Source organism: Flagellimonas iocasae, from assembly GCF_042682725.1.
GTDB classification, from domain to species: Bacteria; Bacteroidota; Bacteroidia; order Flavobacteriales; family Flavobacteriaceae; genus Flagellimonas; species Flagellimonas iocasae.
Map to the genome: position 1 here is coordinate 1,209,988 of NZ_JBHUHU010000001.1, position 115,343 is coordinate 1,325,330.

110 protein-coding genes and 1 other RNA gene (2 of these 111 only partly in view) are annotated in these 115,343 nt (G+C 41.9%); 51 read left to right on the forward strand and 60 right to left on the reverse strand.

From position 1 onward, the window contains the following. The 3 genes in view from kdsB to ACFSJE_RS05265 are tightly spaced (at most 40 nt apart) and all read right to left on the reverse strand, a layout consistent with a single transcriptional unit that may run on beyond the window. Positions 1 to 246, reverse strand: the 5' end (the start) of a protein-coding gene (gene kdsB / locus ACFSJE_RS05255; protein ID WP_379830043.1) for a 3-deoxy-manno-octulosonate cytidylyltransferase. The gene continues 468 nt to the left of window position 1, outside the view; only the first 246 of its 714 coding nucleotides appear in the window; it begins with the start codon at positions 244 to 246; its stop codon lies beyond the left edge, outside the window. 40 nt (positions 247 to 286) lie between these two features. Next, complete coding sequence (locus ACFSJE_RS05260; protein ID WP_379830044.1) at positions 287 to 853, reverse strand: DUF4126 domain-containing protein; 567 nt, start codon at positions 851 to 853, stop codon at positions 287 to 289. 30 nt (positions 854 to 883) lie between these two features. Then, positions 884 to 2,317, reverse strand: coding sequence for an ATP-dependent DNA helicase (locus ACFSJE_RS05265; protein ID WP_379829921.1), 1,434 nt, complete (start codon positions 2,315 to 2,317; stop codon positions 884 to 886). 108 nt (positions 2,318 to 2,425) lie between these two features. On the opposite strand from ACFSJE_RS05265, the gene ACFSJE_RS05270 reads away from it, so the two are divergent. From ACFSJE_RS05270 to ACFSJE_RS05280, 3 genes are read left to right on the forward strand one after another with little or no spacing between them, the layout of a single operon-like run. Then, entirely contained in the window at positions 2,426 to 3,160 is a 735-nt protein-coding gene (locus ACFSJE_RS05270) for a hypothetical protein (protein WP_379829922.1), read from the forward strand. Further along, entirely contained in the window at positions 3,141 to 3,974 is an 834-nt protein-coding gene (locus ACFSJE_RS05275; protein WP_379829923.1) for a DUF3822 family protein, read from the forward strand. Before ACFSJE_RS05270 ends, ACFSJE_RS05275 begins: the two co-directional genes overlap by 20 nt. Continuing rightward, positions 3,974 to 4,507 carry an RsmD family RNA methyltransferase gene (locus ACFSJE_RS05280; protein WP_379829924.1) on the forward strand — a complete coding sequence of 178 codons (534 nt, stop codon included), beginning with the start codon at positions 3,974 to 3,976 and terminating at the stop codon, positions 4,505 to 4,507. The genes ACFSJE_RS05275 and ACFSJE_RS05280 overlap by 1 nt, the downstream gene beginning before the upstream one ends. Here ACFSJE_RS05280 and rnpB read toward each other — a convergent pair. Beyond that, positions 4,506 to 4,838, reverse strand: an RNA gene (gene rnpB, locus ACFSJE_RS05285) — RNase P RNA component class A. The genes ACFSJE_RS05280 and rnpB overlap by 2 nt on opposite strands. A 109-nt stretch (positions 4,839 to 4,947) precedes the next feature. Here rnpB and ACFSJE_RS05290 point away from each other — a divergent pair. Together ACFSJE_RS05290 and ACFSJE_RS05295 are read left to right on the forward strand one after the other, a co-directional pair. Then, the gene (locus ACFSJE_RS05290) at positions 4,948 to 6,699 is read left to right on the forward strand and encodes a DNA polymerase III subunit gamma/tau (RefSeq protein WP_379829925.1); all 1,752 of its coding nucleotides are present in this window, start codon (positions 4,948 to 4,950) and stop codon (positions 6,697 to 6,699) included. A gap of 60 nt (positions 6,700 to 6,759) precedes the next feature. After that, positions 6,760 to 7,341, forward strand: a complete 582-nt coding sequence (locus tag ACFSJE_RS05295) for a MiaE family protein (protein WP_379829926.1) — start codon at positions 6,760 to 6,762, stop codon at positions 7,339 to 7,341. A 1-nt stretch (position 7,342) separates the two neighbouring features. Here ACFSJE_RS05295 and ACFSJE_RS05300 read toward each other — a convergent pair whose 3' ends face one another. From ACFSJE_RS05300 to rpsA, 10 genes are all read right to left on the reverse strand, one after another. Further along, the gene (locus ACFSJE_RS05300) at positions 7,343 to 8,224 is read right to left on the reverse strand and encodes a Ppx/GppA phosphatase family protein (RefSeq protein ID WP_379829927.1); all 882 of its coding nucleotides are present in this window, start codon (positions 8,222 to 8,224) and stop codon (positions 7,343 to 7,345) included. A gap of 12 nt (positions 8,225 to 8,236) precedes the next feature. After that, the gene (ppk1, locus tag ACFSJE_RS05305; protein WP_379829928.1) at positions 8,237 to 10,312 is read right to left on the reverse strand and encodes a polyphosphate kinase 1; all 2,076 of its coding nucleotides are present in this window, start codon (positions 10,310 to 10,312) and stop codon (positions 8,237 to 8,239) included. Continuing rightward, the gene (locus tag ACFSJE_RS05310) at positions 10,313 to 10,801 is read right to left on the reverse strand and encodes a SixA phosphatase family protein (protein ID WP_379829929.1); all 489 of its coding nucleotides are present in this window, start codon (positions 10,799 to 10,801) and stop codon (positions 10,313 to 10,315) included. 10 nt (positions 10,802 to 10,811) lie between these two features. Beyond that, a complete protein-coding gene (gene pdxH, locus ACFSJE_RS05315) occupies positions 10,812 to 11,459 on the reverse strand; it encodes a pyridoxamine 5'-phosphate oxidase (protein WP_379829930.1) in 648 nt (215 codons plus the stop codon). A gap of 83 nt (positions 11,460 to 11,542) precedes the next feature. After that, positions 11,543 to 11,965 (reverse strand): hypothetical protein, encoded by a 423-nt coding sequence (locus tag ACFSJE_RS05320; RefSeq protein ID WP_379829931.1) that lies wholly within the window; start codon positions 11,963 to 11,965, stop codon positions 11,543 to 11,545. Between the two features lie 63 nt (positions 11,966 to 12,028). Further along, positions 12,029 to 12,934, reverse strand: coding sequence for a ribonuclease Z (locus tag ACFSJE_RS05325; protein WP_379829932.1), 906 nt, complete (start codon positions 12,932 to 12,934; stop codon positions 12,029 to 12,031). Positions 12,935 to 13,060: 126 nt separating this feature from the next. Next, a complete protein-coding gene (locus ACFSJE_RS05330) occupies positions 13,061 to 13,393 on the reverse strand; it encodes a ribonuclease Z (RefSeq protein ID WP_379829933.1) in 333 nt (110 codons plus the stop codon). A 1-nt stretch (position 13,394) separates the two neighbouring features. Further along, positions 13,395 to 14,321, reverse strand: a complete 927-nt coding sequence (locus ACFSJE_RS05335) for an aspartate carbamoyltransferase catalytic subunit (protein WP_379829934.1) — start codon at positions 14,319 to 14,321, stop codon at positions 13,395 to 13,397. 6 nt (positions 14,322 to 14,327) lie between these two features. Next, a complete protein-coding gene (gene pyrR, locus ACFSJE_RS05340; RefSeq protein ID WP_379829935.1) occupies positions 14,328 to 14,864 on the reverse strand; it encodes a bifunctional pyr operon transcriptional regulator/uracil phosphoribosyltransferase PyrR in 537 nt (178 codons plus the stop codon). Positions 14,865 to 14,980: 116 nt separating this feature from the next. Continuing rightward, a complete protein-coding gene (rpsA, locus tag ACFSJE_RS05345; protein WP_379829936.1) occupies positions 14,981 to 16,819 on the reverse strand; it encodes a 30S ribosomal protein S1 in 1,839 nt (612 codons plus the stop codon). A gap of 260 nt (positions 16,820 to 17,079) precedes the next feature. Between rpsA and ACFSJE_RS05350 the strand changes: the two genes are divergently transcribed. From ACFSJE_RS05350 to ACFSJE_RS05360, 3 genes are all read left to right on the forward strand, one after another. Further along, positions 17,080 to 17,460, forward strand: a complete 381-nt coding sequence (locus ACFSJE_RS05350) for a LysM peptidoglycan-binding domain-containing protein (protein ID WP_379829937.1) — start codon at positions 17,080 to 17,082, stop codon at positions 17,458 to 17,460. A gap of 363 nt (positions 17,461 to 17,823) precedes the next feature. After that, entirely contained in the window at positions 17,824 to 18,114 is a 291-nt protein-coding gene (locus ACFSJE_RS05355; protein ID WP_379829938.1) for a hypothetical protein, read from the forward strand. 16 nt (positions 18,115 to 18,130) lie between these two features. Continuing rightward, positions 18,131 to 18,844, forward strand: coding sequence for an SMI1/KNR4 family protein (locus ACFSJE_RS05360; protein ID WP_379829939.1), 714 nt, complete (start codon positions 18,131 to 18,133; stop codon positions 18,842 to 18,844). 5 nt (positions 18,845 to 18,849) lie between these two features. Here ACFSJE_RS05360 and cmk read toward each other — a convergent pair whose 3' ends face one another. Continuing rightward, on the reverse strand, positions 18,850 to 19,542 hold the full coding sequence (gene cmk, locus ACFSJE_RS05365; RefSeq protein WP_379829940.1) for a (d)CMP kinase: 693 nt from the start codon (positions 19,540 to 19,542) through the stop codon (positions 18,850 to 18,852). Positions 19,543 to 19,594: 52 nt separating this feature from the next. Further along, the gene (gene lon / locus ACFSJE_RS05370; protein WP_379829941.1) at positions 19,595 to 22,045 is read right to left on the reverse strand and encodes an endopeptidase La; all 2,451 of its coding nucleotides are present in this window, start codon (positions 22,043 to 22,045) and stop codon (positions 19,595 to 19,597) included. Positions 22,046 to 22,262: 217 nt separating this feature from the next. Between lon and ACFSJE_RS05375 the strand changes: the two genes are divergently transcribed. The 4 genes from ACFSJE_RS05375 to ACFSJE_RS05390 are packed head-to-tail and all read left to right on the forward strand — an operon-like array spanning position 22,263 to position 25,214. After that, positions 22,263 to 22,820: an RNA polymerase sigma factor gene (locus ACFSJE_RS05375; protein WP_379829942.1), complete on the forward strand. Its 558-nt coding sequence runs from the start codon at positions 22,263 to 22,265 to the stop codon at positions 22,818 to 22,820. A gap of 2 nt (positions 22,821 to 22,822) precedes the next feature. Further along, a complete protein-coding gene (locus ACFSJE_RS05380) occupies positions 22,823 to 23,383 on the forward strand; it encodes a hypothetical protein (RefSeq protein WP_379829943.1) in 561 nt (186 codons plus the stop codon). Next, complete coding sequence (locus ACFSJE_RS05385) at positions 23,364 to 24,455, forward strand: DUF4097 family beta strand repeat-containing protein (protein ID WP_379829944.1); 1,092 nt, start codon at positions 23,364 to 23,366, stop codon at positions 24,453 to 24,455. Before ACFSJE_RS05380 ends, ACFSJE_RS05385 begins: the two co-directional genes overlap by 20 nt. 33 nt (positions 24,456 to 24,488) lie before the next feature. Further along, positions 24,489 to 25,214 carry a head GIN domain-containing protein gene (locus tag ACFSJE_RS05390; protein WP_379829945.1) on the forward strand — a complete coding sequence of 242 codons (726 nt, stop codon included), beginning with the start codon at positions 24,489 to 24,491 and terminating at the stop codon, positions 25,212 to 25,214. A 69-nt stretch (positions 25,215 to 25,283) separates the two neighbouring features. Here the strand turns inward: ACFSJE_RS05390 and ACFSJE_RS05395 are convergent, their stop codons facing one another. The 4 genes from ACFSJE_RS05395 to glgB all read right to left on the reverse strand — a co-directional run bounded on the left by ACFSJE_RS05395 (position 25,284) and on the right by glgB (position 31,966). Then, entirely contained in the window at positions 25,284 to 26,606 is a 1,323-nt protein-coding gene (locus ACFSJE_RS05395) for an MFS transporter (RefSeq protein ID WP_379829946.1), read from the reverse strand. A gap of 116 nt (positions 26,607 to 26,722) precedes the next feature. Next, positions 26,723 to 27,532: a M48 family metallopeptidase gene (locus ACFSJE_RS05400; RefSeq protein ID WP_379829947.1), complete on the reverse strand. Its 810-nt coding sequence runs from the start codon at positions 27,530 to 27,532 to the stop codon at positions 26,723 to 26,725. Between the two features lie 42 nt (positions 27,533 to 27,574). Next, positions 27,575 to 29,974, reverse strand: coding sequence for a glycoside hydrolase family 31 protein (locus ACFSJE_RS05405; RefSeq protein ID WP_379829948.1), 2,400 nt, complete (start codon positions 29,972 to 29,974; stop codon positions 27,575 to 27,577). A 96-nt stretch (positions 29,975 to 30,070) separates the two neighbouring features. Further along, positions 30,071 to 31,966 carry a 1,4-alpha-glucan branching protein GlgB gene (gene glgB / locus ACFSJE_RS05410; RefSeq protein ID WP_379829949.1) on the reverse strand — a complete coding sequence of 632 codons (1,896 nt, stop codon included), beginning with the start codon at positions 31,964 to 31,966 and terminating at the stop codon, positions 30,071 to 30,073. Positions 31,967 to 32,098: 132 nt separating this feature from the next. Between glgB and ACFSJE_RS05415 the strand changes: the two genes are divergently transcribed. From ACFSJE_RS05415 to ACFSJE_RS05440, 6 genes are all read left to right on the forward strand, one after another. Beyond that, on the forward strand, positions 32,099 to 32,701 hold the full coding sequence (locus ACFSJE_RS05415) for a collagen-like protein (protein WP_379829950.1): 603 nt from the start codon (positions 32,099 to 32,101) through the stop codon (positions 32,699 to 32,701). A gap of 117 nt (positions 32,702 to 32,818) precedes the next feature. Continuing rightward, positions 32,819 to 33,310 (forward strand): peptide-methionine (R)-S-oxide reductase MsrB, encoded by a 492-nt coding sequence (gene msrB / locus ACFSJE_RS05420; RefSeq protein WP_379829951.1) that lies wholly within the window; start codon positions 32,819 to 32,821, stop codon positions 33,308 to 33,310. Positions 33,311 to 33,324: 14 nt separating this feature from the next. Next, a complete protein-coding gene (gene msrB / locus ACFSJE_RS05425; protein WP_379829952.1) occupies positions 33,325 to 33,735 on the forward strand; it encodes a peptide-methionine (R)-S-oxide reductase MsrB in 411 nt (136 codons plus the stop codon). Beyond that, positions 33,732 to 34,268, forward strand: a complete 537-nt coding sequence (locus ACFSJE_RS05430) for a DUF1572 family protein (protein ID WP_379829953.1) — start codon at positions 33,732 to 33,734, stop codon at positions 34,266 to 34,268. The genes msrB (ACFSJE_RS05425) and ACFSJE_RS05430 overlap by 4 nt, the downstream gene beginning before the upstream one ends. 121 nt (positions 34,269 to 34,389) lie before the next feature. Next, complete coding sequence (gene lpdA / locus ACFSJE_RS05435) at positions 34,390 to 35,781, forward strand: dihydrolipoyl dehydrogenase (RefSeq protein WP_379829954.1); 1,392 nt, start codon at positions 34,390 to 34,392, stop codon at positions 35,779 to 35,781. Between the two features lie 7 nt (positions 35,782 to 35,788). Further along, the gene (locus ACFSJE_RS05440) at positions 35,789 to 36,070 is read left to right on the forward strand and encodes a DUF3817 domain-containing protein (RefSeq protein WP_379829955.1); all 282 of its coding nucleotides are present in this window, start codon (positions 35,789 to 35,791) and stop codon (positions 36,068 to 36,070) included. Here the strand turns inward: ACFSJE_RS05440 and aroQ are convergent. The 3 genes from aroQ to ACFSJE_RS05455 all read right to left on the reverse strand — a co-directional run bounded on the left by aroQ (position 36,062) and on the right by ACFSJE_RS05455 (position 37,675). After that, the gene (gene aroQ, locus ACFSJE_RS05445) at positions 36,062 to 36,478 is read right to left on the reverse strand and encodes a type II 3-dehydroquinate dehydratase (RefSeq protein WP_379829956.1); all 417 of its coding nucleotides are present in this window, start codon (positions 36,476 to 36,478) and stop codon (positions 36,062 to 36,064) included. The genes ACFSJE_RS05440 and aroQ overlap by 9 nt on opposite strands. 69 nt (positions 36,479 to 36,547) lie before the next feature. Next, positions 36,548 to 37,009: a hypothetical protein gene (locus tag ACFSJE_RS05450; RefSeq protein WP_379829957.1), complete on the reverse strand. Its 462-nt coding sequence runs from the start codon at positions 37,007 to 37,009 to the stop codon at positions 36,548 to 36,550. Between the two features lie 144 nt (positions 37,010 to 37,153). After that, on the reverse strand, positions 37,154 to 37,675 hold the full coding sequence (locus ACFSJE_RS05455) for a hypothetical protein (protein ID WP_379829958.1): 522 nt from the start codon (positions 37,673 to 37,675) through the stop codon (positions 37,154 to 37,156). A gap of 216 nt (positions 37,676 to 37,891) precedes the next feature. Here ACFSJE_RS05455 and xerD point away from each other — a divergent pair, with 216 nt between their 5' ends. Continuing rightward, positions 37,892 to 38,788, forward strand: a complete 897-nt coding sequence (xerD, locus tag ACFSJE_RS05460; RefSeq protein ID WP_379829959.1) for a site-specific tyrosine recombinase XerD — start codon at positions 37,892 to 37,894, stop codon at positions 38,786 to 38,788. A 4-nt stretch (positions 38,789 to 38,792) separates the two neighbouring features. On the opposite strand, the gene ACFSJE_RS05465 is transcribed toward xerD, so the two are convergent. Both ACFSJE_RS05465 and ACFSJE_RS05470 read right to left on the reverse strand, forming a co-directional pair. Continuing rightward, positions 38,793 to 39,329 carry a hypothetical protein gene (locus ACFSJE_RS05465; RefSeq protein WP_379829960.1) on the reverse strand — a complete coding sequence of 179 codons (537 nt, stop codon included), beginning with the start codon at positions 39,327 to 39,329 and terminating at the stop codon, positions 38,793 to 38,795. Positions 39,330 to 39,428: 99 nt separating this feature from the next. Further along, a complete protein-coding gene (locus tag ACFSJE_RS05470; protein WP_379830045.1) occupies positions 39,429 to 40,736 on the reverse strand; it encodes an NAD(P)/FAD-dependent oxidoreductase in 1,308 nt (435 codons plus the stop codon). Between the two features lie 99 nt (positions 40,737 to 40,835). Here ACFSJE_RS05470 and ACFSJE_RS05475 point away from each other — a divergent pair, with 99 nt between their 5' ends. The 3 genes from ACFSJE_RS05475 (at position 40,836) to ACFSJE_RS05485 (ending at position 43,475) form a co-directional block, all read left to right on the forward strand. Continuing rightward, positions 40,836 to 42,263, forward strand: a complete 1,428-nt coding sequence (locus ACFSJE_RS05475) for an amidohydrolase (protein ID WP_379829961.1) — start codon at positions 40,836 to 40,838, stop codon at positions 42,261 to 42,263. Between the two features lie 69 nt (positions 42,264 to 42,332). Beyond that, complete coding sequence (locus tag ACFSJE_RS05480; protein WP_379829962.1) at positions 42,333 to 42,827, forward strand: RNA polymerase sigma factor; 495 nt, start codon at positions 42,333 to 42,335, stop codon at positions 42,825 to 42,827. A gap of 3 nt (positions 42,828 to 42,830) precedes the next feature. Further along, a complete protein-coding gene (locus tag ACFSJE_RS05485) occupies positions 42,831 to 43,475 on the forward strand; it encodes a hypothetical protein (protein WP_379829963.1) in 645 nt (214 codons plus the stop codon). On the opposite strand, the gene ACFSJE_RS05490 is transcribed toward ACFSJE_RS05485, so the two are convergent. Both ACFSJE_RS05490 and ACFSJE_RS05495 read right to left on the reverse strand, forming a co-directional pair. Then, on the reverse strand, positions 43,472 to 44,284 hold the full coding sequence (locus ACFSJE_RS05490; protein ID WP_379829964.1) for a lysophospholipid acyltransferase family protein: 813 nt from the start codon (positions 44,282 to 44,284) through the stop codon (positions 43,472 to 43,474). The two genes, ACFSJE_RS05485 and ACFSJE_RS05490, sit on opposite strands and share 4 nt — an antisense overlap. Positions 44,285 to 44,321: 37 nt before the next feature. Then, positions 44,322 to 44,963, reverse strand: a complete 642-nt coding sequence (locus tag ACFSJE_RS05495) for an NUDIX hydrolase (RefSeq protein ID WP_379829965.1) — start codon at positions 44,961 to 44,963, stop codon at positions 44,322 to 44,324. Here ACFSJE_RS05495 and ACFSJE_RS05500 point away from each other — a divergent pair. Both ACFSJE_RS05500 and ACFSJE_RS05505 read left to right on the forward strand, forming a co-directional pair. After that, entirely contained in the window at positions 44,962 to 45,681 is a 720-nt protein-coding gene (locus ACFSJE_RS05500; protein ID WP_379829966.1) for a peptidylprolyl isomerase, read from the forward strand. The two genes, ACFSJE_RS05495 and ACFSJE_RS05500, sit on opposite strands and share 2 nt — an antisense overlap. Positions 45,682 to 45,732: 51 nt before the next feature. Beyond that, on the forward strand, positions 45,733 to 46,452 hold the full coding sequence (locus ACFSJE_RS05505; protein WP_379829967.1) for a dienelactone hydrolase family protein: 720 nt from the start codon (positions 45,733 to 45,735) through the stop codon (positions 46,450 to 46,452). Between the two features lie 41 nt (positions 46,453 to 46,493). Here the strand turns inward: ACFSJE_RS05505 and ACFSJE_RS05510 are convergent, their stop codons facing one another. The 15 genes from ACFSJE_RS05510 to ACFSJE_RS05580 form a co-directional block, all read right to left on the reverse strand. Next, complete coding sequence (locus ACFSJE_RS05510) at positions 46,494 to 47,174, reverse strand: bifunctional 4-hydroxy-2-oxoglutarate aldolase/2-dehydro-3-deoxy-phosphogluconate aldolase (RefSeq protein WP_379829968.1); 681 nt, start codon at positions 47,172 to 47,174, stop codon at positions 46,494 to 46,496. 11 nt (positions 47,175 to 47,185) lie between these two features. Then, positions 47,186 to 48,232 (reverse strand): PfkB family carbohydrate kinase, encoded by a 1,047-nt coding sequence (locus ACFSJE_RS05515; protein WP_379829969.1) that lies wholly within the window; start codon positions 48,230 to 48,232, stop codon positions 47,186 to 47,188. Between the two features lie 136 nt (positions 48,233 to 48,368). Then, entirely contained in the window at positions 48,369 to 49,466 is a 1,098-nt protein-coding gene (locus ACFSJE_RS05520; RefSeq protein WP_379829970.1) for a bile acid:sodium symporter family protein, read from the reverse strand. Positions 49,467 to 49,500: 34 nt separating this feature from the next. Further along, positions 49,501 to 49,983 carry a nuclear transport factor 2 family protein gene (locus tag ACFSJE_RS05525; RefSeq protein ID WP_379829971.1) on the reverse strand — a complete coding sequence of 161 codons (483 nt, stop codon included), beginning with the start codon at positions 49,981 to 49,983 and terminating at the stop codon, positions 49,501 to 49,503. 28 nt (positions 49,984 to 50,011) lie between these two features. Further along, on the reverse strand, positions 50,012 to 50,977 hold the full coding sequence (locus ACFSJE_RS05530; protein ID WP_379829972.1) for an RraA family protein: 966 nt from the start codon (positions 50,975 to 50,977) through the stop codon (positions 50,012 to 50,014). Between the two features lie 51 nt (positions 50,978 to 51,028). After that, positions 51,029 to 51,658 carry a NanQ anomerase/TabA/YiaL family protein gene (locus ACFSJE_RS05535; protein ID WP_379829973.1) on the reverse strand — a complete coding sequence of 210 codons (630 nt, stop codon included), beginning with the start codon at positions 51,656 to 51,658 and terminating at the stop codon, positions 51,029 to 51,031. 22 nt (positions 51,659 to 51,680) lie between these two features. Then, positions 51,681 to 53,309: a RagB/SusD family nutrient uptake outer membrane protein gene (locus ACFSJE_RS05540; protein WP_379829974.1), complete on the reverse strand. Its 1,629-nt coding sequence runs from the start codon at positions 53,307 to 53,309 to the stop codon at positions 51,681 to 51,683. Positions 53,310 to 53,319: 10 nt separating this feature from the next. After that, positions 53,320 to 56,631, reverse strand: a complete 3,312-nt coding sequence (locus tag ACFSJE_RS05545; RefSeq protein ID WP_379829975.1) for a TonB-dependent receptor — start codon at positions 56,629 to 56,631, stop codon at positions 53,320 to 53,322. 149 nt (positions 56,632 to 56,780) lie between these two features. Next, the gene (locus tag ACFSJE_RS05550; RefSeq protein WP_379829976.1) at positions 56,781 to 57,938 is read right to left on the reverse strand and encodes a FecR family protein; all 1,158 of its coding nucleotides are present in this window, start codon (positions 57,936 to 57,938) and stop codon (positions 56,781 to 56,783) included. A gap of 188 nt (positions 57,939 to 58,126) precedes the next feature. Further along, the gene (locus ACFSJE_RS05555; protein ID WP_379829977.1) at positions 58,127 to 58,699 is read right to left on the reverse strand and encodes an RNA polymerase sigma factor; all 573 of its coding nucleotides are present in this window, start codon (positions 58,697 to 58,699) and stop codon (positions 58,127 to 58,129) included. A gap of 177 nt (positions 58,700 to 58,876) precedes the next feature. Further along, positions 58,877 to 61,528: a carboxypeptidase-like regulatory domain-containing protein gene (locus tag ACFSJE_RS05560; protein WP_379829978.1), complete on the reverse strand. Its 2,652-nt coding sequence runs from the start codon at positions 61,526 to 61,528 to the stop codon at positions 58,877 to 58,879. Between the two features lie 5 nt (positions 61,529 to 61,533). Then, the gene (locus ACFSJE_RS05565; protein ID WP_379829979.1) at positions 61,534 to 62,046 is read right to left on the reverse strand and encodes a hypothetical protein; all 513 of its coding nucleotides are present in this window, start codon (positions 62,044 to 62,046) and stop codon (positions 61,534 to 61,536) included. A gap of 12 nt (positions 62,047 to 62,058) precedes the next feature. Next, a complete protein-coding gene (locus ACFSJE_RS05570) occupies positions 62,059 to 63,204 on the reverse strand; it encodes a hypothetical protein (RefSeq protein WP_379829980.1) in 1,146 nt (381 codons plus the stop codon). Between the two features lie 186 nt (positions 63,205 to 63,390). After that, entirely contained in the window at positions 63,391 to 64,005 is a 615-nt protein-coding gene (locus tag ACFSJE_RS05575; protein ID WP_379829981.1) for a trimeric intracellular cation channel family protein, read from the reverse strand. A 2-nt stretch (positions 64,006 to 64,007) separates the two neighbouring features. Further along, positions 64,008 to 64,733 (reverse strand): RDD family protein, encoded by a 726-nt coding sequence (locus tag ACFSJE_RS05580; RefSeq protein WP_379829982.1) that lies wholly within the window; start codon positions 64,731 to 64,733, stop codon positions 64,008 to 64,010. A gap of 34 nt (positions 64,734 to 64,767) precedes the next feature. Between ACFSJE_RS05580 and ACFSJE_RS05585 the strand changes: the two genes are divergently transcribed. From ACFSJE_RS05585 to ACFSJE_RS05610, 6 genes are read left to right on the forward strand one after another with little or no spacing between them, the layout of a single operon-like run. Next, positions 64,768 to 65,727 (forward strand): stage II sporulation protein M, encoded by a 960-nt coding sequence (locus tag ACFSJE_RS05585; RefSeq protein WP_379829983.1) that lies wholly within the window; start codon positions 64,768 to 64,770, stop codon positions 65,725 to 65,727. Beyond that, entirely contained in the window at positions 65,717 to 66,655 is a 939-nt protein-coding gene (locus ACFSJE_RS05590) for a hypothetical protein (RefSeq protein ID WP_379829984.1), read from the forward strand. The genes ACFSJE_RS05585 and ACFSJE_RS05590 overlap by 11 nt, the downstream gene beginning before the upstream one ends. Beyond that, positions 66,652 to 67,371: a DUF4129 domain-containing protein gene (locus tag ACFSJE_RS05595; RefSeq protein ID WP_379829985.1), complete on the forward strand. Its 720-nt coding sequence runs from the start codon at positions 66,652 to 66,654 to the stop codon at positions 67,369 to 67,371. Before ACFSJE_RS05590 ends, ACFSJE_RS05595 begins: the two co-directional genes overlap by 4 nt. 1 nt (position 67,372) lies before the next feature. Continuing rightward, positions 67,373 to 68,584, forward strand: coding sequence for a DUF4350 domain-containing protein (locus tag ACFSJE_RS05600; RefSeq protein WP_379829986.1), 1,212 nt, complete (start codon positions 67,373 to 67,375; stop codon positions 68,582 to 68,584). Positions 68,585 to 68,587: 3 nt separating this feature from the next. Beyond that, positions 68,588 to 69,586, forward strand: a complete 999-nt coding sequence (locus ACFSJE_RS05605) for an AAA family ATPase (RefSeq protein WP_379829987.1) — start codon at positions 68,588 to 68,590, stop codon at positions 69,584 to 69,586. A gap of 4 nt (positions 69,587 to 69,590) precedes the next feature. Next, positions 69,591 to 70,925, forward strand: coding sequence for a DUF58 domain-containing protein (locus ACFSJE_RS05610; protein WP_379829988.1), 1,335 nt, complete (start codon positions 69,591 to 69,593; stop codon positions 70,923 to 70,925). On the opposite strand, the gene ACFSJE_RS05615 is transcribed toward ACFSJE_RS05610, so the two are convergent. From ACFSJE_RS05615 to ACFSJE_RS05650, 8 genes are all read right to left on the reverse strand, one after another. Next, positions 70,918 to 71,400, reverse strand: coding sequence for a hypothetical protein (locus ACFSJE_RS05615; RefSeq protein WP_379829989.1), 483 nt, complete (start codon positions 71,398 to 71,400; stop codon positions 70,918 to 70,920). The two genes, ACFSJE_RS05610 and ACFSJE_RS05615, sit on opposite strands and share 8 nt — an antisense overlap. A gap of 47 nt (positions 71,401 to 71,447) precedes the next feature. Beyond that, positions 71,448 to 72,389 carry an NAD(P)H-dependent flavin oxidoreductase gene (locus tag ACFSJE_RS05620; RefSeq protein WP_379829990.1) on the reverse strand — a complete coding sequence of 314 codons (942 nt, stop codon included), beginning with the start codon at positions 72,387 to 72,389 and terminating at the stop codon, positions 71,448 to 71,450. Between the two features lie 14 nt (positions 72,390 to 72,403). Then, on the reverse strand, positions 72,404 to 72,766 hold the full coding sequence (locus ACFSJE_RS05625; protein WP_379829991.1) for a hypothetical protein: 363 nt from the start codon (positions 72,764 to 72,766) through the stop codon (positions 72,404 to 72,406). A gap of 15 nt (positions 72,767 to 72,781) precedes the next feature. Further along, positions 72,782 to 73,972, reverse strand: a complete 1,191-nt coding sequence (gene mnmA / locus ACFSJE_RS05630) for a tRNA 2-thiouridine(34) synthase MnmA (protein WP_379829992.1) — start codon at positions 73,970 to 73,972, stop codon at positions 72,782 to 72,784. Positions 73,973 to 74,307: 335 nt separating this feature from the next. After that, on the reverse strand, positions 74,308 to 74,853 hold the full coding sequence (locus tag ACFSJE_RS05635; protein WP_379829993.1) for a DUF6515 family protein: 546 nt from the start codon (positions 74,851 to 74,853) through the stop codon (positions 74,308 to 74,310). An 82-nt stretch (positions 74,854 to 74,935) separates the two neighbouring features. Beyond that, positions 74,936 to 76,804 (reverse strand): membrane protein insertase YidC, encoded by a 1,869-nt coding sequence (yidC, locus tag ACFSJE_RS05640; RefSeq protein ID WP_379829994.1) that lies wholly within the window; start codon positions 76,802 to 76,804, stop codon positions 74,936 to 74,938. A gap of 66 nt (positions 76,805 to 76,870) precedes the next feature. Further along, positions 76,871 to 78,505, reverse strand: coding sequence for a CTP synthase (locus tag ACFSJE_RS05645; RefSeq protein ID WP_379829995.1), 1,635 nt, complete (start codon positions 78,503 to 78,505; stop codon positions 76,871 to 76,873). A gap of 49 nt (positions 78,506 to 78,554) precedes the next feature. Beyond that, a complete protein-coding gene (locus ACFSJE_RS05650) occupies positions 78,555 to 78,797 on the reverse strand; it encodes a DUF3820 family protein (protein ID WP_379829996.1) in 243 nt (80 codons plus the stop codon). Positions 78,798 to 78,843: 46 nt separating this feature from the next. Here ACFSJE_RS05650 and ACFSJE_RS05655 point away from each other — a divergent pair, with 46 nt between their 5' ends. The 3 genes from ACFSJE_RS05655 to ACFSJE_RS05665 are packed head-to-tail and all read left to right on the forward strand — an operon-like array spanning position 78,844 to position 80,665. Further along, positions 78,844 to 79,704 carry a hydroxypyruvate isomerase family protein gene (locus ACFSJE_RS05655; protein ID WP_379829997.1) on the forward strand — a complete coding sequence of 287 codons (861 nt, stop codon included), beginning with the start codon at positions 78,844 to 78,846 and terminating at the stop codon, positions 79,702 to 79,704. Then, entirely contained in the window at positions 79,679 to 80,131 is a 453-nt protein-coding gene (locus ACFSJE_RS05660; RefSeq protein WP_379829998.1) for a DUF1801 domain-containing protein, read from the forward strand. Before ACFSJE_RS05655 ends, ACFSJE_RS05660 begins: the two co-directional genes overlap by 26 nt. Before the next feature lie 54 nt (positions 80,132 to 80,185). Further along, positions 80,186 to 80,665, forward strand: a complete 480-nt coding sequence (locus tag ACFSJE_RS05665; RefSeq protein ID WP_379829999.1) for a hypothetical protein — start codon at positions 80,186 to 80,188, stop codon at positions 80,663 to 80,665. Here ACFSJE_RS05665 and ACFSJE_RS05670 read toward each other — a convergent pair. Beyond that, positions 80,658 to 80,864 carry a hypothetical protein gene (locus tag ACFSJE_RS05670; RefSeq protein WP_379830000.1) on the reverse strand — a complete coding sequence of 69 codons (207 nt, stop codon included), beginning with the start codon at positions 80,862 to 80,864 and terminating at the stop codon, positions 80,658 to 80,660. The genes ACFSJE_RS05665 and ACFSJE_RS05670 overlap by 8 nt on opposite strands. A gap of 359 nt (positions 80,865 to 81,223) precedes the next feature. Between ACFSJE_RS05670 and ACFSJE_RS05675 the strand changes: the two genes are divergently transcribed. The 4 genes from ACFSJE_RS05675 (at position 81,224) to ACFSJE_RS05690 (ending at position 85,739) form a co-directional block, all read left to right on the forward strand. Continuing rightward, positions 81,224 to 81,682: a DUF305 domain-containing protein gene (locus ACFSJE_RS05675; protein ID WP_379830001.1), complete on the forward strand. Its 459-nt coding sequence runs from the start codon at positions 81,224 to 81,226 to the stop codon at positions 81,680 to 81,682. A gap of 92 nt (positions 81,683 to 81,774) precedes the next feature. Beyond that, positions 81,775 to 83,154: a S41 family peptidase gene (locus tag ACFSJE_RS05680; RefSeq protein ID WP_379830002.1), complete on the forward strand. Its 1,380-nt coding sequence runs from the start codon at positions 81,775 to 81,777 to the stop codon at positions 83,152 to 83,154. A gap of 150 nt (positions 83,155 to 83,304) precedes the next feature. Continuing rightward, entirely contained in the window at positions 83,305 to 84,366 is a 1,062-nt protein-coding gene (locus ACFSJE_RS05685) for an MBL fold metallo-hydrolase (RefSeq protein ID WP_379830003.1), read from the forward strand. Positions 84,367 to 84,386: 20 nt separating this feature from the next. Continuing rightward, the gene (locus tag ACFSJE_RS05690) at positions 84,387 to 85,739 is read left to right on the forward strand and encodes an NAD-dependent succinate-semialdehyde dehydrogenase (RefSeq protein WP_379830004.1); all 1,353 of its coding nucleotides are present in this window, start codon (positions 84,387 to 84,389) and stop codon (positions 85,737 to 85,739) included. A gap of 19 nt (positions 85,740 to 85,758) precedes the next feature. Here the strand turns inward: ACFSJE_RS05690 and ACFSJE_RS05695 are convergent, their stop codons facing one another. From ACFSJE_RS05695 to guaA, 4 genes are read right to left on the reverse strand one after another with little or no spacing between them, the layout of a single operon-like run. After that, positions 85,759 to 86,292 (reverse strand): DUF922 domain-containing protein, encoded by a 534-nt coding sequence (locus ACFSJE_RS05695; RefSeq protein ID WP_379830005.1) that lies wholly within the window; start codon positions 86,290 to 86,292, stop codon positions 85,759 to 85,761. Then, on the reverse strand, positions 86,280 to 86,684 hold the full coding sequence (locus ACFSJE_RS05700; protein ID WP_379830006.1) for an OsmC family protein: 405 nt from the start codon (positions 86,682 to 86,684) through the stop codon (positions 86,280 to 86,282). The genes ACFSJE_RS05695 and ACFSJE_RS05700 overlap by 13 nt, the downstream gene beginning before the upstream one ends. Beyond that, on the reverse strand, positions 86,662 to 88,833 hold the full coding sequence (locus ACFSJE_RS05705; RefSeq protein WP_379830007.1) for a LysM peptidoglycan-binding domain-containing protein: 2,172 nt from the start codon (positions 88,831 to 88,833) through the stop codon (positions 86,662 to 86,664). The genes ACFSJE_RS05700 and ACFSJE_RS05705 overlap by 23 nt, the downstream gene beginning before the upstream one ends. Continuing rightward, the gene (gene guaA, locus ACFSJE_RS05710; RefSeq protein WP_379830008.1) at positions 88,830 to 90,362 is read right to left on the reverse strand and encodes a glutamine-hydrolyzing GMP synthase; all 1,533 of its coding nucleotides are present in this window, start codon (positions 90,360 to 90,362) and stop codon (positions 88,830 to 88,832) included. Before guaA ends, ACFSJE_RS05705 begins: the two co-directional genes overlap by 4 nt. A 234-nt stretch (positions 90,363 to 90,596) precedes the next feature. Here guaA and pgmB point away from each other — a divergent pair, with 234 nt between their 5' ends. The 3 genes from pgmB to ACFSJE_RS05725 all read left to right on the forward strand — a co-directional run bounded on the left by pgmB (position 90,597) and on the right by ACFSJE_RS05725 (position 95,685). Then, positions 90,597 to 91,256, forward strand: a complete 660-nt coding sequence (gene pgmB / locus ACFSJE_RS05715; protein ID WP_379830009.1) for a beta-phosphoglucomutase — start codon at positions 90,597 to 90,599, stop codon at positions 91,254 to 91,256. Between the two features lie 87 nt (positions 91,257 to 91,343). Next, on the forward strand, positions 91,344 to 93,188 hold the full coding sequence (locus ACFSJE_RS05720) for a tetratricopeptide repeat protein (protein ID WP_379830010.1): 1,845 nt from the start codon (positions 91,344 to 91,346) through the stop codon (positions 93,186 to 93,188). Positions 93,189 to 93,411: 223 nt separating this feature from the next. Continuing rightward, positions 93,412 to 95,685, forward strand: a complete 2,274-nt coding sequence (locus tag ACFSJE_RS05725; protein WP_379830011.1) for a TrbJ/VirB5 family protein — start codon at positions 93,412 to 93,414, stop codon at positions 95,683 to 95,685. Between the two features lie 243 nt (positions 95,686 to 95,928). Here ACFSJE_RS05725 and bshC read toward each other — a convergent pair whose 3' ends face one another. After that, positions 95,929 to 97,530, reverse strand: coding sequence for a bacillithiol biosynthesis cysteine-adding enzyme BshC (gene bshC / locus ACFSJE_RS05730; protein WP_379830012.1), 1,602 nt, complete (start codon positions 97,528 to 97,530; stop codon positions 95,929 to 95,931). 151 nt (positions 97,531 to 97,681) lie between these two features. Here bshC and ACFSJE_RS05735 point away from each other — a divergent pair, with 151 nt between their 5' ends. From ACFSJE_RS05735 to ACFSJE_RS05755, 5 genes are all read left to right on the forward strand, one after another. After that, positions 97,682 to 100,132, forward strand: a complete 2,451-nt coding sequence (locus ACFSJE_RS05735; RefSeq protein WP_379830046.1) for a M14 family metallopeptidase — start codon at positions 97,682 to 97,684, stop codon at positions 100,130 to 100,132. A gap of 115 nt (positions 100,133 to 100,247) precedes the next feature. Continuing rightward, entirely contained in the window at positions 100,248 to 101,552 is a 1,305-nt protein-coding gene (locus ACFSJE_RS05740; protein ID WP_379830013.1) for a carboxypeptidase-like regulatory domain-containing protein, read from the forward strand. A gap of 80 nt (positions 101,553 to 101,632) precedes the next feature. Further along, complete coding sequence (locus tag ACFSJE_RS05745) at positions 101,633 to 102,685, forward strand: S66 peptidase family protein (RefSeq protein ID WP_379830014.1); 1,053 nt, start codon at positions 101,633 to 101,635, stop codon at positions 102,683 to 102,685. 220 nt (positions 102,686 to 102,905) lie between these two features. Beyond that, positions 102,906 to 104,096, forward strand: a complete 1,191-nt coding sequence (locus ACFSJE_RS05750; RefSeq protein WP_379830015.1) for a type III secretion system chaperone family protein — start codon at positions 102,906 to 102,908, stop codon at positions 104,094 to 104,096. Between the two features lie 19 nt (positions 104,097 to 104,115). Further along, the gene (locus ACFSJE_RS05755; RefSeq protein ID WP_379830016.1) at positions 104,116 to 105,195 is read left to right on the forward strand and encodes a trypsin-like peptidase domain-containing protein; all 1,080 of its coding nucleotides are present in this window, start codon (positions 104,116 to 104,118) and stop codon (positions 105,193 to 105,195) included. A 24-nt stretch (positions 105,196 to 105,219) separates the two neighbouring features. Here ACFSJE_RS05755 and rocD read toward each other — a convergent pair whose 3' ends face one another. Further along, positions 105,220 to 106,470, reverse strand: coding sequence for an ornithine--oxo-acid transaminase (rocD, locus tag ACFSJE_RS05760; RefSeq protein ID WP_379830017.1), 1,251 nt, complete (start codon positions 106,468 to 106,470; stop codon positions 105,220 to 105,222). Positions 106,471 to 106,704: 234 nt separating this feature from the next. On the opposite strand from rocD, the gene rlmD reads away from it, so the two are divergent. The 4 genes from rlmD to ACFSJE_RS05780 are packed head-to-tail and all read left to right on the forward strand — an operon-like array spanning position 106,705 to position 109,740. Continuing rightward, complete coding sequence (gene rlmD / locus ACFSJE_RS05765; RefSeq protein ID WP_379830018.1) at positions 106,705 to 108,117, forward strand: 23S rRNA (uracil(1939)-C(5))-methyltransferase RlmD; 1,413 nt, start codon at positions 106,705 to 106,707, stop codon at positions 108,115 to 108,117. Positions 108,118 to 108,138: 21 nt separating this feature from the next. Continuing rightward, positions 108,139 to 108,657 carry a DUF6452 family protein gene (locus ACFSJE_RS05770; RefSeq protein WP_379830019.1) on the forward strand — a complete coding sequence of 173 codons (519 nt, stop codon included), beginning with the start codon at positions 108,139 to 108,141 and terminating at the stop codon, positions 108,655 to 108,657. Then, complete coding sequence (locus ACFSJE_RS05775; RefSeq protein ID WP_379830020.1) at positions 108,638 to 109,402, forward strand: DUF6048 family protein; 765 nt, start codon at positions 108,638 to 108,640, stop codon at positions 109,400 to 109,402. Before ACFSJE_RS05770 ends, ACFSJE_RS05775 begins: the two co-directional genes overlap by 20 nt. After that, positions 109,399 to 109,740 carry a VOC family protein gene (locus ACFSJE_RS05780; protein WP_379830021.1) on the forward strand — a complete coding sequence of 114 codons (342 nt, stop codon included), beginning with the start codon at positions 109,399 to 109,401 and terminating at the stop codon, positions 109,738 to 109,740. Before ACFSJE_RS05775 ends, ACFSJE_RS05780 begins: the two co-directional genes overlap by 4 nt. A gap of 189 nt (positions 109,741 to 109,929) precedes the next feature. Here ACFSJE_RS05780 and ACFSJE_RS05785 read toward each other — a convergent pair whose 3' ends face one another. Then, complete coding sequence (locus ACFSJE_RS05785) at positions 109,930 to 111,090, reverse strand: THUMP domain-containing class I SAM-dependent RNA methyltransferase (protein WP_379830022.1); 1,161 nt, start codon at positions 111,088 to 111,090, stop codon at positions 109,930 to 109,932. A 56-nt stretch (positions 111,091 to 111,146) separates the two neighbouring features. Here ACFSJE_RS05785 and ACFSJE_RS05790 point away from each other — a divergent pair, with 56 nt between their 5' ends. Together ACFSJE_RS05790 and ACFSJE_RS05795 are read left to right on the forward strand one after the other, a co-directional pair. Beyond that, the gene (locus ACFSJE_RS05790) at positions 111,147 to 111,836 is read left to right on the forward strand and encodes a ZIP family metal transporter (protein ID WP_379830023.1); all 690 of its coding nucleotides are present in this window, start codon (positions 111,147 to 111,149) and stop codon (positions 111,834 to 111,836) included. Between the two features lie 195 nt (positions 111,837 to 112,031). After that, entirely contained in the window at positions 112,032 to 114,347 is a 2,316-nt protein-coding gene (locus tag ACFSJE_RS05795) for an Ig-like domain-containing protein (RefSeq protein WP_379830024.1), read from the forward strand. A gap of 5 nt (positions 114,348 to 114,352) precedes the next feature. Here the strand turns inward: ACFSJE_RS05795 and trhA are convergent, their stop codons facing one another. Further along, positions 114,353 to 114,988 carry a PAQR family membrane homeostasis protein TrhA gene (gene trhA, locus ACFSJE_RS05800; protein ID WP_379830025.1) on the reverse strand — a complete coding sequence of 212 codons (636 nt, stop codon included), beginning with the start codon at positions 114,986 to 114,988 and terminating at the stop codon, positions 114,353 to 114,355. 5 nt (positions 114,989 to 114,993) lie between these two features. Further along, a protein-coding gene (locus ACFSJE_RS05805) for an amidohydrolase family protein (RefSeq protein ID WP_379830026.1) crosses the window boundary here: on the reverse strand, positions 114,994 to 115,343 show its final stretch. 988 nt of this gene lie beyond the right edge of the window; only the last 350 of its 1,338 coding nucleotides appear in the window; the start codon falls outside the window, past its right edge — the gene reads right to left on this strand; it ends in the stop codon at positions 114,994 to 114,996.

Here is a 115,343-nt window from a genome sequence, read left to right on the forward strand (position 1 = left end):
CATGTCTTCCACGGCTTCGGCAATTCTATCACTTCCGCTTTGATGTTCCTTTTTACTCATAATGACCTCACCGCCCATCTCAGAAATAACATCTGCTATAATAGGACTATCGGTGACTACGTATACGGCATCAAATAAACCCGTATTGACAGCTGCTTCGTAGGTTCTGACAATGACAGGTTTTCCACAGAGGTCCTGCATCAATTTTGCAGGGAATCTTGAGGCTTGGTACCGAGCCGGAATCATGGAAATTATTTTCACGTACTTATGTATTGATTGTTATTGGTTATTTGGCTTTGGGACGCAATTTGCGATAAATTCTAAAAATGATCACCAAAATAATGATCACCAAAATCGCAGCTATGGGCGGCACCAATATGGATGCCGTTGAAACCACTACCGCGGTTCCCGTTTCAATCGTGGAAACTATGGGGTTTGCCATTCCACCCGTGGTGGCGGTTGAAGTCATTCTACCCGCAGCATTTGCCCCTTTAATCGCGGTGGCGGTTCCCCCACCCGCGATAATGGCCAAGGACCAGGTCACCACAGGGTCCAAATTAGCTACAGTGGATACCATTACGGCTGTTCCTGCAATTCCCGCCAAAGGAATGGCTATACTGTCCAGGGCATTATCGACCCAAGGAATAAAATAGGCGAAAATTTCAACCAAAGTAGCTACGCCCAAAGTGAGCAGAGCGGCAAGACTTCCTATCCATTGCCAATTATCATTCAGGTCCCAAGCTCCCAAATAAGCGGCCAAACTCAGCGCAAATAAGGGCAAAAAGACCCTAAACCCTACTGATGCGGCCAAACCAATTCCTAAAAAAACACTTATAATGGTATCTGGTGTCATATTCATGCTATTGTCTAAAATAGGGTATTCCTAGTCAAGAAAAAAATCATCCTTAAACCCTATTAAAAAGAGTTGTCGTTTTGCTCTAGTAACCGCGGTGTAGAGCCATCTCAAATAATCTCTATCCACCCCATTGGGCAAGTAAGGTTGTTCCACAAATACGGTGTCCCATTGTCCTCCTTGTGATTTATGACAAGTAATGGCATAGGAAAATTTTACCTGAAGGGCATTAAAATACTTGTTGTTCTTTACCCCAAGGAACTTTTTGTATTTTGATTTTTCATGGGCATAGTCTTGCATCACCTCTTGGTACAGTCGATTCCCATCTTCATACGATAATGATGGGGATTCCGCATTTATGGTATCGAGTAGGAGTACCGTTTCAAAAGGTTTTTGGTTGGGATAATCCACCATTTTCACCTTAACTTCCGCAAAGTTGAATCCGTATAGCTCTTTTATGGCGAACAGTTCCAGTATCTCAATAATATCCCCATTGGCAATGAAACCTGCCTCCGAGTTGGGCTTCAACCAAAAATAGTTGTTCTTCACCACCATCATGTAATCACCCACGGCAATGTCGTTGTCCAAAAAGAGAATACGCTCCCTAATATTTTGATTGTACAGATTGGCCCTTTTGTTTGACCTAACGATGATAACGGTTTCTTCTTTCCCATTTTCGCTGTAGGATGAATCAATGGCTTCCTGAATTTCGGTTCCTTCAATAAGGCGAACAATATCTTTGAAAGGACCTACTTCAAACTTGAACCCATCAAAAAATTGGGATTGTAACCGTTCCCGAAGATTTGTGGCGTTGTATAAAATCCCGGAGTCGTCGGTCTGCCGCATCACTTCATCCAACTCCAAAAACTTTACCTCCTTATTATAATTCAATGAGAGTCGGTCTTCTTCCAGAGCAGGGCTTAATTCAAGCTTCACAGGAGGTAACTGGGCCGTATCGCCAATAAGCACCAATTTACAGTTATGACCCGAATGCACATAGAACATAAGGTCGTCCAGCAAAGAGCCATTTTCAAAAAGTTTGGAATCTGCTGGGGTATCCGGAATCATGGAGGCCTCATCCACAATAAATAGAGTGTTCCTGTGTTTATTGGGAGCCAACACAAACTGGACTCCTCCGCCCGATTGCTTTTTAGGGAAATAAATCTTCTTGTGAATGGTGAACGCCTTGTTTCCGGAATAGACAGACATTACCTTGGCAGCCCTTCCAGTAGGAGCCATGAGAATGGAGCTCATCTTAATCTTCCACAAGCTACTGACAATCGTCGCTACAATGGTGGTTTTGCCAGTACCAGCAAAACCCTTTAAAAGGAAAATTTCGTCTTTTCCACCATTTACCACAAACTGGGCCAATTTCTCCAGCGCCAGATCTTGTTTTAAAGTTGGTGTATAGGGGAATTTTTGGGCTAAAATCGATAAAAAATTTGAAGCTGTGGGCTTGTCCATAGGCATCTAAAGATAGCATGGTTTTTTAAAGCAAAAAGTTTCGTGATTAAAAAAAAATTGTAGATTTGTCTGTAACCACTAAATTAACTTAGAAAGACAATAGCAGATATGTTAAATTTAATCCTTATCGTAGTATTAATATGCCTTCTGACCATAGGCCTTGTATTCCTGATTGACAGATTTTTACCCCAAAAAGTAAAGCCCATCCTAGTAATTGTTTTTGGACTTTTAAGCATTTTTCTGGGCTACAAAATTTACAAATCCATTAATGCCCCCATCGAATTCAATAAAGTAAGACAAGAAAGATTTTCACAAGTTATTTCTAAACTTAAAGATATAAGGGATGCACAGGAAGCATACAAAACTGTAAATGGAAAGTATGCGGACACCTTCAATAGCCTTATTCAGTTCATTGATACTGGAAACTATACCATCACCACTCAGAGAGATTCCTCTTTCATGAAATTTGATAGAGCATACGGAATTGAGCTACAACAAGATACTACCATCATTGACACTCTTGGACAAGTGAAAGTGAAGGATTCCCTTTTTGGAGCTGATAGTCGTTATAAAACAATGATGGACGTTCCTTACGCTCAAAATGATGAAAAATTTGAGATGAAGGCAGATATCATTGACAAGAGTGGTTATAAGGCTCCCGTTTTTGAAGCCAAAGTAAAAAAGAACGTTGTTCTTTATGATCAACCGGAAGACTTGTTGGCCAGAGAAAACTCGCATAACAGCGTGGAGGAAGTTAATGGTACCGAGATAAAAGTTGGTTCACTGACAGATGTAAGTACCAACGGAAATTGGCCTCCCGTCTATGACCGAAAAATCAACTAGGATAGCACAGTCCGAAGAAAATAACACTTTTAGAAAATTGTCCATTCAAGTCGGCTTGAATGGACTTTCTTTTTGTGTACTGGATACCATCTCCAATAAAATCCTAGCCTTTGAGAAAGTGAGCTTCAAAACACAATCCACCCCCTATTTGATGCTCAAGGAATTAAAAGCCATTCTCAACCAAAAAAATGACATCGGAAGTGATTTTTCCGAAGTGGTGGTCATCCATAAGAACAACATGTTCAGTTTGGTGCCCAAACCCCTTTTTAATACGGATGAACTCCCAAACTATTTAAAGTTCAATGCCAAAATCATGGCAAATGACCTAATAGCATTTGATGAAATCCCCAATCAGGAGATGGTCAATGTCTATGTTCCCTATACGAACATCAACAACTATATTTTTGAACTTTTTGGAGAGTTCGAATTCAAACATAGTGGTACGGTGCTCATCAATAAACTGCTGAATCAAACACGACTTTCACCAGAACCCATTTGTTACATCCAAGTGGCGGAGAAAGAAATGGAAATGATGGTGGTCGCTGAAAAAAAGCTCATTTTTTACAATCAATTTGAATTTAAGACCAAAGAGGATTTTCTGTACTATTTGCTATTCAGCTTAGAACAGCTTCAGATGAATCCCGAAAAAATTCAATTGAAACTTTTTGGTTCCATTGAAGAAGGCGACCCTATCTACAATCTATGCCACCAATATGTAAAGCAGGTTTCTGTTTTCGTTCCCAACAACCCCTCCTTTCCGCTTGATGAATTAGAAAACGACGCCATTGACTTCACCATACTGAGCGCTTTGTAATGCGGATTATTTCGGGAAAATATAAAGGCAAAAGGCTTACTGCACCCAAAAAACTTCCAGTTCGCCCAACTACGGATATGGCCAAAGAAGGGCTCTTCAATATTTTGAACAATCGATATTATTTGGACGAACTCAAGGTGTTGGACCTCTTTTCGGGCACCGGCAACATCAGCTTTGAATTCGCTTCACGGGGTACGGAAGAAATTACCGCGGTGGATAGTTTTCCTGGATGCGTTCAATACATTTCCAAAACGGCAAAGGAATTGGATTTTTCCATTGCACCCATAAAATCTGATGTGTTCAAATTTTTGGAACGGACCCCTGAGAAATTCAATTTAATATTCGCCGACCCACCGTATAGTTTTGAGCCATCTCAATTTTTAACAATCGCCGACCTAACCTTTCAAAATGAACTATTGTTGGAAGACGGTCTTTTGGTGATTGAACATTCTGACCAAACGGATTTATCACAACATGCCCATTTTGTGGAAAGCCGAAAATACGGCGGGAGCATATTCAGTTTCTTTGAATAAAAAAAGCAGGCCATAAGCCGGATTCTGTCGAGCCTTATCATTTATCTAGACTCTTGGTTGCCCAAAAGCTCAAACCGCCTACCCTCCAACTTGGGCGTGCAGCCCTCAAACGTTGGTTTACATGACGTTTCACCGCATAGAGTTTACATGATTTCACTACAGCCGAACTGTACATCCTTTCTGTTGCACTGGTCCTCGCCTTTCGGCGGACGGGCGTTACCCGCTATGCCGCACTATGGTGTCCGGACTTTCCTCCCTGTCCTGAACTTGATTCAGGATCCATACGGACGCCGAAACAAGTTCGGCACACGGCGATAAGGTGGCCTGCTGGCCGCAAAGGTAACCTAATTGTTAATAAAAAAAGGGTTACAATATTCCGTATTCATAGCTTTGCGAGTTGCTATTTTTATATTTGTAGTAATACAATCTTTTCCCAGATTTTGGAACCTTTTGTAGTATCAGCGAGGAAGTACCGTCCCCAGACATTCAAGGATGTTGTGGGCCAGGAATCCATTACCAATACCCTACTGAATGCCATTGAAAACAACCACTTGGCACAAGCCTTGTTGTTCTGTGGCCCCAGAGGTGTTGGCAAGACCACCTGTGCACGGATTCTGGCCAAAAAGATAAACCAAGATGGTACCGAACGGGAAGATGAGGATTTTGCCTTCAATATTTTTGAGTTGGATGCCGCTTCCAATAATTCCGTGGATGATATCCGAAGTCTTATTGATCAGGTTCGTATTCCTCCGCAGGTAGGAAAGTACAAGGTCTATATTATTGACGAGGTACACATGTTGTCCCAATCGGCATTCAACGCCTTTTTAAAAACGTTGGAAGAGCCACCGAAGCATGCTATTTTTATATTGGCCACTACGGAAAAGCATAAGATTATCCCTACCATCCTATCCCGTTGTCAAATCTTTGATTTTAAACGAATCACGGTTAAGGATGCTGCAGATTATTTAAAATATATCGCAGAGCAGCAAGGGATTGAAGCCGAAGAAAGCGCACTCCACATCATTGCCCAAAAAGCAGATGGGGCCATGCGAGATGCACTTTCCATTTTTGACCGCGTGGTGAGTTTTTCTGGAAAACAGCTCACACGTAAGGCAGTGACGGAAAATCTGAACGTATTGGATTACGATACATATTTTACGGCCACTGACCTCATCTTGGAGAACAAAATTCCAGAGCTTTTGGTACTTTTCAACAAAACCTTATCACTTGGTTTTGACGGGCACCACTTTATCACAGGTTTGGCTTCACATTTTAGAGATTTGATGGTTTGTCAACATCCTGATACCCTGCCCCTTTTGGAGGTGGGTGAAGATGTGAAACAACACTATCAAAATCAAGCCAAAAAAACTGCCAAGGATTTCTTACTGAAAGCCATTGAGATGGCCAATGATTGCGATTTGCAATACAAGTCCAGCAAAAATCAGCGGTTGCTGGTAGAACTTACCTTAATGAAATTGGCGTCCATCACTTTTGATGGAGAAAAAAAAAACGCTAGTTACATAATCCCAGCGTCTTTTTTTGCGGCCAATCCACCTAAGAATGGAACGGTGACTCCAAAAGCAAATGGCACTGCTCCCAAACAACCTGAAGAAATCAGTACCACAGAAAAAGTTCCTGAAGTTGTTGAAGTCGCTGAACCAGAACAAGTAACGGTTCAAGAACCCAAGGAGAATTACCAGCCTGCAAAAAAAATACAGATAAAAACTGCTGAAAAAAGAGTTTCAGGGCTCTCACTTTCCAGCATCAAGGCCAAAAAAGTACATGAGCAGACCAAAGCACCGGACCTGCCTCATGAAGAGCTTCCAACTGAACCTTTTGCAGAGGATGAAATGCAACAGCATTGGGACGATTTTGTCCATATTCTTGAAGGTAAGGGTCGAAAAATCCTGGCCAGTAACCTCCAGACCGATGTTCCCAAACTTAAGAACGAGAACACCATTTGGATTGAGCTGCCCAACAGCACCATGAAAAAGGAAGTGGAGCGTGAACAAAGTTTAATGTTGGACTACCTCAAACAAAAATTGAACAATTATTCCATTACACTGCACATTACCGTAAATGAGGAGGTTGCCAAAAAGTTTGCCTTTACGCCACAGGAGAAATACGAGAAATTAAAGGAGAAAAATCCGGCCATCGACCTTCTGCGCAAAGAGTTTGACCTTGATTTCTAAGGACCTTGTGCTAATTCCTATATCTTTTATCTTTGCATCTCAAAATTCAAACACACAGACATGTTAGGGCTAAAACTACCTACAGACCCACGATGGGTGAACATTGTTGAGAAAAACATCGAAGAAATCCTTACGGATCATGCGTATTGCGAGCAAAAGGCGGCCAGCACTGCCATATCCCTCATCATTGGTTTTCCTGAAAAATCAGAGTTGGTAAAAGAAATGACAGCTTTGGCCCGCGAAGAAATGGGTCACTTTAACATGGTGCATGATAAAATTTTGAAACGCGGTTGGGTATTGGGGCGTGAGCGTAAAGATGAATATGTTTTGGAACTGATGAAATTCTTTCCAAAAGGAGGAAGCCGCGAAACCCATTTGGTTCACAAACTACTGTACGCTGCCTTAATTGAAGCACGCAGTTGCGAACGATTCCGTTTGCTTTCCGAAGAAATTCAAGATGAAGAACTATCGGAATTCTACCGCAACCTTATGGCCAGTGAAGCCAACCATTATACCATGTTCCTAAAGTTTGCCCGTAAATACGGAAACAAGGAAGAAGTGGATAAAAAATGGCAAGACCTCTTGGAATACGAAGCCCAATTAATGAAAGACTTGGGCAAAAAAGAGACCATGCACGGATAATTTATTGGTAGTACAAGGTCTTGATCATTCCATCGGCAAGACCAATTTTGGGCACATGTATTTTCTTCGCCTTGCTCCATTTGGCCGCATTCAGGAAGATTTTGGTCGCAGGTATGATTACATCCGCCCTATCTTGGTTCAATCCCAATTCAGAAACCCGATCTTCATAATCCATGCTGTTTAAAAAGTGGTATTGGGCATTCAGCCAAATATAGGATAAGGGCTGTCCAATTTTTCTACCGGACATTTTATGAAGCTTATTGATATTCCCGCCTGAACCAATGATTTCAACCTTGTTCTCCACATTCATATTAGAGGTAATCCATTGTTTGATTTCATCCCAAACGGTGTCCTTCACCAAATCGTTGAGAATACGAACGGTTCCAATCTCAAATGAACGGGACATCACAGGTTGCCCTTTATCAAAAATGGTGAATTCAGTGCTTCCTCCCCCAACATCCACATAAAGATAGAATCGGTCACTTTTGATTAAATCTTTTAAATCCGTTGATGCGATAATGGATGCCTCCATTTTTCCATCTATAATCTGGATTTGGACACCAGACTCTTTTTGGACAATATCAATAACTTCTTGGCCATTTTTTGCTTCCCGAAGGGCAGAAGTAGCACAAGCCATGTATTTTTCAACACCATATACCTGCATCAACAAATCAAAGGATTGCATGGTTTTGACTAATCGGTTTAGGTTTCTTTTGGAAATTTCCCCTCTTAAAAAAGAGTCCTCACCCAAACGAACGGGAACCCGAACCAACTCACTTTTTTTGAATGCTGTCGGCTTTTCACCATGTTCAATAACGTTGTTGATCAACAGCCTTATGGCGTTTGACCCAATATCAATAGCAGCAAATTTTCGTATGACCAAGGTAGGTAGGTATTAAGATTCAAGCTTGTTTTGATAATAGTAGTACATCTCAAACTGGGATCGCAACTCAGGCTCATCCGCTTTTCTTTTCTTATAGGCATTGTCCTGCTTATCCGAAAAAACCCGGGCTTTAAGATTGTCTCTCCAAGAAATATCAAAGGTATCCAATAACTCCTGCTTTATATCTGGGTCGTAAATAGGACAACCCACTTCTACCCTGAAATCAAGGTTACGCGTCATCCAATCCGCGGATGAAATGTAAATTTTAGGGTCACCGTTGTTTCCAAATACAAATAAACGGGGATGCTCCAAGAATTTATCCACGATACTTATGGCTTCGATGTTCTCGCTCATCCCTTCAACACCGGGAATAAGACAGTTGATACCCCGTACAATCATCTGTATTTTAACGCCTGCCCTACTCGCTTCATACAGTTTGTCGACCATTTTGTACGAAGTAAGACTATTCATCTTTATTTTGATGTACGCCTCCTTACCTGCTTTGGCGTTCGCAATCTCCTTATCAATCAATTTTATGAAGGTCGTTTTGGTATAATGGGGCGATACGATGAGATGTTTGTACTTATTGATTTTATAATTGGTCTCAAAAAACGCAAACACTTTGCTCATATCCTTTAAAATGCCTTCATGCGCGGTAAACAAGGTATAGTCAGTATAAATTTTGGCGGTTGACTCATTAAAGTTCCCTGTACTGATGAAACCATAGCGCTTAATGCCCTCACCTTCTTCTCGCTCTATCATACAGATTTTGCTATGTACCTTTAATCCGGGAACTCCAAAAATCAGTCGAATACCCTCGGCCTGCAATTGGTTGGCGTATTCAATATTGGCCTGTTCATCAAAACGGGCTTGCAGCTCAATTTGTACCGTTACTTGTTTTCCATTTTTGACCGCATTGATCAAGGCAGAAGCTATCTGACTATCGCTGGCCAATCGGTAGACGGTAATATGAATGGCCCTAACCTTGGGGTCCAACGCCGCTTCACGCAAAAATTTGGTCACATAACTGAAGGTATGGTAAGGCGCGTAGATCATGTAGTCCTTGTGGGCGATCATTTCCAAAAGAGACCCTTTCATACTCAGTCCCTTAACGGGCAGCGGCTCTATTTTTTCATACATGAGATCGTATCTTCCCAAGCTTGGAAAGCCCATATAATCCCTTCGGTTATGGTAACGTCCTCCAGGAATAACACTATCCGTTCCCATGATGTCCATTTTTTCCTTGAGGAACTGAAGGGTGTCCTTATCGATTTTCTTATCGTAGACAAATCGAACGGGATCACTAATTTTTCTGTGCTCCACACTGGATGAAATCTTCTCGATAAAACTTTTACTGAGGTCGTTATCGATATCCAACTCCGCATCCCGGGTAATCTTGATCATGTGTGCCGTGATGGATTCAAACTCGAACATGGTAAACACATTATCCAAGCAAAACCGGATTAAATCATCCAAAATGATGATGTAATTCTTGTCCCCTTCTTTGGGCAGTACCACAAAACGATCTATTCCCTTTGGGATTTCTATAAGGGCATAGCGGTTATGCTTTCCAACACCAGAACCATTCTTCATCACAATTTTTACGGCCAAATAGGCTGCGGTGTCCTTTAACAATGGAAATTCAGTGAGATCATTCAAAATAATGGTCATCAACTCCTGATTCACCTTTCGGAAGAAATAGTCGTGGATAAACTCGGCTTGGCTTTCGCTTACATCATTTTCATTGATGATGAAGATGTTCTCTGCCCTTAGTTCTTCCTCAATTCCTGTGAAAATTTCCAAGCTCCGGGCCTGCTGTGCAATTACAATCTTGGTAATCTCTTCCAAAAGGTCTTTGGCACGCTCTCCACCCAAAACACTTTTACCCGTTTTTCCGGCATCAACAATGCGCTTGACGGTGGCATATCTTACTTTAAAAAATTCATCCAGGTTATTGCTGAAAATCCCAAGAAATCGCAGACGGTCAATCAGTGGTACATTAGGGTCATCACACTCTTGCAGTACCCTCGCATTAAAATGTAACCAGCTGATTTCTCGGTTTATATATTCGTTTTTTGTTTTGACCATTTATTGTTTTAAGTCTTTTGGAAAGATTGTTTTTTTTGTGGTTCCCGTTGAAATTTTGGACCAGTCATCCGCATTGAATTGAATATGGACCAGCCCAGCTGTGGGAACGTTCTCAATATACTGATCTCCCCAAGTATTTGCAAGCGAAGTAAAGGCATAATTGTGCCCAAAAATGGCTACAATATCCCATTGATTGTCCAGTCGTTTTACAAAACCATCCACACTGTCGCCCGAAAAATCATAAAGGTGCTTATCCACCTTAAAATTCTCGAGATCAAAATCGATATCCCTCAAGAAAATCTGACTGGTGTGCAATGCCCTATTGGCTGGACTTGAAAAGGCAAAGTCAATTTTTGGACCATCTTCCTTGAAAGATTTGGCCACCAAATGAGCCGCCTTTATGCCCCGTTCCTGAAGCGGTCTATCCTTGTCTGAGACCTCATAATCCCATGAGGATTTTCCGTGTCTCATCAATATCAATTGTTTCATTTGTTTTGAATTAGGGTGCCAAACGTTCTATTTTCCAGTCGTAATTTTCCTGTAGGGTATATCTGATGCGATCATGCAACCTATTGGGCCGACCTTGCCAAAATTCCATGGAAATGGGCCGTACCAAATAGCCACCCCAATGTTTTGGGCGACCAATGGATTTACCTTCGTACTTTTTCTCCAAGGCTTTCAGCTCGTTTTCCAATATTTCACGGGATTCAATGACCTCACTTTGATTAGAAACTACAGCTCCCAATTGACTTCCAACAGGTCGAGATTCAAAATAACCATCCGAAAGGTTTTCAGCAATTTTCTCAGCCGTGCCCTTAATGATAACCTGTCGCTCCATGATGGGCCAAAAAAAAGAGAGGCAGACCGCCGGATTTTGGGCAATGGCCCGTCCCTTTTCGCTGTTGTAGTTGGTATAAAAAATAAACCCTTCGTGGGTATACTTTTTTAAAAGCACCACTCTGCTCTTCGGGAAACCATCCAAACCAATAGTGGAAACGGTCATGGCATTGGTCTCATCCACCCCATCCGATGCCTCCACCTCGTAAAACCATTTTTGAAACTGCTCCAAGGGATTTTCCTTGATGGCATCTTCCGTCAAGCTGCTTTTTTCGTAGGATTTCCTATAGTTGCCCAAGTTGTTTTGCATGATGTGAATTTCGGCAAAATTCAAACGTCAGCAAAAGATAGGATGCTAAAAAAGATTGCTTTTATTCAGAAATTAACGCTAAATCAATCAACCCTATCATAGTGCAATTGCGAAGTAACCGGTGCATCGGCCGGAGAAGAAGTATAGCGGAAATAAAGTGCATTTTCGCTTACCCAAAATTGAGTTGAAAAATTACCTGTGGCTCCGTTGGGTTCAAGAAATAGACTGTCACCCTCAACCCTAAAGTCACCTGAATCTTCAGTTTCATACCCCAATTCAGTCACTGGACCATGACCAAATCCATATACCTGATAGTTATGGGTATAACCTGAGGCATTTTTAAACATATAAGTTTCAATTGTTTTACCTTCTGAATTTTCCACGGTTCTACTCCAACTACCGATTAAATGAGTTGCAGAAACTTCTTTGTTGCCACTTTCATCATCAGAACAGGATACAACAAATAGGAATAGAACAAAAAATCCTTTAACGAAGATTTTTTCCATGGGTAGCGCTTTTATTCTATGATACGTTTATCCTAAAATGGTTGCTTTTTAAAAGTGCAACTGTCAGATTTCAAAGATTTTACCGTCATCCGCCAACTCCACATTGGGAAAAACTTGTTGGGCTTCTTCCCTAAAAAGCTCTAACGATTTGTAGCGAGTGGAATAATGGCCCAAAATAAGAGTTCCCACATGGGCCTTGTGCGCTATTTGCCCTGCTTGCTTTGCTGTGGAATGTTTTGTTTTGGCGCACAGATACGCCTCTGTCTCCAAGAAAGTGGATTCATGGTATAATGTATCCACTTTATTTATGATAGGAACGATGGATTCTTTATACATCGTATCACTACAAAATGCGTAGCTTTTTGGTTTTGGGGGAGGCGAAGTGATTTTCTTATTGGGAACGACCTCTCCATTTTTTGATACGCCGTCGGCTCCACCTTTAATCTTATTGAACTGACTCTTGTCGATTCCATATTTTTTGGCCATTTCAATATCCAAAGTCCGTGGTGCTGGCTTTTCCTGAAACAAAAAGCCATTGGCATATACCCTATGATCTAAAGGAATGGTACGCACACTGATTTTGTCATCCTCGAAAAGCAATTCAGATTCCTTGGACTCCAATTCATGAAAAACTAGCAGGTAGTTGGTCCAGCTATCTCCCAATTTTAAAAGAAGGGTGATGGCTTCCTTAATGCCTTTTGGGCCATAAATATGCAACTCGTTCTCTCGCCCTAATAAGCGGAACGTAGAAACCAGTCCTGGCAAACCAAAAAAATGGTCTCCGTGTAAATGTGAAATAAAAATATGTTTGATTCTGGAAAACTTGACCTTATTTTTTCGCAACTGTACTTGGGTACCTTCACCGCAATCAATCAAGAAAAGATGATTTTTGGATTCAAGCACCTGAGCGGTGGGATTGGTAAAAGTTCTTGGCGTTGCCGAATAACACCCCAGAATGGTAAGCTTCACGAATATTGGAAAATTAAAACGGGAAGTTACTAATTGAAATTGGAAAATATATAGTTGGACAGTTAGATTATTGGATTCAAGAGCTAAAAGTCAAGAGTCTTGATTCTTGTATCCCGTGTCCAATATTTAAATTCCGAGATCGCGTTCTATTTCTTCCATTTCGATAAGGTCCTTGGCTTCTTGAATGGTGGGCACCACACTGATTTCATCCGGAACTTCATCGTAGGAAACCTTATCGGTGACCAAAACAAAGGATTGCCCCGATTCTTTATGGGCATTGGATATGTCCAAAAATTCCAAAATATCCGCTTCTGTCAGCTTTTTGAAAGAAAAAAGGTTAATAATGATATTGTCGTGCTTGATTTTGGGATAAGCGTTGTTCAAATTTTCCATAAAGGTGGAAAGAGAGGTCTTCTCCTGAAAAACGATTGTGGTGGTACCTTCTTTGTCGAAAATCATCTTATTTGATTTTTGAAGCCAATAAATATAAAACTGCCATACGGATGGCTACCCCATTTTCCACTTGATGCAGAATGATGGATTGGTCCGAGTCCGCAACATCACTTGTGATTTCCACCCCCCTGTTGATAGGGCCGGGGTGCATGATCACAATTTGCTTGTCCAAGCTGTCCAACAGCTGTTTGTTCACCCCAAATTGTTGGGTATACTCTCTTGTGGATGGAAAATAACTGATGTCCATCCGCTCGTTCTGGATGCGAAGCATGTTGGCCACGTCACACCATTCCAACGCCTTTCTAAGATTGGTCTCAACGGTTACCCCAAGGGATTCGATATGCTTTGGAATCAGCGTTTTGGGACCACAGACCTTTACATTTGCTCCTTGTAATTTTAAGGCAAAAATGTTGGAGAGGGCAACCCTGGAATGCAGAATATCGCCCACAATGACCACATTTTTACCGCCTACATCACCCAATTTTTCTCGGATAGAGAACGAATCTAGCAGCGCTTGGGTAGGATGTTCATGGGCACCATCACCAGCGTTTACTATGGACGCCTTTACGTGTTTTGAAAGAAAAATTCCTGCTCCGGGGTTGGGATGACGCATCACCACCATATCCACTTTCATGGAAAGGATATTGTTTACAGTATCGATGAGGGTCTCCCCTTTCTTTACCGAAGATTGTGCCGCTGAAAAATTTACCACATCCGCGGACAATCGTTTTTCAGCCAGTTCAAAAGAGAGCCGGGTTCGGGTACTGTTTTCAAAAAAGATATTGGCGATGGTGATATCACGCAGCGTGGGTACCTTTTTAATAGATCGGTTGATGACCTCCTTGAAATGGTCAGCGGTTTCAAAAATGAGCGAGATATCTTTTTTGTTCAGATATTTTATTCCCAGTAAGTGGTTTACACTCAGTTCACTCATTTTTATTTATTTACTTACTAAATATACCATGTCCTCGCCGTCATTTTCCGCCCACATCACCTTTACTTTTTCATCATTGATGGCATCTACTTGCCTTCCCCGGTAATTGGGTTGTATGGGCAAATGCCTACTAAAACGTCGGTCAATCAGCGTCAATAATTCTATGCTTTTGGGTCTTCCGAAGGATTGGATTGCCGTAAGGGCTGCCCGAATGCTTCGTCCGGTGTATAGCACATCATCAATAAAGACCACTTTTTTATCTTCAACCAGAAAGTTCATTTTGGTGGAATTGGCTTTAAGGATTTCTCCTCTTCCAAAATCATCCCTAAAAAAGGTAATATCCAGAAAACCAAGGGGTATATCCTTAACGTTATACTCCTGTTTAAGTATTTTGGCCAATCTTTCGGCCAAAAATGTACCTCGGGGCTGAATGCCGATAAGGGCCGTATTCGAAAAATCTAAATGGTTTTCCAACAGTTGACAAGCCAACCGGTGCAGTATGATGTTGATTTCTTTTGAAGTAAGCAGTACTCTTTGACTCATATGCTGTGCAACCGACTCTGTTGATTGCAAAAGTAAGCAATTCTTTAGAATGAAAAAGCCATAAAAAAACCCCGACTGTTACCAGCGGGGCTTCTTTATGATTTATGAAAATCTGATTACTTTTTCTTGGAATCAGCTTCCATCTTATCCTTCAATGCTTGAAGTTGTGAATTGGCATCCCCAAGGGTAGGTGCAGCTTCATCTGAAGATGTAGACCTTTTCTTGGCGGCTTTTACATTCTTCTCTTCTTGCTCTCTAAAGATAGCGGTGTGGCTGGCCACAACTCGTTTGAAATCTTTATTGAACTCGATTATCTTGAATTCTGCCTCTTCTCCTTTTTGAAGTTTTTTGCCATCTTCTTTCTCCAAATGTCTTGATGGAACAAATCCAACAATATCCTCATTGAAATTAATGGTAGCTCCTTTATCTACTATCTCGGCGATGGCAGCTTTATGGACAGTTCCTTCTGCGAATTCCTTGGTGTACTTGTCCCAAGGGTTCTCAGTGGTCTGTTTGTGACCCAAGCTCAACTTACGTCCTTCAACATCCAATTCCAATACTTCAACCTCCAAGGTGTCACCAACGGCAACAAACTCAGATGGGTGCTTGATTTTCTTGGTCCATGAAAGGTCAGAGATATAGATCAAACCGTCAATTCCTTCTTCCAACTCAACAAATACACCGAAGTTGGTAAAGTTTCTGACGATTCCTTTGTGTTTAGATCCAACAGGATATTTAGAAGTGATATCGGTCCATGGGTCTGGGGTCAATTGCTTGATACCCAAAGACATTTTACGATCTTCTCTATCCAAAGTCAAAACAACAGCTTCAACCTCGTCACCAACGTTTACGAAATCCTGGGCAGAACGCAAGTGCGTAGACCAAGACATTTCAGAAACGTGGATCAAACCTTCAACACCATCAGCAACTTCGATAAAGGCACCGTAATCAGCAATCACAACAACTTTACCTTTTACTTTGTCACCAACTTTGATCTCATCCCCAAGGGCATCCCATGGGTGTTTCTCCAATTGTTTAAGACCCAATTGGATTCTTGATTTGTTATCATCAAAGTCAAGGATAACCACATTCAACTTCTGATCCAACTCAACAACTTCGTTGGGGTGGTTGATACGGCTCCAAGAAAGGTCGGTGATGTGAATCAATCCGTCTACACCGCCAAGGTCGATAAATACCCCGTAAGATGTGATGTTCTTCACAATACCTTCCAATACTTGGCCTTTTTCCAATTGACCAATGATTTCTTTTTTCTGTTCTTCGATGTCAGCCTCGATCAATGCTTTGTGCGATACCACTACGTTCTTGAACTCGTGGTTGATCTTCACCACCTTGAACTCCATGGTCTTCCCTACGTATTGATCGTAGTCACGGATTGGCTTAACATCGATTTGAGAACCAGGCAAGAACGCTTCAATTCCAAAAACGTCAACGATCATACCACCTTTGGTTCTACATTTTACAAAACCTTGAACGATTTCTTCTTTGTCATGGGCCGCATTAACACGATCCCAAGCCATGATGGTCCTAGCTTTTCTGTGAGACAATACCAATTGACCGGTTTTGTCTTCACGGATATCGATAAGTACCTCAACTTTGTCACCCACCTTAAGATCAGGGTTGTAACGGAACTCGTTCAGTGAAATAACACCTTCAGACTTTGCGTTGATGTCGATGATAGCTTCACGGTCAGTCATGTGAACCACAGTACCTTCCACTACTTCCTCATCGGCAGTGTCCACAAAATTTTCCTCTACAAGTGTTTCAAATTCCTTAAGCTTGCTGTCATCAACACGCTCAATTCCTTCTTCGTACTTTTCCCAATCAAAATTCTCAAGATATTCTTGTGGGTCTTGTTTGGGTTGGGTTTCTTTTTTTACTTCTGGTGCAGCAGTGGTCTCTTCAACCTCTGCAACGTTTACTTTTTCTTCAGCCATTTGCTGACATTAAATTTGTATTCCACGTTTTATAAAAGTTAGGCAATTACCGTGAAAGTGGTTTTTATCTTTGTTTTCAGTTCCTTTTTCCTCTTACTGCTTTGCTAAAAAAGGAGTGCAAAAATACAATTAAATTCTTGATTCACAAAGCATATACTGCAAAGGTTTGCATTGGAAAAAGTATTACATAAATTTAATAGTGAAATGTTGGCATATTGGCTATCTTGAAGGTTCTAATTGTTAACTATAAAATTTGTGTTATGAGTGCAAAAGCAAAGTATCAACCCGTGTTGGACCTCGGTCTTAAATTGAACATAAAGGATGGCGATGTTTCCGAGGAAAACGGCGTCCTAAAAATAAAAGGACAAGCTGCCACCCAATATGAAAAAAACCTGTTGTGGGACAAAATCAAAGAGATTGGCGGACAAAGTCCCAGCGACATTAAAGCGAACATTACTGTGGCTGATGATTCTGTTTACGCCAGACACACCGTAAAAAGCGGGGAATCCCTTAGTAAGATTGCCAAACACTATTATGGCGACCCAATGAAATACAAACAAATCTTTGAAGCGAACACCAATATTTTAAAGAATCCAGATTTGATTCACCCCGATCAGGTTTTGGTGATTCCAAATTTGTAGAATTAACGTCAGTTCAAGCTGTCACCCTGAGCGCAGTCGAAGGGGGCGGTCGAGAACATAAATGCTAAAGGCGCTCTAGGGCGTCTTTTTTGGTTTGTTTTTCATCAATCCAAATGCCTCATTCATCAATTGTATCTGGATAGTTTCCATGAAAAATTCTAACTTCATATATCTGTCGCTTAAGCGTCATTAAAACGACGTTTAGCTTAATAGGATAAGTGCAATCCTAAAAACGTACTGTCTTGAAGCATCCTGTAAACCCAAAAGGGACATCTATCAATTTGTACACACTTGTCGTGTTGAAATCACGAACTTCATAGAACCGTAATATCAAATACATTCAAAAAATGAAAGTAATATCCTATGATCTGCGAACACCTACAACCCATTGAACAACTCATCCGTGAAAAAGGAATCCAAGAAACCTTTCGTGGGCAAGTATGGTCAAAAAACTGCAGGGAATGGGTTTATTACGACTGTTTTATTGATGCTGTTTCACTTTCCGAACGACTCAACTTGGCGGAATGCGTTGAAATCCACAAGCATTTGGGAACGCATGATGGCAGCGAATACGGATTTTATTGCAATGAACACCATGATGGCATCATGGGCGTTCCGCCTGAAATGATGAAGCATAAAATCATCCTGAAATAAATAAAACCGATTGAACATGTCCAATTTAAAAGAGCGGCTTAAAGCCGCGGGGGTTGTTTCCCAAGAACAAATTGATAAATTGGCCAAACTTGAGAAGGAGGAGGCTATGCTCGCCTTTCTAAAAACCCTTGAGGAGGAACGAAAAAACAAATCCATTGAGGGTATTACGGCCTATCACTTGTTCCATAAGCCCACAGAAAAATCATTCTCCAAAATTTTAGGATGGCAGCAAGAGTGGTTCGATGAAATCTCCGCGGCTGGGCATCAAGAGAAACTACATCAAAGTCGCATTGAAAAGGCCTCTCAAAGTGAAAAGCAACTCAATACGAAAAGCATAAAACCAATAGAGCAGAATTTAGGTTTTCTACTTCCTGAATCCTATAAAAATTTTTTATTGAAAATCGGTTGTGTTCGCTACGCCAAGTACGCCCAAACCATTCATCCGAAGGATTATACCTATCATATTGCAGAGATTAAAACCATTTTGGAAACACTTATTGCCCCCCCAATAGAGCTTGAACCCTATATTGATAACCTTCAACTCCTACCGATTCTAGCGGTGGATGGCAACTACGATTTTGTATTGTGCAACAACATGCATAAAAACCAAGAAGGTGTTTTCTACTTTGTCTATCATGATGAAGCATTTCTGTACGGTGGGCAAACCAATATGTACGATTGGTTGACCTATAAATTTGAAGAAATGATGTTCAAGTTTGCCAATGGTTAGAGGACCTATTTATACTTCGCAATCACCCGTTTGGCAAATTCATGGATGCGCTCAAACTGTTCTTCCAAACCCATGTCGCTATTGTCAAACTCAATGGCATCCTTGGCTTTTTTCAGGGGTGAAATACTTCGGGTGGAATCAATTCGGTCGCGTTCCTGTACGTTTTTCAACACTTCGGCAAAAGTGACCTTCTCCCCTTTGTCCAACAATTCCTTGTAACGGCGTGTGGCGCGAATTTCCGGAGAGGCCGTCATAAATAGTTTCAATTCTGCATCAGGAAAAACTACAGTGCCAATATCCCTACCATCCATCACAATACCCTTGTCCTTACCCATTTGTTGTTGCATCTCCACCAGCTTGGTGCGTACCTCGCCAATAGCGGCCACTTTGCTCACTTGTCGGGAGACCTTCATGGTCCGGATTTCCTCCTCCACATTTTTACCGTTCAGGTACATTTCGGAACGACCGGTTTCGGTGTTTGGCACAAACTTTAGTTTGATTTTCGGCAATACTTTCACCAACCCAGAAATATCATCTTGGGTGCCGATGAATCCATTGTCCAATGCATAAAGGGTTACGGCACGATACATGGCACCTGTATCCACATAAATATAGCCCAAAGCCGCAGCCAAACGTTTGGCAATGGTGCTTTTTCCAGTTGAAGAATAGCCGTCAACGGCAATTGTAATTTTTCCCATTGGCTAAAAATAGGCAGAAATGAAACGCCATTGCATGACAAACGTCAGGGAATTACAGGGTCTTGGCATTTTTCACCTTTCTGTCCGTGATGGCGATGTCGATTACCTCGCTCATATCCGTCACGTAGTGAAATGTCAACCCTTTCAGATAATCTGGCTTGATTTCTTCAATATCCTTTCTGTTGTCCTCACACAAAATGATTTCCTTGATTCGGGCGCGTTTTGCAGCCAAAATCTTCTCTTTGATTCCACCTACCGGCAATACTTTACCGCGAAGGGTAATCTCTCCGGTCATCGCCAAGCTTTTCTTTACCTTTCGTTGTGTGAAAAGCGACACCAAAGACGTCAACATGGTAATCCCCGCACTGGGCCCGTCTTTCGGCGTAGCTCCCTCGGGCACGTGGATGTGCACATTGTATTTATCGAACACATCGGAATCAATACCAAAAGTATCGGCATTGGATTTGATGTACTCCATGGCAATGGTGGCGGATTCCTTCATCACTTTACCAAGGTTTCCTGTAATGTTGAGCGCACCCTTTCCTTTGGAAAGAATGGATTCAATAAACAAAATATCACCACCTACGCTGGTCCATGCCAATCCCGTAACCACACCGGCCACGTCGTTGTTTTCGTACTTGTCACGCTCCAATCGGGCTGGGCCCAAAATTTTCTCCACATCCTCATTGGTGACCTTAATGTTATATTCCTCTTCAATAGCGATGGATTTGGCCGCATAACGAACCATTTTTGCGATTTGCTTTTCCAAGTTTCGAACCCCAGATTCACGGGTATAGCCTTCCACAATTTTTTCCAATTGCGGTTTGCCAATCTTCAAATCTTTGTCCGATAGGCCGTGTTCTTTTAATTGTTTGGGAAGCAAATGGCGTTTGGCAATTTCCACTTTCTCCTCAATGGTATAGCCCGTGACATTGATGATTTCCATCCGGTCGCGAAGTGCAGGCTGAATCGTTGCCAAGTTGTTTGCCGTGGCAATGAACATCACTTTGGACAAATCATAGCCCATTTCCAAGAAGTTGTCATGGAACTCACTGTTCTGCTCCGGGTCCAACACCTCCAACATGGCTGAAGATGGGTCACCTTGATGACTATTTGAAAGTTTATCAATCTCGTCCAAAATAAAAACAGGATTGGAAGTCCCAGCCTTTTTCAGGCTTTGGATAATTCGTCCGGGCATGGCACCGATATAGGTTTTTCGGTGACCACGTATTTCAGCTTCATCACGCAATCCACCCAAGGACATGCGCACATATTCTCGGCCCAAAGCTTCTGCCACGGATTTTCCCAAAGAGGTTTTACCTACCCCCGGAGGGCCATACAAGCAGAGTATGGGCGATTTCATATCGTTTCTAAGCTTCAAAACGGCCAAATATTCAATAATCCTGCGTTTTACATCCTCCAGACCATAATGGTCACGGTCCAAAATCTGCTGTGCTCGTTTTAAATCGAATTTGTCCTTTGAATATTCATCCCATGGCAAGTCCAAAATCAGGTCCAAATAATTACGCTGAATGGAATACTCGGCCACTTGGGGGTTCATTCGCTGCATTTTTCCTAGTTCGCGCTCAAAATGTTCCTCAACTTTCTTGCTCCACTTCTTCTTTTTGGCCCGTTCACGCATTTCATCCACTTCCTGCTCATACGATAAGCCTCCCAACTCTTCTTGAATGGTCTTCATCTGCTGGTGGAGGAAATATTCGCGCTGCTGCTGGTCCATATCACTGCGCACTTTGGACTGAATGTCATTCTTCAGTTCCAAGCGTTGTAACTCCATGTTCATATACCGCAGGGTGGTCAATGCACGCTCCTGCAAGTTGGGAATCTCCAACAACTGTTGCTTTTCAGCTACACTCAGGTTAAGGTTGGAGGATACAAAATTGATCAAGAACGAATTACTCTGAATGTTCTTGATGGCAAAAGTGGCCTCACTAGGAATATTGGGATTGTCTTTGATGATTTTAAAGGCCAACTCTTTGATGGAATCGATAATGGCTTCGAATTCCTCACTCTTTTCATTGGGACGCACCTCTTTTGCTTCTTTCACAGTGGCGGTCAAATATGGTTTCTCGGAAATAATGCTCTCAATCTGAAAACGCTTTTTTCCTTGAATGATGACAGTAGTGTTGCCATCCGGCATTTGAAGTACACGTAAAATCCGGGCAACGGTACCCAAAGTATTGATATCCTCAACCCCCGGATTTTCGGTCTCCTCATCTTTCTGGGAAACCACGCCTATTGTCTTGGTGCCATTATTGGCATCTTTGATCAAGTTGATGGATTTATCCCTTCCAGCGGTAATGGGTATCACCACACCAGGGAAAAGGACCGTGTTACGCAAAGGCAATATTGGCAGAACCTGTGGCAGGCTCTCTTTGTTCATCTGCTCTTCATCTTCCGGCGTAAGCAATGGTATCAACTCTGCATCCTCGTCCAAACCTTGAAAATCTATATTGTCAAAACTTGATATTTTCATCTCTTTCATATCATCATATCGGTCATTTTGTCAGAAACCACAAAATTTAACCCGTTTTATTAAATCAAAAAGCCGTTGCAAATCCCTCATACACAATAGTTGTGAAGGATTTTAGGCTTATCTACACCCCTATTTAGGCAATTCCTGTGCCATTAAAATTTAATTTTTAAGAAAAAAGTGTAACAATTGATAAATTCACACCTCTATAAGACAAATCAATCATTTTTTGAGCCACCAAAATGAACATATTGACGCATTGCTCGAATCGTGCATGCAGGGGAAACAAAGTGCACAATTGGAGGTTTACAATCGCTATTACAAAGCTATGTACAACACGGCATTTAGAATTGTAAAAGACTCCGCCGAAGCAGAGGATGTAATGCAGGAATCGTTCTTGAACGCGTTTACGAAACTGCACACATTTAAAGGGGAGGTTGCCTTTGGGGCATGGTTAAAGCGGATTGTGGTCAACAACAGTATCCATCATTACAAAAAGCAGCAAAAAGTAAGGGCTGTGGACTTGGATGAAGTAATGTACAAGGTCGAAGATAATGATGCGGTTGATTTGAATGCAGATGGTTTTGCTGAACTAAAGGCTCAAAAAGTGATGGAAACCATGAAAAGTTTAAAAGACAACTACAGAGTTTCTTTGACCTTACATTTAATTGAAGGATACGATTACGAAGAAATAAGTGAAATAATGAACATTAGTTATGCCAATTGCAGAACTACCATTTCCAGGGCCAAAGAAAGCCTTAGAAAAAAATTGACTTTAAGTATTTGATCATGAAGGAAGATAAATTAGATAAGTTGTTCGGCAGGCTTCAGGGGCAGTTTGACCTTGAAGAACCGCAAAGCGGACACCAGGATCGCTTCTTGGATAAACTGAACCAAGCCAATGGCACGGTTTCCATCCACAAGAAAAAGAACAGCTGGTGGAAGCCATTGTCCATTGCGGCCTCCATTGCGGTCATTGCCGTATTGGCCTTTCAAGTAGTAGGTACAGGCCCCAGTATAGAGGAGCAGGTAGTGGAGATTTCTCCCGAAGTTTCCCAAACGGAGTTCTACTTTGCCAATCTTATTGAAGAACAGGTGCGCCAATTAAAGGATGAGAAATCCCCCGAAACCGCCCAATTAGTGGACGATACCTTACTACAATTGCAAAAATTGGAGAAAGATTATAAGGTCTTGGAGCAAGACCTCGTCAATGGCGGCGACAGTAAAATTATATTGAACGCCATGATCTTCAACTTCCAGACCCGAATTGACCTTTTAAAAGATGTTTTGAGCCAAATAGAGACTATTAAAAATTTAAAATCATACAATGATGAAAACATTACAATTTAAAACCATTCTTTTGGCCCTACTGTTTATCCCCGTTGCGCTGTTTGCGTATACCGATGGCATGAACGGCAAATACACCAAAGAAAAGACGATTAAGCGGGAATTCAATGTGAACGCAGATGCCTTGTTCAAAGTGAACAATAGTTACGGCAACCTCAACATCACCTCTTGGAATGAAAACAGGGTCATGATAGAGGTTCACATTAAGGCCAATGGCAACGATGAAGACCGTGTACAAGACAGGCTCAATGAGATTGATGTTGACTTTGAGAACAATCCAGGCTTGGTAGCTGCCAGAACCCTTTTTGGTGACCGCGGCAACAACTGGGGATGGAGTTGGACCAAAAAGAGAAATGTAAACGTACAGGTCAACTACACCATAAAATTACCTGTAAAGAACAGCGTCAATCTTAGTAATGATTATGGCAATATCTTTTTGGACCGAATTGATGGGCATGCCAAAATCAACTGTGATTATGGAAAAATTGATGCTGGCGAACTACGAGGGCGAAACAATGAACTTCGATTCGATTATACCTCTAGATCTACTTTTGGATACATCAACAGCGGTGAAATTATTGCAGATTACTCCGGGTTTACGGTTGAAAAGGCTGGAAACCTAACCATCAAAGCAGATTATACCAATGCCGTAATCGAAGAAATGGGCAACTTGGAATATTCCAGTGACTATGGTTCCCTTGAGGCCCACGATGTCAAAAATGTGAATGGTAACGGGGATTACATCGGAGTGAAGTTGGGAACGGTACACGGAAACGTGAGCATCTCCAGTGATTATGGTTCCATTAAAATAGATGAGTTGGCCACGGATGCCGGCAACGTGGAAATTCGGTCAGATTATACCGGGATAAAAATTGGATACCATCCTGAATACTCATTCGATTTTGAAATCACTACCCAGTATGCGGGAGTCAGTGGAAAGGACGATTTTGAAATCAATATCAGCAAGGAAAAATCCAATGAGCGCTATTATAAGGGATACTACGGAAAGGAAAATTCCGGGAATAAGGTGAGTATTACCAGCGATTACGGGGGAATCACATTCACAAAGAATTAAATCATATCAAAAAACAATAAATAAACCAAAGTCATGAAAAAACTTATCACACTAACATTGGCCCTATGCACTGTGGCCATTACAAACGCCCAATGGGGGCGAAAAATTAAAGGGGATGGCAACGTTGTCACCATTGACCGCTCCGTAGGAGATTACGATGGTGTTGCATTGGCAGGATGGTTCGATGTTGACCTTGTGGATGGTCGGGAAGGGAAAATCACCCTTGAAGGTGAATCCAATCTCTTGGAATACGTACAGACTGAAGTGAAAAACGGCACCTTGGTCATAAAAGTGGAAAAAGGGGTAAATCTGAGGCCCTCGAATTGGGGAAAAGGGATTCACATTACAGTTCCTGTTGAATCCATTAGTGAAGTTTCACTTTCGGGTTCTGGCGATATCGTTGGACGCACAACCATAAAATCAGACAATTTTAGCACTCGGATTGCAGGGTCTGGAGATATCACTTTGACCGTTGAAGCTGGTAATGTGGACGCAGCACTTTCTGGGTCAGGGGATATCAACCTTTCTGGAAAGACCATGGGGTTTGATGTTCAAGTCTCAGGATCTGGAGATATCAAAGCTTACGAATTGGAAGCCGAAAATGTTACCGTAGCTGTTTCAGGGTCCGCAGATGTTAAAGTTACCGCCAATCAATCCATAGATGCCCGGGTATCTGGTTCTGGAGATATCAGTTATCGGGGAAATCCAAAGAAAATCAATAGCAAATCCTCAGGTTCTGGAGACATATCCAGAGGATAAAAGGAGTTTATCAAATCCAATCAAAAAACGTAAGAACCCCGATCATCATCGGGGTTTTTTATGGTATGGTTATTCCTTATGGTTCACGCGTGCCAGCAGAAATATTCCTCCTAAGAAGAAAAGCCCCAAAAATATGGTACTGTTTCGCATACTGCCCGTAAGTTGGGCCACGGCGCCATAAAGAAAGGTTCCGATGATGATCCCAATCTTTTCAGCTACGTCGTAAAAACTAAAAAATGATGTGGTATCCGTAGTTTCCGGTAAAAATTTGGAATAGGTAGATCGCGACAATGCCTGAATGCCTCCCATTACAATCCCTACCAAACTGGCGGCAATGTAAAAATCCATGGGTGTTTGCAAGAAATAGGCATACACACAAAGCATCAACCAAACACAGTTGATCACCATCAAAGTTTTAATATTTCCAAACTTGCCGGATGCTTTTGCGGTTAGGGTCGCTCCCAAAATGGCCACAATCTGTATCACCAAAATACTTATAATCAGTCCTGTGGTGCGTTCGCTGTCCGAGCCCCACGTAATTTCTTCCTCACCAAAATAAGTAGCAATCAACATCACAGTTTGTACCGCCATGCTGTACACAAAAAAGGCACCCAAATATCGTTTTAATCGGGTTTGGCTTCCTAGTTGTCGCCAAACGCTTTGAAGCTCGTGAAACCCATTCATTACGATGTTTTTTCGTTCCCCTTCGCGCTTGTAGCCCTTGGGCAAATGGGCAAAAGTATACTGACTGAAAAGTATCCACCAAATCCCCACAGAAATAAAGGAATATTTCATCGCTTTGATTTCGGCCACTTCTCCCCCGCCATCTGTAATCCCGAAAGCATCGGGCTGCATTACCATGGCCAAATTGAATACCAATAGAATTACACTACCAATATATCCCAAGGAAAATCCTTTGGCACTGATGCCATCTTGCTGTTCAGGATAAGCAATATCTGGGAGATACGAATTATTTATGGCGAAACTGACCCAAAATCCTACCAGACCAAAGAAATAACATACCAGCCCGAAATAGATATTCTCCAAGGAGAACCAATACAGACCAATACAGGAAATTGCCCCGAGATAACAGAAAAACTTGAGAAAAATCTTCTTGTTCCCCATATAATCGGCAATTCCAGATACCAAAGGGGTTACAATGGCAATAAACACAAAAGCCAAAGAGGTCACATAACTGATTAGGGGTGCTCTGGCGATTTCACCTCCAAAAACAGTAACTTTTTCAATACCGGCAACCCGGAAAAGAGCGCCATAAAAAATAGGGAAAACGGCAGAAGAAATCACCAAACTATAGACCGAGTTGGCCCAATCGTAAAATGCCCAAGCATTCAATAGTTTTTTGCTTCCCTTTAATGCCAATACTTGTGCCATGGTATGTTGGTTGGTTAAAAAGAAAATGTCATTTGGAACTGTGCGAGAATCCTTTCTTTTGGTGGTCTGGAGTTCCCGGTAGCTCTAAATGACATCTTTAGTTGGTTAAATATACGCTATTTAAATGATGTTACCCCAAATTTTCTTGCTTCTTGTTTTGCGGCCGGAGCCCAAGCGGTCAAATTACTGATACGGGTGTCATTGGAAGGGTGCGTACTCAAAAATTCCGGTGGTGCCTGCCCTCCTGATTGTGCTTTCATCCGTTGCCACAGCTGCGCTGCTTCATCTGGATTATATCCGGCTATGGCCATAATCTGCAAACCTATTCGGTCTGCTTCGGTCTCATGTCCTCTACTGAATGGTAGCATTACCCCTACCTGCGAACCCAATCCGTATGCGGTGTTGAACATATTTCTTTTCTCCGGATCCTGAATAGCTACATTTCCTGCCACAGCACCGATTTGTTGCAGCATTCCGGCACTCATACGTTGTGCTCCATGATCGGCCAAGGCGTGTGCCACTTCGTGACCCATGACCACTGCAATCCCAGCTTCATTTTGGGTAATAGGCAAAATCCCTGTGTAGAATACAATCTTACCTCCTGGCATACACCAGGCATTTACGGTTTTGTCATCTACCAAGTTGTATTCCCATTTATAATCTTTTAAATAACCTGGATATCCATTGGCATCCAACCAACGTTCTGCCGCTGAGGCAATCCGCTGACCTACCCGAGTGATCATTTGGGCATCGGATGTTCCGGTAATTACTTTATTTTCATCCAAAAACGAGTCGTATTGGGCAAATGCCATGGGGAAAATTTGGCTATTGGGGTAAAAATTTAGCGTGCTTTTTCCTGTAAATGGATTTGTCTTACATGCGGTCACTGCCAAGAACATCGCAACCGCCAAGGTGATCCTTTTCATATGTAATTTTTAATAGTGTTTAGTACAAGGGAAATTACAAAATTATTTTCCAAAAATGTGGAGCTCTGTAAAATCCTTACTTACCTCAATGGAGTTACTTCCATTCAATTTGATGTCTTTTGGGTCTACCTCCTCATTGTCTAATTCCACCATTCCGATGGTAAATGGCAAGCCATGAAATTTGAGCTGAAGCTTATCATATGGGGTGATGAAATTCCCATCCTTGAACTGCTGAATAATCAACTCGTTGGGTTTTCCACGTAATCTGAAGTTCCGTAAACTGAAACGTCCCTTTTTATAGTCATAGCCATCTTGTTGGTCCTCATAAACGGTGGATGTCTCAAGGCCCTCTTTGTAGTACACATCTATCCGTAGCTCCTTGATCTCCTTCTCTCCCACATATTGCTGAACGGGATATTTCGGAATCATGGCGCCTTCTTTAACATACAACGGAATCTTGTAGATTTCTGCTGGAACCCATCTTTCCATTCCCCCGGTGATGACCTCATCGGTCCAGTAGCTATACCACTTGCCCCTTGGGAAATACATTCTTCTGCCTTGCGCATTGGGTTCTTGAACAGGACAAACCAACATTTTGTCCCCAAAAAGAAACTCATCCGTCCTAAAATGGGTCTGGGTGTCCTCTTGATCGTAGAATACCAAGGATTGAAGCATGGGCATTCCCTCTTTGATATACTTGTAGAACATGGTATACAAGTAGGGCAATAGCTGATATCGTAATTCAATATATTTTCGAACGATGTTGGTGATTTCCTCACCAAAAGACCAAGGTTCTTGATCTCCATGGTCTCCACTGGAGTGCACTCTGCAAAAGGGATGGAAAATAGCCAATTGTACCCATCGGGCAAACAGTTCCCCATTAGGCTGCTCCGCAAAACCACCAATATCGGAACCTACAAAGGAATATCCACTCAAACACATGCGTTGCATCTGCACATTGGCAATCCAAAGATGCTCCCACGTGGCCACATTGTCACCTGTCCATGTGGCACAATACCTTTGTGTTCCAGCATAAGCGGCCCGGGTAAGCACAAAAGGTCTCCTTGGAAAGGTGAATTTTTTCACCCCTTCATACGTAGCACGAACCATTTGCATGCCATATATATTGTGGGCTTTTCTATGGCTACACGGATGACCATCATAGTCATGGCGGACATCCAGATTGGCTGTTTTGGTTGGAACTTCCATGATGGCGGGTTCGTTCATGTCGTTCCAAACACCGCGAACGCCCATTCCAGCAATCATCTCTTTGTACAATCCTGCCCACCATTCACGAACGTCTGGATCTGTAAAATCTGGAAACTTGCATTCTCCTGGCCATACTTTTCCCTTAAAATGAGGGCCATCGGCACGTCTACAGAAAAAACCATTGTCCATGGCCTGTTGATATACCCAATAATCCCGGTCTATTTTTATCCCAGGATCAATCATGGTGATGACCTTAAAGCCATCCTCCTCCATTTCTTGCACCATTTTTTTGGGATTGGGAAAATATCGATTGTTCCAAGTGAAGCATCGGAACCCTTCCATATAATCGATGTCCAGATAAATAGCATCACAAGGTATGTTAAGCTTCCTAAAGGTGGAGGCTATCTTTTTCACTTTTCGTTCTGGATAGTAGCTCCATTTGGATTGATGGAATCCCAAAGCCCACAAAGGGGGAAGTTCGGGCACCCCGGTCAAATCCGTGTAGGCTTCCACAACCTGACTCATCTTTGGTCCATAGAAGAAATAGTAGTTCATTTCCCCACCATCGGCCCAAAAACTGGTCACATTTCGCTTTTCGTTGGCAAAATCAAAATAGGTGCTGAAAGAATTGTCAAAAAATACACCATAAGCAGCGCTTTCTTTAAGACCGATATAAAAAGGAATGGCCTTGTATAACGGCTCTTGATCCTTCCCATAAGCGTAAGAATCAGTAACCCAATTGTTTACGCGCTTACCTTTAAGATTGGTATGTGACGCTTTATCACCCATTCCGTAGAAACTTTCTCCGGAATGACAGATTTTGCTCATCTTCACTACGTTGCCACCGTAATCGTAATTCTCCTCCCAGTGGAATCCGAGTTCGTCATCCAATATGACCATATCCTCCAAGTCCACAATCTGGACCTTTAGGTCCTTTTTGTTGATGTAGACCTTTATTTTGGATGTGGTGATAACATATTCGGGGATTTCCTCAGTAACGGTAAGTTCATTGTAACCCAAACTTACATCCTCACTAAGGGCATAAGAAAAATCAGGTTCAAAAACATATTCTGTGGCATATCTGAAACGGATAGCACTGTCGCGCAATATGGTCACCTGCAAAATGACCCCGTTTTGTGTGGTAAAATATAGTTTGTCGTTTTCCTGTTTGAAATCGACAATATGGTTAGGAGACTGGTTCCCTCTCCTTTCAATTTCCGTATTGGTAATCATAGCTGGCTTATCAGACTGACAAAAGAAATACTTTACCTCGACAAATTAAAAAGATATTTTGAACAACAACCCAACTATAACGTTATAGTCTGTTCACTATTTGTAAACGACCACTGATAATGGGGGTAAAGTCATCACAACCGATTGCGCTTGACCGTTCCATTCGGTTTTTGAAGGTTTTAGGGTTTTCTTACCGATACCACTACCGGAATATTTGCTGTCATCACTGTTAAACACCAATTTTAGCTGGGTATTCTTGGGAACGCCAACCCTATAATTTTCGCGGGGTACAGGCGTAAAGTTACAAGCTATGATAAGGTCATCTTTAGGGTCTTCACCTTTTCTAAGGTAGGTGATGACGGTGTTTTCCTTATCGTTGTATTCAATCCACTGGAAACCATCGGGGCTGAACTGCTTTTGATACAATGCAGGGTTGTTTTTATATAGTTTGTTAAGATCCTTGATAACTTCTTGGATTCCAGAGTGAAAATCGTACTGAGTGAGGTGCCAATCGAGGCTTTGTTGGAAATCCCATTCTGAAGATTGACCAAATTCACCCCCCATAAACAACAAATTTCCTCCGGGATGGGTAAACATGTATCCAAACAATAGTCTTAGGTTGGCAAAACGTTGCCATTCATCCCCCGGCATTCGATATAAAAGGGATTGTTTTCCATAAACCACCTCATCATGAGAAAAGGGCAACACAAAGTTTTCGGTAAACGCATAGGTCATGCTAAACGTAATGTCATTAAGATCATACGACCGATAAATGGGTTCCTTTTTGAAGAACTCCAACGTATCGTGCATCCAACCCATCATCCATTTCATTCCAAAACCCAATCCACCAAAATGTACCGGTTTGGTCACCCCTGAAAACGCCGTTGACTCTTCCGCAATGGTCTGCACCCCTTTAAAACTGGCATACACCTCCTGGTTCATCTCCCGAAGGAAAGACAAGGCTTCTAGATTTTCGTTGTTACCGTACATGTTGGGTTCCCATTCGCCATCTTCACGCGAATAATCCAAATACAACATCGAGGCCACCGCATCCACCCGAAGTCCATCCACATGGTATTGGTCCAGCCAAAAAATGGCATTGCTAATCAAAAAGGCACGAACCTCATTTCTTCCATAGTTAAAAATCAAACTTTTCCAATCGGGATGATATCCTCTTCTTCGGTCCGGGTGCTCATACAGGTGCGACCCATCAAAATAACCAAGACCGTGGGCATCCTCCGGAAAATGGGAAGGTACCCAATCCAATATGACCCCAATTCCCTTTTGGTGGAATTTGTCCACCAGCACTTTAAAATCCTCTGGTTTTCCAAAACGGGAGGTCGGTGCAAAATATCCGGTTATCTGGTATCCCCAAGAAGGGTCGTACGGATATTCCATGACAGGCATAAACTCCACATGGGTAAAGCCCATTTTATCCACATAATCCACAAGCTCGTCTGCCATTTCAATGTAGGAAAGCGACTCCCAACCATTTTTCTTCTTCCAAGAGCCCAAGTGCACCTCGTATACCGAATAGGGCTTGTCCAGCGCATTTTTTTCTTCACGGGTGTCCATCCATTTCTTGTCCTTCCAATCATAAGGTGCATCCCAAACTAGCGAAGCTGTATTTGGGGGCTGTTCACAAAATCGAGCGAATGGGTCGGCCTTTTCGGTCCAAATATCATTGTTGTGTGATTGGATTTTGTACTTGTATTTAGTGCCTTTGTCCACCCCGGGAATAAAACCTTCCCAAATGCCACTTGAATCCCATCGAACATTGAGTTCGTGCTCCCCAGCATTCCAATAATTGAAATCACCAATCACCGACACCGATTTGGCCGAAGGGGCCCAAACCGCAAAGTAGGTACCCTTAACACCATCAACCTCAATGAGGTGCGACCCTAATTTATCGTAGAGCCGAAAATGCTTTCCACCCTTAAAAAGATTGATATCGAATTCTGAAAATAAACTGTGGACAATTACGTTGGACATAAACAATATTTAGCAATTACAATATAACACATCTTTGCTCAAGAATACGATTTTAGCAGAATCCTTTCAAATAAAATCCAGTTCTTTTGAAAAAATGGAATGCTTTTTGATTTTTACCAAAAAACAGAAAAAATGAAAACAAATCAAAAATCCAAAATCATGAATAAATTCAACCTTATTATCGCAGCATGTATCGTATTGTTCACCGTGGCCTGTGAAGGACCCGCAGGACCTCCAGGACCTCCCGGATTTGATGGAAATGACGGTTTTGATGGTGCCGATGGCATTCAGGGGCAAGTTGTGGAAGTGGATGTCAACTTTGGTTATGATGGCGATGCAAACCTTTTCAGCTCCCTTATTAATTTTAGTGATATCACCGACTTTGAAGTCTTTGAGGCCGATGCCGTTTTGGTGTATCGATGGGCAGGTACCGTCGGTTTGCAAGATGGAAGCGACGCTGACCTTTGGAGCCAAATCCCACAAAACTATTTTCTTCCCGAAGGAACCATTCAATATGTATTTGAATACACCTTTGTAGATGTGGAACTGTTCATTGATGGAAACTTTGATTTATCCACTTTGAGTACAGATTTTACGGATGATCAAATCTTCCGAATTGTATTTGTACCCAGCGTTTTTGCCAATTCCTCTAAAATGGACACCTCCAACATTGAAAATGTGATGTCCGCTCTGGGAATTACCGAAGATCAAGTTCAGAAATTGGAGTTGAATTAAAATCAGCTTTCAAATCATAGCAAGAAGTCCCGCGGATATCCCTGGGACTTTTTCTTTTTATAGTATTTTTGAAAGGATAGGGTGATGAATACGTCTTATCAAGTAAAAGAAAAGGAAATGGGAAAAAAATTGCTTTTGATTGTGCTTTTGACTTTTGTGGGGTGCAAGGGCACATCACAAGAAGAGAAAAAGGAAACCAAAAAAGAAACAGCGTACAAGGTCACCAAAACCGATGCTGAATGGAAGGCCGAACTGACGGATATGGAATATTATGTCCTCAGAAAGGAAGCCACTGAAAATGCATTTACCAGCGACCTTTTAGAAAACAAACAAAAGGGAACCTACGTCTGTGCCGGATGTGGTACCCCTGTTTTCAAAAGCGAGCACAAATTTGATTCTGGCACGGGATGGCCCAGTTTTGACCGGGAAATTGAAGGTAACGTGGCCTATGACACCGACTACAAAATAGGTGTGGCCCGTACCGAAGAACACTGCGCTGTATGTGGTGGCCATTTAGGGCATGTTTTTAACGATGGCCCCAGAAATACCACCGGAAAGCGGCACTGTATCAATGGCGTTGCGCTGGATTTCATCCCTGATGGGAACTAAACCAAAACACGATAATGACCGAGAAATATAATATCCAAAAAACGGATGAAGAGTGGCAAAAAGAACTCTCTCCGGAAGAATACTACGTGTTGCGAAAAAAGGGCACCGAACGTCCCTTTACTGGGCAATTCAACCTTCATTTTGAGAATGGTGATTACCACTGCAAGGCTTGCAACGCCAAACTTTTTGAAAGCGAACACAAATTCGAGAGTGGTTGCGGTTGGCCCTCGTTTGACCAAGCTGTGGAGGGTGCCATTGAATATATTCGGGATACATCGCATGGTATGATTCGCACGGAGACGGTCTGCGCCAACTGCGGAGGCCATTTAGGTCATGTTTTTAATGATGGTCCCCGGGAAACTACCGGCCAGCGGTATTGTATCAACTCAATAAGTATTGGTTTTGATCCTGCAGAAAACGAATGAATTTTCAAGAAAACTATCTTTCCAACGTCATTTTTGAGTTCCATCGGTATAAAAGCATGGGAGACAAAACCTTTGCCCAACTCACCGATGAAGACATCCTGTGGACCTATTCGGAGACGGACAATTCCATCGCCATCATTGTTAAGCATATGGTGGGAAATATGTTGAGCCGATGGACCAATTTTTTGACCGAGGACGGGGAAAAGGAATGGCGACAACGGGAAATGGAGTTTGAGGCCCCCTACGACACCAAAAATGAAATGCTGGAAGCTTGGGAAAAAGGTTGGAGCTGCCTGTTTGATGCTCTTGAACGGCTAAAAACAGTGGATTTTGATACCAAAATCAAAATCAGGAATGAAGAACATACAATTGTTGAAGCCGTAAACCGACAATTGGCACATTATCCGAGCCATGTAGGGCAGTTGGCCTTCATTGGAAAGATGATAAAAGGCCCGCAATGGGAATCACTTTCTATCCCAAAAGGAGGCTCGGACGCCTTTAATCAAAAGATGTTCGGCGAGGATAAAATCTGATTTCACAAACAAAGTGATTTTTGACTTTCCCGTACTTGGGATTTGGGGATTGAATTCCGTACTTTTGCACCTGCCCGCTCTAAGGCAGGCTTCAAATCTAACAACATAAAATCAAGATCTAATGAGCAAGTTCGATATAATTGTTTTGGGGAGTGGTCCCGGTGGATATGTAACCGCAATCAGAGCCTCACAACTTGGATTCAAAACAGCCCTTGTAGAAAAGGAAAGCTTAGGTGGTGTTTGTCTTAATTGGGGGTGTATCCCAACGAAGGCCCTACTGAAATCCGCTCAAGTTTTTGAATATTTGAAGCATGCCGCAGACTATGGTCTAAGTGCCCAAAACGTTGAGCACGATTTTGATGCCGTGGTAAAAAGAAGCCGTGGCGTTGCCGATGGGATGAGCAAAGGTGTTCAGTTCCTGATGAAAAAGAACAAAATTGAGGTGCTCAATGGGTTTGGAAAGGTTCAACCTGGCAAAAAAGTGTTGGTAAAGGGAGAGCATGGGGATACGGCTGAGTATACCGCCGACCACATCATCATAGCCACAGGAGCTCGAAGCCGCGAATTGCCAAGTTTGCCTCAAGATGGCAAAAAAGTAATCGGGTATAGAGAGGCCATGTCACTTGAAAAGCAACCTAAAAAATTGATTGTGGTAGGTAGTGGTGCCATCGGTATCGAGTTTGCCTATTTCTACAACTCCATGGGAACCGAGGTGACCGTGGTGGAATATATGCCCAATATTGTTCCGGTTGAAGATGAGGATGTTTCCAAGCAACTGGAGCGTAGCTTCAAAAAGGCAGGCGTAAAAATCATGACCTCTGCCGAAGTCACTAAAGTGGATACTTCTGGCGACGGTGTAAAAGCTACGGTAAAAACTTCCAAAGGTGAAGAGGTATTGGAGGCCGATATCGTACTATCAGCAGTGGGCATCAAAACGAATATTGAAAACATCGGTTTGGAAGATGTTGGAATTGCCGTGGACCGAGATAAAATCTTGGTGAACAACTATTATCAAACCAATATTCCCGGATATTATGCCATTGGTGATGTTACGCCAGGACAGGCATTGGCTCACGTGGCTTCCGCTGAAGGAATCCTTTGTGTTGAAAAAATTGCCGGAATGCATGTAGAGCCGTTGGATTATGGCAACATTCCTGGATGTACCTACTGTGTTCCTGAAGTGGCATCTGTTGGATTGACCGAAAAACAAGCCAAAGAAAAAGGATACGAACTCAAAATAGGCAAATTTCCATTTTCCGTGAGTGGAAAGGCAAAAGCCGCTGGAACCCCTGACGGTTTTGTTAAAGTCATTTTTGATGCCAAATATGGCGAATGGTTGGGTTGCCACATGATCGGTGTTGGTGTTACGGATATGATTGCCGAGGCTGTAGTGGCCCGTAAATTGGAAACCACCGGCCACGAGGTGTTAAAGGCGGTTCACCCGCACCCAACTATGAGCGAAGCGGTTATGGAAGCGGTTGCTGACGCCTATGATGAAGTAATCCACCTATAATTCGGGTATGCTGAAACTTTTCAGGGCCACTGCTATCTTAGAAGGAATTTCCTATTTGTTGTTGTTCGGAATGACAATGCCTTTAAAACATTGGGCAGATATTCCAGAACCAAACAAGGCTGTTGGCTATGCCCACGGGGTACTTTTTATTCTTTACGTAGTGGTGGCGGTTGTGTTCTGTTGGGAGCACAAATGGAGCATCAAAAGATTCATCATTCTTTTTATAGCTTCCTTGTTGCCCTTCGGAACGTTTTATGCGGATAAAAAATATTTGAGTTCTTTAGCCTAAAAAACTTTGGATGGCCAAATCATAACTTTGAAGTCCAAAGCCTAAAATGACTCCTTTGGCTACTGGAGAGATATAGGAAAAATGCCTGAATTCTTCTCGTTTGTGCGTATTTGAAATATGTACCTCAACTACAGGAGTGGTCACCGCTTTAATAGCATCTCCAATACCTACGGAGGTATGCGTATAGGCAGCGGCATTTAGGACAATACCGTCATAATCAAACCCAACTTCTTGAATCTTATCAATAAGTTCCCCTTCTATATTGGACTGAAAGTAGTGCAGTTCCGCCTGCGGAAACTTCTGCTGTAATTCTTTAAAATAATCCGCAAAAGTGGTGCTTCCGTATACTTCGGGTTCCCGTTTGCCCAATAGATTTAAGTTGGGTCCGTTGATGATCATTAGTTTCATGGGGCTAAAAATACAATAAAAAGAAAAGGGCGGTATATGCCGCCCTTATTATCGTTCAATTCTTATAAATCAATTAAAGGCAAACTGCAGACCTAGTCCAAAGGCTCCTACCTCATTCCCCCAATTATCACTGAGGCCAATAAAAGGTCTCCAGTCAAAATTAATGACAAATGGAACTCCGTTCATCTTAAAGTCAAGTCCTGCATGAGGGCGAAGCGCAAAACCATTTTCACCTCCATCCAAGAGAATGATACTTGGTCCAGCCCCTACATACCATCGCAATCCAGCGGCCCGTGCAAATCCTTTGTGGTACGAATACAAAGCGGTGATGATGGTCGCATTGTCCTCAAAACCCAAATCGGCCTGGCCGACATGATTGGAGGTAAAAAAATACTTGCCCGTGGCACCGACAAAAGTGAGATTGTCTATGGCATCCACACCCAGCCCCAATGCAGCCTTATAGCTAGTCTGGGCTTTAAGTGACACCGAACACAAAAGAACAAGTGTAAAAACAAACAGTAATTTTTTCATTTTTAAAGTAATTATTGGTTAATATTCATGATATAAAACTGTTGGGATATTTGGGGTTATAAACAGTTTATGCTATTTATTCATAATTCAGCTTTACTATTCGAGATAACTTAGTAAGCAATCCAATCCTTCTTTGGGTCTTTATCAGAATAAAAACAAAATCCCCAAGGTTGCAATTGAAAAATTACCATCATTACTAATGTTTACGTAGGAAACGTTCAATTCTGTGTTCCCTGTAATATTGTAACCTATTATGGGCCTTAGATAGAATCCTCCTTCATTGCCTTCATTTACACCAACGGCATAACCAACATCGGCTCCAAATTTGAAATCGTAGGTTGGGTATATCCTAAGGGAACCTGCTACCGGTATAAACTGAAAGTCATCAAATTCTGTCTCCACATTGATTCCACCTCCTGAAATGGTGGTGGTATCCCCAAAAGCATTGATAAATCCAGTTGCAAAACCTAAATCCAACAGTTCGGAAGCCCCAATATGGTAGGCTATATCCAAACCAAGGCTAAAACTGGAAATATCCGCAGCATCCCCTACAGGAATACCTGCAATTAAACCTGCTCTAAAATTAGTACGGTCCACGTATTGGGCCATCGATGAAAAACTAATGCCAACCATTGCTATGACCGTCAATAAAAATGTTTTGTTCATAATGTTAAAATTTGCTAAACACTTAAACGGGTCTTCAATGGATATAGTATCAACTCGTAATAAAAACCCTACAAATTGTAACATTTTATAAATTCAGCGGGAAAATATTTAAACCCAGCGCACCTCTTTGGCCCCATTTGACCAAATAGCCATTTGAATTGACCAATCACTAAAAAGACCAGTGAAGTCAAAAATTATTGTCATTATCTTTAATCCATGAACTGGCAACATGCATTGCAGGATTATGAGAATTATCTAAAAATTGAGCGTGGGCTCAGTTCAAATTCCATTTCCAATTACGGGTTGGACCTCCAAAAGCTGATGGATTATCTCAGCGAGCATGATATAACCGAGTCTCCAATTCAAATAGACCAAGAAACAGTTCAACAATTTATTTACGATGTTGCCAAAACCGTAAACCCAAGGTCACAAGCACGCATAATTTCTGGTTTGAAAGGGTTTTTTAATTACCTAGTTTTTGAGGATTACCGTGCTGATAATCCCATGGACCTCATTGAGACCCCAAAAATTGGGAGAAAATTGCCAGACACCTTATCGGTTGACGAAATAAATGACCTCATCTCCGCCATAGACCTGTCCAAACCAGAAGGAGAACGCAACCGTGCCATCGTAGAAACCTTGTATGGCTGTGGACTTCGGGTTTCTGAATTGGTGAATTTGAGGCTATCGGACCTTTATTTTGAGGAAGATTTTATTAAAGTGACCGGGAAAGGAAACAAGCAGCGCTTTGTGCCCATCAGCAGCATCAACAAAAAATACATCAATATCTACCGAAATGAGGTTCGTGTACATGTACCAATCCAAAAAGAGCACAATGATTTTGTGTTCTTGAACCGAAGGGGGAAACAGCTTACCCGCGCCATGATCTTTACCATCATAAAACAATTGGCGGAACTCATCGGATTGAAGAAAAATATCAGTCCACATACCTTTCGGCACTCCTTTGCCACCCATCTTCTGGAAAATGGGGCTGATTTACGTGCCATTCAGCAGATGTTGGGCCACGAAAGTATTACTACAACCGAAGTATATATGCATGTGAACCGGGTTCATTTGGCCAAAGTTTTGAATGAGTTTCATCCCAGAAAATAGAAACCTAGAATTTTAATCGTGTTCCTAATTTTAGCCTGGTTTTTGCACCTTCAAGGCCAATATCATAAAATTCTGGAGTTCCCACAGGCTGAACAATTTTGGCCTCAATCATCATATTGGGACTGACATCATGACCAATTCCATAGAAAAAATCCTGCCTTGGTTTGGGGTTGGGATGCCCTTTTCCCATGTTCTCCATATCCAATCCAATATTCATTAAATCCCATTCCCATTGATATCCTCCAAGGATATACGTCTTATCATTTAAATACTGCTTCATCTGAATTGGAATGGTAAATCTATCCGCGAAAGGTCTTCTATAATGTTCACCCCCGATACTGAACTCTGTCCTGTCAGTTAGGGCTAGATTGACCTTGAACCAAGCATAATTGGACAAACCATCAAACGTTGGGAAATCGTATCCTTCAATGGTCAAAGGCGTTTCTTGAAGTGTTGCAGGGGCACTACCGATTTGACCATATCCCAAGTGGGCAAATACCATCAATACTATGATTGTTGAACGGAAAATCTGTTTTGACATGGCTAGTAGTTTTCCTAAAAGTTACCACATCAATCTTGAAAAATGAGTAGGGTTGGCGAAATTTTAACCTTATAACAAATGATGGATTGCGACATCACATCAATCCTTATTCAACTGAATCTTAGAAACTTGATTCTGTTTTTTATACGGTCGGATGATTAAACGGGCCTCACGATCAAAGCGAATGTAGTTGTACACCCAATTAATGAAGACCACTACTCTATTCCTAAATCCAATCAAAAAATAGAGGTGGACAAACATCCATACAAACCATGCAAAAACACCTTGAAACCTGACCCCCTTCATATCCACGACGGCCTTATTTCTTCCAACGGTGGCCATGCTTCCTTTATCCTTGTATACAAATGGTTTCATGGGTTTACCTTCCACCAATCGGACTAAATTCTCACCAAGATTTCTTCCTTGTTGAATGGCTGGTTGGGCCATCATGGGGTGTCCATGTGGAAATGCCTCCGTTTCCATTTGTGCGACATCGCCAATGGCAAAAATCTCTTTGAATCCATCAACTTGATGAAACCTATTGACCCGTAAACGGTTACCTCTGCTTAAAAATTCTTTGGCATCCAACCCCTTGATTCCGATGGCTTGCACTCCAGCGGCCCAAACAAAGGTTGCCGTATCAAAGGTTGTACCGGTATCGGTGGTTACCCGCATGCCATCGTAATCCAAAACGCGAATATTTTTCCAAACATTCACGCCCAATCCTTCTAAAAAACGTTCGGCTTTTTCGGAAGCCACCTCGCTCATGGCGGGAAGGATTCGGTCGCCACCCTGTACTAGATTTATTTGTGCCCTTCGCGTATCCAGATCGGGATAATCCTTGGGCAAAATGCCTTTTTTGATTTCGGCCAGAGCACCGGCCAACTCCACCCCAGTAGGTCCACCACCCACAATCACAAAACTCATCAGTGCATCGCGTTCATGAAGGTCATCGGTCAAAAGTGCTTGCTCAAAGTTCTCCAAAATAAGGCTCCTCAGATTCAACGATTGGGGAATGGTCTTCATGGCCATACCCTTGGTCTCAATATTTTTGTTTCCGAAGAAATTGGTCTCCGAGCCGGCAGCCACGACCAAATAATCGTAAGTCACCTCACCAATATTGGTCTTTACCTGTCTCGTTTTGGTGTCCACTCCCGTTACTTTCGCCAATCGGAAGAAGAAGTTGGGATACCCTTGAAGCACTTTTCTAATGGGATAAGCAATGGAATCCGGCTCCAGTCCTCCTGTGGAAACCTGATACAATAAGGGTTGAAAGTTATGGTAGTTGTGCTTGTCCAACAGTACTACCTGCATTTCATTTTTCCTGAGTTTTTTGGCTAAGGCGATTCCTCCAAAACCACCTCCTATAATTACTACCCGAGGGTAACTGGATTGCGGAATATTCATGGTTGACATGTTCGCTAAATTACGGATTCCAAATCAGCCTATACCATTTTAAGATGGGTTTTTTAGTATATTTAGCACCTGACTCAAAAACTCCATACAATGAAAAAAATTCTCCCCTTCAGTATTGCCTTTCTATTTTTTGCAACTGCTGTATTTTCCCAAAAAGACGAAGAAAAAGTACTTACCGATTTAAATGGTAAAACTCAAAAATACGGTGACATTGCCCATACCATTTGGGAATATGCCGAAATGGGTTATTTGGAGGAGAAAAGTTCCGCTTTATTGGAAAAAACACTCTCCGATGCAGGTTTCAGCATTGAAAAAGGTATTGCCGGAATTCCCACCGCTTTTAAGGCTGAATATGGTTCTGGATATCCTGTAATTGCCATTTTGGGCGAGTATGATGCACTTCCCGGCTTGTCCCAACAGGCTGTTCCGGAAAAGAAATCTGCCGATAAAGCTGCCGGACACGCTTGTGGACATCATCTATTTGGTACTGCATCTACCGCAGCGGCCATTGCGGTGAAAGACTGGCTAACCGCGAATAAAAAACAAGGAACCATTCGTTTTTACGGTTGCCCTGCGGAAGAAGGGGGTTCTGGAAAAGTATACATGGTTCGTGAAGGTGTGTTCAACGATGTGGATGTGGCGCTTCACTGGCACCCCGGTGCTGAGAATGAAGCAAGCGCTGGTGCTGCCTTAGCCAATAAATCGGCTAAATTTCGATTCCATGGGGTATCTGCGCATGCCGCAGGAGCACCGGAAAGAGGTCGCTCTGCCTTGGATGGCGTAGAGGCCATGGACATGATGGTGAACATGATGCGAGAGCATATCCCCCAAGATGCCAGAATCCATTATGTGATTACAGATGGTGGAAAAGCACCCAACGTTGTTCCTGATTTTGCTGAAGTATACTACTATGCCCGACACGGAAAAAGAGATGTGGTCATCGATATTTTTGATCGTATCGTAAAAGCGGCCGAAGGTGCTGCACTGGGAACAGGAACTACCATGGATTATGAAATGATTGGAGGCACACACGAGTTATTGCCCAACCTGACCCTTCAAAAAATTATGTTTGACAACCTCACCAAAGTTGGCGGGGTAACCTACACTCCCGAAGAAAAGGTCTTCGCTGAAAAAATTGCCACCACCTTAGGTGCAAAATCCTTGGATATGGAAACCGCAGAGAACATTCAACCCTATCAAGAAGAGGCCAGAGCTTACGGCTCTACCGATGTGGGTGATGTAAGCTACACTGTTCCCACAGCTGGTTTGGGAACCGCTACTTGGGTCCCCGGAACTCCTGCCCACAGCTGGCAAGCGGTTGCCGCCGGTGGAACATCCATCGGAACAAAAGGGATGATGGTCGCCGCAAAAACCTTGGCCCTTACCGCCATTGATGTTTTCAAAAATCCGGACACCGTAAAAAAGGCAAAAACAGAACTGGAAGAACGCAGAGGTGCAGACTTTGAGTATATTCCCCTTTTGGGTAACAGACCACCTGCCTTGGATTACCGTAAATAAGGTTTTTGGAGTGGCATTGTAACAAAAACAGTTTTGTAGCTACATATAAGGCAAACTACTTACCAACCGTTGAACAAAGAACTGGAACATCGTTTTGTTACCGAGCTTGAGAACAATCAAAATATTGTTCACAAGGTGTGCAGCCTTTATACCAATGATAAGGATTCCCACAATGATCTCTTTCAAGAAATCACGATTCAATTGTGGAAAGCTTATCCAAAATTTAGGGGCGACTCCAAGTTCAGTACATGGATGTACCGTGTGGCCCTGAATACGGCCATCACTTTGTACAGAAAATCGAAAAGACGGGTACAGACGCAAGATTATGATTCGGTCGTACATAAAATTAAGACTGATGACTACGACGACACCGAGGAGCGTCAATTAAAATTGATGTACGATGCAGTGCGGCAACTGGGTGACATTGACAAAGCCTTGGTATTTCTCTATTTGGAAGACAAAGATTATTCTGAAATAGCGGAGACCCTCGGTATTACCGAGGTCAATGCCAGGGTGAAAATGAATCGGGTAAAAAATAAATTAAGAACCATATTAAATCCGTAGCTTATGGTGGATGAACTGGAACTTTTAAAAAGAGACTGGCAAAAGAAGGAAGCCGAGCTTCCCAAATTGTCCTATGACCAAATTTATAAGATGATCTGGAAAAAATCATCTTCCATCGTAAAATGGATTTTTTATATCAGTATCATCGAGTTTGTCTTCTGGGCCGGGCTGAACATCATTTTTAGCGATGCGGAATCCATGCAAGAACTCAAGGCGATGCATATTTACAGAATTTTGATGGTACTGAACTTTATTAACTATGCGATAATCCTATATTTTATTTATAGATTCTATACCAATTATCGGAAAATTTCCTTTACTGATTCCTCTAAAAAATTAATGAAGACGATTCTATCTGTAAAGAGAATAGTTACACAATACGTTTGGTTTAACTTAAGCATTTTCACCGTATATACTATAATTTATTCCTATGGAACACTGACCTATGGGTCAGAAGGAAAGGAAATAATGGAAGCTGCGTCCCAAGAAGGAAACACTACCATGTTTTGGGCAATGACAATTGCTTTTTCCCTTGTTTTTATTGCAGTATTGTTGGTGCTAATTTGGCTTTTCTACAAACTACTTTATGGAATACTGCTGAAACGATTGCGTCAGAATTACAAAGAATTGAAGAAGTTAGAGGTTTAGTTTCCCTTGTAGCTGTATCTTCTTTTTTGGTTCTCCTCTTCGTAAGCGGCCAATTCTTCCTTGGAGATAACTTTTAAGAATGATGGATGCTGCTCAATGGCATATTCCAATTTTTCCAAAATGGCTTCAATGGACTCATTTTCATAGTCAATTTCCAAAGGCGGCTTTATTTGCATGGATTGTAGAATACCCTTCTTTTTTACTCGAAGTCCCTTCTTATCAAACGAACGTCGAAATCCATCAATAACCACTGGAACAACCACCGGCTTATACCGCTTAATGATGTGTGCAGTGCCCTTACGAAGTGGCTTCCAAGGTGTTGTGGTTCCCTGCGGGAAAGTGATTACCCAACCATCATCCAATGCTTTGGCAATATTACTGATATCACTGAACTTCACTTGGCGATTCACATCTTCACCATTGGCGCGCCACGTCCGTTCTATACTGATGGAGCCTGCATAGGCTAAAATCTTGGTGAGCAAGCTTTTTCCCATGGTTTCCTTAGCTGCGACGTAATAAATGTTGAGTTTCGGATTCCAGAGATAACCAAGGTTTTTGATATTGTCATCCCTCCCCTTTAAACTGGCATTGAACACGTGGAACATGGCCACAACATCCGCAAAATAGGTTTGGTGGTTACTTACAAAAAGTACGTTGGTTTCGGGCAGATCACGGATAATTTGTGAACCTTCAATTTCTAGCGTATTGAATCCTTTATAGCGTTGGTGCGTCATCATACCGGCAATACGAATTAACCATCGTTTTAGGAACAGAATATGACCGAAAGGATTTTCTTTAAATAGGCCCATGGGGTAACTGTTGTTGGCAAATTTACAAAAATAGCCGTTAAAGCACTTGCTGTAAAAGCTCCCTGATTTCGCTCAACATCATTGCCGTAGCGCCCCAAACGGTATAACCATTTAATTTATAAGCAGGTACGTTTATGTTTTTTGCGTACGAAGTACTCAATAATTCTTCAATGAGATTGGCATCATCCAGAAAATCCTTCAGATAAGCTTCCACCACTTGCTCCACCTCATCCTCTTGAGGAACAAAGGGTTGCGGCTTTGGGTATAGCCCCAAATAGGGTTGAACCATAAAATTACTGGGCGGAATATACACTTCACTCAATGCCCGTATCACCTGCACGGAATCAGGGGGAACCCCTACTTCTTCATGTGTTTCCCGAAGCGCCGTATCCATTAAATCCCTGTCCTGTTTTTCCACTTTTCCACCCGGAAAACCAATTTGATTGGAATGTACACCCTCATATTTCTTACGCAGAATAAGCAGTAAACGCGTCTCCATAGAGGTATCTGGATAAAAAAGTGCCATGACTCCGGCCCGTTTTGGATTGATTTTCTTACTATTATTCTGCTTCAACCATTGAATCCGCTCGGTTGGGGACATTTTATAGTGGGATTCCTCCCCGGGAAGAGGTAGATTTTTTAATTTTAAAGCTATTTCACTAAACGCATCAAAATTCATGTTGTTAAGACCATTCGCTTTAACTACAAGTATACTATTATTTTTTTTCGTCTCCTGTGGCGAATCACCAAAAAAGAAAACCTCTTCAAAGGAGACAAACACCGCTCCGATAGATTCTGTTCAGCAAGAAGACCTTCAAGATGAATCCGAAGAGGAAGAAGAGGAAGCGTTTGTCCTAGATGAGGAAAATGCCATCGATTTCTTTTTTAATTACCAAAAGAAGCTCAAAAAAAACAAGGTTAAAATCACCACAACCATGGGAAGCTTTACTGTTCAGTTGTACGATGACGTCCCGTACCATAAGGCCAATTTTATCTATCTGGCCCGAAAAAAGTATTTTGACAGCACCCAGTTTCATCGCGTAGTGAAGGATTTCATCATTCAAGGTGGGAACTCGGACGACAGGCGAACTGCTCAAAAGCGGGGTGATATTGGAAGGTACTTGCTTCCACCAGATGCCAAAAAAGGCTACAAACATCACAGGGGCACTATATCCATGCCCAGCAGTGAACGTGATAATCCGCACAAGCTGGCCTCACCTTATGAGTTCTTTATTGTGGTCACCAATCCTGGCTCATACCATTTGGATGGCTCATATACCCCTTTTGGACGTGTGATTGAAGGGATGGATGTGGTGGATGCCATTAACCAAGTTCCCGTTGGTGATGGGGATTGGCCACTGAAAAATGTTTACATTCTTAAAGTGGAAGTTTTGTGAACCAATTAAAAAAAAATATAAATTAGACAGCCTGTGGAATAACTCAAACTAATGATACAAACTAAACAACTCATTTACTCAGACAAACAACAATCCTACGAAGGCGTTATCGCCTATGACGACACCATTACAGGTAAGCGTCCCGTAGTGCTGGTTTCCCACACTTGGGTGGGACAATCGCAATTTGAAGAAGACAAGGCCAAAGAATTGGCAGAACTTGGTTATCTGGCCTTTGCCATCGATGTTTTTGGACAAGGGCGAAGAGCCAAAAATGCCGATGAGGCAGAAGCCTTGATGAACGAAATGCTGGAAGATCGTCAAGAACTCTTGAACCGATTACTCCTAGCAGTGGACACCATTAAAGAAAATGAAATGGCCGACACCAAAAGGATAGGAGCCATTGGTTTCTGCTTTGGTGGAAAATGTGTTTTGGACCTAGCGCGGTCCGGAATCGACATGAAGGGCGTTGTATGCTTCCATGGAATTTTTGATCCTCCGGGCATTGAACACGAAGGAGATATCATGTCCAAAATTTTGGTGCTTCATGGTTGGGAAGACCCTTTTGCTTTTCCAAAAGACATTATCTCTCTGGGTTACGAACTAACCGAGCGAAATGCCATTTGGGAAATGGATGTCTTTGGCCATACAGGTCACGCCTTTACCAACCCCAATGCCAATGACCCAGACAATGGAATGGCATTTAACCAACTGGCCAATGATCGTTCTTGGCTGCGAATGACCCATTTTTTTAAAGAGATTTTCACCAAATAACCTCAATAAAATAAGCTTTTATAGAGCCTGTAATCCAATTTTTATTTTGGATTACTGGCTCTTTGTTTTTTTATAATATCCAAAGTTTTTTCCGTTAACTTTTTCAGTCCTTCAAAATCACCGTTTTGGATGATCTCCTTGCCGATGAGCTGTGAGCCCAATCCCACACAGGAAACTCCAGCACCGAACCAACCCTTCAGGTTGTCCTCATCGGTGCTCACACCGCCGGTGGGCATGATGCTCGTCCAAGGCTGCGGGCCCTTTATGGCCTTCACGAATCCTGGCCCATAGACCGACCCCGGGAACAGCTTCACGATCTCCACGCCAAGCTCCTCGGCCCTGTTGATCTCCGTCAGCGAGCCACAGCCCGGGCTGTAGGAAACCTTCCTGCGGTTGCAGACCATGGCCACATCTTCCTTTAGGGAGGCCGTGACCACAAAATTGGCGCCCAATTGTATGTATAGCGAGGCCGCCGCCGCATCGGTCACCGAGCCCACACCCATCATCATCCCGGGGAGTTCCTTCAGGGCATATTTATTAAGTTCGGCGAACACCTCATGGGCAAAATCACCCCGTGAGGTGAACTCCATGAGTCTGGCACCACCATCGTAACAGGCCTTCAGTACTTTTTTCCCCAATTCCACATCGGGGTGGTAGAACAAGGGTACCATCCCTGTCCCGAGCATTGCATTGATCACTTCTATACGTGTATATCTTGCCATTTTTATCCTTTTTATCGTGATACTCTTCCGGAGGCGTCGCCCCCCATCAATTTTTCCACTTCAGATACCGTCACCAAGTTGGCATCCCCAACAATGGTGTGCTTCAGACAGGAAGCGGCCACGGCAAAGTCCAATGCGTTCTGATCGTCTTCGGGGTACTTGATGAGCCCATAGATGAGCCCTCCCATAAAGGAGTCCCCGCCCCCGACACGGTCAACGATATGGGTGATCTGGTATTCCCTTGACTTGTATAGTTCCGCTCCATCATAAAGCACACCCGCCCAGGTATTGTGTGAGGCCGATAGCGAGCCCCTAAGCGTGGTGATGACCTTCTTGGCATTGGGGAACCTTTTCATCATCTGTTTGCAGACGGACAGGAATGCCTCCGCCTTCACATGCTCGCCCTGGGTGGTGATGTCCAGTCCCTCCGGCTTTATGCCGAAGTGCTTCTCGGCATCCTCCTCGTTGCCCAAAACGATATCGCAATATGAAGTGAGCTCCGCCATGATTTCCTCCCGTCTTGCATCATCGCAGTATTTCCAGAGCTTGGCCCGGTAGTTCAGGTCGGTGGAAATGGTGATGCCCATCCCGCGTGCCACCTTTACGGCCTCTATACAGGCATCTGCGGCACCTTGTGAGATGGCTGGCGTGATTCCCGTCCAGTGAAACCATTGTGCTCCATCAAATACTTTTTTCCAGTCCACCATACCAGGACCGATCTCTGCCATTGCCGAATGGGCGCGGTCATAAACCACCTTGCTTCCACGGCTCACCGCACCGGTCTCCAAAAAATAGATGCCCAGACGGTCGCCACCGTATATGATCTGGTCCGTGCCCACGTTTCGCTTGCGCATCTCCATAAGGGCGCACTCCCCGATATCGTTCTTGGGAAGCCGGGTGACAAAGTCCACCGGGATTCCATAATTCGCAAGGGACACCGCTACGTTCGATTCTCCTCCTCCGTACACCACATCAAAACTGTTCGCTTGTGAAAACCTCAAAAATCCGGGAGGAGCCAAGCGTAGCATGATCTCACCAAAGGTCACTACTTTCTTCATTTTCTAAATTCTTTAATTATTGTAAAAATGCAAGTGCTTGACTGTTGTTTTGCAAAAAAGAAGAACGCACCTAAAAATACAGTACGTTCTTCACTGGATAACTAAAAACTAACTCAAACAACTATTTTTAATTTCTTTAATCAGCAAATTCAATATCTCTTGGAACTTTTTTATGCCAATAAGACGCCAATATGGATCCCGTAATGTTCATCAAGGGGCCGAAAACGGCCGGGGCAAGTCCCATTGTAGAAATTTTTCCAAGTGTATTTGCAATGCCCGAGGCCAATCCGCCATTCTGCATGCCCACTTCTATGGATATTGTGCGTGCATCCCGCTCATCCATTCCCATTAAACGTGCAAACCAATATCCCAAAAAGTATCCAAAAAGATTATGAAACAATACAAGTAACAACAAGAGTCCACCAATATCCAATAAATTATCCCGCCCCGCTGCTGTGATCACAATAATTATTAAACCTATGGCCACCATTGAAATCAAAGGCATGGCTTTGTCCAACCATTTTGTGCGACCATGTAACAGATGATTGAACAGCAATCCAGCACCAATGGGTACAATGATCATTTTGATAATGCTCCACATCATTGCGAGGACATCTATTTCAACAAATTGACCTGCCAAAAGTTTCATTAACACAGGTGTTACAAATGGGGCTAAAAGAGTTGCCATAGAAGTGATGGTGATGGAAAGGGCCAGATTGGCCTTTGCCAAATAGGCCATCACATTGGAGGCGACCCCACTGGGGGAACAACCGATCAAAACAATCCCTGCAGCTATCTCGGGAGAAAACCCACTTATATCAGCAAGCACAAAACCCACCAATGGCATAATGGCGAGTTGGGCACTTACACCCACAAAAACGCCTTTGGGGGATTTTATTATCTCAGAAAAATCTTTGATACTCATAGATGTACCCATCCCGAACATGATAATTTGGATTAAGGGTATAATCAGATTTGTAAGTTTAAAACTCCCCACTTGAACAAAATACTGTGGCCAATACAAGGAGAGTACCACCCCTGCAAAAATCAATGCTGCAAAAATGTATCCTCTAAGTTGTTTGAAACCGCTAAAGCCAATGGCCAACAGCACAAAAAAACCTGTAAGCAAAAAACCTGTTCCATTAAAATTATTGCCCCAAACCATTACTACAAATGCAAGTAATGAAAGCCCTGCAAGAATCAATGAGACTTTATGTACGCCTATTTTATTCAAAATCCTTGATGTTTAAACGAATGTTCATTCTTTTTTACTTCAATTTAAAGGCTTGACGAGCCAGTAATTTCCAGTCCCCATCTTGACTTTTTTGGTATACCTGCATATTCCCTATCCGAATATCAACAGTCTTCCCCTCATTGGTTGCCTTGGCTTCAAAAACATGCCTCACAATTGCCGTACCGCCAACCATATGGATACTTTGATCAGGGTTCTGTATCATGGAAAAATTGAATGGTCCATGAATCACATCATCAATGAATTCCCTCTTGTTCTGAACAAGACCACTTGAATGACCATAGGTTAATTCATTTGAAACCAAATCCACCAATTGGATACTATCTGCATTAACCATTGCATTATTGAACTTAACAATAGCCTTTTCAACATCTGCAGTACTGGCCAACAAATTCTTATTCATATTTTTGCCAACATCTGCCTCTGGACCATTGATGCTCTTCTTGCACGACATCAATGTGAAGACCATACAGAAGGTTATAAGATATATTATTTTCATGCTGCTCTATTGGTAGTTTCCATTTTAGTTAACGGTTGTTTCTTTGCTCTTCCCTCTCTTTCAAAAAAGCATCCAATTCCGATTTGGGCATTGGCAAGTTTGGATATTTGTCCAACCACTCTTTAAAATCTTTTTCAAAAACCTCATCATCAACCACAAATGCCTCATTTACGTACTCATACTTATTGGTACGCATGCAAAATCTGTTAAATTCATCCCGAAGTGCCGTGAATTCACCTGAAATGACCACCTTTTGAACCAAATGCGCGGGAATGAAACTTACCCCTGTTGTCTTCGCCAAAACCACATCGCCAGGTAAAACTGTGACTCTTCCAATCCTAATTGGTCCATTTACCGATTCTATCATCATTTCTTTTATGGCCGATGGGTCGGAACCCCGTATCCATGCATTGAACCCTTCGATTTGGGATAGCCCCTCAACATCACGAACAGATCCGTTGAAAATGACACCACGTTTTCCCGCTTTATAAATGGCATTTCCCAGATTATCCCCGATTAACGTTCCATCCACCATTTTTCCATAACTATCTGCTACATATACATCTCCATCCATTAACTTAATGATGGGTGCATAGTTGGTCACCGGGGTTTTTGTACCTTCTTTCTCAGCCTGCTGCTGTACATAGGCGTCAAAATCCTTTCGAAAAGGCATGAACTGGGCTGTAACGACCCGACCTGACATGACCTCATCTGGATGTAAAATCTCCCATCCGTTTTCAAAAGGGCTGGCAAAATTCTCAAATTGATTATTGTATCCATTTCTTCTAAGAGTTCCCCATATTTCTTCCATGGAAAGGGCTTTAAGACGTTCCAACAATTTATCCGATACTTTGGGCCTTCCGTCTGAAGTGCGCTCCCCAGTCCATTCAGAAGTGAGTGCTTTAATGTTTTCTGGTTGCCAGACAACATTTTGCGATTGTAACCCAGCAACAGTGCATACAATGGCAATACATGTTATAAATGCTTTTTTCATAATACTTGTTTTTAAAACCTATTAAACTCTATTTAAATTAATTTCTTGATTTTACGGAACCCTGACCTTAATCAGAATTTTCTTTATAGTGTCATGCCCCTTTTTCTTGAAAGCGGGCCTATGAATATCCTGTGGTGAAAAAATGAAGAATGTGCCTGGCTTTGCCACATAGAATTTTCCATTCTCCACATTATAGTTCTCTACATCCCTTTTGGAATCGTAAGCTTCAGTTGAGCTGTGCTTTGATTTGCCCAAAGAAGCAACTCCCATGCCCGCTTTTCCCTCAACCACATACTGTAGGTCGTTGAAATTTTTGTGGGTCTCCCATTTTATTTCTTCAATACCCTTTGTGGGTCCTTCCGAAACAAATGCCATGACATTTCCCTCATCAATGACGTACCTCCCGGACTCAAGAGTTTCAAGGTTCCGGGATGCCAAAAACTCAAATGCCAGGTTCCACCAAATGGGGTTCTTGCAATACTGGCGGGCCAGTTCCTCCTTATTAATTGATTTATGAGGGTTTAACTCCAAGCCCTTGAGCCAAACCTTGCTCTTATACCATTTGGAAATATTTTCCTTGTCGCATGGGGTTCCAGTACTCTGCGCATTTGTTCCTATGGAACATAAAAAAAACAGCACTAGTACTAGAACCCTCTTTGCAAAGAGTTCCAATGAATTCATCATAATAGATCTACATTAAAGATTAATACCCTGGGTTTTGTTCAAACTCTTCCCTATTGGTAAGTCGATCTATCATATTGCTTGGAATAGGCCTTAGGAGATGTTTTTGTTCAATATTGTCCCTTCCTAGGGTATTATATAGTTGAACTCTTTCGATAAGTTTTCCGGTTCTCTTCAAATCTGCCCATCGAAGCCTTTCCGCTCCCAATTCCAAAGCTCTTTCATCCAAAATAAAATCAATATCCAAATCGGATTCTGCGATTTCCATATCCAATTCTTTCCCAGGCCAAGCGGCTCTGTGCCTAATGGCATTGATATGGTCAACCGCTTCTGGTAGGTTTCCTTCTTTCATCTGAGCTTCAGCTGCGATCAAATACATTTCCGCCAAACGAATTTCAATTACATTCTTGGTACCTACACCACTGTTTATGGAAGGTCTTAATGGATCTTTGTACTTTCTCATATGTGGAAAAAGCTCTCTGGAACCTGTTGGATTTTCCCCATTATACAAATCGTTAATATCAAAAACACCGTACTTCTGTTCCAGTACAGCTTCTTCACTATCTGGAATATCCCAAGGGACATAAATAAAGGCGGTATCTCCAATTTGCATATTACCAACCAAGGTGGATTCATTATTTGCTATCCAAGCTGTTTTCCAGGACTTGGCAAATCTTGAATCATTTTCACGGTTGGAAGCCAAGAGGTCAAAATAATACCGTGTCGCCACAAAACGTGGCCATGGACGGTCATTTTCCAAAGCCCTTGTCATACCGGGCTGAAGATCATATCTAGGTGTAAAGTATAGGAAATAAGCATTTCCGCTTCCATTAAGCCTTTCATCCTGAGAGAATTGAATGGACCAGATTACTTCCGAATTCACTCTATTATCCACATCCCATAGACGTGAATAATCATCCAGCAGCGAAAAACCATAATCATTGATTACCTTTTCTGCATATTCAGCCGCTTTATCGTTCTGATTCAAAGTAAGGTATACTCTGGCCAGCAAAGCTTGTGCGGCAGGTTTGGTTACCCTACCAAAATCATCTTGGGTTACCGGGAGGTATTGTTCTGCAAACAATAAATCTTGAACAATTTGATCATAAACCTCAGCTTCGGAGGCCCTGGTAGCGGTTGTTACCACATCCGTAACCTCTTCTGTTACCAAAGGTAAACCGCCAAAGTGCATTACAAGAATATGATAGTACCAGGCCCTAAGAAAATAGGATTCAGCAACTTTTTGATTTACAGCACTTTCTGACATTTCCTCAACTGCTCCAGCTCTTGAAATTGCTGTATTACAAGCAGCTATTCCTTGATAAAATGGTGCCCACAAGTTCCAAAGGACTGGATTGGCAGGCTGTATTCCTGAGTTGTAGGCATTAAACTCAATGAATGTTCCATCGGACCCATTTGTCCAAAGATCAGTTCCAAAAAACACGAGTGGCGCAAAATTGTTTCCCCCAGCAAACAGGGTACGCGTAAACGTATAATTGGAATTAACAAGATCATTGAATCCTTTCTCGGTTGTGAAGTACGAATTAATGGGTGGGGACACAATCTTTTCTTCTTCGAGAAAATCACTTGAACAACCACTAATAAAAGCAGTGATAACAACGAACAGAACTATATTTATATATCTTTTCATAACTGTTTTTTTAGAATTGAATGTTTAGACCAAGAATAAATGTTCTTGTTGCAGGATAAGAAGAAATTGTCCTTGTTCCATCAACTACATCTCCGGTCAAATCAGCTTTCATGTTAAAATCACGCATTTCAGATTTTGTCCAGTATGCCAAATTTTCCCCGGACAAATAGAGTCTTAATCCTGAAAGTGGGGTTTTCTCGATCAGGGAAGTTGGGAAACGATATCCCAAAGAAATCTGTCTAAGGCTTATTAAGCTCGCATCCCTATAGGTCAAGGTACTTCCATACAAGCCACCGCCTTCATATAATTGGTTGGGTCTTGGATAATTATTGGTTGGATTTGTGGGTGTCCAATAATCAAAAACCAACTTATTATAGCGTTTCTTGGAAAATGGTGCAAAAGATCCTATTGAAGCCATACCGCCCCAACGAATATAGGTCTGAAAAGAAAGGTCAAAGTTCTTGTAGTTGAAGGTATTGGTAATGTTACTTACAAAATCTGGCTGGGGACTTCCCAAAACCATTCTATCCGCATCGGTAATGGCGCCATCGTTATCAACATCCAAAACTTTTATCTGACCAGGCTCCTCCCCATAGCTTGCGGCTTCAGCACTTTCATTTTGCTGCCATATACCAATTTTTTTAAAGTCGTAAAAGACCTCAATGGGTTCACCAATGAACCATCTATTACCTACATCATCAACTTTACCATTATACAGTTCATCAATTTCGGTGTTGTTCCTGAAAAAGGTTAAGTCTGTTCTCCAATTGAACTCTTCAGTTGATATGTTCACGGAATTCAAAGAAAGTTCAAACCCTTTGTTTTTTGTTTTTCCAACATTTTGCAGTACTTCATCATACCCTGAGGTAATCGGAAGCTTACGGAACATAAGAAGATCGTAGGTGTTTGTGTTATACACATCAACACTACCTGAAAGCCTTCCCCCGAACAACCTAAAATCAACTCCTAAATTGTACACTGCTGTGGTTTCCCATTTAAGGTTTCTATTTTCCAATTCCGTGGGATAATACCCAAAACCTGGCACTTCATTCCACGAATAAGCACTCCTGTCCGCGCCACCTTGGGTTTGATATGGACTAATTCCTTGGTTACCCGTAACGCCATAGCTCAGTCTTAACTTTAAGTCGTCCAACCAATTCTCAGTACTCTTCATAAAGTTCTCATCAGATATCCTGTATGCTAATGCCGCTGATGGAAAATACCCCCACTTATGATCCGGTGAAAATTGAGACGCACCATCAGCACGGAGAGACAAGGTCAAGAGATACTTACTGTCATACCCATAAAATATTCTTCCCGCATAGGACAACAGATTGGTCTCTATCAAATTTGAACCCACTGAATTTACCAAGGTTGCACTTCCAAGGTTGTGGTATCTGGATTCTTCATACGGCAGGTCGCTAACCCCGGCTCCGCTTGTCTCCAATCTTGTGGTTTGGATTCCCTGGATTGCTGTTACCGTTAATTGGTGTTTTTCATTGAACTGTTTGTTATAGGTAAGGATACTTTCGTACAACAATAAATTATCCACACTATTGTCTACCTGTGCTGTCGCGGTACCTAAATTTCTGGCAAGTGAATAGTACCCGGCAGACTCCTTTACAGTTCTTAATTTAAAGTTGGTTCCAAGATTTAATCTATAGGTCAAATCTGGTGTTATCTTAGCTTCTCCAAAGACGTTCAGTACGCCTCCCCAACTTTTATTGTCCCATCGGTAGGAATCATATATATAATCTGCCAGTGGATTCAATAAAAGACCATCTGCGGTTGCAGTGAACCTTGGGGTTCCATCGTCCTCGTATAACTTGCCCAGTGGACTTGATTGAAATGCTTGGAACAATGCCGCACTGGACTTTCTCTTATTATAGGAATGATTGAGTAAAATTGTGGCTCCCCCACTGAAAATTGGTGAGAATGTGAAGTCCAAATTTGTCCGCATACTGTAACGGTCAAAGTTTTCCCCCGGTATTATTCCATCTTGCTGGAAGTAGCTTCCTGAAAAATTATATTTTACGCTCTCAGAGCCACCACTAACCGTTAATTGATGCTTCTGCTGAAACCCATTCTCATAAAGTAAATCTTGATAGTTTAAACCTTTGCCACCTTGTCTTAGGCTCTCAATCTCTATTTCATCAAATATAATTTCATCATATTCGTCACTAGTACCACCTTCCGGATAATCCCCAATTGCCCTATAAGCTTCTCTTGCAATCTCGGCATATTGCGGACCATTGGCATAAGGAATGGTCCCATACGCCGTTATTGGGCCTCCATAACTCTCAAAAATAAACCTTGGGGCTCCAGTAGCTCCCCGCTTTGTGGTTATGATGATTACACCATTGGCTCCCCTGGCCCCATAAATGGCTGTGGAGGAAGCATCTTTTAAAACATCCACACTCTCAATATCATAGGGGTTGATATCATTTAATGTTCCATAATATGGAGAGCCATCCAAAATGATCAAAGGATCATTGGTGGCCGTAAAAGAACGCTGACCCCTTAATTGTAGTTGGGTTGAAGCTCCAGGTCCCGTTCCGGAAGACACCACATCTAACCCAGGTATACGACCAACCATCCCTCCTTCAATGGAGGTCATTGGTATGTCTGCTATATCTTCGGTACTTACAGATGCAACTGAACCCGTAACATCTCTTCGTTTTTGTGTTCCATAGCCCACAACTACTACTTCATCCAAGGCTTGGGAATCTTCTTGCATGGTAACATCAATAGTGGTTGATACGCCAACGGGTATTTCTTGAGGGGCATATCCTATGGAAGTGAAAACCAAAATGGATTCAGGCCCTGAAACTTCAAGGGAATAATTGCCGTCAAAATCAGCAGCCGTTCCATTGGTCGTGTTCTTTTCGACTACATTGGCTCCAGGAATGGGTATTCCTTGGTTATCCACAATAGTTCCACTGACAGTCTTTTGTATAATCTTAGGCCCAGGTGGGGAGGTTTTTTTACTTTTCTCCTCAACATGTTGCGTCCTTTTGGAGAATCCTCTTTTTTTAAGAACAATCTGGTTCTTTACCATAGAGTAGCTAACAGACTGCCCTTCAAAAATCAAATCAAGAATTTCTGAAATTCGTTTGTTCTTTACTTTAAAGGAAATAACCCTATCCTCATTAATTTCTCCGGTTTTGTAAAAAAAAGTGAAATCACTTTTGGATTCTATTTTCTCAAGTACATTTTGAATAGTCTCATTTTCAACTTCTAGGTTTATTTTGGTATTTTGGGAGAATGAATTTGCCTGTACATTAAGTAAAGCGCATACCAATAGAATAAATGAGAGCTTCATAGTTCGGTTCTTATTAAGAATATTTCCCAGTATCACTGGAAACCAATCTATTTTTTGCATAATTTTGAATGGTTTTGATTAGTTAGTAACATTGCTATTTAAAATCAATCCTTGTCGGGAAGTGTTGCACCACTTCCCGATTTTTGTTTTTAGTTCATATCACCATAGGCATCTTCTTTTTTGTTTATTATAATTTTTCCATCATTGATTTGATAGTCAAAATTTGCACTTTCCTTGAAAGTGTTCATTAAATCAATTATTGACTCTTCACTGAACTTACCATTAAATCGTGCTGAGTTCAATTCAACATAATTGTTCTCTATTTCAACATTATACCGGCGTTCTATTTTTTGTATAATTTCCAAAAACGAATTATCATTGAAAATAAGCAGGTCTTGTGTCCATCCAATGTAATCCTCAACGTCAACCTCATTAATGTTCAACCCATCTGGTACCAAGGAAGCTTTTTGGCCAGGTTTTATAACCAAAGGTTTAAAGTTGGTGGCCATGGAACCATTGTTGTTTACTTGAACACTTCCTTCCACTAAAACGGCATGTTCAGCAGCACCTTGGTAAGAACTCACGTTAAAATGGGTGCCCAATACTTTAACCTCTAAATCATTGGCCTGAACAATAAAAGGGGACTTTTCGTCTCTTTCCACTTCAAAATAGGCTTCACCGGACAAGAATACTTCCCTGTTTTCACCAACTAAAAAATTAATTGGAAACCGCATTCTTGTACCTGCATTTAAATGGACCCGGGTACCATCTGAAAGAATCAGTTTAAAAGTCTTACCTCTTGGAACACTAATCTCATTATACACCAATTCTTTTAGGGCATTGTCTTTTTGATATTTGAGTACTCCCCCTTGTTGCGCGGCAATAACCTTTCCTGATTTATTGGTGATCTCACCAGCGCTCTTTTCACTAAGGTTACTTTTTCCCTCATCAGTATGAAGCACAATCATTTCTTCTTCAATCTTTAGCAGTTTTTCATCCTTCGCATTGTACTTGAAATATGAAAACAAAGCAAAGACCAACCCAATAAAAACAGCGGCATATTTAATCCATGCCAACCCATGAAGCTTCCTGACCTTGGGAGTGGTTTTTGGTTGGGCCTGTTTTTTAAGTTTTTCCCAGATATGCATTTTAACAGTTTCATTAAAATGAAGATCTGTCCACGTGTTGGAATCATCTTGATATGAATCCAAAAAACTTTCCAAAAGGCGTTCCTCTTCGGGAGTACAATTCCCATTAAGATATTTTTCGAATAAGCCTTTGGCTTGCTTTTTACTTGGATACTTCATTCGCTTTTAGTTATTTGGAAATGCTGTCCATCTATTACCTTAGTACCAGAACTCGAAGAAAGGTACCTGTCCATTTTAAATATTTGTCAAATTTTTAATGAAATTTTTAAAACAATGGCAAAATTGCAGCGTCAATATCACCATTTTCATAGCCCCAAAGATTTTGGTCAACAGAGAAGAAAGGCAGTTTAAATACAGAAGACAAACATCAAAGTGTGGTAAATCACCAATTGTTCCGGTGAAACTTGTTCCCTTAATGATTTAAGTGCTTTGCTGATTTGATTTTTTACAGATTGCGTTGACAAGCCCAATTCTACCGAGATCTGCTTATTGGACTTTTCCTCAAATCGGCTCATGATAAAAATTTCCCTACATCGAGGGGAGAGATTGTCAACAAGGCTTTTTACCAATGCTTCAAGCTCATCAAACTCCATTTTTTTGGAAGCGTTCAGGGATGCATCCACCAAATTTAGACGGGTTACATCTTCTTGTGTAAAACGTTGATTACGGAGCACCTTCAAAATTTGAAATCTTACAGCTTGATGTAAATAGGCCTTCAAATGTGTGATTTCGAGTTCCTTTCTCTTTTCCCAAAGATATATGAACACATTTTGAAGTATATCCTCGCAAATCTCCTGCTGCTTAAAGATATTCATGGCATAGAAAAAGAGTCTATCGGCATATTTGGAGTATATCTCCTCATAGGCCGCCACATCATCTTTTTTAAGACGAACGAGCAACTCTTGATCGTTTTCTGGCATTGGTTTTTGGCTGTTATTGACATAAATCTAAAAATTTTATTTAATAAATAACAATTTGATAATATTATTCTTACTTATTGATAAAATGTGAATTAATGTCGAAATCGATTGCATTAAACACAAAGGCCAGAGAATCTGTTCATTACGAAATGAAAACCTTCTGTATTGGAAATTTTGTTAAATTTTTAGATTGACCCCAAAAATGATTTGCCTAAAACCTCCGGCGAAAACACCAGAAGTGGCGCGGTTCAATCGTGAAGCGCGGTATACTTGGTCCGTAATGTTTTTTCCATTTACAAAAACGGTCGCATCAATCTTTTGCCCTAGTTTAAAATCATAATTGACAAAGGCATCAATCGTCGTGAAAGACGGTAGTTGGCCAATGGCACCATCCGCGGACTCCGCTTTAAAATTGTGGAATTCGGTGAATTGCTCTCCCACATGGTTCACACTGAATCCAGAGGAAAGTCCTTTCCAGTCATAGTTAAGACCGACGGTCATATTGATTTTTGGCGTATACGGCGCTTCGGCATCTTCAATCCCTTCATCACCAAAAGTGATGATACTTCGGGTAATATTAGAAAAATCTGCTGCATCAATGGTTTCATCCGCAAGCAAGGTTTCCCCTCCTCCATCATCCACATAAACTTCGTAGGCCGCCCGATTAGAATTCACTTTATTGATGTATTCCGTTTGAGTGGCCGAGCCATGAATCACCTGCGAGAAAAGGTCCCTGTCTTCCAATCTTCCTTCCATTACTTTGGAATGCATGTAGGTAGTATTTCCCAAGAGATGAAGTTCATGTTCATCACTTTTGAACAACTCTGCATCAAACGCCAATTCCACCCCTTGCACATTTACCTTACCCAGTTCTTGGAACACCTCATTTCGCCCTCCGGCATAGAAGTTTCTACTGGCGTTGTGGAAATAGGTCAATTGACCATTGATGCAATTCTGTAAAAGGCTGCCACGCCATCCCAATTCCTTGTTCCAACTTAATTCTGGGTCAATGTTAATGCTCTGACCTTCCAACGGATTGGTCACAACACCATCTTGCTCCACCAGAAAACCAAATACTTTGGATGGAGCGATCATGCCCTCGTAAACACTCCCAAAAAACTCACTACCCTCCGTTTTGTAATTAATGGTGATTCCAGGTAAAAACTGATTGTAGATATTGGGTTCCCTTCCTTCGGAAGTACTTTGCAGATTAGGGTCCTGCGACAAGGCAATCAGGTCTTGCCGGTACATATCCACGTGCTCAAAGCGCAAAATGGGGGTCACACCAAGTTTTCCAAAATTGAATTCATTTCGGATATACCCATTTGCGGACCAAAGTCGGTACCACAAATCTTTTGTGGTTGTTCCGCTTCGCGCCCAACGTGAATTATCGGCCTCCAAAAAGACATCCTTAAAAGTCTCTCGATGTACATTTATGCTTGCTTCCAGTTCGCTTGGAGCATCAAAAGCTTCCCAAGTAGCTCTCATGGTTTCCTTAATCCCCGATACTTTGTATATCCAACGGCTATCCGTAGTACTTTCGAGCCCATTTATGACCCTACCCACAATGACATAATCTTCATCATCAAATGTTCTTCCAGTCAAATACCCATAACGGTCATTGTAAATGGCATCACCGACATAATCCTGCACCTCAGATGCACGAACTTTCGCGGTGACCTGTCTCCACCAATCACGTTCAAAATCCGAAGCATAAATTTTCGAGGTAAAGCTAAGTTTTTCATTGGGCAACCATTTGTGAATGATATCCACCCCATATCGTCTCATGGTGAATTGGTCAGCATCCAACGGGTTCTGTGTATAATCGGTCTCAAACGTGAACGGAGTTTGCGAACTCAGGGACGCTTGGTTATCCTCAAACTGACCGCTCACCTTAAAATAAAGGGATTGGTCCTCAGATAGTTTGGCAAAAACTTTGGCATTGAGGTTTAAAATTTCAACCGAGGAATTATCTGTAAATCCATCAAATTTTTTGTAGACGCCCTCCACCAAGGCTCCCATATTGTTCCAAGTGCCACCATACGAAAACAGCCCGGACGTATAACTTCGTTGACCTCCGGTCAATTTTAATCGCAAGGTTGGTTTTTGGGGAGGAAGGGCCGTAATATAGTTGACGGCTCCGTACATATTATTGGGGCCATAGCGTAACAAATCGGCTCCTTTATAAACCTCAATGGAAGTAATTCGGTCACTTACCGGATTATAATATGCCCCAGGCGCAATGTAAGGTGCGGGTGCGGATGGTGTTCCGTCCTCCATCAACAGAACCTTTTTGGAACGTCTACCCCAAGAGCCCCTAATACTGATGTTTGGCCTGTTGGACAAACCCATATCCCCAACAATATTCACCCCGGGAATGGTCCGCAACACCTCTTCCGTGCTCAGTGGATTTATATTTTGAAGCGTAATAGGGTTTATCCTAAAGTTACTTCCCATAAACTCCGTTTTGTAATTGTGGGGCGAAGCACTGACTATCACTTCATCCAAGGTGGTATTGGCCCTTACCAGCGCAATTATACCCAAATTTGATGTGGCCGAGGTAAAGCTGATGGCTTGTCCCTCATATCCTAAATATTTTACAGTGATTGTCCCCGTTTGGGAAGGGGCAGTGATTTCAAAATAACCAAAATCGTCTGTGACGGTCCCTAGCTGCCCTTCTTGAATGATAATCTGAGCCCCGATAAGCGGTTGCAAATCGGTGGCATCAATGACTTTACCTGTGAGTTTTGCTTGGGAAAAAACCCAAAAATTGGATAAAAAAGCTAATACAACTAATAATGATTGGTAGGGGAATCTTTGTTTCTTCATTATTCTTATTCAGAATGCCTTTGGGAATTCCCTTCGTCCACTGAATGAAGTCTATAATTTCTGGCAGACGAGAAAAATGCGTTTTTAAAAATTGTTTTAGGTTTAAGTGAAAAGGATTTTATATCCACCGGAAGCAGTACCAAAAGCGCAGCGATAATAATCAGATTTTTCATGATATACTGACCCAACAAAGTCAAAAAGGGCAATCCACCACTGAACACCTGATCAGGGAAAAACAGCAGTGGCGTAAATGTGAAAATAATATGGACCAACGCCAGCAAGGTAACCGTTTTCCGGGCCACATTAAAAATCAGGAACACCCCAATCCAGGTTTCCCAAAGGGCCAGAAGAATAATGGATACCTCATCGGGAATCAGTCCAAATGTTAGGGTATGAATGGTACTCTTGGCCAATCCTTCGGCAGGGCTCAGGTCTGGGAAAAATTTCAATGCCCCAAACCACAAGTAGACCAAACCTATGGCGATGGCTAAAAGACTGTTTCTGGCGGTCTGTTTCATGTTGGTTGTTTTTTAGTTACTGAATTGATTCATCAACTCTGGGTCTACTTTAACCTTCTTGTTTGGAAAACGGAATGAAACACCCACATTGATCAAGTAATCGGCAAAAGCGGCATCCCCATTACGTGGATTACCCGTTGCTTCCTCAGTTTGTTTGTCGGTAACACTTTGCGGACGATCTCTTCGCACAGCAAAGGGCACGTTCAAGTTGAGTGAAAAATTATCCTTCATAAATGCAATCCCTGGATCTATGGACAATACATTCCCAGGACGTCTAAAACCTTCGTTCCCACCGATAAGGTCCTTAACAGGAACACCTTCATATCGTGCGCCCAACGATCCCGAAATGGTATTAGAGAAACTTTGGCTCACCCCTGCCCTCAAGGAGAACTGATCTGGAACGGCCATAATGGCCTCATTTTGAAGAATTGGACTCAACGTTTCCCTAAAGGTTCGGGTTCCATTGGTTTCCCGGGGATTGATCAGATAAAATCCACCTCCATAAGCAAAAAGTCTCTCTGCGATTTTTTGGTAGAACTGAAAATCGACTGTAATTCCAAAACCACCATCCCCAGGTTGAATACTTTGGTCAACCGGTCTAACTTGTGGGCTTCCTTCTGGACCTACATTGTAAAAAATATCTGAGGCATTGTAGCTTCCGGTGGGCAATTTAAGTCCCAATCCCAAAGCCAAGTTTCCATTTTGGTGCTTTTCCAAATCGAACAGCCAGTAACCGACGCCAACCCGGATATCAGCCAGACCACGGGAGAATGTGGTGTTTCGTTCTTCACGCCCATGCTCGTAAAGAGAAGATCGCGTATTGATAACAGTTGGAATAGTAACACTGGTGTATAACCTATCCGTAATTCCATAGGTCAGGAAAAAATCCCAAGAATGGGAATGGTTAATCACTTCTGAACCGTTGGCTACTCTATCGGGTTCTTCCTCGGTCCCACGAAAATGTCGAAATGATTTAAAATAGCGGTAGTTCGAGCCAATTTGAATGTCGCCCTGGCCCAAAAGGTTGCTTTCCAGCGTATTTCCCACACAGGAAGAAAAGTGGCGAATGGCCACACAACCCTGCGCATTGGAAGCATTGATTCCGAAAAACAGTGCGGTAATAAAAGTTATAAAATAAAGTGTTCTTTGAGTTTTCATGTTGGTGTGATTGGTTGTTAAAAAGGCCGACCTCAGCAGGACGGCCTATATCATTCAATGAAGATTACTAAACTTGAAAGCCAAAGTATAGCTATTAACCACACGCGTGAATTAATGGCGATGTAAAAAAGATTAATAAAGAGTTAATGGGGTTAAAAATGGGTTAACCAAATGGTAAGATGATCCTTATGCCTCCTTTTTGTAAATGTTGGGTAACCGAATGCCGAACAAAACAGCTAAAGTCCGTAATGCGATAACAACCATAATAGCCGAGAGATAGGCGTATTTTTCAGGTACGGAAAGCCAAGTAAGCAGAAAATAACTGGCTCCGCCCAAAATGCAGGTTGTGGCATAGATTTCCGTCCTCCGGAAAATCATTGGGATTTCATTACAGAGCATATCCCTGATCACCCCGCCAAAGCAAGCGGTCATGGTTCCCAAAGCAATGCAAACCACGGGCAAAAGTTCAGCTTCCAGTCCCTTTTCCACACCTACCATGGTGTAAAGACCAATGCCAATGGTATCGAAAAGAAACAGGGAGCGTCTTAAATATTTGAGTTGATTTACAAAAATAATCGCAAAGACCACAGCTATGAAAATGGTGACCATATAGGTAATATCCGTCATCCAACCCACAGGAGTGTTGCCAATAAGCAGGTCCCGAAGGGTGCCTCCTCCAATGGCCGTCACAAAGGCAATAATGAGCACTCCAAACAAATCCAAACGCTTTTCCATGGCCACCAAAACCCCAGAAATGGCAAAGGCCACCGTCCCCAAAATATCTATGGTCTGATAGAGCACGCTTACATTTTTTGGGTGAAATAGTTGTAGTCCTTCAAAACGGTATCCAAATAAGGGACATCATACAGCTGGGAATTGGTCTGAAGAATGCTATCAACCTTCACACGAAGTGCGGTCAGTGTTTTAAAATCCCCACTCCTTTTTGCTATGTAAAATGTTTCTTTGATCAACCGGACATCTTTATCCGTCAATAAGGTCACATTGGTAAATTGGGGCACATATTCATCATTGATTTCCTCTAAAATGGTGTGTGAAACCTTGGTTTTTCTTTTGGTGCTGATGACCACTGTACCCGCAGCGGCATCACCCACCCGTTGCCTTTTTTCGGAAAAAAGGATGCTCAAAATACCAATGGAACCCAAAAAAATCCAGATATCGACCAGCCGAAGCATCCATCGCACCAGCAAGTTGCTCCAATGTACGGGAGTACCATCCAAACGAACCACTCGCATTTTCAGTAACATCTTGCCCACAGTCTGACCGTTAAAAAGACTGTGCATCAAAAGAGAATAGAACATGGCCGGCAGAAAAATCAGGGCGACGAGCCCGCGTTGGGTCCAACCATCTTCATACACATACCCAATGGCATCTCCGATAAGATCTACCAAAAAAGCATACATGTACAGAATGAATCCATCAATCAAAAATGCCAAAATACGCTCGCCAATACTTACGATCTTATAATCTAAGTTGACATTTTGCGTTGTATTGATTTGGAGGTTACCCATATAACCTTAATTTTAGCTTTAGTAATTTCTACTTATGCGTGAGGCTGCCTTTGTGAAACAAAATAAGGAAAAATGGATTGCTTTTGAAAAAGCGATTTCATTTAGCAACCATACCGACCCAGATGCTCTTGTGGATGGCTACATCCAACTCACAAATGATTTGGCCTACGCACAGACGTATTACGCAGAAAGCAAGACTTTATTGTACTTGAACTCTTTGGCTTCGCAAGCGCATCAGAAAATCTACAAGAACAAAAAGGAATCCGGGAATCGCATCATTGAATTTTGGGTGCGGGAATTCCCGCTCTTTTTTAGACAATATCACAAGACACTGCTCGTAGCTTTTTTGATTTTTATGGTGGCCTCGGCAATTGGTTGTATTTCGGCCCTCAACGATGCCTCTTTTGTGCGACTCATTCTAGGGGATGCTTATGTAAACGAGACCTTGAACAATATTGCCATGGGTGAACCCACTGCCATTTACAAAAGTGGCAGCGAAGTGGGTACCTTTTTGGGAATTACCATCAATAATATTCGAGTGGGATTTTTGGCTTTTGCCTTTGGAGTGATAACGAGTATTGGAACGGCCTATATCCTATTCAGCAATGGAGTGATGCTAGGGGCATTCATTACTTTTTTCTACACCAAAGGCGTTTTTTTTGAGGCCAACCGACAAATTTGGTTACATGGCACCATCGAAATTTCGGTAATCATCATCGCTGGGTGTGCTGGGCTCATCATGGGCAACAGTATTTTATTTCCGAAGACATTTTCAAGGCGGGTTTCCTTTATGAAAGGGGCCAAGGATGGCTTAAAGGTCGTGGTGAGCACCATTCCTTTTTTCATTATTGCCGGGTTTATCGAGGGATTCATTACCCGTTATTCCACCATGCCGGATTGGCTTGCCTTTTTAATCATTGGTGGGTCTTTGAGTTTGATAGTCTATTATTATATCCTATATCCAATCTTACTAAACCGATCTTATGAACGATAAATACATCGAACTTAGAATCAATCGCGATTTTGGGGACATCTTAACCGTGTATTTTGATTTTTTAAAGCAGAACATCAAAAAATTCACCAATGTTTTTCTCAGCTATAATGGATTATTCCTCATTGGACTTTTGATCACCAGTTATTTGTTGGTCAGCGGGTTTGTAGGGATGATTTCACAAAACTCCGCTTTGTACGGAATCCAAACCGAACAAGTCAGTGAGGATACCTATTGGATTTATATCATTGCAGGCTTCTCCTTATTTTTCTTGATTTTTTTGGCAGTAGCCGGGCTAAACTTTAGCCTGAGTTCTTCCTACATGATCAAATATGATGAACATAAAGGCATGGGCTTTGACAAAACTGAAGTATGGAACCTTACCAAAAGTAAGTTCGGGAACATATTGGTATTCATTCTGCTTTTGATACCCATGTATGGCACCTTTTTTATAATCTCAATCATTTTTGCCTTTATTCCTCTTCTGGGAATGTTCGCACAATACATCCTCCAATTTTTTCTGGCTGCTTGGATTGGCGTTTCCTTCTTCAGCATGCTGAGCGAAAACAAGGGAGTCATTGAAGCCTTTGGCGAAGGATGGAATCTCGTCACCAAAAATTTTTGGAAGTCGGTTGGCGTCAATTTTATTTTGGGATTACTCAATGGACTGCTGATGTTCATGGTCATCCTAATTCCAGCCATCCTTATTGGAATTTATACCTTCCATGTCATGGAGAATAATGTGGATGTGGCCGGAGTTGTATCGACCATTGTTTACACGCTTGGGCTCTGCGCCTTCCTCATTCTAATGGTGTACGCCCAATGCCTTTCTCAGTTCATCAATGGTATTCTTTTCTATACCTTACATGAAAAAACCTACAACGTCAACACACGAAGTAAAATTGAACAAATAGGGCAATCTGACCAGTGATCAAATCGAGTCTCATCATACTTATGTTATTGTGGGCTTCCATTTCATTTGCCCAGAACGATTCCATTGTCATTCCCGTTGATGAAGGCTCTACCCTATCCGAGCGTCAAATCGAAGAGGATCTAAGCAAAAAATATACGGGCGAGGATTTTAATTATGATATAAAAACCGGTGAGTCTTCCAACCTGTTGGCACGCTTTATCCGATGGCTGTTGAATAGCCTTGGTGATATTTTTGGTTTGGATATCTCGCCGCAGACCCTACTCATTTTGGAATATATCATCTACGCACTTATGGGTGCCTTGGTGATTTTCTTGCTAATACGGGTGTTCGTCAATGAAAAATTCAATGCCATTTTCACCAAAAAGGCCAAGTCAATTGTGGATATTGACTTATCGGAGCAACATATTGAGTCTTTGGATTTGGATGCCATGATGAACGATGCCTTGAAAAACAAGGACTATCGACTTGCGGTACGGTATCAGTTTCTCAGAATCTTGAAACTACTTTCCCAAAAGAACCTGATTGAGTGGCATTTTGAAAAAACCAATGCAGATTACGAACGGGAAATAAAACATGGCAATCTTCAAGCGGCTTTTAAAAATGCTTCCTACCTCTATGAAAACATTTGGTACGGGGAGCAACCTATTGACGAAGCGGGATACGCCAAAGCCAGCTCCCGATTTTCCACTTTGAACAATTTAATTCAGCGATGACATGGACCGAAAATCGAAAATAGTCATCGCACTTTTCGCCATGGTGGTAATCATTATCATCATTACTGAAGTTGTTCGACCCAAACCCATCAACTGGAGTCCTTCCTATACATCAACGGATAAAATTCCTTTTGGTTGCTACGTGTTGTATAGCGAACTGCCTTCGCTTTTCCCAAATGACACCATTGAAACTGTGGATAAAAGTGTGTACGACCTTATGGTCGATAGGGATTCGAGCCTCAATTCGAACTATATGTTCATCAACGAATATGTGGACCTGGACGAACAGGAAACGAACCAACTTTTAACCTATGTGAACCAAGGGAACACGGTTTTTATCTCGGCTACCGGCTTTGGATGGCCTTTATTGGACACCTTGAACATCGCCATTGATTCCGACTACAATCTGAAGGAAGGCACCGCCTTTTTGAATTTGACCCATAACAACTTCAACGGTAAAAAGTTTGAATTGTCCCGGGGCGTTTTCAATTCCCATTTTACCAGTGTGGACTCGACAAATACCACCATTTTGGGGCATATCACCTATACCAAAGAGAACTTTTTGGAAAATGAGCCGGAGGTTACCGTCACCAAGCCCAATTTCATCAAGACCAAGTTTGGCAAAGGGCATTTTATTTTAAGCAGTACACCGCAGGCCTATTCCAACTACTACATGCTCAAAGGAAACCAGGACTATGTGGCCCATACATTTTCCTATCTTGAAAACAAAGGTCTTCTATATTGGGACAATTATAAAAAATCGGGGCGCATCATCATCAACTCGCCCATGCGTTTTGTGTTGACACAGGAAGCCTTAAAATGGGCCTATTACCTTACTATTTTGGGAATTTTATTGTTTGTGCTTTTTCGTGGAAAACGTGAACAACGCATCATTCCGGTAATTGAGCCCTTAAAGAATTCCTCCGTGGAGTTTGCCCAGGCCGTGGGGTCTTTGTATCATCAAAATAAAGACTATACGGACCTCATTCATAAAAAATTGAACTATTTTTTGGCGTATTTGAGAAATCGATATCAAATTGATACCTCGCAACTTGATGAAAAAACCATTCAAATTTTGGCTTCCCGAGCTGGAAAAGAAGTGGGAGAAACCAAAAAATTGATTGAATATATTGTGGGTTTAAAGCTAAAAACTACCCATACCGAACAAGACAGTGTAGAACTCAATAAAAGAATAACCGCATTTAAGCAGTAACATATGGAAGAAAACGAACAACAGGACGATGCATTACAATTCAGCAGCCGGATTGACCTGGCCCAATTGCAGGAAGCCGTTTCCCAAATAAAATCTGAATTGGGAAAAGTGATCATTGGCCAGCAAGACATGATAGAATTGCTCATCATTTCCATTTTGGCTAATGGGCATTCCCTCATTGAAGGGGTACCCGGTGTGGCCAAAACGGTGACCGCCAAATTATTGGCCAAGACCATGAGCGTGGATTTCAGCCGAATCCAATTCACTCCAGATTTAATGCCCAGTGATATTTTGGGCACCTCTATTTTTAACGTGAAGACTTCGGAGTTTGAGTTCAAGAAAGGGCCATTGTTTTCCAACATCATTTTGATTGATGAGATCAACCGTGCCCCGGCCAAAACCCAAGCCGCCCTTTTTGAGGCTATGGCGGAACGGCAAATCACCATGGATGGAACGGAATACACCATGGAGCCACCTTTTTTAGTGTTCGCCACCCAAAACCCTATTGAACAAGAGGGAACCTACCGCTTACCTGAAGCGCAATTGGACCGTTTTCTGTTCAAAATCAATGTGAGTTATCCATCTTTGGAAGAAGAGATTAGAATTTTGGAGAGTAAACATGAACAGAAGACCAAAATTGAGGAAGATTTGGTGAACAGCCTACTTTCTGCTCAGCAGATTTCCGATTACCAAAAGACCATTAAGGAAATCATTGTTGAAAAAAATCTGCTTAAATACATCGCTTCCATTGTGGACAATACTCGAACCAATGCCAATCTATATTTAGGGGCATCACCAAGGGCATCCATTGCCATCATGGACGCCTCAAAAGCGTTGGCCGCCATGAACGGTCGGGATTTTATTACTCCGGATGACATCAAAAAGGTGGCTGGTCCCGTTTTGGGCCACAGAATCATGCTGACCCCAGAACGTGAAATGGAGGGGTTGACTTCCCAGCAGGTGGTCAATCAAATTGTGGATAGTATAGAAATTCCAAGGTAACAGCGTGAAACGATTTTTTAGGCCCATATATCTTCAAAAACAGTTCTTTATAGTGCTGGTCACCCTTATTGTGGGCTTTCTGGTTTCCTATATGGTGCCAAATTTATTTGGGGCATTAAAGGTCCTTTTTTTCGTTTCTGTCTTATTTTTTATTGTTGATTCACTCCTGTTATTTGCTTCCAAAGGAAAAATTGAAGGTAATCGTGTGTTGCCCGACAAGCTTTCCAACGGTGATGACAACCCCATTCAACTAAAACTGGCTAACACCTATCTTTTTCCAGTGACCGTAAAAATCATTGATGAGATTCCGTTTCAATTTCAAAAGCGGGATTTTGGGCTGCTCAGCAAGATTTCAAGTGGTGGAAGCAAAGCGTATGACTACGAACTGAGACCTACCGAACGTGGGGTCTATTCTTTTGGAAGTTTGAACGTCTTTGCGATTTCACCCATCGGCTTTTTAGCCAAAAAATACACGTTTGACCAAGCTCAGGAAGTACCTGTTTATCCATCCTTTCTTCAATTGCAGAAATATGATTTGATTGCCTTCACCAATCGACTGCATGAATACGGACTTAAAAAAATCCGTCGGATTGGCCATACCATGGAATTTGAGCAAATCAAAGATTATGTTTTAGGGGACGATATCCGAAACATCAACTGGAAGGCCACTGCCAAACGGGGGCAGCTCATGGTTAACCAATACCAAGATGAAAAATCACAACCTATTTACTCCGTAATCGATAAGGGAAGGGTCATGAAAATGCCTTTCAATGGATTGAGTCTGCTGGATTATGCCATCAATGCCACGTTGGTCATCAGCAATATTGCCCTAAAAAAACACGATAAGGCGGGCATGTTTTCCTTCAGCAATAAGATTGAAAACCGGGTAGTGGCAGAACGCAGAAGTTCCCAAATGAACCTGATTTTGGAAACCCTCTACAATCTAGACACCAATTTTATTGAGAGTGACTTCAGCCGGCTCTACATTGATGTGAAACGCAACCTCAACCAACGGAGTTTATTGTTACTCTACACCAATTTTGAGACGTTGGATGCTCTACATCGTCAACTCCCCTATTTACTGGCCATGGCCAAACAACATTTGTTGGTAGTCATCTTTTTTGAAAATACGGAACTCAACGAATTTGCAGAGAAAACCGCCAATACGGTTCATCAAATCTTTGAGCAGACCATTGCCGAGAAATTTATTTATGAGAAAAAACTCATCGTGAACGAATTGCGCAAACACGGTATTCAAACCATCTTGACCAAACCCGAAAATTTGACCATCAACACCATCAATAAATATTTGGAAATAAAAGCGAGAGGGCTTATCTAATTAGTACATAATAATTTACCAACTGTTTGGAAAGTCCCAATGTAGTTAAATGCGGAAGTTCATCTCCATTTACCAAATAGATGGGTGGGCCATCATCAAACGGAAAATCCATCTCATAAAGATTTGAATATCTTCCCCTGAGCCTGCCGTTACTATCTTTTTTGGAAAAAATATCCACCGCCAAACCCACGGTCACACCTCCCAGAACAGTTGCCAAGAGATCATCATTATCCCATGAGTTGGTCGGCTGACCGGAATCTATAGCTTCTTTGGCCAAACCCGCCAAAGCACTTCCCGTAACAGCACCTACAAAAGTCCAAACTCGGTTGCCTTTGGTTGTTTGTTTGGCAATTCCTGCGCCTGCAAGACCAAAAAGACTTCCTCCCAAAAAATGGAGCGTTTTATCTCGTTCTATTTGCCCATAACTGTATGAAATGAGCATAGATAGTACCAACGTGGGGATTAGTGTTCTCATGCGGGGTAAAAATATTGAAAGTTGCAGAAACTTTCTTTGCCGTTCACCTAATAGTCTTGCAGTTCATCCTTAGCTTGGACAAATTCGGCCATGAGGTCAGCCACAATCTGGGCTGCGGGCTTAATTTCATGAATTAAACCAGAAACTTGACCGATTTCCAATTCGCCCTCTTCCATGTCACCTTCAAACATTCCTTTTTTGGCACGTGCACGTCCCAATAACGTTTTTAATTCGTCAACCGAAGCACCTTTGGCGTAGGCTTCTTGCACATCTCGATAGAATTTATTTTTGAGAAGTCGAACTGGAGCCAATTCTTTGAGGGTAAGATGGGTATCGCCCTCTTGCGCATTTACGACCCATTGTTTAAAAAGTTCATGGGATGATGCTTCTGGGCTGGCCACAAATCGACTCCCTATCTGAACGCCGTCAGCCCCAAGGACCATCGCAGCCAACATGGCCCTTCCCGTGGCAATTCCACCTGCGGCTATCAATGGAATAGTAATTTTTTCCTTTACGGACGGAATCAACACCATGGTAGTGGTTTCATCCCTTCCGTTGTGCCCTCCTGCTTCAAAACCTTCAGCTACAATGGCGTCCACACCCGCCTCTTGGGCTTTTAAAGCAAACTTTACACTGCTGACCACATGCACCACGGTAATGCCTTTTTCTTTAAGAAAAGGGGTCCATGTTTTGGGATTTCCTGCGGAAGTGAACACAATTTTCACCCCAGAATCCACAATAATCTGCATCAAACGGTCAATATCTGGATAGAGCATAGGAACGTTCACCCCAAAAGGTTTATCAGTGGCTTTTTTGCATTTTTCAATGTGTTCCTGAAGGACTTCAGGATACATACTGCCCGCCCCCAACAATCCCAATCCACCTGCATTGGAAACGGCGGAGGCCAAACGCCAACCGCTGGCCCAGACCATCCCAGCTTGAATGATGGGGTATTGTATTCCAAAAAGTTTAGTGATCCTGTTTTGCATTCTGGATGAACGAGTTAAAATTGAACATCATTCTTATATCGGATTGCATCAATAATCTGTGAATCGGATTCAGAGGTTTTACCCACCCAAATAGTCTTCTTGTGATTGATATATTTCCAAGTGTATACTTGAACAATAGAATCCTTTAACCTATCCTTTTCATTCAATAAAAATGAATCAAACTCGGGGAGCCCATGATTGATGTTTACATCATAATACAACTGGGGGGACTCTTTGAAATACTCTTCTTCGGCGAAGGTATAGCTTGTGCCTATTAATTCATCAATGGTTTCCACTGGGGAATGCCAGATATCAAAATACCAAGAAGCAACTAGACCTAGAATCAAGGCTATAACCAAGGTTCGAAATATTTTCATACCTAAATATAGGTATTATGAAATTACCCCAGACCCCACCAATTCATCATCGATATACCAAGCAACAAACTGCCCTTCGGTTATGGCGGATTGTTTATCCTTGAAGTCCACATACAATCCATTCTCTATTTTATAGAGGGTGGCGGGTTGCAAAGGTTGTCTGTATCGAATTCGGGCCATGACCTCCAAAGTTTCATCCACTTTTATAGCCAAATCAGGACGTATCCAATGTAGTTCGTCTTCCTTCACAAAAAGGGTATGGCGGTATAATCCGGGATGTAGTTTTCCCTGTCCGGTGTAGATAATATTTTTCTCCACATCGGTATCAATCACGAACAAAGGTTCTTTAGTTCCCCCAACATTGAGTCCCTTTCGCTGACCAATGGTGAAATAATGCGCACCTTGATGTTCGCCCACCACCTTTCCATCCGTTTCTGAATAGAGGGGCTTTTCCGCATTGAAGGCCAACTCTTCCCGTTTATTGTGAAAAGCAGGAGCTACAACCGAAAATTGCGAGGCATCCGTGGGTACTTCAACAATGACTCCCTTTTTGGGGCTCAGCTTTTGTTGCAAAAATTCAGGCAAATGCACCTTTCCCACAAAGCAAAGTCCTTGGGAATCCTTTTTGTCTGCCGTAATCAAGTCATTGTCGGCGGCAATCTTTCGAACTTCGGGTTTGGTCAATCCGCCAATGGGAAACAACGCTTTGGAGAGCTGTTCCTGCGACAATTGGCATAAAAAATAGGATTGGTCCTTGTTCTTGTCCACACCGGCCAAAAGTTGGTAGGTTTCGGTACCATCCGCATTTTTGATGGTTCCTTTTCTACAGTAATGGCCTGTGGCCACATAATCCGCTCCCAATTGCAGGGCGATTTTTAGGAATACATCAAATTTAATCTCGCGATTACAAAGCACATCTGGGTTGGGGGTCCTACCCTTCTCATACTCGCTGAACATATAGTCCACAATGCGCTCCTTGTATTCCGCACTTAAATCCACAGTTTGAAAAGGAATTCCAAGCTTTTCGGCCACAATCAAAGCATCATTGCTATCCTCGACCCAAGGACATTCTTCGGAAATAATGACAGAGTCATCCACCCAATTCTTCATAAAAAGGCCAATCACCTTGTATCCCTGCTCTTTTAAAAGATACGCAGTGACACTGGAATCCACTCCTCCGGAAAGTCCAACAACAACCTTTTTCATTGTTCTCAATTATGGGTACAAAAATACAAAATAGTCTTCAGTGACCGTATGTAGTCCGCAGTTTGGACTTTACCTTACAAACCGCGGTAAATAGCACAGAAATTTTTGTTTTAAAATGAATTTTTGATAGCCATTTATCGATAGAGATTACCGTTCGTCGATGACACATCAAAAGGGTTCCTTTTACCATACAAAAAACCCTGTTTTGACAACTATTAATTTTTTTAGCTGCTATTATGCTGCATCTTTGGAGTCCCAAATCTTTCCAAACTACACCTACAAATGGAAAACTCCCCCAAGAACTTGAGGGAGTTTTTTTATTTTGGAATTACCCTTTAATTATCTTCCTCTTCTTCTAGAATATCGATGATTTCATAACCGTCTTCAACCGCCTTATATACGGCTTCATTGAGTTCGTAGGCGGGAATACCATCAAAGTCGATTTCCTCGGCATCTTCGGGAAGTTCTTTTACAACAGCACCGATGGGTGTTTCGGATACCTCATATTCCCCATCAATTTCCGTGTAGAAAACGCCATCGGCATACCGATAAGGGATACCCCTAACAGTGAGCATTACAGCAGTTGCAGGCAATACCCGCAAACGAAAACCTCTTGGTGGAAATGTCCGTACATAGATTCCTTTTCGTTGGATGTAATACATTCCCCCTACGGGATAATATGAAATTCTTCGGTACACAATGGGTCGTGTGTTGGCCGGCAAACGCCGTAGGGTTCTTCGAACCACACGTCGGTTATGCCTGCGCACTTTACGCCGAATAACCCGTCTTTCATTTCGCGGATAGACTTGGGCTTCCACATATTCCATGGTACCTATGGACAAAAAAGCCAATAAGAAAAGTACTAGATGTAGGTGTTTCATAGTTTTAAAATTTATGGTCAGATGCGTCTAAGACTTCCAAAAAGCCATAAGGTTTAATGGCCAACCAAAATTTATTTTAAAACTATCTTCGCCCGCCTTTTTTCTGTTCTTCGGCCTGCTCCATCATCTCACGCATCTTACGCTGGAACTTGTTCTCTTTTTTCGGCTTTTTCTTGTTTTCCTGAATTTGGGCATGGATTTTATCCTCATCCAAAATGTAGTTCTTAATGGCCAACATGATAAAGATGGTAATCAGGTTGGAGATAAAGTAGTACAAACTCAACCCACTCGCATAGTTGTTGAAGAAGAACAACATCATAATGGGCGATAGGTACATAATGAACTTCATATTGGGCATGCCAGGTTGTTGTTGCATCTGCATGCTCTGGCCTGTGGTCATCATCATATAAAAGAAGATGGCGATGGAGGCCAAAATCGGGAACAAACTTACGTGATCTCCATAAAAAGGAACCGTGAAAGGCAATTCAAAAATGGTGTCATAGGATGATAAATCATCTGCCCACAAGAAGGATTTTTGTCGCAATGAGAACGATGTCGGGAAAAACATAAACAATGCATAGAAAATGGGCAACTGCAACAATGCCGGTACACAACCGCTCATAGGGCTCACCCCTGCTTTGTTGTACAGCTTCATGGTCTCTTGCTGCTTTTTCATGGCGTTGTCCTTGTACTTCTCGTTGATTTCAGTAATCTCAGGCTTCAATACTTTCATTTTGGCCTGTGAGAGATAGGATTTATAGGTTACGGGAGATAATGCCAATCGCACTACAATGGTCATTACCACAATGGCAATACCAAATGGCAGGAACGAACTCAAGAATCCGAAGAACGGTGTAAACACATACCGGTTGATCCATCCGAAGATGCCCCATCCAAATGGAATGGATTCAACAATAGCAAGGTCTTTATAATCATCCAACACCTTAACATCAGTGGGACCATAATACCAGTGCATATTCTGGGTAAGCTCGCCCCCTTGAAGCTCCAATGGCGCCTTTGTACTATATTCTTTGGTAAACAAGATGTCCTTGCTCTCCTCCTCTACCAAATTCTTGGAACTGAGATGAGCTGTTTTAAAATGTGTATCAGTTGCTAAAATGGAACTGAAAAAATGTTGACGGTACGATAACCATTTTACATCCTCTTCGGTCTCTTCATCCAAATCGCTGCTTTCAGAAAGCTTACTGATTTTATCCCCTTCGTGATTGTAGGTCAAGCGGGTATATCGGTTTTCATAACGTACACTCTGATCTTGACGAATCGCTTTTAAATCCCACGTCAACTCAATAGGTTTGGAGCTATTGATTATACCGTTCAATCCTTGGGAACGAACCGTAAAATCCAACAGATACTCACTAGGTTTCAATTCATAGCGATATTCCAAAAACTGGTTGTTGGCGACTTTGGCCTTCATGGAAAGCACTTGATTGTCGCCACTTTGGGTCAAAGAAGGCTCAAAATACAAGTCCGATGTATTAAGTACCCGGTTGTCATTGGTGGAAAAATTAAGAGCGAAGTTGGCATTGCCATCCTTCACCAAATATACAGGAACTGAATCATGGGTAACATACTCCTTCATTCTGGCCTCCACAATCTGTCCACCCTTATTGGAAACTTCCAAATAGAGTACTTCATTCTCCAATCTGGTAGTTCCATCAGAAGTTTGGGTAAAACCAAAAGCACCCACCGCACTTTTATAATTGGCGACCGCGGTGGAATCCTGTAAATTAACGGGCTGTGATTGGTTTATTGGAGCGGTTTTGGTTTCTTCCTCTGCTTTTTTGGCAGCAGCTTCAACCTGTTCTTGTTCTGCTTTTTGCGCCTCCAACTCTTCTGGGGTGGGCTGATTTTGGTAAAACATAAAGATGAGTATCCCAAAAATCAGTACAAATCCAATAATGGAATTGATATCCAGCTTCTTCTCTTCCATGAAAATTATTTAGTAGAAATCTTTTATCGGTATTTCAGGTGGCAAATATATGTCCAAAACCGCAGTTTATGCCAAACTGGCATTCTTTTGTTGAAGTTTGTGCGATAACACCGCTTTTACAAACCCCACAAATAAGGGATGCGGGCTAGCCACTGTACTTCTGTATTCTGGGTGATATTGTACGCCAATGAACCACGGATGCGAAGGAATCTCAATGACTTCCACCAATCCAGTCTTGGGATTGAACCCTGTGGGCATCAATCCGGCATCTTCCATTTTCTTTTTGTATTCGTTATTGAATTCAAAGCGATGACGGTGACGCTCTGCAATATCGGTGGCCCCATATACTTTTTGCACCAAACTGCCTTCACTCAAATGACAGTCCCACGCGCCCAAACGCATGGTTCCCCCCATATCTTTGATGGATTTTTGCTCTTCCATCAAACTAATGACAGGATGGGGTGTGTTTTTATCCATTTCGGTGGAATTGGCACCTTCCAAGCCCAAAACGTTTCGGGCAAACTCAATAACAGCCATTTGCATCCCTAAACAGATACCCAAAAATGGAATATCATTTTCACGGGCATATTGAACTGCTTTTACCTTTCCTTCAATACCACGTTCACCAAAACCGGGTGCCACCAATAGACCATCCAAGCCCAACAGCTTTTTGTCAATATTCTTCGCATCAAGATGTTCTGAATGGATGGACCGTACTTCAACCTCAACCTCATTGGCCGCTCCAGCATGGATAAAGGCTTCTTGAATGGATTTATAAGAATCGGGCAACTCCACATATTTTCCAATTAAACCGATAGTGACTTTGTTCTTTGGATTTTTATGTCGCTTTAAAAACTCTTTCCATTGGTCCAAATTGGGCTCGGTATCATTGGGTAAGGCCAATTTTTCCAAAGCCACGGTATCCAGACCTTCTTCTTGCATCAAAATTGGCACATCATATATGGTAGAAGCATCAATGGATTGAATCACCGCTTCTTTTTTCACATTACAAAACAGTGCAAGTTTTTGTTTGATGTCCTCGGAAATTTCATGTTCGGTACGGCAAACCAAAATATCAGCTTTGATACCGCTTTCCATCAACGTTTTTACGGAGTGTTGGGTTGGTTTGGTCTTCAATTCGCCTGCGGCGGATAAAAACGGAACCAATGTTAAATGTACTACAATGCCGTTGTGTTCTCCCAATTCCCAAAGCAATTGTCGAACGGCTTCAATATAAGGTAGTGACTCAATGTCACCCACAGTACCTCCAATTTCGGTAATAACGATATCATACTCCCCGCTTTTACCCAAATTTTGGATTCGCTCCTTGATTTCGTTGGTAATATGAGGCACCACTTGGACGGTTTTTCCCAAAAACTCACCACGGCGTTCTTTTTCTATGACGCTTTGATAAATTCTTCCGGTGGTTACATTATTGGCCTGTGAAGTGCGAACATTCAAAAAACGTTCGTAGTGGCCCAAATCCAAATCGGTTTCGGCACCGTCATCGGTCACATAACACTCGCCATGTTCGTATGGATTCAGCGTTCCGGGATCAACGTTGATATAGGGATCTAATTTTTGTATGGTGGTGCGGTAACCCCTGGCTTGCAGCAGTTTGGCCAAGGATGCGGCGATGATTCCTTTCCCCAAAGAAGAGGTAACGCCTCCCGTAACGAAAATGTACTTGGTCTGTGACATATTGATCTTTCTATTACGGGGCGTAAAGTTACAAATTGCCGCGCAGAAATCAGGAGGATTCTTTTGGAAATTCTTTTCGGAGCTTTCTTATGAGCGGTTCCAAGCCTTCATCCTTAATGGTGAGCATGGTATTGAGGTAATTTCCAAGTTTCCCATCGGGAAAGCCCTTTTGCCTGAACCAGACCAGATAAGCCAAGGGCAAATCCACCAAATAGCGACCCTTATATTTTCCAAAGGGCATTTTGTAATGAGCCAGTTCCAAAAGTTGTTTCGGGTCGGGTTGCATTTCCATTTGTAGGTCTAAAGTACTATCTTTCGGGGAACAATCATTACCAATAATGAAACGAAGAAATTTTATTGCCACTGCCGCTGCGGGTTCCGCCGGTTTGGCATCCGTGTCCGGCTTTGCACAGGACAACACCCAGAAAGAATTCAAATTGAAGAACAACATCAACCACAGTGTGTGCGAGTGGTGTTTTAATGATATTCCCTTTGAAGAGTTTTTACAGACCCTGAATGAATTGGGCGTAAAGGCCATTGACTTGGTAGGACCTGATAGATGGCACATCCTTAAAAAATACGACATCTATTGCTCTATGTGCAACGGAGCGGAAATTAGTTTGACCGAGGGATGGAACAACCCCAGATACCATGAACAGTTGATCAAAAACTATACGGAAATCATTCCAAAAGTGGCCGAGCATGGTTATACCAACTTGATTTGCTTTAGTGGTAACCGAAACGGCATGAATGATTATGTGGGGCTGCAAAACTGTGTGGATGGACTTTCCAAGATTATACCGCTGGCCGAAAAACACGGTGTGGTCCTTCAAATGGAGCTTTTTAACCAGCAAAACCACCCTGATTATATGTGCGACAACTCCCTCTGGGGGGTAGAACTCTGCAAGCATTTGGGCAGCGAGAACTTTAAATTGTTGTTCGATATCTACCACATGCAGATTCAGGAAGGTGATATTATACGTAGTATCCAGAACTACCATCCCTATTTTGGCCACTACCATACCGCTGGGGTTCCCGGCCGCCATGAGATTGATGAGACCCAAGAGCTCTACTACCCTGCTATTATTAAAGCGATTCACGCTACTGGATTTAAGGGCTATGTGGCCCAAGAGTTTATTGCAACTTGGGACGACAAGATTGCTGCTTTAAAAGATGGGTTTACGCGATGTGATATTTGATTGGTCTTTCGAACTTCTTTTCAGTCCCTTTATGAATGCTGAAATTGCAACATACAATGCCCAACAAACCGCTTCGGATGAATTGATCACCAATGCGCTTGCTGTGATCATTGACCAGGAACTGACAGAAGCCGAAAGCAAAATATGGCATGGGCATCCCGTTTGGTTTTTGAGTGAAAATCCCATTGTGGGCTACAGCAAACAAAAACAGGGCGTTCGATTGATGTTTTGGAGCGGGGCCAGTTTTGATGAAGATGATTTGAACGTGAAGGGGAAGAAATTCAAGGACGCCTCCATTTTCTATACCGATGTTGCCGAAATTGATGAAAGCAAACTACGGTCGTGGCTCCAAAAATCGAAGAAAATCCAATGGGATTATAAAAACATCGTGAAACGGAAAGGGCGACTGGAGCGGCTACACGTATAAAATCCAATCCAATGATACTGTTGATGGATTTGTTATTTCAGTTGAGGGATTGAAATGAATGAAAAGGAAGATTATTTTAGAATCCACCGCAATGGTCAAATACATACGTTAAGTGACCGGATTCCCTTCAGATGGAACGAATTCTTGCTTTTTTCATCAGCTTCAGTTTTGTTTCTCATTTTTTCGTTTGGTTGGTTGGTAGGTCTCTATGTGGCACTGCTAACCACCATCGTCTACGTATTTTACAGATTTGCCGCTTGGATTTACTTCTCGGAGATACAAATTGATGTAAGGAATGGAAAAATGACCAAACTGAAAAAACTACTTAATAAGGTACAAAAGGTGGAATTGATAACCGATAAGTTCAACCCAAATCGATTTGAATATATTGAGCTGTCACGAAGCGGAAAAACGAAGTACCTTTTGAATTATAAAACTCATAAGAATAATGAGCTATTGATTTTAAAAAACAAGAGAGACAAAGAAATAGTGGAAAACTATATCAAAGAACATATTGTCTTTCAAGTTAAATAGTCTGGCCTTTTTCTCTACTTCTCAGCACCACCGTTAATTTTCTCAACGCCGTAGCCACCTCCTGTAACTCTACTCGGGAAAAAGTATCCTCTTCCACATAAAACAACATTTCCACAGCCAAGTCCAACCAGTTGGCCAAAGTTTCGAGTGTGCCGTATTGGTCTTTGATGAGTTCTCGTAATTCATTTTTATTTGGCATTTTGGAATCTATTTCTTAGTCGTGGGAGCAAGTTGGCCATTTTTGTATGATTCTTTAGCCTGATATATCGTACCATAGCATAAAAACTGCTAAATATGTTTATTTTAGAAATTAACTAGATATCAACCTTGATTGACCAACCTCAACCATGATTTAATTCTTCAGAAAAATTAGGTGGCTTCACCTTTCCTCATCCCCAAATTGCACATCCATTTTTTATCAGGTTTGCGAAATATCCTTGACTCCATGGTACATTAGAGTCCCTTTTTGCAATAGCGTCAATAATTTGAATCATTTCCAACAATCCTTTTCGAAGGGAAGCTGTATACTATTGGCACATCCAATAAAAAACAGTTATCATGAAAAAATCCAATTACACCACCTTTTTCTTAATGCTGGTTTGCTCCGCTATTTCCATGTACATCACCATGTATTTCAACACCTATGAATACAGTCATGTTTATTTTAGCTGGACGCGAATGTATATGACCTTTATTGGTATTGGAGGAATGGCAATCATCATGTTCCTGTTCATGCGAAAGATGTACACGAACAAGACAAAGAATACGTTAATTGTTGTTTGCAGTCTCTTATTAATGGCCTTTTCCACCTATTTGGTCCGACAACAAATCCCGATTGGAGATATCAAATGGATGAAAGCTATGATACCCCACCACTCCATTGCCATTCTCACCAGCAACCGAGCCGATTTGAAAGACCCCGAGGTAAAAGAATTGGCGCAGGACATAATTGATGCCCAAGAACGTGAAATCAAGGAAATGAAAAAAATGTTGGCGCGTTTAGAGAACGAGCAATAAGGATTAAAGCCATTTGTGAATTGGTTACCTAAAAAAATTCTGTAACAAATAGTGGACTTGTTCGTTGAGCTTTCAGAAGACAACAAGAGACAATGAAACCACAATTTTTGATGCTATTTTTTTGTTTGGCCAGCTTATTTTCCTTTGGACAATCCGCTGCAACATTTTCAAAAGAAGACGTGCTTGAAGATTTAAAAACCCTGCACGAATCTTTAAAAGAGGCCCATTATAATGTGTACGCCTACATCTCTGAAAAAGAGTTCAACGACACCTATTTCCAATTAAGAAGCAACATAGAAAAGGACTCTTTGAGTGCCATGGAGACCACTACCCTATTTCAACAATTGATTTCAACAGTGAACAATGGGCATACCGAAATTGATTTCCCAGCACAATCGTATGGAGTTTATGCGTATGCCGGAGGGACTATTTTTCCTTTGGAAATTGCTTTTGAAAATGGAAAATCCCTGGTTCGAAAGAATTTTTCAGATGACAGTAGCATCGCCATTGGTTCTGAAATAATCAGTATAAATGGGATTTCCATGGAGGACATTCTAGCCAAAATATATCCCCAAGTATCCGCCGAGCGCCCCTATTTTAAAAATGTAAAGATTGAGTTGTATTCCTTCCCCAGATACTATTGGCAGGTTTTTGGAAAACAGGATGATTTTGTGGTTGAAATCCGAACGGATGAAACCGTCACAACGCATACATGTAAAGCGGTGAACCTTATTGAGGGTTACGAGATGAAGCGGAATGAGGTCGCGAACGCCAAAATGGAACTCAAATTCTTTGAAAAGTCTGCTTACCTGAATCCCGGTAATTTTAGTGGGGATGAAGAAAAATTCCAGCAATTCATTGATTCGGCTTTTGTAGCTATAAAAGAAGAAGGAAGCAAAAATTTGATTGTTGACCTGCGGAACAATCTTGGAGGGAATGATTCATTCAGTGATTATTTGGTCTCTTATTTTGCGGACAAACCCTTCATGTGGAATTCCAGCTTTACCTTGAAGACGAGTAAATTCCTTAAAAATCATATCAGACAACACAGCGACACTACATCAACATTTAATCAAAAAATCCTTTCCCACAAGGACGGAGAGATTTACGATTATACTTTTGATGCCTATCAACCTCAACCCGAACCAAAACGATTTACGGGAAAGGTATATGTCCTCATCAACAGGCAGTCACACTCACAAGCTGCGGTGACAGCGGCTCAAATTCAAGACTACAAGTTTGGGACACTCGTCGGTGAAGAGACGGGCGATTACCCTTCGTTGTATGCATCACAGTTTCAATACAACCTGCCCAACACTGGGATTCCGGTCAAGGTTTCCAAAGGATATATTGTTCGGGTCAATGGAAGTACCAAAGAGCAAGGCGTGATCCCAGATGTTTATATCCGAGACCAATTATTGGATGAAAACGATGAAATTTTGACCATTCTGTTGAAACTGATAGATAAATAAGCCCTACAAATCTCAAAATTTATGGTAGAGTGGCGCGGAAAAAATCCAAGCCGCTCCTTCTTTTTTCTCCATCACTAGCCGTACCTTTGAAATAGGACCACTATGTAACGGTTTATGCTTCTATTCCTATCCCTCGCAATCTTACTAGTAATGACTGTCTTTCTATACATGCGGCAGCCCAAATTCGGAAAGAAACCCAGCAATGAACGGCTTGCGGCACTTAAACAATCGCCTCAGTTCAGCAATGGAAAATTCCAAAACATCAGCCATACCCCCACCCTTACCAAAGGATACTCCATGCGCGGAATCATTTACGAGCAACTTTTTAAACCGCATCCCAATAAAACACCAAAAAATGGCATCCCCTCAGTCCAGACCGACTTGCACCAGCTAGACCCGAGTGAGCCTGTTTTGGTTTGGTTTGGACATTCTTCCTACTATATGCAATTGGAAGGAAAGCGTTTTTTGATAGACCCTGTGTTCAGTGGAAATGCATCTCCTGTACCGGGAAGCGTGAAGGCCTTTAAGGGTTCAAACGGGTATGCTGTTGATGATTTGCCCGAAATCGACTATCTATTAATAAGCCACGACCATTATGATCACTTGGATTACGAAACCATCATTGGACTCAAAAACAAAGTGGGTACCATTATCTGTGGGCTTGGGGTAGGCTCTCATTTTGAATATTGGGGATTCAACCCGCAAACCATTATTGAAAAAGATTGGAACGAAACCTTTCAGCTAAACGATACCATTGCGATAAGTACCACATCGGCGCGCCATTTTTCAGGAAGAGGTTTTATTAGAAATAACACCTTATGGCTTTCTTATGTGATTGAAACCCCGTCACAAAAAATATTTGTGGGTGGGGACAGTGGGTACGATTCCCATTTCGCAGAAATTGGTAAAAAACATGGTCCATTTGATTTGGCCATTTTGGAAAACGGACAATACAATTTGGCTTGGGAGGCCATCCATATGCTCCCCGAACAGGTATTGAAAGCGGCTCTTGACCTCAACGCCAAAAAACTGTTTCCGGTACATTCCGGTAAATTTGCGCTGGCCATGCATCCGTGGAACGAACCCCTGAACAAGGTTACCGAGTACAATGCAACCCATAAGATTCCACTGGTCACCCCAATGATTGGTGAAAAAGTTTTGCTTGGTGACGACACCCAGACTTTTAAAATCTGGTGGAACGATATCAATTAAAATCGAATAAAATTTACAACATGCTTACCTCCACAAATCCGCATACCTTAAAAGAAGTCTACGAAGTTGAAGAATTTTCAATGGCCCAAGTCAATAAGGCGATTGAAAAAGCGGATGAATGTTTCAAGTCATGGCGAAAATGTACTTTTTCGGAACGAAGTGACCTTATGATGGCTGCCGCAAACGAGCTTAAGCAAAACAAGGAGGAATACGCTAAAGATATCACGTTGGAAATGGGAAAGCCCATCAGTCAAGCCATAGCGGAGGTTGAAAAATGTGCATGGGTCTGCGAGTATTATGCCCAGCACGCAGCTGAGCAATTGGCAAACAAACACATCGAAACGGATGCACAGGAAAGCTACGTCAATTATGAACCCATAGGCGCCGTTTTGGCCATAATGCCCTGGAACTATCCCTTCTGGCAGGTCTTCCGGTTTGCTGCCCCAGCTTTAATGGCCGGAAATGTGGGACTATTGAAGCATGCCAGTAACGTTATGAAAAGTGCGGCCAATATTGAAAAGGTGTTTGCAAGAGCGGGATTTCCCGAAGGATGTTTCACCAATCTCCCCATTAGCAGCGGTAAGATTGAGCCCATTTTGAAGAACAAGAAGGTAAAGGCCGTAACCTTAACTGGGAGCATGCCTGCCGGAAGTGCCGTAGCCTCTGTTGCAGGCTCCCAAATTAAAAAGTCGGTTTTGGAACTGGGAGGTAGTAATGCCCTAGTGGTTTTTGATGATTGCAATATGGAAGAAACCGTGAAAACCTGCGTCCAGGCGCGCTACCAGAACACTGGGCAAAGCTGTATTGCCGGAAAACGTTTGCTGTTACAAAAATCCATCGCTGAAGATTTCACGAAAAAATTCGTTGATGCCGTTCGCAAACTAAAAAGTGGTGACCCGATGGACAAAGACACCTACGTAGGTCCTATGGCACGAGTTGACCTTGCCGAAGAACTAGAAAAACAATTGGAAGAATCCGTGAGTCAAGGCGCTAAAATTCTCTTGGGAGGAAATCGGAAAAACGCCCATTTTGAACCGACCGTTGTGGGTAATGTTACGCCCGACATGACCATTTTTAAAGAAGAAACCTTTGGCCCACTGATTGGTATAACTGTTTTTGAAACGGCAGAAGAAGCGGTAAGGTTGGTCAATCAAAGTGACTTTGGACTAGGGGTTTCCCTCTTTACGGAAAACATTCAAGCTGCAAAACAACGTATCCCCCAGTTTGATGATGGCGCCGTGTTTGTGAATGAGTTGGTAAAAAGCGACCCGAGATTGCCTTTTGGCGGAACCAAAATTTCAGGATATGGTCGGGAACTATCCTTAGATGGTATTCAAGAGTTTGTGAACAAAAAGACGGTCTACATCAAGTAATCACCTTAAAATCAAAGTTTTACTCCTTTTCGCGGAGTGCTTTGGCAATTTTTTGGTTCCATTCTGCCTGCTTCTCCCGATTTCGGGAAAAGTTGGTCTCCCAATCGTATTTATCTTGGTAGTCCTGAAGCTCTTGTAATATCTCTTGGTAGATTTTCCGAATCTCCGCCTTCACATCATCCGAAAAAGAAGTACGGTCCAAACGGTCCCGCATTTTTTGGGCAAAAAGCTCCGAAATATCAAAATGAAGTTGCTCATGGCTCAGCGTGTTTTCATCACACACCTCGGGTTTGTACCACGATTCATTGGGGTAGAAATAGGCATTGACCTGATAATCCAGTCGTACCTCATGATGCAATAAGTTGGCGGAGTAGGTATAGCTGATACCGCTGGCGGTTGTTGCTGCCGGGACCGAAGATGGAGGCACTTTGCCCTTAAAGTTATCCCAGGTAAGTCTCAAATTGGAATCCCAAAGGATACCTTCCTCGATTTCCTGACCAAAACCCAAAAAACCAAGGATCAACAAACATCCTATGGTTATTATTTTACCCAATGAAAATCGATTACTCTTTCAATATCTGGATGCAAGCTGTACTCAACAGGACAGGTTCTTGCCATGTTTTCCAAAATCTTTCGGTTCTTTTCGGAAACTTCTTTGGGAAGTTCCATTTTCACCTCAATTTTAATGATTCGTCTTGGGTCAGCTGCCATATGTTTGGTCACCTCGGCGGTTGAACCTGTTAAATCCACCTCCAGATTTCCTGCCTTTATGCCCATGGTGGTCAACATACAATTGGCCAATCCGGTGGCTACGGTATCGGTCGGTGAAAAGGCTTCACCCTTACCATTATTATCGATTGGGGCATCGGTAATGTATTCATTTCCCGAGCGAATATGCACGCACGTAGTGCGCAAATTCCCGTTATAGGTTACTTTTGAGGTCATCCACTTTTACTTCTTTAATTTCCAAGTTATCGTACTCCATGATGTAGCAAGCTCTATTAAAATACCCCGAAGTCCAGTTGTTGAAATAATCAAAACTGTTTCCGGTGTATTCCGTAAGTCCAATGATCTTGGAGGTTTCAAAAAGATTGTTTTTATGTGCCAGTTTCAGCAATACATCAAAGGTCACATCAAATCCGCGGGTGGCATAGCGATCAGGCTTAAGCCCATTGTACTTTTTTTGATAGGCTTTGGTAAAAGAATCACTTCCCACCTCCCTTGATGAAGACGGATAGGTGAACCTGAGGTTGGACAGATGTGTATTGGAAACCGCATCGTCCTCGAAAGCACTGTTATAGCTTGTGGTGAACATACGAACCTTAACTTGGGTCTCTTTTTCGGACAAGAGACTGGCCGTATTGGCTGAATTTAAGATGGATGTTACACTGGCCACCATGTTGGGTTGGTCGGTCTCCAAGAATACCCAATTTTCTTTGTCTTCTGAAAGTTGAATGAGGAATTGATCCAAATGCAATGATTTATTGTCAATGATCTTCGCAATCTGCGCTGCCGGAAACTTGCTCAAAATGGAATCATGTGCTGCCCTATGGGTTGAATCGGCAATGATAATCACATTTTCATTTGTATAAACCTTCTCCAAGTACGAAAGCATCTTGCTGCGTAGCACCTCCTCACGGGGTACGGAAAAGAACACATTGGAATGACTGAACTCACTTTCTGAAGAGATAGGAGCAATCACTGGAATGTTTTTGGAAGCTGCTTGCACCGCCACTTCATTCAATGCCGCAGGGACCACCGGTCCAATAATGGCATTGACCCCTTGCAGGTTTTCCCGCATCAAAATTTCCTTCACTTTGGTCTGGCTCAACTCAGTGTCATACGATTTTACATTGACCGAAATGCCCAATTTCTTGATGGAATCCAAGGCAACCATAGCTCCGGAATAAAATCCAAGACTCAAGGTCATATCTCGTCTGGCCTTAATCTGACCTTCGGTTTTTTCCTTGTTGTTCACATCAACCCGGTCCAAGCGAAATGGCAACATGAACACCACCTTGGGTTTGTTCTCGACATTGACACTATCCAACAAGTTGATTTTATCAATGACCAACGCATTTTTCACTTCAAGAACATCCGCTTTTTCCTTTGGAAGTTTCAGTACCATACCCGCCTTGAGTCCATTTTCCAACGCAGGGTTAAGCCGGAAAAGTTCCTCTCTTGTAATCTTAAGGTTTTGCGTAATTCTGAAGATATTTTGCTTCGGTTTTACCTCATAAAAAATATAATTGTCCGTGTTGACAACGCCGGCTTTATCTTGTTTTTTGGGAAGTCGGATAACCATACCTTCCTTCAAACCGCCTTGCGTCATGATTTCAGGATTCAGTTTTACGATGGAATCGGAAGGAATACCGTATTCCCTGCCCAAACTATACAAGGTCATTTTGGGAGGAACGGTGTACGAAGTGAAAATCTCCACTTTTTGTTCCTTTAAACTATCACCTTTTGGTCTGGGCAATTTCAATTCGTGCCCGGCTGCCAAGTAATTGGAAGTTTTGCTCAAATCTGGATTGAGGATCAAAAGGCTGTCGACTGTAATTCCATATTTGTGCGCAATGCTCCATCGCGTTTCCTTGGGTTGAACGATGTAGGTCTCAAAATCCAACTCGCGTTCATCTTCCTGGTCAATTTCAGGGTATTTTGGAATCTGTAGCACCATCCCCTTTTGCAGCGATTCTGAATACAATTGGGTGTTATATCTTTTTAGCTGATCTTCGGTAATCTCGTATTTTTTGGTAATGCCAAACAAAGTTTCTTTACGTCGAACTCTATGTCTAGTGAAGCCAATGGGTTTGGGTTCTTGCTGTACTTCTTCTTTGGGTTTTTCTTTCTCAACTTTAACCGCTCCATTCAAAGGAATGATCAAAATAGTGTTCTCCTTTACATCGGCAGCACTTTTGATTTCCTTGTTGGCTTGAAGGATACTGTAAGGAGTAACGCGGTACTTTTGCGAAATACTTTGCAAAGTCTCCCCTTTCTTTACAGCATGTGTTTCATACTTATCCTGAGCAGAAACCGGGATGGAAGCCAACAAAAAGACCACAAAACCCAGTTGTAAAATATATTTTTTCATTCCCATTCTATAGTTGCAGGTGGCTTTGAGCTTATGTCATACACTACTCTATTAACGCCTTTGACCTTATTTATTATATCATTGGAGGTCTTTTGTAGGAACTCATATGGCAGATTTACCCAATCTGCGGTCATTCCGTCCGTACTTTCAACCGCTCTGAGGGCCACACATTTCTCATAGGTTCGTTCATCTCCCATGACCCCTACACTATCTACGGGTAAAAGCATGGCTCCGGCTTGCCAAACCTTATCATAAAGTCCCCATTTTTTTAAACCTTCAATAAAAATGGCATCCACTTCTTGTAAAATGGCCACTTTTTCTGCGGTAATATCTCCCAATATACGAATTCCCAAACCAGGACCTGGAAACGGATGTCTCCCTAAAATGGCTTCGGACATTCCCATACTGGCACCAACTCTTCGGACCTCGTCCTTGAACAACATTTTTAAGGGTTCCACAATCTTCAACTTCATATAATCTGGCAATCCACCTACATTATGGTGACTTTTGATCACTGCGGATGGACCTCCACTGGCCGAAACGGATTCAATCCGATCGGGGTAAATGGTCCCTTGGGCCAGCCATTTGGCATTTTCCACTTTATGGGCCTCATCATCAAAAACATCAATAAAGACCCCTCCAATGATCTTTCGTTTCTTTTCTGGGTCGGATTCACCCTTCAATGCATCCAAAAAACGTGCCGAAGCATCCACGCCCTTTACATTGAGCCCCATGTGCTCGTATTGATCAAGCACATTTTCAAACTCATTTTTGCGAAGCAAGCCATTGTTCACAAAAATGCAATGCAAGTGTTTTCCAATAGCTTTGTGAAGCAACATGGCCGCTACACTGGAATCTACCCCTCCGGAAAGCCCAAGAATAACCTTGTCATCTCCTATCTGCGCTTTGAGTTCATCAACCGTAGTTTCTACAAAAGCATCAGGCGTCCAATCTTGTTTCAACCCGGCTATGTTCACCAAAAAGTTTTCCAATAGTTTCTTTCCATCGGTGGTATGGTAGACCTCAGGATGGAATTGGATTCCGTAGGTGGCCTCACCATCAATTTTGTAGGCGGCATTTTCCACATCGTGGGTGCTTGCCAATCGGATTGCTCCTTCGGGCAACTCCTTTATGGTGTCACTGTGGCTCATCCACACTTGGCTGCCTTCACCCAATCCTTTCAAAAATTCCTCGCCACTCTTTACAAAAGAGAGATTGGCCCTACCATATTCACGAGTGGCCGAAGGTGCCACATTTCCGCCATTAAAGTGCGATAAATACTGGGCTCCGTAGCATATCCCCAACAACGGTTTTTTTCCCTTTATTTCTGATAGATCAGGATGGGGGGCATTATCACTTCGAACCGAGGATGGAGACCCCGAAAGGATGACGGCTTTATATTCCGAAAGATCCTTTGGAAGCTTGTTAAACGGTTTAATTTCTGAGTAAATGTTGAGTTCCCTAACGCGTCTTGCGATCAACTGTGTGTACTGGGAACCAAAATCAAGGATGAGTACGTTGTTCTGCATGGGCAAAAATAGCAATTTGGTTTTTTTGAAAAAGTATCTTTTAAGGGATATTTATGACAACTTTGTAAACAGCTTATCCTACACGGGTTATCCCATCTAATTTCCCAAGAGCAACCAACAAAAATCTAGAGCTGCCTTACAAAAGGCAAAGATTTCATTTCAGCGAATATAACCTTATGTAGTTTTTTTCTTAACACATTTCGTCATTTCTTTGCGTTTCACAAACACTGAACCATGATCAAAGGGTTTATCTTCGATTTGGATGGCGTAATTACCGATACGGCCGAACTGCACTACGAAGCTTGGAAAGCATTGGCCGACGAAATGGGTTGGGATTTTAACCGTGAGGTCAATGAAAAACTGCGGGGTATCTCCCGTATGGATTCCATCAAGGTCATTATGGAACACAACAACGTCTCTTTGGATGAAAACACCATTGTTGAACTCGCGACTAAGAAAAATGATTTGTATGTGGCTAGCTTGGATAAAGTCACCCCCGAAGATTATCTACCCGGTGCCCGTGAATTATTGACCCACCTAAGAACCGAGGGATTTAGTGTGGCCTTGGGAAGTGCTAGTAAAAATGCCGAAAAAGTGTTGCAACAACTCAATGCCACGGGCTATTTTGATGTTATCGGTGATGGAAATAGTGTGGCCAAAAGCAAACCAGCTCCCGATATTTTCCTTTATGCTGCTGAAAAATTGCGACTTCCCCCTGCCAATTGTATTGTTTTTGAGGATGCCGAAAAAGGCATAGATGCCGCTAAAGCTGGAGGTTTCCATAGCGTGGGCATTGGCCCTGAAGAACGGGTTGGTCATGCCGATATCCGATTCGATACCATGAAAGAGGCCACTTTGTTTGAAGTAAAGTCACATTTCAAGGAATTGTTCTAAAAAATTCGTTCCCTTTTATCGACTCAAATCGCTCTTCTTCATAAAGTTGGGGCAAAATGTCTATTTTTAAGAGGTAATTCAACCTCCATGAAAACCAGATTTGCTGTTTCAATCTGTTTACTTATCCTCAACTGTACACTTCAAGCCCAAAAAGAGGAGCGACTCGATAGCCTTTTAAGCGTATACGAAAACCAGCCGGATGGGATTGAAAAAATTGAAACGCTGGACCAACTCTATTACGGAACATTTCACTTAAGAAAACCGGAAGATGTGTTGCCCTACGTAAAGGAACAGCTTCAACTCTCCAAATCCCTTGACTATAAAAAGGGAGAAGGTGATGCCCTTTTCAATTATGGTAACTACTACCGTCGAATTTACGCTTTTGATTCCGCCCATTATTACTTTGAGCGTGCCGCAACCATTTGGGAAGAATTGGATAATAATGAAGGTAGATTCAAAACCTTTAATGGCCTGGCTAAAATTGAACAGTTACAGGGTGATTTCACCAAATCCTTGGAATTGTACGAGAAGGTCATGGAAACTGCGAAAAACATGGAAAGTGGTATCCGTATCGCCGAAACCAATAGAGAAATTGCCACCATATACATGGACAAAGCGAGTTATGAAATTGGTATAAAATACATGTTAAATGGCCTCCGCGGATTAGATTCCCTTGAAAAACCTTATTTAGAAAAACGTGCCGACATGCTAGTTGGCGTGGGCCGGATAGAAAGCCTTAGAGGAAACGATGAAGCCGCCTTACCTCACCTTTTGGAAGGGCTTAAAATTTTTCAGGAGCAAGGAAATCCTCTTTGGGAATGCATCACCCATACCGAAATTGGCTATGCTTATCTTGGCCTTGACGAAATTGACAAGGGCATTGAGCATTTTAACAAGAGTCTGGAAATCTCCATTTCTTCGGGCAGAAAAGGTTTTGAAGCCATCTGCTACCACAATTTGGGGTTGGCCAACCGAAAAAAGGGAAATCTAGATCTGGCGGAAGACTTTCTCAACAAAAGTATTGCACTCGGCAAAACAACGGCCAACAATAATGTAAGTTCCTACAACGAATTGGGGAGTTTGTTCCTAGAGAAAAATCAAACCGCCGAAGCAATAGAAAATCATACAAAAGCCATTCATTTGGCCGATTCCATACAAAGCCTTGCCGAACTGAAGGATGGTTACGAGGGAAGGTCGCTTGCCTATGAAAAAAGTGGTCAATTTCAGGAAGCATTGGAAGATAAAAAACAATTTATAAGCCTGAATGATTCCATTTTTAATACGGCAAAATCGCAACAAATTGAGGAGCTACGTACCATTTATGAAACCGAAAAAAAGGAACAGCAAATCTCACTGTTAGAGCAAGAAGCTGAAGTGAGCCGCCTTCAAAAAATTGTGCTTGGGGGTGGTTTGGGATTGTCATTATTGATTTTTGGATTCGGGTTTTATGGTATCCGACAGAAACTGAAGCGAAATCAACTGGAAAAGGAAAAGGTTGATGCTGAACTAGCTTTCAAAAAGAAAGAATTGACCACCCATGCTTTACATTTGGCCAAGAAGAATGAAGTTTTGGAAGGTCTAAAACAAAAGGCCGAGGCGCTTAAACAAAATGAAGAATCAAAAAAAGGATACCAACAATTGATTCGCACCATCAATTTTGATTTGCAGGACGACAATAATTGGGAGAATTTCTCCCGCTATTTTGAGGAGGTCCATAAAGATTTCAATAGTAATGTGAAGGCAAAATATCCTCAGGTGACGTCAAATGAGCTTCGTCTTTTATCCCTTTTAAAGATGAATTTGTCCTCGAAAGAGATAGCGAACATCCTCAATATTTCTCCCGAAGGCATCAAAAAAGCACGGTATCGACTTCGCAAAAAGTTGGACATTACTACTGAAGATTCTTTACAGGATTTGGTGCTATCCCTTTAAAAATAGGCCATCGCTGAGGTGTCCACCTCATGTCCCTATATTATTTTAAGAATGTCCACCAGATGTCCACCCTCCATATTTCATTGCTCGTAATCAGTAATTTAGGTTTGTTGTGTCATGAATTTGACAAATGTTTTGTGGTCTTGCTCGGCTAAGGGCTGCAGACCGTTACCGGGCGGGGCACACAAAACAACAATCAAGTTTAACCACAAAACTGAAAATCATGAAAGCAATGCGTAAACCATTCCACGGAATTGCCATACTACTAATGCTAGTATTGGCAATTTCCTGTAGCAAAGGGGACAATATAGAACCCATTGCGGAGGACCCTTGTAAAACCAACCCTTGCGGAAATCCTGAACAATGCCTCGACCAATGTGATGATGAAAACCCAACTGATCCTTCGGGGATAACGGAAGACGACCTTGAGCCAGAAGGCGATATTACTGAAACGGAAAATGGCTATCTCGTTGAAGGCTCATTGACCATGAACACGGATTCTGGTGAACCAATCGTTTTTGCCGAAGCGGATTTGGACGTGCAATTTAATGATGACGGCACTTTAAAAAGTATGAGTGGCACCACGGAAATCCCCGCTCCTACCAATTATTTTGAGTTTGAGACTCCCGTCCAGGCAGATATTGGATTCTTCACCGGAAAATTTTTGAATGAGAATCGAGATTTTGAAATACAACTGGTAGATGAACGCTCCTATTTTGTCTTTGCCATTTCCGCGGGATTGGAATTAAAACTCGGTGTCAATGATGACCCAGATGCTCACAAACCTCTTTCCATTGAGGCTCCGGTGGGCGGCCATATCACTTATATTGCGGATTATACCGACCCTATGTTCTTCTTTTCATTGGGGGGCGATGCCCTTGGCGGTGGAGATGGTGGTGACAATAATAACGGTGGAAGCGATGGGGATTCAAGCCACAACAAACTGTCCAGTGTAAGCTTTGGAGCATCGTTCGGTTCCAATTTCATGTATGTGCCCACCAACCCAGTAGAGGGCAATGTGGTCACATTTCAAGCCAATCAAGTGACCGGGGGAACCGTTTCCTTTTTCAAAATATTGGAAGCCTCAGGGATGTATTATCAAAATAGGGGCTTTAGTGCCGATTTAAACTTTGATGAACCCATGGAATCTGATTTTGGCGTGAACTATCGTTCGGGCATTAATGGTCAACTGGACTTGTCCCTTGACATCACCTCCTTTATTTCCTTTGGTTTTCCTATTGGTTCGGGAAGTGCAGCTGTTGTAGCAGAAGCGTCCACCAATGACGGGGTAGTCGCCAAAGCTTTTATCAATGGTTTGGTTGACCCGGATTTATCATGGTGGCCCAATTTTATCCCACTTATGCCTGATGGAGACCTCAACGCCTATGGTTTTGTAGAGCAAACCGGGAATTTTGATATAGGTATGTCTGGCTCTTTTGAAATTCAAATGCCCACGGGTGACCAAAGTATGGAAGGAGCTGTTCGAGCGACTCCAGAAGCATTCACCATGGAAGGGCAGGTAGTTTCAGGAGATGATGTGTGGGGAGCTTCCGCAGTATTCACAACGAGTGAAACCAAATGTATCGCCACCACCCCAGATAATTTTACGGATGGTATTTCAGAAACGGTAACCGAACAAATTGATGCTGCCATTGCCACCACGGAACAGGCAATTCAAGATTTACAAGATGCCGAAGACCAATATGAATTGGAACTTAGCCTAAGAGGATTGAGAGCTGCACTCCCCGGAATCATCGACCAAGCGCAAGACGCCATTGATGATGCCGTGGCCGCAGGTTTGGCATCAGGAAGGAGCACCATTAATTCTTATCTGAGCGACTATGACCGTATTTTGTGCAGCGACAATCTTTCTGGACAGATTGATGCGATTGTGAGAGGTCACAGAAATGCCCTTACCCGCTTACGTAACGCGGTAAGCGAAACAAACGACAATGCCACAACAAGAGCCGAATTGGAAGGAGCGCTTCGAGATTTGGCAAGTTTAGACCGCATCAACAGAACATTTTCGGTAACCATTATCCATGGGCACAAAACCTTTGGCTGCGGTGACCTTTGGACCATGACCGCAACACGAAGTGTCACCATCAACGAAACAATTCTGACCAGCGGCCAAAAAGCCCAACTTCTTGAAGCTGCCGACAACGTAAAATATATTGAAGAGGCTGATGGTATCCGAATTGAAGCACAGGATATTGTAGATCAATTGCCCACTGTTGAGGAATTGGAAAGTTTAAAAGACAATGTGGAAGCCTGCGTACAGGAATTGACCAATGGCATTGGTGGTGCCGGATTTGTTTATAACCATGATACGGAGGAATTCACCCATTTTGTCATTATCAATGGTGAAGAAAAAGAAGTAGGCACTTTTAATATTTTCAGCAAGAATGAGTTGATAGAAACATCAAGAGCCGAATTGGATGGTTGCGACCCCAATGATGCTTTGAACAAATTATTTGAAGATGCCAAGAGCAGATAATTATTCCACAACTGTATTAGAAGGTTGAAGATTTACTGGAATCCATAAAAAGCAAAAGCCCCGGGAACCACTCCGGGGCTTTCAAATAAAATCAAAACCAACCTAAACATATGAGTTTTACCAACTCAAATTTAAATTTTCATAGCAATTTTCAGTAATGAAACAATTGTAAGAAAAAATACCCTACCTCATTTACAAACTTTTTCGAAAAAAATGGGCTTAATCAATATAAATATCTATTAATCAATATTTTAAAATAGTGAAATCACCACTAAATGGATTTAGGGATTCCAGTAAAGATGGGATCAGGGAACTCCCCATTTCCAGATAGAGTTCCGAAAAATTAAGCTGTCGTTCCTGAAGGGATTTATTGGGAAAAAGTTCATTTTGGATGTCAGTCATCCGAATGACATGATCTTTGAGTTTTCGTTTTTGTGCTTTCAACAAACGCTTTTCCAAAGCATCCAACCCCTTTTTCTGTTTTACCTCTTGCGCCTTTACTGCTCCCAAAAAACTCTTGTCCGTTTGCTCGGTCAATTCGTATAGATGCCTGAATTGTTCCTCCAACAACTCTTTTTGCGGTGAAAAATCAATATCGATATTAGAGATATCCCGAATCTTCTTGTTGATGAAACGATGCTGTTTCAAAAAGAGATGGGAAACCTTCAAATCCAATTTTTCGAGTTTTTTGGATTGCTTTTCCGTAATAATCAAAGCAGAATTGCGCAGCAAAAGCATGGGAAATGTCACTCCCATTTTTCCAAAATACGATTTCAACTCCAACCAATAGGCCAACTCCCCTCCTCCTCCAATATAACAGAGATTCGGCAAAATCACCTCTTGGTACAACGGACGCGCCACCACGTTGGGTGAAAATCGCTCCGGATGTTGATGCAATTCCGTCCTGAGTTCCTCTGGGGTAAAATTAATTTCCGTATTGAACACATGAAACTTGCCATGGTTCTTTATAATTCGCTCGCGAAGCCCATCCTTTAAATAAAAATAATTGATTTCCCTAGGGTTCACCTGAATGGAATAATCCACTGAGACCTTGGATAATTCTGCAATAGATTCTGAAATGGTATGAAAGGGAACGTGCTCAAAAATATCTTTTTCAGCATGGGGAACCAATAATTTCTTTAAAGCCGCATCATCGCCATCCACAATCACCAACCCTTCGGAACCGAACAATGCGTTGGCTAAATAGCGGGTAGCATCTGTCAGTGTGGAATGCTCCAAATACGCGTTTTTGAACAATTTTTTGAGTTCCGCAGCATTGCCTGTATTCCCCAATTCAGGGGACAATAGCTCAAAAACCGCATCTAGTCCTTCGGTGCTTAACGCACCAACCGCTCCAGACGCAGAGCGATTCCACTGTATTTTTTTTCCGTGAAGATTAAAGTAGTTGATCTCATCAAAATCGTGATCTTCCGTGGCCATCCAATACACTGGTACAAAATGAGCATTTGGATGGGAATTTTTAAGCTCCTTGGCCAAATTGATGGTTGATACGATTTTATAGAGAAAATACAACGGCCCTGTAAACAAATTCAGTTGGTGACCCGTAATAATGGTGAACGTATTCTCATTTGCCAAGGAAGCGATGTTATTCTCCGTAGTTTCGGAAACCTCAAATCCCTTGTATTGCTTTTTTAGCGCCTCAACCAATACCTTGCGGTGTGCTGCAGGATAATTTGCTTTCTTTTCCTCAATCTGTTCCTTAAAATTTTCGGCCAGCGGGAATCGGTTATAAAAGGGTTTTAGACCATTGTCCTGATCTAAATAATCACAAATAAGCTTGGAGAAATAACCGGTTTCTTTAAAGGGTATACAATCTACTTCCATTAACACTGCAATGAGGTGGTCAAAGATAAACCTCTTGTTTTTTTCTCATCCTAAAAATACGTTAATTACAATTTAGTCCTTCTGGAACAAAAATTATGACATTAGGTCAATTTATTGTTAGATTTGGTTCTGACTAATCACCTCATACATGATGAAATTTTTACTTTCTTTCGTTGCAATCTTCACTTTTTTCTTTTCGGTTTCTGCTCAATTAAAGTCCCCATCTGAATTTTTGGGATATGAACTGGGTACTCAATTTACAAGGCATCATGAGGTGGTCGATTATTACGAATATTTGGCCAATGAAGCTCCAGATAGGGTGAAGCTTACCATTTACGGAAAGACCAACGAACGCAGACCTTTGCTATTGGCCTATGTCTCTTCCGCAGAAAACATTTCCAATTTGGAAAGTATTCGTCAAGAGCATTTAAAGGATACGCAAGAAGGGGGAAATACCTCAAAGGCCATTGTTTGGTTGAGCTATAATGTCCATGGAAATGAAAGTGTGAGTACCGAAGCCTCCATGAAGACCATTTACGAACTCCTAACCGCTAAAAGCCAATATTTGGAGAATACTGTGATTATTATGGATCCCTGCATCAATCCCGATGGGCGTGACCGCTATAGCAATTGGTACAATCAATACAAAAACACGCCATACCAAGTGGACCCTAACAGCAAGGAACACCATGAAGGTTGGTGGAACGGTCGCAGCAACCACTATATGTTCGACCTGAACCGAGATTGGGCTTGGTTGACCCAAGTTGAGAGTCAGCAGCGGTTAAAAGTTTATAATGAATGGTTGCCCCATGTGCATGTTGACTTTCACGAGCAAGGTAAGAACAACCCATACTATTTTGCGCCTGCGGCTGAACCATATCACGAAGTGATAACCGATTTCCAGCGCAATTTTCAGGAAACCGTAGGTAAAAATCACGCTAAATATTTTGACCAAAATGGCTGGTTTTATTTTACCAAGGAAGTTTTTGACCTATTTTATCCCAGCTATGGTGATACCTACCCCACCTACAACGGGGCCATTGGAATGACCTATGAGCAAGGTGGTGGCGGTGAAGGTGGGCTGGGTGTCATTACCGCAACTGGTGATACCCTTACCTTGAAGGACCGTATTGACCACCATTTTACCACAGGGATATCCACTGTTGAAGTTTCTTCCCAAAATGCTGCGCTCTTGAATTCCGAATTCAAAAAGTTCCACAAGAACCAAAACTTTGCATACAAAAGTTATGTGTTGAACGGGGACAAGGACAAAATTGATGCGCTAAAATCACTGTTGGACAAGCATAAAATTGAATACGGAACCCCTTCAAACGGAACGGTTAAAGGTTTTAATTATAGCACAGGAGGCAACGGCAGTATGTCCACCTCCAACACAAGTATGGTGGTCTCCACAAATCAGACTAAAGGGACCTTGGTAAAGGTGTTGTTTGAGCCCAATGCCAAGTTGAGCGATTCCCTTACCTATGATATTACAGCGTGGTCACTTCCGTATGCCTACGGATTGGATGCGGTTGCTTCCACATCTTTGGTTCCGGCTTCTGCTGGAACAAATCAAACTGCAGCAAATGCCACCCTTGCTTCGGATAGCTATGCCTATATCACTGACTGGAATAGCCTGAAAGATGCCAAATTTCTTGCTGAATTACTGAATTCCGGTATCCGTGTTCGTAAGGCGGACCATCCATTTTCAATTGGAGGGCAATCGTTTGATCGTGGTTCTTTGATCATCACAAAAGGGGACAATCAGTATAAGGAAGATTTTATAGCAGTGCTTAGGGCTGCTGTAGCCAAGTATGGAAAAAATATGACCAATACCAAGACCGGTTTTGTGGATTCTGGAAAGGATTTTGGTTCGTCATCCATCAACATGATCACCAAACCGAAGATTGCAGTGTTGTCTGGAGGGCCCACCTCTACCCTTCGTTTTGGAGAAATCTGGCACTTTTTTGAACAACAATTGCATTATCCGCTCACTGTGCTTGATGATGCTTACATTAACCGGGTTGATTTGGACAAGTACAATGTTTTGATTCTTCCCGGAGGACGATACGGTGACCACTTTGATGAAAAACAACTCCAGAAATTGCAACAATGGGTACGAAAAGGTGGAAAAATCATCGCCATGGGCGGAGCCATTGGTGCTTTGAATGGAGAACATGGGTTCGGCATTCAAAAAAAGAAAATGGAAAATGATTCCGTGGATAATGCACCGAGCCCGCACAAAGATTTAGAACGAGAAATGATTAAAGATGCCATTACCGGTGCCATCTTCAAGACCAAAGTAGACAATACGCATCCGCTGGCCTATGGCTATGACAAGGAGTACTTCACCCTAAAATTAGGTAATGCCAGTTACAACTATTTGGATAATGGCAACGCGGTGTATCTGGAAAACAATACCAAACCATTTTCAGGATTTGCGGGAAGTGAAGCCCAGAAAAAAGTAAAGGAATCCCTTGTTTTTGGTGCTGAAAACTTTGGATCCGGTCAAGTAATCTATATGGTGGACAATCCTTTGTTCCGTGGTTTTTGGGAAAATGGAAAATTGTTCTTCGCCAATGCACTCTTTATGGTAGACTAGCCTCTTCTTAATTGATTTTAAACCGTTTACCGCTAAATTTTAAGAAAACAGAAGCATTTTTCATGCCCGAAATTTTGTATCTTTAATAGAATCTACCGGTATAAATTTTTTGGATATGCGCTTTGTGACTTGTTTTTTTAGAAAAGTATCGTTCGTTGTTATGATGTTGGTCGGCGTATTGCTCTGTCCATCAAATTCTTGGGCTTTTCAGGAAGACCAAGAGAGCAACGATTTTAACCAATATCGGGGTGAAGTAGTCGATGAATCCAGCAACAATCCTCTGGTATTTGCCACCATCTCCGTGGAAGGCACCAACATAAGCACCATTACCAATACCGAAGGAGATTTTCTTTTGAAGGTCCCCAAGGAAATTCAAGATGGCAATGTCATCGTTTCATTTTTGGGATACAAAAGCAAGACCATACCCCTACTTCAATTTCAACCTGAAGGAAATACCATTGGACTTCTTGTTTCGGTGACACAACTGTCAGAAATCAATATCAATGCACCCAAAGATGCAGCCGCGTTGGTAAAAGAGACCTTCGCCCGAAAAGGAGAAAAATATTTTGATGACCCAACATTAATGACTGCTTTTTATCGCGAAACCATTAAAAAGCGAAGGAGGAATGTATCCCTTTCTGAAGCCGTGGTCAGCGTTTACAAAACACCTTACAACTCATCCAGAAATGATGCCGTTGAATTATTCAAGGCTCGAAAAAGTACGGATTACAGTAAATTGGACACTGTAGCCTTAAAACTGCAGGGTGGACCGTTCAACACACTTTATGTGGATATTATGAAATATCCTGAGTACATTTTTTCGGATGGTTCCATAGACAATTATAAATTTTCCTTTGAACGCTCTACTCGAATCAATGAGCGTTTAATTTATGTCATAAAGTTCAATCAACTGGAAACCATTTTGGAACCACTTTATGGCGGAGAACTCTTTATTGATGTGGAGAACAAGACACTAACCAGTGCCATCTACCATCTCAATATCACAGATCAGGATGCAGCTGCGCGGCTTTTTGTCCGAAGAAAACCAGCAGGCGTTGATGTCTGGCCTACCGAAGTGGCCTATCGGGTGGATTACCGAGAAAAAGACGGCAAATGGTACTACGGCTACAGCAGTGTAATGATGGAATTCAAAGTAGATTGGGCGGACAAATTATTCAACTCGGTCTATAGTATGACCGCAGAGATGGCAATTACCGATTGGGAAAAGAATGAAAGCGGAGAATTACCCAGAAACCGGGAACGGGTCAAAAAATCTATAATTCTGAGTGATGAAGCTGTTGGTTTTTCCGACCCTGATTTTTGGGGTGAGTACAATATCATTGAACCCGAAAAGTCCATTGAGTCTGCAATCCGTAAAATTCAGAGGCAATTACGCCGTTCTCAACGCAATAGCAAATAATTGTAAGGGAGAAGTTCATTATTTTTTCGCATTTTTACCACGGCGTTTCAGCTTTGGTCAAATTATGCAACCTCTATTCCATGTCTAAAAGAAGAAACTTTTTAAAATCCGTCGCTGCATTAGGGACTACAACCCTATTGCATCAAACTGGTTGGAGTGCTACGCCAACATCTTTGAGGCCGTTACGCATAAAACCAAAAAAATTGAAGAAAGGGGATACCATAGGTTTGGTCGCCCCAGGGTATTCCGTAGACCCAGAAAAATTTTACCTCGCGGTTGAAACCTTGGAAAAAATGGGATTTAAAACCCATCATACCCATCGCGTTTTAGAGCATGATGGATATTTCAGCAATACGGATGAAGAACGGGCCAAGGATATCATGGAAATGTTCACCAATCCCAAAGTGGATGCCATTCTATGTGTACGTGGTGGTTATGGTTGTACCCGAATTCTGAATCTTCTGGACTATGACCTCATCAAGGAAAACCCCAAACCCCTGATTGGTTTTAGTGATGTTACCGCCTTGATCAACACCATCTTTAAAGAAACTGGATTAGTCGGTTTCCATGGTCCCGTTGGCACAACGCTGGATGACGAGTACAGTCAGCTTTATTTTAAGCGAATATTGATGGAAGGACCGGAAACCATGCTGATGAAAAATGTCATTTTAAAAGATCCCGAAGATTTTTTTGATAGCGAATACCACCGATATACCATAACCCCTGGCACTGGTGAAGGGGAGCTCGTGGGAGGCAATCTTAGCTTAGTGACCGCCATGATGGGCACCCCTTATGAAATTGATTTTACGGACAAATTGGTTGTCCTGGAAGATGTTGAAGAAGCTCCCTATCGCATAGACCGGATGCTCACCCAATTTTCGGAAAGTGAAACATTGCCCCAAGCAAAGGGAATTATCCTCGGGGTGTTCAAGGGTTGCGACCGCTTAAAAATGACTGACAACTTTACCTTGAAAGAAGTCATTACCGATAGGCTGGCCCCATTGGGCATTCCTGCCGTGTATGGTATGAGCTTTGGGCATGTACCCCACAATATCACCATTCCCATTGGCGTAAATGCCCATTTCAATGCCACTAAAAAACAATTTCGATTGATGGAACCTGCTGTTTCTTAAGAGGTTACCTCTCAAAGTTTTTCCTTTCTTATTGAGCTTAGAAGCGATGATTCTTGCCAAAATCTTTTGATTTTACATTAGATTTAATTCCCATTTTAAAAAAAACACGATATTAGCCCTAGCTGTTTACATAAAAATGCTGATTTAAATGGCACAGTTTAAAAAACAGTTATCTACCTCGCCCAAAGTCCATTTCTGACTTTTAACTTAATCTACAAAAATGAAAAACGTACTTCCTAGGTTCGAAAGGCCTATTAAGAGTAAGGATAGTCCGCGTATGGATGTTTCTTACTGGAGCAAAGCAATGGATGCTTATGATGCCAAAAATTATCGATTGGCATTGATTGAAACCATCAACTACATCAATTCCAAAGTGTTGGAGGGAAAATCCATTGATGATGACATTCAAATCGTGCAAGGGCAAGGTTCTGCAGAAATTCAGATGTCCATTACAAAAGATACATTTACGCTAAAGGCTCCTTTTGTAAAGATTACTGAAAAAACCAATAAAGTGGCCCTCTACAGAAGAGTGTCAGAGATTAATTTCTCACCGCTTACCTTGACCCAAATCCGATTAAAGGACAATGAACTCTGGTTTGAATATGAAACACCGATTTCCCTTTGTCAGCCCTATAAAGTGTATGACGTTTTAAGGGAAATAAGTGTGTATTCCGATCATTATGATGATGAATTTATTGAAAAATACAAAGCAGATTTTTATCATGAACTCAAGGTAACTGCACTTTCCGAATCTGAAAAAGAAAAGGTTTGGGAACAAATAAGTGACATTTTGGAAGACTATAGGAACTATAGTGCCTACTTCAAAGAAAAACGATGGAATGATTTCCAGTGGGATATCATTGTTCTCTCTATTTTGAAAATTGTGAACATGCCCTGTGTACATGGAACTTTACGAACCAAACTTGAGGAATATGTAAACAACCTATTTAATGGACAGATTGATTTTAATCACAGAATAGACAAAGGCGTCAATTTTATGCAAAAGCTTCTGGACAAACCCAAGGAGGAATTCTTCCAAGATATCTACCACGCCGAAACTTTGATTTCCCTAAAATGGCGAAGTTCCACAGAAATAGTACAAAACCACGTCAAGAACATGGAAAAATATGTGAACCAATATATCAAGGAAAATAACAATATGATGCTCTGCTACTATTTGCAATATTCCTTTTTAAAAATGATTTACGATTACAATTTGGAAGAGCATCACCAAGATGCAATTTACCATGTGCTTGAAGAAGTTTCAGGAAAAGAATTGCATGAGGCTAGGCCAATACTCTTGACTACGTACCATGATTTTTTAAATGGAGCCGCAGGCAACACCATTGTTGGAAGTCCCGCTTCATCCTCTAAAAACTCAAAAGGGTTCTTCGCTAAATTATTCAGTTAACCAAGAAATAAATAGAAAAGTGGAAAATATAAGAAAATCAGTTTTTAAGATTATAACAGCTTCCGGCACCGGAAGTGGCTTTGTTGTGAGTGGTCACAATTTAATCATTACAAATTACCACGTTGTTCGAGGAGAAAAAATAGTGGCCGTTGAAGATTTCAAAAAGGATAGGTCCGTTGCAAATGTAATCATGGTAAACCCCGAAGTTGACCTTGCGTTTTTACAAATTGATGGCTTTGAGAATAGACAGACCGATATATCGTTGCAAGAAGAAATTATAATCGCAAACACGCAAAGAATTTTTATCAACGGCTATCCTTTTGGAATGCCCTACACCATTACCGAAGGCATTGTTTCTTCGGTCAGCCAACCTATGGGAAGCAGAAATTACATTCAAACAGATGCGGCCGTCAATCCCGGGAATTCTGGTGGACCAATGTTAAATGAGGCGGGAGTTCTTATAGGAGTGACCACATCCAAATTCAACAATGCAGACAATGTTGGGTTTGGAATTAAACACTCTGACGTCATAAAAGAGCTAAATGATTTTTCCCTTCTGCAAAACACCGCGGTATATAATGTCAAATGCAATTCGTGCGACAATTATTCCAACCAAGAGTCAGAGTTTTGTATAAACTGCGGAAACAATATGGACATCTCCATATGGGAAGAGTTTGAAAAAAGCCATTTTGCCCAATTTGTGGAAGGTGCTTTGCAAGATTTAGGAATAAATCCAGTGCTGGGAAGAGCAGGTAGAGATTTCTGGGAGTTTCACCAAGGAAGTGCCCTGATACGAATTTTTGTTTTTAAAAGAGATTATTTGGTGGCTACCTCGCCCATGAACAACCTTCCAAAGCAAAATATTCAAGAATTATTGACCCATTTGCTTGAAAAAAATGTAGAACCCTATAATTTGGGCGTCCATAATAATCAAATTTACCTTTCATATCGGGCGCATCTCTCGGACCTATTTACCGACAACGCTGAAACAATCAAAGAAAACCTTAAGAATTTGGCTCTAAAAGCGGATGATTTGGACAATTTCTTTGCTGACAATTTTGGCTGTGAAATGTCCATAGAATCCAAAGAAGAATATTAAAAAAAGGGGCTCGGGCCCCTTTTTTTAATCCACTGGTTTAAAATTCTTCAAAGTATTGATGATAATGGATACGCAATTCATCAACTGTTCGTGGTTCATCACCAAAGGTGGCGCAAACCGTATAATATTGCCATGGGTGGGCTTGGCCAACAATCCATTTTCTTTCAATGCCAAGCAAATATCCCACGCTGTTGAGCTGTCCTCCGTATCATTGATGACGATGGCATTCAAGAGTCCTTTTCCCCGCACCTTAACCACCAAATCACTGGTTGGAATGAATTTATTCAACTCTTCGCGAAAAACTTTACCCAAAGTCTCGGCATTTTGGGCCAACTCCTCTTCCTTGATGACCTCCAAAGCCGCCATGCCCACAGCTGCCGCAATTGGATTCCCTCCAAAAGTGCTTCCATGACTTCCGGGTGTAATCACTTCCATAATCGCATCATTTGCCAAAACGGCCGATACGGGGTAAGCGCCTCCGGAAAGGGCTTTGCCCAATATTAAAATGTCTGGTTTTACATTTTCATGGTCAACCGCCAGTAATTTACCGGTTCTACCAATCCCGGTTTGAACTTCATCAGCAATAAAAAGCACATTGTACTTCTCGCAAAGTGCCTTGGCCTTCCTCAAATATCCTTCCGATGGAACATAAACTCCAGCCTCTCCTTGAATGGGCTCCACCAAGAACCCAGCTGCATGCGGATTGCTCTCAAGGGCTTTTTCCAAAGCAACCAAATTGTTGTATTCAATTTTGACAAAGCCTTGGGTGTACGGACCATAATCGTCCCGGGCCACAGGATCGTTTGAAAAAGAAATGATGGTCGTGGTTCGTCCGTGAAAATTATTCTCACAAACAATAATCTGGGCTTGGTTTTCTGGAATTCCCTTCTTCTGATAGGCCCACCGTCTACAAATCTTCAATGCAGTTTCAACAGCCTCCGCCCCTGTGTTCATGGGCAGTAGCTTATCGAACCCAAAAGTAGAGGTGGCGTACTCCTCATAACGTCCCAGCATATCATTATAAAATGCCCTTGAGGTCAATGTCAGAGTGTTGGCCTGCTCCATCATGGCCCCAATAATTTTGGGGTGACAATGCCCTTGGTTCACTGCGGAATAGGCCGATAAAAAATCGTAATACCTTTTACCTTCAACATCCCAAACATAAACACCCTCACCGCGACTTAAAACCACGGGCAGTGGATGATAGTTATGGGCTCCATACTTGTTTTCTAAATCAATCGCTTGCTGCGATGTCAAATGCTCTAAAACAGCCATTTTAAATATTTTTAAATCAATAAAACAACCATTCCTACAATACCTTTATTCTTTCGAAGTCTCGAAAAAGCAGCGTGGGAGAGAAATCATCCCTAGAAGTGCCCGCAAATTACAAATTATTGCTTAAAACCAAGCGTTCGGCAGGTTTATTCCCAACTTATGATGCACCAAAGTTTAGGGTCAATTTAAGATGCACTGCACTGCCAAATACCAAAAAGAAGTTACTTTTGCCCCATGCGGAAAAAGAACAGGAGACAGACATTTGAACACGTACAGGTGATTGATGCCGGTGCCAAGGGAAAATCAGTGGGAAAGGCCCCAGATGGACGGGTGATTTTTTTATCGAACGCTATCCCCGGTGATGTGGTGGATGTAATGACCACAAAAAAGCGGAAAGCTTATTTTGAAGGCGTCGCCACCCATTTTCATAGTCTGTCACCCAAAAGAACAACACCTGAATGTGAACATTTTGGGGTTTGTGGTGGATGCAAATGGCAGAATATGGGATATGAGCATCAATTGTCGTTTAAACAAAAGGAGGTTGAAAACAACCTGAAGCGTATTGGACACCTTGAACTGCCTGAAATCACTCCAATTTTAGGTTCCAAAAAACAATATTTTTATCGGAATAAAATGGAATTTTCCTTTTCCAACAGCCGATGGCTCACCCAAAAGGAAATCAATTCTGAAATTGACATTGAGGATAGAAACGCACTGGGCTTTCATATTCCGGGCATGTGGGACAAGATTTTGGACATCAAAAAATGCCATCTACAACAAGACCCATCCAATGCCATCCGCTTGGAAACTAAAAGCTTCGCAACCAAAAATGGATTATCTTTTTTTAACCCCAGAAAGCAAGAGGGGCTTTTACGAACACTGATGATCAGAACCGCTTCCACAGGTGAAATTATGGTTCTAATTCAGTTTTATGAAGATGATAGGGAACAACGCAAGCTTTTATTGAATCATCTTCAAGAGCGATTCCCTGAAATCACGGCCCTGCTCTATGTAATCAACTCCAAACAGAATGACACCATTTACGACCAGGAGGTGATTTGCCATTCAGGTCGTGACCATATTGTGGAGGAAATGGAAGGCCTTCAGTTCAAAATAAATGCAAAGTCGTTTTACCAGACCAATTCCGAACAGGCTTACGAATTATACAAAGTCACGCGTGATTTTGCCAATCTTTCAGGTGATGAGTTGGTTTACGATTTATACACAGGAACCGGTACCATTGCACAATTTGTTTCCAAAAAGGCTAAAAAAGTCATCGGTGTGGAATCGGTACCCGAAGCCATTGAAGATGCCATTGCCAATGCCGAGCACAATAATATCGCCAATGTGGAATTTTATGTGGGCGATATGAAAAATGTGTTCAACCAATCATTTATTGGCCTGCACGGAAAACCCGATGTCATTATCACCGACCCACCCCGGGATGGCATGCACAAGGATGTTGTGGAACAATTGCTAAAAGTGGCACCTCCAAAGATTGTGTATGTGAGCTGTAATAGTGCAACGCAGGCCAGGGACCTTGCCCTCATGAAGCATATGTATGAGGTCACCAAAGTACAGCCGGTGGATATGTTTCCACAGACCCACCACGTTGAAAATGTTGTACTTTTGGAAAAACGGGTATAATTTTTGATTTTAAAAACCGGAATGAAAAAAATCCTCCCCATTTTACTTATCGCATGCTTCCTGATCTATTTTTCATCTTGTGAAAAAGATGATATCTGCGTGGAAGGTGACACCCCGCTTTTGGTCATTGGTTTTTTTGATATTGCCGATACGGCAACGGCCAAAGAGGTGCCCTCCTTGCGAATTACAGCCATCGACAACAATACTGTTTTGGACAATGATTCCTTTAATGATAGGGCCACTTCGCCGGATTCACTGTCGGTTCCCCTTCGAATAGACGCTACCAACACGTCCTATGCATTTATTATGGACTCCGCTGATGATGCTGAGACCGAATTGGAAACCGGGAACAGTGATACCCTGATCATTTCCTATACGAATAGGGAGGCCTTTGTTTCAAGAGCCTGTGGTTTTGTAATGAATTATGATGGGGTTTCAATAGCCTTGCCTGAAAGTGCCAACAACTGGATTCAAGATATCCGCATCGTACAATCAACTGTAGAAAACTCGAACAATATCCATGTTAAAATATTTCATTAGTCTTTTTATCATAATCCTCCCGTTATGGGCACAGGCACAGAGCGAGCCCATTGATCTTCAAGCTAAGGATACGGTGGAATACAAAGATGAGTATGGTCTACGTGTTGGCGCGGATTTAAGCCGCTTGACATTTTCATTTATTGATGAGGATTACACCGGACTGGAACTTGTTGGTGATTATAGAATCACGAGAAAAATGTATCTAGCCGCCGAAATTGGGAATGAAAAAAAACTACAGGATGAAGGTTTAGGCAATACCTTGTTGTATCGCTACGAAACCTCTGGAAGCTATGTGAAGGCCGGGGTGGACATCAATACCTACGAAAACTGGTTTGGCATGAACAACGCCATTACCATTGGTGGGCGCTACGCATTTGCCAGTTTCAACCAAACTCTTCAAGACTACAACATTTATGAAAGTGGCCATTTCTTTAATCCTGATTTGGTACCAGGTGCCAATCCCAATGTGGAGTACAGCGGACTCAGTGCCTCGTGGCTGGAATTCGTTATGGGGGTAAAAGCTGAGCTGTTCGCCAATATTTATATTGGAATGAGTGCCCGTTTAGGCTTTTTGATTACGAATAAGGAAGATGAAAACTTTCCCAACCTTTGGATTCCGGGATTCAACAAGGTAACCAGCGGGAGTAATTTTGGTGTGGGTTATAACTATACCCTCACCTACTTTTTACCGCTTTACAAAAAATCCAAAAAGAAGAAGGAGACCAATACAACAGAAGCGCAATGAAAAACACATTGATCAATTATGTTGAATTCAAGGCCAAAGACCTCCCAAAGGTGAAAGCCTTTTATTTGGCAGCTTTTGGATGGACCTTTACTGATTACGGCCCGGATTACGTCGCTTTTACTGAAAGTGGCCTAGAGGGTGGTTTCGAAAAAACTGAAGATGATGTTGTCAATGGAGTGCTTGTGGTTCTCTATCATGAAAACCTGGAGGACATTCAACAAAAGGTTATCCAAGCCGGTGGAACTATTGTACAGGAAATTTTTTCATTCCCAGGCGGGCGTAGATTTCATTTTACAGACCCCTCGGGCAATGAACTGGCCATTTGGTCCGACAACTAGATTATTGAAAAATAAAAAAGAGCCTGCTTCCGCAGGCTCTTTTCGTCAGTAATTAATTTGAGTTAGTTGAGTAATCTAAATTTTCTTGAGTTAGTTAGTTTGCTTCTTCAAGGCTCCAAAAATAAACATTTTGATAAACTTTAGTAAATTTTAACTTAACATTACTGTCATTTTTCAAAACAGTGACTGCTAACCTTCGTTAAACCTCGCTTTCTTGCTGCCCTCATAAATTTCGTATTTCACCAATCGAGCCTCCAGTTTCCCATTAAATGCCTTAATTTTTCTAGAAGTTTTAAGCCCAACATACTTTAAAGCCTCCAAATTGGATGTAATCAGCCATGCATCTGTTCCCGGATAATTTTGCTTCAAGGTGTCCCCTATTTTGGTATAAAACTCCTCCATTTCAATAGGTAGACGTTCACCATAAGGTGGGTTGAACACCATGTGTAATTTTCCATCCACGGGCTTTTCCGTCCTGAAAAAATCATTTCTTTCTATGGTTACATACTCCGTGAGATTGGCATTGTCCACATTCTCCTGCGCTTTTCGAACCGCGGAAGGAGCTTTATCATACCCAATGATCTTGTGATGGAATTCCCTGGTTTTGTTTAAACTGGCGTCGACAATCTTTTGGTGCAATTCTGCATCATAATCGGCCCAATTCATAAAAGCATAGGATTCCCTGTTGATGTTTGCCGGAATATTACACGCAATCATTCCAGCTTCAATCAAAAATGTACCACTTCCGCACATCGGGTCAAAAAAATCCGTTTGTCCATCCCAACCGCTCTGTAAAAGCAGACCGGCGGCCAAAACCTCGTTTATAGGCGCAATGTTTGTTGAGATTCGATACCCTCGTTGGTGCAGCGAAGCCCCGGAACTATCCAAAGAAACGGTACACTCATTTTTATAGATGTGAATGTTGATGCGGATATCCGCATCTTGCGAATTTACATTGGGTCGTTGCCGAACCACCGCTCTAAATTTGTCCACAATGGCATCCTTGGCCTTTAGTGACACAAACATGGAGTTATTAAATAGATCGGAATTCACCGTGGAATCGATGGCAAATGTCTTTTCCTTATGAAAAATACTGGGCCAATCCACATTGTACACATTTTTGTAAAGGTCTTTTTCACTGTAAACCTTAAAAGTGGCGATGGGTTTTAAAACTTTTAGCGCCGTTCGAAGACAAAGATTGGCCTTGTAGAGAAATCCTAAATCTCCTTCAAAGGTTACATTTCTAACTCCCTCCTCCACATGGCCCGCACCTAGATTCCTCAATTCTTTTGCTAAAAGCGGTTCAAATGCGAATAAGGTCTTGGCCAACATCTTAAAATTTCCTGCCATCTTTTCTTAAAGTCTTTCCACAAAAATAGGCTATTTTTAACCCTTCAACCCAGCATATGGATTTTCCTTTTTTAATTGTGTTCCTAATCCCTATTGTGGCTGTTTGGGCCGGTTTTGCCTTTGTTTGGTTGGCAAAACCTACAAACACAAGCAATATTAAACTATTGCTGGCCTTTAGTGGTGCGTTTTTATTGGCTTTGACCTTTTTTGAACTCCTCCCGGAAGTGTATGAAGGCCACGACCCAAAAACGATTGCCCTGTACATATTGGCGGGAATCTTACTCCAAGTTTTTTTGGAGTTCTTCTCGAAAGGTGCGGAACATGGACACATGCATTTTAATCTCGAGGAAACCAAGTTTCCGCTTTTTTTATTCTTAAGTCTTTGCATCCATGCGTTGGTGGAAGGCGTACCCATTCACGGCAATGATCCCATTTTGTATGGTATCATCATTCACAAAATCCCAGTGGCCATTATTCTCAGCATTTTCTTGGTCAACTCCAAAATGGAACTGGTTTGGGCACTGCTTTTTATGGCCATGTTCTCATTAATGACCCCGCTCGGTAGCTATTTGGCAACACAGTCCGAATGGGTTGCCAATTATGGCCATTTATTGACTTCGTTGGCCATTGGAGTGTTCCTGCACATTTCAACCATTATCTTGTTTGAAAGTTCTCAAGCGCACGCTTTTAATCTTCGAAAATTGTTGGTGATTATCCTTGGAATTGGGATTGCTTATTTGATATAGATTCTGGTGGTATAACTAACAAAAAGCGGTTTTTGTTTCTTAATCAACCGGATTCTTTCAGATGCCTTTAGTTCTTTTTTGTTTCATCTAAAATTAACTTACAAAACAGTTCATTTAACGAATTTTCTGTCAAAATTGGTGTAATGGTCATATATTGACCATCAACTAATTGATTTGGAACCTTATTGTTGTTCAATGAAACATTTTTCGCCGACTTTACTATTGCTGCTCCTCATTTTTACGCTATTTTCCTGTTCTTCAGATTCTGAAGATCCTACCCCAGAGCCCGATGTGATTGCCCCAACAGTGGATTTTACGATACCTGGTGCTTCAGGAACGGGTGGTTCACGACCTGTGGTGGTAAGCAATCAAATTCAAATCAATATCGATGCGAAAGATACCGAAGGCATTGCCAAGGTTGAGGCTTTTATTGATGGGCAAAAAGTTGGGGAGGATACCACCGCCCCCTATCAAATCACCATAGATGTTTCCGGGTATACCTCTAAAATGTCCCAAACGGCAAAGTTCACAGACTATGTTCTAAAAATAGTAGTGACCGATACTTCGGGAAACACTTCTTCAAAAGAGCAGGTAATCAATATTGACAATGCATTGCCTTTGATTACTGAAGTTTCGCTAACTAATGGTCAAGTAATAGGAGGTGATACCAACCCCATCACTTTTAGTGCAGGAGATAACGAGGGGTTATCCGGAGTCAACATCTATATCAATGATGAGTTGATTTCCGAGATCATTGATAATGTATATCAGTTCAACCTCAATACGTTGGAGTTAGCCGACGGGGAAAACACCATGAAAATCGAGGCAACGGACTTGGCGGAAAATACAACTTCGCATGAAGTAGTATTTATTGCCGACAATACTGGACCTGAAATTGTTGCCAATAGCGTTGAGGAAGGTCAGATTCTGGATGAGGAATTTATTATGTCCACTACACTTTCTGATACATATTCAAGTGTAACAATGCTTATTGTTACACTTGGGGAACTAAATTTCTTTTCTGCTGGTGTTGATTTTCCAGCTGGAACTGATGGCCAAGTTGATTTTAATTTGAATCCAGAAGATTATTACACTGGTGAGCAAATTTTAAAAATAACAGCTTTTGATTCATTGGGAAACACATCTGAACTGGAAATTCCTATTATTATAATGAGAAAACTTATCACTGTCAACTTCCCAGAACAAAATGTTAATCCAGAACGAATTTCCTATTATTTATTTGCTTCAAAAATGTCTGGGGAACTATTAGCCGTTCAGCAAGTTTCTCCTGAAAACAGTTCTGCTACATTGCGGACTGCCATCGATATTGGGGTAAATGAAGACTTTATGTTAACCTTTGCAGATCAAATATCAGGACGATTTGGTGAAACCAATGAATTGACAACCATCCAAAACATCACTAGAAACAGCTTCAAAGAAATAAATCTTGGGCCCCGGCCACAATTTAGAAGTCAGTTCAATCCTGTTTACCCCATTCAATTTGGACTAGATGAAGCTATTTGGAGTGATCAAGGCGAGTTTTGGACGCTATCAGGCGGTAACAGTTTTGACACCGCTGTCTTCGGTCAGTCTCATTTGTTGTCCTCAGGAAATCCGGCTCCCAATCAAATTACGATAGAAAGATTCCAGAATATCTCGAATAACCTTCAATCTCAAAGAGTGTTTTTATCCCTAAAAGATAGAAATAATGGATTAAGCTCATATGCATTAATCAATGTAGAGGATTTATCAAATGATTTTATAATAGACGCTTCCCTTTTTAATACCTATGACGATGGGTACAGGGAATTTTTTATCAATGACACCGGATCGGGATACCCTGAATCTGCTGCTGCTGAAATAAAAATTGTAGGGTACTTGAATCAGGAAGATTTTGAAAACAACATTTATCATGAAATGGAAAGTATTGGATATGGACCTGGACTTCCCCAAAGCATGAAGTTTTGGGCCATTGATATTTTTGAAAAACATAGAAATACAATAAGATTGAGCAACACTGTGATTGAAAGCATTGGGGAGCCCCAACAATCATATTCAACCTTAGATTGGAATGTTGACTTTACCTTTGCCAACAACGAATTTTCAATTGCCGCAAACAGCAATAATGAAGCCATATTAGGACAGGTATTTATTTCTGATGATATAGCCTTGCATCAAGGAACTGGCACCTTTACTGTTATGAATGGAAGAGAACAAACCTATAAATGGAGCTTGATTTTTGATGTAAACCAACAGGACAACGTTATACTTCCTTCATTACCAGTAGAATTGGAATCTTGGAGATTCCATGAAAATTATCAAAGCCAGGAGCACAATGAAAAACAGGTTGAAATAAGAAAATACGAAAATCTGTCATCATATGATGAATATTTAAACCAAATAATAAAAGACAATCAATATTGGTATTTGGTTTCACCAAAAAAGGAAATCATGTACAATTCAGGTGCCACTGGTGCCTACAATAATCCTAATCATTTCATTCTTGATTAGATTCTTTATGCGAGCCCTTTATATATCATCACCCAATGACTAATGGCACCACCCAGTACAAAAAAGTGCCATATCAAATGGTTGTAGGGAATTTTTTTTACCGCATAAAAGACAATTCCCAACGTATAAAAAGCGCCACCCAAGGATAGGTACAACAATCCTGGTCCAGAAAGATTCTCAAGCAAATATGGCAAATCAATAACAATGATCCAGCCCATAACTCCATAAAGTACAAGGGAAAAAACTTCAAATCTCCCTGTGAAAAACAACTTTAAAATAGTCCCAAACAAAGCGATTCCCCAAACCAAATAAAATAACAACCACCCTTTCGAAGGAAGAAGTACGGTAAGGCAAACAGGTGTATACGTACCCGCTATCAGATAGTAAATACTGATGTGGTCCCAAATGCGAAGCTTCTTTTTCACCTTTGGGTTTTGCACGGAATGATATACCGTTGAAGCCATAAATAACAACACCAAGGAAAAACAATAGACCAAAACACTGCCATATAAATAAGGTGTTGTAGTCAAGTCTTTTTGAAACAATACAATCCCACCAATTATGGCCAACACAATACCAAGGGCATGCGAATACGCATTCCACTTTTCTTCCAGTAAAACAGGGTCAGATTTAGGTGTCAAGCAAATTATTTATAACGTTTGCCGTGTTTAACGACCAAATCCACATCTTGAAGCAATTCAATATACCGCAGTACATCGCCCTTAACCGCAATGATATCCGCGTATTTGCCAGGGGTAACCGTACCGACTTCGTCTGCCACTCCCATCCACAAGGATGGCCAGTACGTTGCTGCACGAATTGCATACATGGGGTCTAATCCAAATTCATTTACCCAAACATCAAGCTCATTCCAAGTAGATTGGCTGTGGAACTTCATAGGAATTCCACTATCCGTACCAATCAGTAAAACAACCCCAGCATCCATTAGCTGCTTCATCTTCGTCTGTAATGTTGGTCTTCGGGAAGGTGTCAATT

Excerpts from the sequence above, each read along its gene's own strand:
- rocD (WP_379830017.1), bottom strand. The coding sequence starts at position 106,470 with ATGGCTGTTTTAGAGCATTTGACATCGCAGCAAGCGATTGATTTAGAA.
- pyrR (WP_379829935.1), bottom strand. The coding sequence starts at position 14,864 with ATGAGTCAAAGAGTACTGCTTACTTCAAAAGAAATCAACATCATACTG.
- ACFSJE_RS05350 (WP_379829937.1), top strand. The coding sequence starts at position 17,080 with ATGAGTGCAAAAGCAAAGTATCAACCCGTGTTGGACCTCGGTCTTAAA.
- ACFSJE_RS05550 (WP_379829976.1), bottom strand. The coding sequence starts at position 57,938 with ATGAAGTATCCAAGTAAAAAGCAAGCCAAAGGCTTATTCGAAAAATAT.
- ACFSJE_RS05725 (WP_379830011.1), top strand. The coding sequence starts at position 93,412 with ATGAAAGCAATGCGTAAACCATTCCACGGAATTGCCATACTACTAATG.
- ACFSJE_RS05475 (WP_379829961.1), top strand. The coding sequence starts at position 40,836 with ATGAAAAAAATTCTCCCCTTCAGTATTGCCTTTCTATTTTTTGCAACT.
- ACFSJE_RS05600 (WP_379829986.1), top strand. The coding sequence starts at position 67,373 with ATGGACCGAAAATCGAAAATAGTCATCGCACTTTTCGCCATGGTGGTA.
- ACFSJE_RS05535 (WP_379829973.1), bottom strand. The coding sequence starts at position 51,658 with ATGAATTCATTGGAACTCTTTGCAAAGAGGGTTCTAGTACTAGTGCTG.
- ACFSJE_RS05395 (WP_379829946.1), bottom strand. The coding sequence starts at position 26,606 with ATGGCACAAGTATTGGCATTAAAGGGAAGCAAAAAACTATTGAATGCT.
- lon (WP_379829941.1), bottom strand. The coding sequence starts at position 22,045 with ATGAAAGAGATGAAAATATCAAGTTTTGACAATATAGATTTTCAAGGT.
- pgmB (WP_379830009.1), top strand. The coding sequence starts at position 90,597 with ATGATCAAAGGGTTTATCTTCGATTTGGATGGCGTAATTACCGATACG.
- ACFSJE_RS05605 (WP_379829987.1), top strand. The coding sequence starts at position 68,588 with ATGGAAGAAAACGAACAACAGGACGATGCATTACAATTCAGCAGCCGG.
- ACFSJE_RS05500 (WP_379829966.1), top strand. The coding sequence starts at position 44,962 with ATGTTGTTAAGACCATTCGCTTTAACTACAAGTATACTATTATTTTTT.
- ACFSJE_RS05665 (WP_379829999.1), top strand. The coding sequence starts at position 80,186 with ATGAATGAAAAGGAAGATTATTTTAGAATCCACCGCAATGGTCAAATA.
- ACFSJE_RS05260 (WP_379830044.1), bottom strand. The coding sequence starts at position 853 with ATGACACCAGATACCATTATAAGTGTTTTTTTAGGAATTGGTTTGGCC.
- mnmA (WP_379829992.1), bottom strand. The coding sequence starts at position 73,972 with ATGAAAAAGGTTGTTGTTGGACTTTCCGGAGGAGTGGATTCCAGTGTC.
- ACFSJE_RS05275 (WP_379829923.1), top strand. The coding sequence starts at position 3,141 with ATGACCGAAAAATCAACTAGGATAGCACAGTCCGAAGAAAATAACACT.
- msrB (WP_379829952.1), top strand. The coding sequence starts at position 33,325 with ATGACCGAGAAATATAATATCCAAAAAACGGATGAAGAGTGGCAAAAA.
- glgB (WP_379829949.1), bottom strand. The coding sequence starts at position 31,966 with ATGTCCAACGTAATTGTCCACAGTTTATTTTCAGAATTCGATATCAAT.
- ACFSJE_RS05490 (WP_379829964.1), bottom strand. The coding sequence starts at position 44,284 with ATGGGCCTATTTAAAGAAAATCCTTTCGGTCATATTCTGTTCCTAAAA.
- ACFSJE_RS05310 (WP_379829929.1), bottom strand. The coding sequence starts at position 10,801 with ATGAAACAATTGATATTGATGAGACACGGAAAATCCTCATGGGATTAT.
- ACFSJE_RS05470 (WP_379830045.1), bottom strand. The coding sequence starts at position 40,736 with ATGAATATTCCGCAATCCAGTTACCCTCGGGTAGTAATTATAGGAGGT.
- ACFSJE_RS05745 (WP_379830014.1), top strand. The coding sequence starts at position 101,633 with ATGTCTAAAAGAAGAAACTTTTTAAAATCCGTCGCTGCATTAGGGACT.
- ACFSJE_RS05270 (WP_379829922.1), top strand. The coding sequence starts at position 2,426 with ATGTTAAATTTAATCCTTATCGTAGTATTAATATGCCTTCTGACCATA.
- ACFSJE_RS05510 (WP_379829968.1), bottom strand. The coding sequence starts at position 47,174 with ATGGCAAGATATACACGTATAGAAGTGATCAATGCAATGCTCGGGACA.
- ACFSJE_RS05390 (WP_379829945.1), top strand. The coding sequence starts at position 24,489 with ATGAAAAAACTTATCACACTAACATTGGCCCTATGCACTGTGGCCATT.
- ACFSJE_RS05555 (WP_379829977.1), bottom strand. The coding sequence starts at position 58,699 with ATGCCAGAAAACGATCAAGAGTTGCTCGTTCGTCTTAAAAAAGATGAT.
- ACFSJE_RS05440 (WP_379829955.1), top strand. The coding sequence starts at position 35,789 with ATGCTGAAACTTTTCAGGGCCACTGCTATCTTAGAAGGAATTTCCTAT.
- ACFSJE_RS05700 (WP_379830006.1), bottom strand. The coding sequence starts at position 86,684 with ATGACCTCAAAAGTAACCTATAACGGGAATTTGCGCACTACGTGCGTG.
- rlmD (WP_379830018.1), top strand. The coding sequence starts at position 106,705 with ATGCGGAAAAAGAACAGGAGACAGACATTTGAACACGTACAGGTGATT.
- ACFSJE_RS05415 (WP_379829950.1), top strand. The coding sequence starts at position 32,099 with ATGAAAACAAATCAAAAATCCAAAATCATGAATAAATTCAACCTTATT.
- ACFSJE_RS05495 (WP_379829965.1), bottom strand. The coding sequence starts at position 44,963 with ATGAATTTTGATGCGTTTAGTGAAATAGCTTTAAAATTAAAAAATCTA.
- ACFSJE_RS05560 (WP_379829978.1), bottom strand. The coding sequence starts at position 61,528 with ATGAAGAAACAAAGATTCCCCTACCAATCATTATTAGTTGTATTAGCT.
- ACFSJE_RS05785 (WP_379830022.1), bottom strand. The coding sequence starts at position 111,090 with ATGGCAGGAAATTTTAAGATGTTGGCCAAGACCTTATTCGCATTTGAA.
- ACFSJE_RS05625 (WP_379829991.1), bottom strand. The coding sequence starts at position 72,766 with ATGAAAATATTTCGAACCTTGGTTATAGCCTTGATTCTAGGTCTAGTT.
- ACFSJE_RS05280 (WP_379829924.1), top strand. The coding sequence starts at position 3,974 with ATGCGGATTATTTCGGGAAAATATAAAGGCAAAAGGCTTACTGCACCC.
- ACFSJE_RS05355 (WP_379829938.1), top strand. The coding sequence starts at position 17,824 with ATGATCTGCGAACACCTACAACCCATTGAACAACTCATCCGTGAAAAA.
- ACFSJE_RS05635 (WP_379829993.1), bottom strand. The coding sequence starts at position 74,853 with ATGAAACACCTACATCTAGTACTTTTCTTATTGGCTTTTTTGTCCATA.
- cmk (WP_379829940.1), bottom strand. The coding sequence starts at position 19,542 with ATGGGAAAAATTACAATTGCCGTTGACGGCTATTCTTCAACTGGAAAA.
- ACFSJE_RS05740 (WP_379830013.1), top strand. The coding sequence starts at position 100,248 with ATGCGCTTTGTGACTTGTTTTTTTAGAAAAGTATCGTTCGTTGTTATG.
- ACFSJE_RS05690 (WP_379830004.1), top strand. The coding sequence starts at position 84,387 with ATGCTTACCTCCACAAATCCGCATACCTTAAAAGAAGTCTACGAAGTT.
- ACFSJE_RS05770 (WP_379830019.1), top strand. The coding sequence starts at position 108,139 with ATGAAAAAAATCCTCCCCATTTTACTTATCGCATGCTTCCTGATCTAT.
- ACFSJE_RS05505 (WP_379829967.1), top strand. The coding sequence starts at position 45,733 with ATGATACAAACTAAACAACTCATTTACTCAGACAAACAACAATCCTAC.
- ACFSJE_RS05705 (WP_379830007.1), bottom strand. The coding sequence starts at position 88,833 with ATGAAAAAATATATTTTACAACTGGGTTTTGTGGTCTTTTTGTTGGCT.
- ACFSJE_RS05465 (WP_379829960.1), bottom strand. The coding sequence starts at position 39,329 with ATGTCAAAACAGATTTTCCGTTCAACAATCATAGTATTGATGGTATTT.
- ACFSJE_RS05660 (WP_379829998.1), top strand. The coding sequence starts at position 79,679 with ATGGGTTTACGCGATGTGATATTTGATTGGTCTTTCGAACTTCTTTTC.
- ACFSJE_RS05775 (WP_379830020.1), top strand. The coding sequence starts at position 108,638 with ATGTTAAAATATTTCATTAGTCTTTTTATCATAATCCTCCCGTTATGG.
- ACFSJE_RS05485 (WP_379829963.1), top strand. The coding sequence starts at position 42,831 with ATGGTGGATGAACTGGAACTTTTAAAAAGAGACTGGCAAAAGAAGGAA.
- ACFSJE_RS05590 (WP_379829984.1), top strand. The coding sequence starts at position 65,717 with ATGAACGATAAATACATCGAACTTAGAATCAATCGCGATTTTGGGGAC.
- lpdA (WP_379829954.1), top strand. The coding sequence starts at position 34,390 with ATGAGCAAGTTCGATATAATTGTTTTGGGGAGTGGTCCCGGTGGATAT.
- ACFSJE_RS05645 (WP_379829995.1), bottom strand. The coding sequence starts at position 78,505 with ATGTCACAGACCAAGTACATTTTCGTTACGGGAGGCGTTACCTCTTCT.
- ACFSJE_RS05405 (WP_379829948.1), bottom strand. The coding sequence starts at position 29,974 with ATGATTACCAATACGGAAATTGAAAGGAGAGGGAACCAGTCTCCTAAC.
- ACFSJE_RS05720 (WP_379830010.1), top strand. The coding sequence starts at position 91,344 with ATGAAAACCAGATTTGCTGTTTCAATCTGTTTACTTATCCTCAACTGT.
- ACFSJE_RS05525 (WP_379829971.1), bottom strand. The coding sequence starts at position 49,983 with ATGAAAATAATATATCTTATAACCTTCTGTATGGTCTTCACATTGATG.
- ACFSJE_RS05565 (WP_379829979.1), bottom strand. The coding sequence starts at position 62,046 with ATGAAACAGACCGCCAGAAACAGTCTTTTAGCCATCGCCATAGGTTTG.
- yidC (WP_379829994.1), bottom strand. The coding sequence starts at position 76,804 with ATGGAAGAGAAGAAGCTGGATATCAATTCCATTATTGGATTTGTACTG.
- ACFSJE_RS05400 (WP_379829947.1), bottom strand. The coding sequence starts at position 27,532 with ATGAAAAGGATCACCTTGGCGGTTGCGATGTTCTTGGCAGTGACCGCA.
- ACFSJE_RS05655 (WP_379829997.1), top strand. The coding sequence starts at position 78,844 with ATGAAACGAAGAAATTTTATTGCCACTGCCGCTGCGGGTTCCGCCGGT.
- ACFSJE_RS05385 (WP_379829944.1), top strand. The coding sequence starts at position 23,364 with ATGAAAACATTACAATTTAAAACCATTCTTTTGGCCCTACTGTTTATC.
- ACFSJE_RS05335 (WP_379829934.1), bottom strand. The coding sequence starts at position 14,321 with ATGAGTGAACTGAGTGTAAACCACTTACTGGGAATAAAATATCTGAAC.
- ACFSJE_RS05360 (WP_379829939.1), top strand. The coding sequence starts at position 18,131 with ATGTCCAATTTAAAAGAGCGGCTTAAAGCCGCGGGGGTTGTTTCCCAA.
- ACFSJE_RS05295 (WP_379829926.1), top strand. The coding sequence starts at position 6,760 with ATGTTAGGGCTAAAACTACCTACAGACCCACGATGGGTGAACATTGTT.
- ACFSJE_RS05380 (WP_379829943.1), top strand. The coding sequence starts at position 22,823 with ATGAAGGAAGATAAATTAGATAAGTTGTTCGGCAGGCTTCAGGGGCAG.
- ACFSJE_RS05450 (WP_379829957.1), bottom strand. The coding sequence starts at position 37,009 with ATGAAAAAATTACTGTTTGTTTTTACACTTGTTCTTTTGTGTTCGGTG.
- ACFSJE_RS05570 (WP_379829980.1), bottom strand. The coding sequence starts at position 63,204 with ATGAAAACTCAAAGAACACTTTATTTTATAACTTTTATTACCGCACTG.
- ACFSJE_RS05530 (WP_379829972.1), bottom strand. The coding sequence starts at position 50,977 with ATGAAAAAAGCATTTATAACATGTATTGCCATTGTATGCACTGTTGCT.
- ACFSJE_RS05320 (WP_379829931.1), bottom strand. The coding sequence starts at position 11,965 with ATGGAAAAAATCTTCGTTAAAGGATTTTTTGTTCTATTCCTATTTGTT.
- xerD (WP_379829959.1), top strand. The coding sequence starts at position 37,892 with ATGAACTGGCAACATGCATTGCAGGATTATGAGAATTATCTAAAAATT.
- ACFSJE_RS05790 (WP_379830023.1), top strand. The coding sequence starts at position 111,147 with ATGGATTTTCCTTTTTTAATTGTGTTCCTAATCCCTATTGTGGCTGTT.
- ACFSJE_RS05265 (WP_379829921.1), bottom strand. The coding sequence starts at position 2,317 with ATGGACAAGCCCACAGCTTCAAATTTTTTATCGATTTTAGCCCAAAAA.
- msrB (WP_379829951.1), top strand. The coding sequence starts at position 32,819 with ATGGGAAAAAAATTGCTTTTGATTGTGCTTTTGACTTTTGTGGGGTGC.
- rpsA (WP_379829936.1), bottom strand. The coding sequence starts at position 16,819 with ATGGCTGAAGAAAAAGTAAACGTTGCAGAGGTTGAAGAGACCACTGCT.
- ACFSJE_RS05620 (WP_379829990.1), bottom strand. The coding sequence starts at position 72,389 with ATGCAAAACAGGATCACTAAACTTTTTGGAATACAATACCCCATCATT.
- ACFSJE_RS05670 (WP_379830000.1), bottom strand. The coding sequence starts at position 80,864 with ATGCCAAATAAAAATGAATTACGAGAACTCATCAAAGACCAATACGGC.
- ACFSJE_RS05515 (WP_379829969.1), bottom strand. The coding sequence starts at position 48,232 with ATGAAGAAAGTAGTGACCTTTGGTGAGATCATGCTACGCTTGGCTCCT.
- ACFSJE_RS05545 (WP_379829975.1), bottom strand. The coding sequence starts at position 56,631 with ATGAAGCTCTCATTTATTCTATTGGTATGCGCTTTACTTAATGTACAG.
- ACFSJE_RS05675 (WP_379830001.1), top strand. The coding sequence starts at position 81,224 with ATGAAAAAATCCAATTACACCACCTTTTTCTTAATGCTGGTTTGCTCC.
- ACFSJE_RS05585 (WP_379829983.1), top strand. The coding sequence starts at position 64,768 with ATGCGTGAGGCTGCCTTTGTGAAACAAAATAAGGAAAAATGGATTGCT.
- guaA (WP_379830008.1), bottom strand. The coding sequence starts at position 90,362 with ATGCAGAACAACGTACTCATCCTTGATTTTGGTTCCCAGTACACACAG.
- ACFSJE_RS05685 (WP_379830003.1), top strand. The coding sequence starts at position 83,305 with ATGACTGTCTTTCTATACATGCGGCAGCCCAAATTCGGAAAGAAACCC.
- aroQ (WP_379829956.1), bottom strand. The coding sequence starts at position 36,478 with ATGAAACTAATGATCATCAACGGACCCAACTTAAATCTATTGGGCAAA.
- ACFSJE_RS05750 (WP_379830015.1), top strand. The coding sequence starts at position 102,906 with ATGAAAAACGTACTTCCTAGGTTCGAAAGGCCTATTAAGAGTAAGGAT.
- ppk1 (WP_379829928.1), bottom strand. The coding sequence starts at position 10,312 with ATGGTCAAAACAAAAAACGAATATATAAACCGAGAAATCAGCTGGTTA.
- pdxH (WP_379829930.1), bottom strand. The coding sequence starts at position 11,459 with ATGCAAAACAACTTGGGCAACTATAGGAAATCCTACGAAAAAAGCAGC.
- ACFSJE_RS05650 (WP_379829996.1), bottom strand. The coding sequence starts at position 78,797 with ATGGAAATGCAACCCGACCCGAAACAACTTTTGGAACTGGCTCATTAC.
- ACFSJE_RS05330 (WP_379829933.1), bottom strand. The coding sequence starts at position 13,393 with ATGATTTTCGACAAAGAAGGTACCACCACAATCGTTTTTCAGGAGAAG.
- ACFSJE_RS05455 (WP_379829958.1), bottom strand. The coding sequence starts at position 37,675 with ATGAACAAAACATTTTTATTGACGGTCATAGCAATGGTTGGCATTAGT.
- ACFSJE_RS05780 (WP_379830021.1), top strand. The coding sequence starts at position 109,399 with ATGAAAAACACATTGATCAATTATGTTGAATTCAAGGCCAAAGACCTC.
- ACFSJE_RS05540 (WP_379829974.1), bottom strand. The coding sequence starts at position 53,309 with ATGAAAAGATATATAAATATAGTTCTGTTCGTTGTTATCACTGCTTTT.
- ACFSJE_RS05615 (WP_379829989.1), bottom strand. The coding sequence starts at position 71,400 with ATGAGAACACTAATCCCCACGTTGGTACTATCTATGCTCATTTCATAC.
- ACFSJE_RS05580 (WP_379829982.1), bottom strand. The coding sequence starts at position 64,733 with ATGGGTAACCTCCAAATCAATACAACGCAAAATGTCAACTTAGATTAT.
- bshC (WP_379830012.1), bottom strand. The coding sequence starts at position 97,530 with ATGGAAGTAGATTGTATACCCTTTAAAGAAACCGGTTATTTCTCCAAG.
- ACFSJE_RS05795 (WP_379830024.1), top strand. The coding sequence starts at position 112,032 with ATGAAACATTTTTCGCCGACTTTACTATTGCTGCTCCTCATTTTTACG.
- ACFSJE_RS05735 (WP_379830046.1), top strand. The coding sequence starts at position 97,682 with ATGAAATTTTTACTTTCTTTCGTTGCAATCTTCACTTTTTTCTTTTCG.
- ACFSJE_RS05430 (WP_379829953.1), top strand. The coding sequence starts at position 33,732 with ATGAATTTTCAAGAAAACTATCTTTCCAACGTCATTTTTGAGTTCCAT.
- ACFSJE_RS05680 (WP_379830002.1), top strand. The coding sequence starts at position 81,775 with ATGAAACCACAATTTTTGATGCTATTTTTTTGTTTGGCCAGCTTATTT.